The organism is Paenibacillus aestuarii, from assembly GCF_027789125.1.
Taxonomy (GTDB): domain Bacteria; phylum Bacillota; class Bacilli; order Paenibacillales; family NBRC-103111; genus Paenibacillus_E; species Paenibacillus_E aestuarii.
Map to the genome: position 1 here is coordinate 115344 of NZ_JAQFVF010000027.1, position 115343 is coordinate 230686.

114 protein-coding genes, 1 tRNA gene and 2 riboswitches (2 of these 117 cut by a window edge) are annotated in these 115343 nt (G+C 51.0%); of the genes, 78 read left to right on the top strand and 37 right to left on the bottom strand.

Going from position 1 to position 115343, the window contains the following annotated elements:
- On the bottom strand, nucleotides 1-699 hold the 5' portion of the coding sequence (locus tag O9139_RS13065; protein ID WP_270879923.1) for an MFS transporter. 570 nt of this gene lie to the left of the window's left edge; only the first 699 of its 1269 coding nucleotides appear in the window; its start codon is at nucleotides 697-699; the stop codon falls past the left edge of the window.
- Between the two features lie 165 nt (nucleotides 700-864).
- Here O9139_RS13065 and O9139_RS13070 point away from each other — a divergent pair, with 165 nt between their 5' ends.
- From O9139_RS13070 to aspA, 3 genes are all read left to right on the top strand, one after another.
- A complete protein-coding gene (locus tag O9139_RS13070; RefSeq protein WP_270879924.1) occupies nucleotides 865-1098 on the top strand; it encodes a cold-inducible protein YdjO-related protein in 234 nt (77 codons plus the stop codon).
- Nucleotides 1099-1270: 172 nt separating this feature from the next.
- Nucleotides 1271-1714, top strand: a complete 444-nt coding sequence (locus tag O9139_RS13075; RefSeq protein ID WP_270879925.1) for a DUF2663 family protein — start codon at nucleotides 1271-1273, stop codon at nucleotides 1712-1714.
- Between the two features lie 209 nt (nucleotides 1715-1923).
- Nucleotides 1924-3342, top strand: a complete 1419-nt coding sequence (aspA, locus tag O9139_RS13080) for an aspartate ammonia-lyase (RefSeq protein WP_270879926.1) — start codon at nucleotides 1924-1926, stop codon at nucleotides 3340-3342.
- A 513-nt stretch (nucleotides 3343-3855) separates the two neighbouring features.
- Here the strand turns inward: aspA and O9139_RS13085 are convergent.
- Together O9139_RS13085 and O9139_RS13090 are read right to left on the bottom strand one after the other, a co-directional pair.
- Nucleotides 3856-4041, bottom strand: a complete 186-nt coding sequence (locus tag O9139_RS13085) for a hypothetical protein (RefSeq protein WP_270879927.1) — start codon at nucleotides 4039-4041, stop codon at nucleotides 3856-3858.
- Between the two features lie 277 nt (nucleotides 4042-4318).
- Nucleotides 4319-4486: a hypothetical protein gene (locus O9139_RS13090; protein ID WP_270879928.1), complete on the bottom strand. Its 168-nt coding sequence runs from the start codon at nucleotides 4484-4486 to the stop codon at nucleotides 4319-4321.
- A gap of 76 nt (nucleotides 4487-4562) precedes the next feature.
- Here O9139_RS13090 and O9139_RS13095 point away from each other — a divergent pair, with 76 nt between their 5' ends.
- From O9139_RS13095 to O9139_RS13105, 3 genes are read left to right on the top strand one after another with little or no spacing between them, the layout of a single operon-like run.
- On the top strand, nucleotides 4563-6875 hold the full coding sequence (locus O9139_RS13095) for a sensor histidine kinase (RefSeq protein WP_270879929.1): 2313 nt from the start codon (nucleotides 4563-4565) through the stop codon (nucleotides 6873-6875).
- A complete protein-coding gene (locus O9139_RS13100) occupies nucleotides 6872-7507 on the top strand; it encodes a response regulator transcription factor (RefSeq protein WP_270879930.1) in 636 nt (211 codons plus the stop codon). Before O9139_RS13095 ends, O9139_RS13100 begins: the two co-directional genes overlap by 4 nt.
- A gap of 17 nt (nucleotides 7508-7524) precedes the next feature.
- Nucleotides 7525-8445: a polyprenyl synthetase family protein gene (locus tag O9139_RS13105; protein ID WP_270879931.1), complete on the top strand. Its 921-nt coding sequence runs from the start codon at nucleotides 7525-7527 to the stop codon at nucleotides 8443-8445.
- A 37-nt stretch (nucleotides 8446-8482) separates the two neighbouring features.
- On the opposite strand, the gene O9139_RS13110 is transcribed toward O9139_RS13105, so the two are convergent.
- Together O9139_RS13110 and O9139_RS13115 are read right to left on the bottom strand one after the other, a co-directional pair.
- The gene (locus O9139_RS13110; protein WP_270879932.1) at nucleotides 8483-9715 is read right to left on the bottom strand and encodes an aminopeptidase; all 1233 of its coding nucleotides are present in this window, start codon (nucleotides 9713-9715) and stop codon (nucleotides 8483-8485) included.
- Nucleotides 9716-9842: 127 nt separating this feature from the next.
- The gene (locus tag O9139_RS13115; protein WP_270879933.1) at nucleotides 9843-10610 is read right to left on the bottom strand and encodes a helix-turn-helix domain-containing protein; all 768 of its coding nucleotides are present in this window, start codon (nucleotides 10608-10610) and stop codon (nucleotides 9843-9845) included.
- Between the two features lie 168 nt (nucleotides 10611-10778).
- Between O9139_RS13115 and O9139_RS13120 the strand changes: the two genes are divergently transcribed.
- The 3 genes from O9139_RS13120 (at nucleotide 10779) to uxaC (ending at nucleotide 14212) form a co-directional block, all read left to right on the top strand.
- Nucleotides 10779-11591 (top strand): phytanoyl-CoA dioxygenase family protein, encoded by an 813-nt coding sequence (locus O9139_RS13120; RefSeq protein WP_270879934.1) that lies wholly within the window; start codon nucleotides 10779-10781, stop codon nucleotides 11589-11591.
- A 90-nt stretch (nucleotides 11592-11681) separates the two neighbouring features.
- Entirely contained in the window at nucleotides 11682-12617 is a 936-nt protein-coding gene (locus O9139_RS13125; protein WP_270880131.1) for a VanW family protein, read from the top strand.
- A 194-nt stretch (nucleotides 12618-12811) separates the two neighbouring features.
- Nucleotides 12812-14212, top strand: coding sequence for a glucuronate isomerase (uxaC, locus tag O9139_RS13130; protein WP_270879935.1), 1401 nt, complete (start codon nucleotides 12812-12814; stop codon nucleotides 14210-14212).
- A gap of 206 nt (nucleotides 14213-14418) precedes the next feature.
- Here uxaC and O9139_RS13135 read toward each other — a convergent pair whose 3' ends face one another.
- Complete coding sequence (locus O9139_RS13135) at nucleotides 14419-15237, bottom strand: AraC family transcriptional regulator (protein WP_270879936.1); 819 nt, start codon at nucleotides 15235-15237, stop codon at nucleotides 14419-14421.
- Between the two features lie 163 nt (nucleotides 15238-15400).
- Between O9139_RS13135 and O9139_RS13140 the strand changes: the two genes are divergently transcribed.
- From O9139_RS13140 to O9139_RS13185, 10 genes are all read left to right on the top strand, one after another.
- Nucleotides 15401-16684: a Gfo/Idh/MocA family protein gene (locus tag O9139_RS13140; protein ID WP_270879937.1), complete on the top strand. Its 1284-nt coding sequence runs from the start codon at nucleotides 15401-15403 to the stop codon at nucleotides 16682-16684.
- 5 nt (nucleotides 16685-16689) lie between these two features.
- Nucleotides 16690-17715 (top strand): dienelactone hydrolase family protein, encoded by a 1026-nt coding sequence (locus O9139_RS13145; protein ID WP_270879938.1) that lies wholly within the window; start codon nucleotides 16690-16692, stop codon nucleotides 17713-17715.
- Between the two features lie 101 nt (nucleotides 17716-17816).
- Nucleotides 17817-18428, top strand: coding sequence for a DUF1273 domain-containing protein (locus tag O9139_RS13150; protein WP_270879939.1), 612 nt, complete (start codon nucleotides 17817-17819; stop codon nucleotides 18426-18428).
- Nucleotides 18429-18627: 199 nt separating this feature from the next.
- The gene (locus tag O9139_RS13155) at nucleotides 18628-20697 is read left to right on the top strand and encodes a bifunctional aldolase/short-chain dehydrogenase (RefSeq protein WP_270879940.1); all 2070 of its coding nucleotides are present in this window, start codon (nucleotides 18628-18630) and stop codon (nucleotides 20695-20697) included.
- Between the two features lie 27 nt (nucleotides 20698-20724).
- A complete protein-coding gene (gene rhaI / locus O9139_RS13160; protein WP_270879941.1) occupies nucleotides 20725-21945 on the top strand; it encodes an L-rhamnose isomerase in 1221 nt (406 codons plus the stop codon).
- Nucleotides 21939-23444: a rhamnulokinase gene (gene rhaB / locus O9139_RS13165; RefSeq protein WP_270880132.1), complete on the top strand. Its 1506-nt coding sequence runs from the start codon at nucleotides 21939-21941 to the stop codon at nucleotides 23442-23444. The genes rhaI and rhaB overlap by 7 nt, the downstream gene beginning before the upstream one ends.
- Before the next feature lie 9 nt (nucleotides 23445-23453).
- A complete protein-coding gene (locus O9139_RS13170; RefSeq protein WP_270879942.1) occupies nucleotides 23454-24221 on the top strand; it encodes a DeoR/GlpR family DNA-binding transcription regulator in 768 nt (255 codons plus the stop codon).
- Nucleotides 24222-24351: 130 nt separating this feature from the next.
- Nucleotides 24352-25095, top strand: coding sequence for a (Fe-S)-binding protein (locus tag O9139_RS13175; protein WP_270879943.1), 744 nt, complete (start codon nucleotides 24352-24354; stop codon nucleotides 25093-25095).
- Nucleotides 25082-26593, top strand: a complete 1512-nt coding sequence (locus O9139_RS13180) for a LutB/LldF family L-lactate oxidation iron-sulfur protein (RefSeq protein WP_270879944.1) — start codon at nucleotides 25082-25084, stop codon at nucleotides 26591-26593. The genes O9139_RS13175 and O9139_RS13180 overlap by 14 nt, the downstream gene beginning before the upstream one ends.
- On the top strand, nucleotides 26586-27338 hold the full coding sequence (locus O9139_RS13185; RefSeq protein WP_270879945.1) for a LutC/YkgG family protein: 753 nt from the start codon (nucleotides 26586-26588) through the stop codon (nucleotides 27336-27338). Before O9139_RS13180 ends, O9139_RS13185 begins: the two co-directional genes overlap by 8 nt.
- A 341-nt stretch (nucleotides 27339-27679) precedes the next feature.
- Here the strand turns inward: O9139_RS13185 and O9139_RS13190 are convergent, their stop codons facing one another.
- Nucleotides 27680-28366, bottom strand: coding sequence for an aldo/keto reductase (locus tag O9139_RS13190; protein WP_270879946.1), 687 nt, complete (start codon nucleotides 28364-28366; stop codon nucleotides 27680-27682).
- Between the two features lie 241 nt (nucleotides 28367-28607).
- On the opposite strand from O9139_RS13190, the gene motA reads away from it, so the two are divergent.
- The 7 genes from motA (at nucleotide 28608) to phoU (ending at nucleotide 34874) form a co-directional block, all read left to right on the top strand.
- Nucleotides 28608-29402, top strand: coding sequence for a flagellar motor stator protein MotA (gene motA / locus O9139_RS13195; protein ID WP_270879947.1), 795 nt, complete (start codon nucleotides 28608-28610; stop codon nucleotides 29400-29402).
- Nucleotides 29399-30181 carry a flagellar motor protein MotB gene (motB, locus tag O9139_RS13200; RefSeq protein ID WP_270879948.1) on the top strand — a complete coding sequence of 261 codons (783 nt, stop codon included), beginning with the start codon at nucleotides 29399-29401 and terminating at the stop codon, nucleotides 30179-30181. The genes motA and motB overlap by 4 nt, the downstream gene beginning before the upstream one ends.
- Nucleotides 30182-30526: 345 nt before the next feature.
- Nucleotides 30527-31450 (top strand): phosphate ABC transporter substrate-binding protein, encoded by a 924-nt coding sequence (locus O9139_RS13205; protein ID WP_270879949.1) that lies wholly within the window; start codon nucleotides 30527-30529, stop codon nucleotides 31448-31450.
- 270 nt (nucleotides 31451-31720) lie between these two features.
- A complete protein-coding gene (gene pstC / locus O9139_RS13210; protein ID WP_377526507.1) occupies nucleotides 31721-32560 on the top strand; it encodes a phosphate ABC transporter permease subunit PstC in 840 nt (279 codons plus the stop codon).
- A complete protein-coding gene (gene pstA, locus O9139_RS13215; RefSeq protein WP_270879951.1) occupies nucleotides 32557-33414 on the top strand; it encodes a phosphate ABC transporter permease PstA in 858 nt (285 codons plus the stop codon). Before pstC ends, pstA begins: the two co-directional genes overlap by 4 nt.
- A gap of 2 nt (nucleotides 33415-33416) precedes the next feature.
- Nucleotides 33417-34190 carry a phosphate ABC transporter ATP-binding protein PstB gene (gene pstB / locus O9139_RS13220; RefSeq protein ID WP_270879952.1) on the top strand — a complete coding sequence of 258 codons (774 nt, stop codon included), beginning with the start codon at nucleotides 33417-33419 and terminating at the stop codon, nucleotides 34188-34190.
- 24 nt (nucleotides 34191-34214) lie between these two features.
- Nucleotides 34215-34874: a phosphate signaling complex protein PhoU gene (phoU, locus tag O9139_RS13225; RefSeq protein WP_270879953.1), complete on the top strand. Its 660-nt coding sequence runs from the start codon at nucleotides 34215-34217 to the stop codon at nucleotides 34872-34874.
- A gap of 324 nt (nucleotides 34875-35198) precedes the next feature.
- On the opposite strand, the gene O9139_RS13230 is transcribed toward phoU, so the two are convergent.
- Complete coding sequence (locus tag O9139_RS13230) at nucleotides 35199-36782, bottom strand: ATP-binding protein (protein ID WP_270879954.1); 1584 nt, start codon at nucleotides 36780-36782, stop codon at nucleotides 35199-35201.
- 175 nt (nucleotides 36783-36957) lie between these two features.
- Here O9139_RS13230 and O9139_RS13235 point away from each other — a divergent pair, with 175 nt between their 5' ends.
- The gene (locus O9139_RS13235; RefSeq protein ID WP_270879955.1) at nucleotides 36958-38712 is read left to right on the top strand and encodes a GGDEF domain-containing protein; all 1755 of its coding nucleotides are present in this window, start codon (nucleotides 36958-36960) and stop codon (nucleotides 38710-38712) included.
- 11 nt (nucleotides 38713-38723) lie between these two features.
- Here O9139_RS13235 and O9139_RS13240 read toward each other — a convergent pair whose 3' ends face one another.
- Nucleotides 38724-39473: an HAD family hydrolase gene (locus tag O9139_RS13240; protein WP_270879956.1), complete on the bottom strand. Its 750-nt coding sequence runs from the start codon at nucleotides 39471-39473 to the stop codon at nucleotides 38724-38726.
- 122 nt (nucleotides 39474-39595) lie between these two features.
- Between O9139_RS13240 and polA the strand changes: the two genes are divergently transcribed.
- The 5 genes from polA (at nucleotide 39596) to O9139_RS13265 (ending at nucleotide 45395) form a co-directional block, all read left to right on the top strand.
- Nucleotides 39596-42247 (top strand): DNA polymerase I, encoded by a 2652-nt coding sequence (gene polA / locus O9139_RS13245; RefSeq protein WP_270879957.1) that lies wholly within the window; start codon nucleotides 39596-39598, stop codon nucleotides 42245-42247.
- 180 nt (nucleotides 42248-42427) lie between these two features.
- Complete coding sequence (gene mutM, locus O9139_RS13250; RefSeq protein ID WP_270879958.1) at nucleotides 42428-43288, top strand: DNA-formamidopyrimidine glycosylase; 861 nt, start codon at nucleotides 42428-42430, stop codon at nucleotides 43286-43288.
- 24 nt (nucleotides 43289-43312) lie between these two features.
- Nucleotides 43313-44092, top strand: a complete 780-nt coding sequence (locus O9139_RS13255; RefSeq protein ID WP_270879959.1) for an MntP/YtaF family protein — start codon at nucleotides 43313-43315, stop codon at nucleotides 44090-44092.
- A gap of 23 nt (nucleotides 44093-44115) precedes the next feature.
- Nucleotides 44116-44712: a dephospho-CoA kinase gene (gene coaE / locus O9139_RS13260; RefSeq protein WP_270879960.1), complete on the top strand. Its 597-nt coding sequence runs from the start codon at nucleotides 44116-44118 to the stop codon at nucleotides 44710-44712.
- The gene (locus O9139_RS13265; protein ID WP_333742624.1) at nucleotides 44709-45395 is read left to right on the top strand and encodes a lytic transglycosylase domain-containing protein; all 687 of its coding nucleotides are present in this window, start codon (nucleotides 44709-44711) and stop codon (nucleotides 45393-45395) included. The genes coaE and O9139_RS13265 overlap by 4 nt, the downstream gene beginning before the upstream one ends.
- Here the strand turns inward: O9139_RS13265 and O9139_RS13270 are convergent.
- Nucleotides 45388-45606 carry an alpha/beta-type small acid-soluble spore protein gene (locus tag O9139_RS13270; protein WP_270879961.1) on the bottom strand — a complete coding sequence of 73 codons (219 nt, stop codon included), beginning with the start codon at nucleotides 45604-45606 and terminating at the stop codon, nucleotides 45388-45390. The genes O9139_RS13265 and O9139_RS13270 overlap by 8 nt on opposite strands.
- A gap of 110 nt (nucleotides 45607-45716) precedes the next feature.
- Here O9139_RS13270 and nrdR point away from each other — a divergent pair, with 110 nt between their 5' ends.
- The 18 genes from nrdR to O9139_RS13360 all read left to right on the top strand — a co-directional run bounded on the left by nrdR (nucleotide 45717) and on the right by O9139_RS13360 (nucleotide 70029).
- Nucleotides 45717-46181 (top strand): transcriptional regulator NrdR, encoded by a 465-nt coding sequence (gene nrdR, locus O9139_RS13275; RefSeq protein WP_270879962.1) that lies wholly within the window; start codon nucleotides 45717-45719, stop codon nucleotides 46179-46181.
- Between the two features lie 195 nt (nucleotides 46182-46376).
- Nucleotides 46377-46526, top strand: a riboswitch (FMN riboswitch).
- A 135-nt stretch (nucleotides 46527-46661) separates the two neighbouring features.
- Nucleotides 46662-47615, top strand: coding sequence for a DMT family transporter (locus O9139_RS13280; RefSeq protein ID WP_377526505.1), 954 nt, complete (start codon nucleotides 46662-46664; stop codon nucleotides 47613-47615).
- Between the two features lie 110 nt (nucleotides 47616-47725).
- Complete coding sequence (locus O9139_RS13285) at nucleotides 47726-49504, top strand: sensor histidine kinase (RefSeq protein ID WP_270879963.1); 1779 nt, start codon at nucleotides 47726-47728, stop codon at nucleotides 49502-49504.
- 4 nt (nucleotides 49505-49508) lie between these two features.
- The gene (locus O9139_RS13290) at nucleotides 49509-51068 is read left to right on the top strand and encodes a response regulator transcription factor (protein WP_270879964.1); all 1560 of its coding nucleotides are present in this window, start codon (nucleotides 49509-49511) and stop codon (nucleotides 51066-51068) included.
- Between the two features lie 162 nt (nucleotides 51069-51230).
- Complete coding sequence (locus tag O9139_RS13295) at nucleotides 51231-52163, top strand: ABC transporter permease (protein WP_270880134.1); 933 nt, start codon at nucleotides 51231-51233, stop codon at nucleotides 52161-52163.
- A 41-nt stretch (nucleotides 52164-52204) separates the two neighbouring features.
- Entirely contained in the window at nucleotides 52205-53077 is an 873-nt protein-coding gene (locus tag O9139_RS13300; RefSeq protein ID WP_270879965.1) for a carbohydrate ABC transporter permease, read from the top strand.
- Nucleotides 53078-53158: 81 nt separating this feature from the next.
- Complete coding sequence (locus O9139_RS13305) at nucleotides 53159-54853, top strand: type 2 periplasmic-binding domain-containing protein (RefSeq protein ID WP_270879966.1); 1695 nt, start codon at nucleotides 53159-53161, stop codon at nucleotides 54851-54853.
- Between the two features lie 67 nt (nucleotides 54854-54920).
- Nucleotides 54921-55865 carry a sugar phosphate isomerase/epimerase family protein gene (locus O9139_RS13310; RefSeq protein WP_270879967.1) on the top strand — a complete coding sequence of 315 codons (945 nt, stop codon included), beginning with the start codon at nucleotides 54921-54923 and terminating at the stop codon, nucleotides 55863-55865.
- 36 nt (nucleotides 55866-55901) lie between these two features.
- Complete coding sequence (locus tag O9139_RS13315) at nucleotides 55902-57644, top strand: hypothetical protein (protein ID WP_270879968.1); 1743 nt, start codon at nucleotides 55902-55904, stop codon at nucleotides 57642-57644.
- A gap of 17 nt (nucleotides 57645-57661) precedes the next feature.
- On the top strand, nucleotides 57662-59899 hold the full coding sequence (locus O9139_RS13320; protein WP_270879969.1) for a glycoside hydrolase family 88/105 protein: 2238 nt from the start codon (nucleotides 57662-57664) through the stop codon (nucleotides 59897-59899).
- A gap of 962 nt (nucleotides 59900-60861) precedes the next feature.
- Nucleotides 60862-62727: a 3D-(3,5/4)-trihydroxycyclohexane-1,2-dione acylhydrolase (decyclizing) gene (gene iolD / locus O9139_RS13325; RefSeq protein ID WP_270879970.1), complete on the top strand. Its 1866-nt coding sequence runs from the start codon at nucleotides 60862-60864 to the stop codon at nucleotides 62725-62727.
- Between the two features lie 45 nt (nucleotides 62728-62772).
- On the top strand, nucleotides 62773-63684 hold the full coding sequence (gene iolE / locus O9139_RS13330) for a myo-inosose-2 dehydratase (RefSeq protein ID WP_270879971.1): 912 nt from the start codon (nucleotides 62773-62775) through the stop codon (nucleotides 63682-63684).
- A 4-nt stretch (nucleotides 63685-63688) separates the two neighbouring features.
- A complete protein-coding gene (gene iolC, locus O9139_RS13335) occupies nucleotides 63689-64699 on the top strand; it encodes a 5-dehydro-2-deoxygluconokinase (protein WP_270879972.1) in 1011 nt (336 codons plus the stop codon).
- Nucleotides 64700-64718: 19 nt separating this feature from the next.
- Nucleotides 64719-66164 carry a CoA-acylating methylmalonate-semialdehyde dehydrogenase gene (locus O9139_RS13340; protein WP_270879973.1) on the top strand — a complete coding sequence of 482 codons (1446 nt, stop codon included), beginning with the start codon at nucleotides 64719-64721 and terminating at the stop codon, nucleotides 66162-66164.
- A 26-nt stretch (nucleotides 66165-66190) separates the two neighbouring features.
- The gene (gene fba / locus O9139_RS13345) at nucleotides 66191-67066 is read left to right on the top strand and encodes a class II fructose-1,6-bisphosphate aldolase (protein WP_270879974.1); all 876 of its coding nucleotides are present in this window, start codon (nucleotides 66191-66193) and stop codon (nucleotides 67064-67066) included.
- Nucleotides 67067-68110 carry an inositol 2-dehydrogenase gene (gene iolG, locus O9139_RS13350; protein ID WP_270879975.1) on the top strand — a complete coding sequence of 348 codons (1044 nt, stop codon included), beginning with the start codon at nucleotides 67067-67069 and terminating at the stop codon, nucleotides 68108-68110.
- Nucleotides 68098-68913, top strand: a complete 816-nt coding sequence (gene iolB, locus O9139_RS13355; protein ID WP_270879976.1) for a 5-deoxy-glucuronate isomerase — start codon at nucleotides 68098-68100, stop codon at nucleotides 68911-68913. Before iolG ends, iolB begins: the two co-directional genes overlap by 13 nt.
- Nucleotides 68914-69015: 102 nt before the next feature.
- Nucleotides 69016-70029, top strand: a complete 1014-nt coding sequence (locus O9139_RS13360) for a LacI family DNA-binding transcriptional regulator (RefSeq protein ID WP_270879977.1) — start codon at nucleotides 69016-69018, stop codon at nucleotides 70027-70029.
- Here the strand turns inward: O9139_RS13360 and O9139_RS13365 are convergent.
- The 5 genes from O9139_RS13365 to O9139_RS13385 all read right to left on the bottom strand — a co-directional run bounded on the left by O9139_RS13365 (nucleotide 70022) and on the right by O9139_RS13385 (nucleotide 75349).
- Nucleotides 70022-70198, bottom strand: a complete 177-nt coding sequence (locus tag O9139_RS13365; protein WP_270879978.1) for a hypothetical protein — start codon at nucleotides 70196-70198, stop codon at nucleotides 70022-70024. The two genes, O9139_RS13360 and O9139_RS13365, sit on opposite strands and share 8 nt — an antisense overlap.
- Before the next feature lie 368 nt (nucleotides 70199-70566).
- Nucleotides 70567-70689 (bottom strand): hypothetical protein, encoded by a 123-nt coding sequence (locus O9139_RS13370; protein WP_270879979.1) that lies wholly within the window; start codon nucleotides 70687-70689, stop codon nucleotides 70567-70569.
- Between the two features lie 680 nt (nucleotides 70690-71369).
- Complete coding sequence (locus O9139_RS13375) at nucleotides 71370-71981, bottom strand: polysaccharide deacetylase family protein (RefSeq protein WP_270879980.1); 612 nt, start codon at nucleotides 71979-71981, stop codon at nucleotides 71370-71372.
- Between the two features lie 93 nt (nucleotides 71982-72074).
- A complete protein-coding gene (locus O9139_RS13380) occupies nucleotides 72075-74753 on the bottom strand; it encodes a phosphoenolpyruvate synthase (RefSeq protein ID WP_270879981.1) in 2679 nt (892 codons plus the stop codon).
- Nucleotides 74754-74776: 23 nt separating this feature from the next.
- Nucleotides 74777-75349 carry a TetR/AcrR family transcriptional regulator gene (locus O9139_RS13385; protein ID WP_270879982.1) on the bottom strand — a complete coding sequence of 191 codons (573 nt, stop codon included), beginning with the start codon at nucleotides 75347-75349 and terminating at the stop codon, nucleotides 74777-74779.
- A gap of 187 nt (nucleotides 75350-75536) precedes the next feature.
- Here O9139_RS13385 and O9139_RS13390 point away from each other — a divergent pair, with 187 nt between their 5' ends.
- Nucleotides 75537-76385 (top strand): cupin domain-containing protein, encoded by an 849-nt coding sequence (locus tag O9139_RS13390; RefSeq protein ID WP_270879983.1) that lies wholly within the window; start codon nucleotides 75537-75539, stop codon nucleotides 76383-76385.
- Nucleotides 76386-76440: 55 nt separating this feature from the next.
- Here the strand turns inward: O9139_RS13390 and O9139_RS13395 are convergent, their stop codons facing one another.
- Both O9139_RS13395 and O9139_RS13400 read right to left on the bottom strand, forming a co-directional pair.
- A complete protein-coding gene (locus tag O9139_RS13395; RefSeq protein WP_270879984.1) occupies nucleotides 76441-76893 on the bottom strand; it encodes a DoxX family protein in 453 nt (150 codons plus the stop codon).
- Nucleotides 76894-76912: 19 nt separating this feature from the next.
- Nucleotides 76913-77506, bottom strand: coding sequence for a TetR/AcrR family transcriptional regulator (locus O9139_RS13400; RefSeq protein WP_270879985.1), 594 nt, complete (start codon nucleotides 77504-77506; stop codon nucleotides 76913-76915).
- Between the two features lie 139 nt (nucleotides 77507-77645).
- Here O9139_RS13400 and O9139_RS13405 point away from each other — a divergent pair, with 139 nt between their 5' ends.
- On the top strand, nucleotides 77646-78203 hold the full coding sequence (locus O9139_RS13405; RefSeq protein WP_270879986.1) for a DUF3231 family protein: 558 nt from the start codon (nucleotides 77646-77648) through the stop codon (nucleotides 78201-78203).
- 261 nt (nucleotides 78204-78464) lie between these two features.
- Here the strand turns inward: O9139_RS13405 and O9139_RS13410 are convergent, their stop codons facing one another.
- Nucleotides 78465-78992 carry a cupin domain-containing protein gene (locus O9139_RS13410; RefSeq protein ID WP_270879987.1) on the bottom strand — a complete coding sequence of 176 codons (528 nt, stop codon included), beginning with the start codon at nucleotides 78990-78992 and terminating at the stop codon, nucleotides 78465-78467.
- Between the two features lie 117 nt (nucleotides 78993-79109).
- Here O9139_RS13410 and O9139_RS13415 point away from each other — a divergent pair, with 117 nt between their 5' ends.
- Nucleotides 79110-80276 carry an acyl-CoA dehydrogenase family protein gene (locus O9139_RS13415; RefSeq protein ID WP_377526373.1) on the top strand — a complete coding sequence of 389 codons (1167 nt, stop codon included), beginning with the start codon at nucleotides 79110-79112 and terminating at the stop codon, nucleotides 80274-80276.
- 72 nt (nucleotides 80277-80348) lie between these two features.
- Here the strand turns inward: O9139_RS13415 and O9139_RS13420 are convergent, their stop codons facing one another.
- On the bottom strand, nucleotides 80349-81017 hold the full coding sequence (locus O9139_RS13420) for an O-methyltransferase (RefSeq protein WP_270879989.1): 669 nt from the start codon (nucleotides 81015-81017) through the stop codon (nucleotides 80349-80351).
- Between the two features lie 128 nt (nucleotides 81018-81145).
- Here O9139_RS13420 and O9139_RS13425 point away from each other — a divergent pair, with 128 nt between their 5' ends.
- Nucleotides 81146-82048 carry a LysR family transcriptional regulator gene (locus O9139_RS13425; RefSeq protein ID WP_270879990.1) on the top strand — a complete coding sequence of 301 codons (903 nt, stop codon included), beginning with the start codon at nucleotides 81146-81148 and terminating at the stop codon, nucleotides 82046-82048.
- A gap of 51 nt (nucleotides 82049-82099) precedes the next feature.
- Here O9139_RS13425 and O9139_RS13430 read toward each other — a convergent pair whose 3' ends face one another.
- The 5 genes from O9139_RS13430 to O9139_RS13450 all read right to left on the bottom strand — a co-directional run bounded on the left by O9139_RS13430 (nucleotide 82100) and on the right by O9139_RS13450 (nucleotide 85655).
- Nucleotides 82100-82558: a DinB family protein gene (locus O9139_RS13430; RefSeq protein ID WP_270879991.1), complete on the bottom strand. Its 459-nt coding sequence runs from the start codon at nucleotides 82556-82558 to the stop codon at nucleotides 82100-82102.
- Between the two features lie 111 nt (nucleotides 82559-82669).
- Entirely contained in the window at nucleotides 82670-83524 is an 855-nt protein-coding gene (locus O9139_RS13435; protein ID WP_270879992.1) for a M15 family metallopeptidase, read from the bottom strand.
- A gap of 101 nt (nucleotides 83525-83625) precedes the next feature.
- Complete coding sequence (locus tag O9139_RS13440; protein WP_270879993.1) at nucleotides 83626-84714, bottom strand: HAMP domain-containing sensor histidine kinase; 1089 nt, start codon at nucleotides 84712-84714, stop codon at nucleotides 83626-83628.
- Nucleotides 84707-85396 carry a response regulator transcription factor gene (locus O9139_RS13445; protein ID WP_270879994.1) on the bottom strand — a complete coding sequence of 230 codons (690 nt, stop codon included), beginning with the start codon at nucleotides 85394-85396 and terminating at the stop codon, nucleotides 84707-84709. Before O9139_RS13445 ends, O9139_RS13440 begins: the two co-directional genes overlap by 8 nt.
- A gap of 186 nt (nucleotides 85397-85582) precedes the next feature.
- Nucleotides 85583-85655: transfer RNA gene (locus tag O9139_RS13450), tRNA-Ala, on the bottom strand.
- 174 nt (nucleotides 85656-85829) lie between these two features.
- Here O9139_RS13450 and O9139_RS13455 point away from each other — a divergent pair.
- Both O9139_RS13455 and O9139_RS13460 read left to right on the top strand, forming a co-directional pair.
- Nucleotides 85830-86117, top strand: a complete 288-nt coding sequence (locus O9139_RS13455; protein ID WP_270879995.1) for a hypothetical protein — start codon at nucleotides 85830-85832, stop codon at nucleotides 86115-86117.
- 18 nt (nucleotides 86118-86135) lie between these two features.
- Complete coding sequence (locus O9139_RS13460; protein WP_270879996.1) at nucleotides 86136-86651, top strand: VanZ family protein; 516 nt, start codon at nucleotides 86136-86138, stop codon at nucleotides 86649-86651.
- Here O9139_RS13460 and O9139_RS13465 read toward each other — a convergent pair.
- Complete coding sequence (locus tag O9139_RS13465; RefSeq protein ID WP_270879997.1) at nucleotides 86629-86778, bottom strand: hypothetical protein; 150 nt, start codon at nucleotides 86776-86778, stop codon at nucleotides 86629-86631. The genes O9139_RS13460 and O9139_RS13465 overlap by 23 nt on opposite strands.
- A 114-nt stretch (nucleotides 86779-86892) precedes the next feature.
- Here O9139_RS13465 and O9139_RS13470 point away from each other — a divergent pair, with 114 nt between their 5' ends.
- On the top strand, nucleotides 86893-88716 hold the full coding sequence (locus tag O9139_RS13470) for an ABC transporter substrate-binding protein (RefSeq protein ID WP_270879998.1): 1824 nt from the start codon (nucleotides 86893-86895) through the stop codon (nucleotides 88714-88716).
- An 11-nt stretch (nucleotides 88717-88727) separates the two neighbouring features.
- Here O9139_RS13470 and O9139_RS13475 read toward each other — a convergent pair whose 3' ends face one another.
- Nucleotides 88728-88991, bottom strand: a complete 264-nt coding sequence (locus O9139_RS13475; RefSeq protein ID WP_270879999.1) for a hypothetical protein — start codon at nucleotides 88989-88991, stop codon at nucleotides 88728-88730.
- Between the two features lie 176 nt (nucleotides 88992-89167).
- On the opposite strand from O9139_RS13475, the gene O9139_RS13480 reads away from it, so the two are divergent.
- Complete coding sequence (locus O9139_RS13480; RefSeq protein ID WP_270880000.1) at nucleotides 89168-89833, top strand: tetratricopeptide repeat protein; 666 nt, start codon at nucleotides 89168-89170, stop codon at nucleotides 89831-89833.
- A gap of 19 nt (nucleotides 89834-89852) precedes the next feature.
- On the opposite strand, the gene O9139_RS13485 is transcribed toward O9139_RS13480, so the two are convergent.
- Complete coding sequence (locus O9139_RS13485) at nucleotides 89853-90908, bottom strand: acyltransferase (RefSeq protein ID WP_270880001.1); 1056 nt, start codon at nucleotides 90906-90908, stop codon at nucleotides 89853-89855.
- 269 nt (nucleotides 90909-91177) lie between these two features.
- Here O9139_RS13485 and O9139_RS13490 point away from each other — a divergent pair, with 269 nt between their 5' ends.
- Nucleotides 91178-91609, top strand: a complete 432-nt coding sequence (locus O9139_RS13490; protein ID WP_270880002.1) for a DUF86 domain-containing protein — start codon at nucleotides 91178-91180, stop codon at nucleotides 91607-91609.
- A 106-nt stretch (nucleotides 91610-91715) separates the two neighbouring features.
- Nucleotides 91716-92348, top strand: coding sequence for a helix-turn-helix transcriptional regulator (locus O9139_RS13495; protein ID WP_270880003.1), 633 nt, complete (start codon nucleotides 91716-91718; stop codon nucleotides 92346-92348).
- A 288-nt stretch (nucleotides 92349-92636) separates the two neighbouring features.
- Here O9139_RS13495 and O9139_RS13500 read toward each other — a convergent pair whose 3' ends face one another.
- Entirely contained in the window at nucleotides 92637-93269 is a 633-nt protein-coding gene (locus O9139_RS13500) for a bifunctional 4-hydroxy-2-oxoglutarate aldolase/2-dehydro-3-deoxy-phosphogluconate aldolase (protein ID WP_270880004.1), read from the bottom strand.
- 167 nt (nucleotides 93270-93436) lie between these two features.
- Between O9139_RS13500 and O9139_RS13505 the strand changes: the two genes are divergently transcribed.
- A complete protein-coding gene (locus O9139_RS13505) occupies nucleotides 93437-93883 on the top strand; it encodes a DUF948 domain-containing protein (protein WP_270880005.1) in 447 nt (148 codons plus the stop codon).
- 13 nt (nucleotides 93884-93896) lie between these two features.
- Nucleotides 93897-94265 (top strand): YtxH domain-containing protein, encoded by a 369-nt coding sequence (locus tag O9139_RS13510; protein ID WP_270880006.1) that lies wholly within the window; start codon nucleotides 93897-93899, stop codon nucleotides 94263-94265.
- A gap of 56 nt (nucleotides 94266-94321) precedes the next feature.
- Here O9139_RS13510 and O9139_RS13515 read toward each other — a convergent pair whose 3' ends face one another.
- Both O9139_RS13515 and O9139_RS13520 read right to left on the bottom strand, forming a co-directional pair.
- Nucleotides 94322-95443, bottom strand: a complete 1122-nt coding sequence (locus O9139_RS13515) for a phosphodiester glycosidase family protein (RefSeq protein ID WP_270880007.1) — start codon at nucleotides 95441-95443, stop codon at nucleotides 94322-94324.
- Nucleotides 95444-95574: 131 nt separating this feature from the next.
- Nucleotides 95575-96228 (bottom strand): helix-turn-helix domain-containing protein, encoded by a 654-nt coding sequence (locus tag O9139_RS13520; protein ID WP_270880008.1) that lies wholly within the window; start codon nucleotides 96226-96228, stop codon nucleotides 95575-95577.
- A gap of 168 nt (nucleotides 96229-96396) precedes the next feature.
- Between O9139_RS13520 and O9139_RS13525 the strand changes: the two genes are divergently transcribed.
- The 10 genes from O9139_RS13525 to O9139_RS13570 all read left to right on the top strand — a co-directional run bounded on the left by O9139_RS13525 (nucleotide 96397) and on the right by O9139_RS13570 (nucleotide 106392).
- Nucleotides 96397-98433, top strand: a complete 2037-nt coding sequence (locus O9139_RS13525) for a glycoside hydrolase family 15 protein (protein ID WP_270880009.1) — start codon at nucleotides 96397-96399, stop codon at nucleotides 98431-98433.
- Nucleotides 98434-98449: 16 nt separating this feature from the next.
- Nucleotides 98450-99610 (top strand): glucose 1-dehydrogenase, encoded by a 1161-nt coding sequence (locus tag O9139_RS13530; protein WP_270880010.1) that lies wholly within the window; start codon nucleotides 98450-98452, stop codon nucleotides 99608-99610.
- On the top strand, nucleotides 99585-99875 hold the full coding sequence (locus O9139_RS13535) for a hypothetical protein (RefSeq protein ID WP_270880011.1): 291 nt from the start codon (nucleotides 99585-99587) through the stop codon (nucleotides 99873-99875). Before O9139_RS13530 ends, O9139_RS13535 begins: the two co-directional genes overlap by 26 nt.
- A 178-nt stretch (nucleotides 99876-100053) precedes the next feature.
- Entirely contained in the window at nucleotides 100054-100476 is a 423-nt protein-coding gene (locus tag O9139_RS13540) for a disulfide oxidoreductase (RefSeq protein ID WP_270880012.1), read from the top strand.
- A gap of 75 nt (nucleotides 100477-100551) precedes the next feature.
- Nucleotides 100552-101601, top strand: a complete 1050-nt coding sequence (locus O9139_RS13545; RefSeq protein ID WP_270880013.1) for a polysaccharide deacetylase family protein — start codon at nucleotides 100552-100554, stop codon at nucleotides 101599-101601.
- A gap of 112 nt (nucleotides 101602-101713) precedes the next feature.
- Nucleotides 101714-102523: a glutamate racemase gene (gene racE / locus O9139_RS13550; RefSeq protein ID WP_270880014.1), complete on the top strand. Its 810-nt coding sequence runs from the start codon at nucleotides 101714-101716 to the stop codon at nucleotides 102521-102523.
- Nucleotides 102524-102636: 113 nt separating this feature from the next.
- Nucleotides 102637-103548 (top strand): M14 family metallopeptidase, encoded by a 912-nt coding sequence (locus O9139_RS13555; protein ID WP_270880015.1) that lies wholly within the window; start codon nucleotides 102637-102639, stop codon nucleotides 103546-103548.
- A gap of 71 nt (nucleotides 103549-103619) precedes the next feature.
- Nucleotides 103620-103850 (top strand): hypothetical protein, encoded by a 231-nt coding sequence (locus tag O9139_RS13560; RefSeq protein WP_270880016.1) that lies wholly within the window; start codon nucleotides 103620-103622, stop codon nucleotides 103848-103850.
- Nucleotides 103851-103984: 134 nt separating this feature from the next.
- Nucleotides 103985-104626, top strand: a complete 642-nt coding sequence (locus O9139_RS13565; RefSeq protein WP_270880017.1) for an HlyD family secretion protein — start codon at nucleotides 103985-103987, stop codon at nucleotides 104624-104626.
- A gap of 11 nt (nucleotides 104627-104637) precedes the next feature.
- Nucleotides 104638-106392 carry a DHA2 family efflux MFS transporter permease subunit gene (locus O9139_RS13570; RefSeq protein WP_270880018.1) on the top strand — a complete coding sequence of 585 codons (1755 nt, stop codon included), beginning with the start codon at nucleotides 104638-104640 and terminating at the stop codon, nucleotides 106390-106392.
- A 49-nt stretch (nucleotides 106393-106441) separates the two neighbouring features.
- On the opposite strand, the gene O9139_RS13575 is transcribed toward O9139_RS13570, so the two are convergent.
- From O9139_RS13575 to O9139_RS13595, 5 genes are all read right to left on the bottom strand, one after another.
- On the bottom strand, nucleotides 106442-106633 hold the full coding sequence (locus tag O9139_RS13575) for a DUF2524 domain-containing protein (protein WP_270880019.1): 192 nt from the start codon (nucleotides 106631-106633) through the stop codon (nucleotides 106442-106444).
- A gap of 248 nt (nucleotides 106634-106881) precedes the next feature.
- Nucleotides 106882-107073 carry a hypothetical protein gene (locus O9139_RS13580; protein ID WP_270880020.1) on the bottom strand — a complete coding sequence of 64 codons (192 nt, stop codon included), beginning with the start codon at nucleotides 107071-107073 and terminating at the stop codon, nucleotides 106882-106884.
- A 189-nt stretch (nucleotides 107074-107262) separates the two neighbouring features.
- Nucleotides 107263-108375, bottom strand: coding sequence for a sporulation integral membrane protein YtvI (ytvI, locus tag O9139_RS13585; RefSeq protein ID WP_270880021.1), 1113 nt, complete (start codon nucleotides 108373-108375; stop codon nucleotides 107263-107265).
- 19 nt (nucleotides 108376-108394) lie between these two features.
- Complete coding sequence (gene map / locus O9139_RS13590; protein ID WP_270880022.1) at nucleotides 108395-109141, bottom strand: type I methionyl aminopeptidase; 747 nt, start codon at nucleotides 109139-109141, stop codon at nucleotides 108395-108397.
- A 41-nt stretch (nucleotides 109142-109182) separates the two neighbouring features.
- Nucleotides 109183-109542, bottom strand: coding sequence for a winged helix-turn-helix transcriptional regulator (locus tag O9139_RS13595; RefSeq protein ID WP_270880023.1), 360 nt, complete (start codon nucleotides 109540-109542; stop codon nucleotides 109183-109185).
- Nucleotides 109543-109736: 194 nt separating this feature from the next.
- Between O9139_RS13595 and O9139_RS13600 the strand changes: the two genes are divergently transcribed.
- Together O9139_RS13600 and O9139_RS13605 are read left to right on the top strand one after the other, a co-directional pair.
- Entirely contained in the window at nucleotides 109737-110039 is a 303-nt protein-coding gene (locus tag O9139_RS13600) for an iron-sulfur cluster assembly accessory protein (protein ID WP_270880024.1), read from the top strand.
- Entirely contained in the window at nucleotides 110039-110263 is a 225-nt protein-coding gene (locus O9139_RS13605) for a DUF1450 domain-containing protein (protein WP_270880025.1), read from the top strand. The genes O9139_RS13600 and O9139_RS13605 overlap by 1 nt, the downstream gene beginning before the upstream one ends.
- Nucleotides 110264-110311: 48 nt before the next feature.
- Here O9139_RS13605 and O9139_RS13610 read toward each other — a convergent pair whose 3' ends face one another.
- Nucleotides 110312-110806: a glutathione peroxidase gene (locus tag O9139_RS13610; protein WP_270880026.1), complete on the bottom strand. Its 495-nt coding sequence runs from the start codon at nucleotides 110804-110806 to the stop codon at nucleotides 110312-110314.
- 70 nt (nucleotides 110807-110876) lie between these two features.
- Complete coding sequence (locus tag O9139_RS13615; protein ID WP_270880027.1) at nucleotides 110877-111764, bottom strand: TIGR01777 family oxidoreductase; 888 nt, start codon at nucleotides 111762-111764, stop codon at nucleotides 110877-110879.
- A 152-nt stretch (nucleotides 111765-111916) separates the two neighbouring features.
- On the opposite strand from O9139_RS13615, the gene O9139_RS13620 reads away from it, so the two are divergent.
- The 4 genes from O9139_RS13620 to O9139_RS13635 all read left to right on the top strand — a co-directional run.
- Nucleotides 111917-112954, top strand: coding sequence for a glycine-rich domain-containing protein (locus O9139_RS13620; RefSeq protein WP_270880028.1), 1038 nt, complete (start codon nucleotides 111917-111919; stop codon nucleotides 112952-112954).
- Between the two features lie 194 nt (nucleotides 112955-113148).
- On the top strand, nucleotides 113149-114375 hold the full coding sequence (locus tag O9139_RS13625; RefSeq protein ID WP_270880029.1) for an MDR family MFS transporter: 1227 nt from the start codon (nucleotides 113149-113151) through the stop codon (nucleotides 114373-114375).
- A gap of 118 nt (nucleotides 114376-114493) precedes the next feature.
- Nucleotides 114494-114586, top strand: a riboswitch (cyclic di-GMP riboswitch).
- A 109-nt stretch (nucleotides 114587-114695) separates the two neighbouring features.
- Complete coding sequence (locus O9139_RS13630) at nucleotides 114696-115004, top strand: hypothetical protein (RefSeq protein ID WP_270880030.1); 309 nt, start codon at nucleotides 114696-114698, stop codon at nucleotides 115002-115004.
- A gap of 124 nt (nucleotides 115005-115128) precedes the next feature.
- Nucleotides 115129-115343, top strand: the 5' end (the start) of a protein-coding gene (locus O9139_RS13635; protein ID WP_270880031.1) for a DUF2935 domain-containing protein. The gene runs 601 nt beyond the window's last position; 215 of the gene's 816 nt are visible here — the first part of the coding sequence; the start codon lies at nucleotides 115129-115131; its stop codon lies beyond the right edge, outside the window.

The following is a 115343-nucleotide window of genomic DNA, read 5'->3' on the forward strand; positions in this document are numbered from 1 at the left end:
GATGCCAATGACCTGCAGGGAGGTCCTATGTACCGTCCACATTTGCTTCCATTGCAGGCGTTCGCGCTGGGAGCGCACTTCCTGCTCCGATTTCTCGAACATGAACATCGGGATGACACCCAAGGCGGCGAAGCCGGCACCGATCAGCAGCGTAACGCGCAAGCTCAGAATCTCTTCCAAGCCGAAGCTGAAGTGGAAAAAGTCGCACAGCGCCCCGCCGAGGGCAATCCCGACGACGTTCGCCACCATCACCAGCGCCATGTTGAAGCTGAATAAGTGCACGCGCTGCTGAGGCGAAGAGTTGTTGGCCATGAAGGGTAAAATGGTGGCGGACACGACCGCGAGCGCCGCTCCTCCGAGGAAGGAGGAGATGAGCATGCCGTGCTGGTCGGCAATCAGCGATCGCGCAACGAGAGCAGCGATAACGCAGAATAGACCGAATGAGATCACGCGCTTGGGTCCGAATCTATCATTCATCATCCCGGCGGGGATTAATATAATCGCAGCGGCCAGCGAGCTCATGCCTACGATGCTTCCGACCATCGTCTGGTCATAACCGAGGCTTTTTACATACAAATTGTACACAAGTCCGAACATGCCCAGGCCCAAGTTCCATACAAAATTGAATCCGAAAAATAATAGAATATTCCGACTGTACCCTTGAAATTGCTCTTTCCATTCATAAAGTAAATTTGCCACCGGAGCTCCTGCCTTTATGTCTCGTAGAAGTATGTGTCTAAATTGTAAACCATTCCTCCATTCTACCACTGGTAAATAAAAACTGCCATCCTAAAGACTTGATATTCATTGTGATCTGTATAATAATTAGTAGTCTAATCAACGAACGAGGGAGAACAGTTTGCAATGTCTACATCTACATCAACGATTACAGAAGAAAAGAAACAAGAGCTAGAACAGATTGAGATTTGGAAATGTAAAGAGGCAGACTGTAAAGCATGGGTTCGCAAAGAATTCGTTACGGAAGCTCAACCAAGCTGCCCGCTGTGCAAAAATCCGATGATTCGCAGTTACAAGCACGTACCGGTAGCGACGAAAAAAGGAAACAAGAAGTTTCTGATGGGCAAAAGAAGATTCTAGTAGAACGGACGAAGATGGATGATAAGTCCATAGCGAATACAATATGGTTGTTGCCATAAGTTAACCCGCCACACCCCGCTTGCCAAGCGGAGAGGGCGGGTTTTTTGTACTTCCGATTGGCGATTCTGCAATGGGAATTGGACGCATAACATGGTGGAGAGGGGGAATGTCCATGAATTGGTCCGAGCTGAATATGTCGGAAGATAGCGTCAAAGTGTTCCAGGAGCTGATCGAACGCAAGGAGAAGTTGGAGAGCAGCAAAAGATTCCGTGTCATCTACTTAGTGTTCACGGGCTGTCTGGCGCTGTTCTTTGCTTATAGTTTTTATCGCACTGTCATGGTCGGTTCCGGCGGGAATACGATGGCGATGCTCGATGCACTTTTCTCCGACAAAAAGATGCTGTACACGCTGGCGCTAAGTGTGGCTGCTATGCTTTTCACCAAAAACGTATTGTACCGGGTCGAGAAAGCGAAGAAGAAATATGATACACTGCGCGAGGAAACGATCGATCGGCTCGAATATTCATGGTCTTTCCATATGAGCCAGGAAATGCGGGACCAGCTTTCCAGTTACATGAAAGAAAGGCATGACATCAATCTGCGGTATAAGGGCTGAACTCCTCGCTTGCGGGGAGTTTTTTGCTTGCGTTCCCGCTCTGCAGCGCAGGCTTTGAAACTATTAATTGACCTGTGTATAATTAATTCTCGGAGGCAGCAGGAGACGTGACACATGGCAGCGAAACTGTTACTATGAACAGCATCTTGCCGGATGCTGCATCTCTTGCGCCGTGATGCGCAGATAACGAACAAGGATGGTGCAATTCGATGAGCTATCGGATCGAGAAGGACTTTTTAGGTGAAAAGCAAGTGCCTGCGGAAGCGTATTATGGCATCCAGACGATGCGTGCAATCGAGAATTTCCCGATTACAGGCGTGAAGATACATGAAGAACTGATTACAGCACTGGCGGAAGTGAAACAAGCATGCGCACAAGCCAACATGGATACACATATGCTGCCTAAAAGAATCGGCGAGCCTATGGTTGCCGCTGCTGAAGAGATTCGTCAAGGCGCGCTGCTCGACCAATTCATCGTGGACTCTATTCAGGGCGGAGCCGGCACCTCGATCAATATGAATATGAACGAAGTTCTTGCCAACCGTACGCTGGAGCTGATGGGCGAGTTGAAAGGCAATTACTTCCATTGCAACCCGAATAACCACGTAAATATGTCGCAATCGACGAATGACGTGATACCGACTGCGATTAAGATCGCCGCGTTCCGTTTGACCGGGCAGTTACTTACTGCTATGAAAACGCTTCATTCTGCGTTCGTGCGTAAGGAATCGGAGTTTGACGATGTGATCAAAATGGGAAGAACGCATTTGCAGGATGCGGTACCGATCCGCATGGGCCAAGAGTTCGGCGCTTACGCCCGTGTCTTGGCGCGCGACATCAAACGAATCGACCTTGCTTCGCAGGGGCTGCTTACGGTTAACATGGGCGCAACCGCCGTGGGAACAGGCCTGAACGCCAAGCCGGAATACGTGGACAGCGTCATTCGCCATCTGAAAAGCCAAACGGAGCTGCCAATCGAGCTCGCCGAGCATCTGGTCGATGCGACGCAAAATATGGATGCCTATACCGAGCTGTCTGCAGCGCTGAAAGTGTGTGCGGTCAACTTGTCCAAGATTTGCAACGACATCCGTTTGATGGCATCCGGCCCCCGCGTCGGTCTGGGCGAACTTAAGCTGCCGCCAAGACAGCCGGGCTCTTCCATTATGCCGGGCAAAGTCAATCCGGTGATGGCCGAAGTCGTGAACCAAGTGGCGTTCCAGGTGATCGGCAACGATCATACAATTTGCTTGGCTTGCGAAGCCGGGCAATTCGAGCTTAACGTGATGGGCCCTGTTATCGCGTTCAATCTGCTGCAGTCGCTCAAAATTATGCGCAACGCAGCGGAAGTGTTTGAGCGTTTCGCCGTGGAAGGCATGGAAGCGGACCGCGAGCGCTGCAGCACGTATGTAGAGCAAAGCTTCGGCATCGTGACAGCGCTGAATCCGCATCTCGGCTACGAAGTTGCGGCAGGCTTGGTGAAAGAAGCGATCCGCACCGGGTTGTCGCTCAAAGAGCTGATCCTGGAGAAGGGCCTTCTGACGCCGGAGGAGATTGAAGAGATTCTCAACCCGATTCAAATGACAACACCGGGCATCGCAGGTGAAAGACTGCTGCAGCCTACGGAATAAGTTTTATTACATAAAATCCCTTTTCGTCGGTCGATGAAGAGGGATTTTATGTTATTCATGACTTGGAATTGGATTTAGGCTGAAACATTTTTATGTGGATTATTAAGGGGAGCAGCCTGATGGAAGTCAATTGGCTGATACGATCGCAGCGTAGAGCTGCATTGGCGGCAGAAGGATGAATCCGTATTAGCTTTTATTCCTGGAGATGACGGCTTTTCCTTGGGTAATGTCATAGATGTGGGTGTTGGCGCTGCAACTGATGAAGGGTATTTGCAATGCTATGCAAAAAAAGAGTGAGCGCGCGCTCATTTGCCGACTTCGCGGAGCATGGAAGGAGAGGGGCTGATCGCTCCTATCATTTCTGGACCTCGGTCGCTTCTGGATTTGCGGTTCTGATCGGGGATATATCATCGATTGGCTGATGATCCATGCGCTTTTTATCTCAGCGCGCTCTTGAATGGCGTCAGCACTTGCATTGTATGGCGGTCCGTGAAATCGCGCTCAAACCGGTCTCTAGCTAGGATTCTCAATCAAGGAGCGGTTGTTAGGCAGACAGCTGGTCCTATCCAAAATAGCCATCATTTTTTTAGTTGATTCTTGTAAAAGCTTTTGCGATGGCAGGGGAACGCATTCGTAGGCTTGCGTCCAGGAATCTTTAAATGCTTTATTAAACAATTGGTCAAACTGTGTCTTGTTCATGGCCAACACTCCTCTTGATTTCGCAGTAACATCCAGAAATGCCTATTCCTGTTAGGTGAGGGATGACAAAATCCCGATATTTCACAAACATGTGAAATACAGTTATTTGATTTTTCCAGTTATATACTTATTATGATAAAGTTTGTCTCGATAGAGTTCATCACATAAAACGTGCAACTGAGCGCAAACTTATTTGCATAATGATGAAAAAAGGATTGCATCCTTAGCTAAAAGCTAATTATACAATCCTTTTTTTCTCTGGTAAAATAATACTAGATTAGAACCATTCTGTGCGAGGCTCTTGCGGTCTCTTCGCTTGTACCGCTTTGCTTACTGCGGAAAGCTCAGCTTTCGACAAGGAAAACGCATTCAATTGGGAAGCGTCGTGATTGCGTTTCATAGCATGTACAGCTTGTTGCAGCTGTGGGTTCAATTGGATTGTCATAGGGGTCACTCCCTTCATGAATAATATTACTGCAGCACTAGTATAGCAAATTATAGAAGAAAATAGGAGGATGTGGATGAGAAAAAAATTCATAATTGGTCTATTCGTGGCGATTTTTTTAGTTCTTCAAATATGGTGCTCGTCTACGACTCTCAAATATCCCTATAACGGGATTTATTTGAGTCTAAATGACCAGCAGATGTGGGTGATCAGCGAACTGGATCAGGACGGTGCCGCCAGCAAGCTGAGCATTCAGACAGGAGATCAGGTGCGGCTGGTTGATGGACAGCCCCCGGAGCTTGTCCCTAGTGTGATGAAATGGCGGGTCGTTGAAAAGGCGCACTCCATAGAGATTGAAAGAAACGGCGTTTTGCATGACGTCCGGATCGATAAAAAAAGCGATATCACCTATGATGTAGTTCCGCTTGTCGAGGAACTGGTGTGTCTATTCATGGCAGGCTACCTGTTGAAGAATATGCGGAGTTCCGGGGCGGCCCGGCTGCTGGCCATGGTCTTTTTGAACATGGCGCTGATCTATATGAGCCGAGGGGCGTCTGTCAGAGGAGATATGGTAGGGAAAATCATGATTGTCGATTTCCTCATGCTGATGCCGGTCATTTTTTTTCATTTTTTAATTGTCTTTTTCAAAGAAAAAGGGAAAATCGAGTGGTCGTCGCGAATATTAAAATATTTGTATACAATCGTCTTCATGGCTGCAGCAATAAGGATTCTATACTTATATCCACCTTTAACTTACATGCTTTACCATTATGACGGGGTATTTACATTAAGCTTCTTTATTATCGGTTTTCTACTGAATATGTCGATGCTGTCGATTCTTTATTTTAAGATCCGCAAAGAACAGTCCTACATGTCCAGTATTATCAAGAGCGTATGGTTATCGCTGGCTATTTCCTTTTTGCCATTGATCTGCTTTTCCATTTTACCGCAAATAGTAATCGGGCAACGAATTATTAACGCCGTATTTACAAGCGGATTAATTCTCATCTTTCCTATTTCATTTGCTTATTTAATTGCTTCTAACCAGTTGTTCGACATCCAGCTGATCTTCAGGCGATTATTGTTCGCTGCGCTCCTGGCGATTGCCCCTGTCAGCGTATTTACAGGCATTTTCGTGTTCAGTTTCCGGGATAATACGACGGAGAAGGAAGTTCTGTTTATTTTTATCGGATCGCTGAGCCTTGTCTCGATTGTGCTGTACGCCATGGAATACTTAACAACGCGGTTGGAGCCCTTTTTATTTCCCAGAAAATATATTTTGCAGTCGGCGTTAAAAAAGATTTCCAAAAATCTGGGGACCATCTCCAGCTTCCGTGAATTGAAGGAAATTATTCTTGTCGATATCGTGAATACCTTGCAGGTTATGGGGGGCGCGATTGTGTTTCAGTACAAAGATGGCGCAGAAATCATCTGCGAAGGGGATATTGATGAAGATGAGATTGAGCAGCTGCTCCATTCCGCAGCGCTAATTGGTCACCCGCTCTATTCATGTATGGAGATGAATCGGAACGAGGAGTACACTAGCTATTTGGTGATGACCCGCAAAAGAACGCATACGCTGCTTGGCAAAGAAGAGCTGCAGTGGCTAAGCTTAATTACCTCCTACTTGGAAGTCAGTATGGAGAACGTCTATCTCATTCGCAAGCTGAAGGTAAGGCTTCAACAACTAGCTTCCCAACTGCCGACGGAAACGACAGCGCAGGACGTGCAGTGGTTCCGCAAAATCATGTTTGAACTGCAGGAAGAGGAGCGGATCCGCATTGCTTCCGATCTGCATGATACGACGATGCAGGACTTGTTCTTCCTCAAACGAAAATTGGCCGCATTGGGCGAAAAAAATAAAGATAATCGCGATCAACTAGATCAAATGATCAATTTCGTCGAGTTGATTAATGCCAGCTTGCGCCAAAGCTGCTTCGAGTTAAATCCCCATCTGCTGAAAGAAATCGGTCTTACGCAGACGGTGAACATGTTTTTGGAGAAAGAGGCTTATGCGACGCCATTCAACTTGGCGTTTTCGGCCGAACATGCTCAGCCCCAAGTGATGATGGACTTGCCGACGCAGCGCCATATCTTCCGCATCGTGCAGGAGCTGCTTAATAATGCGAAGAAGCATTCGCAAGCGTCTAAGGTCTCATTTAAAATTGTCGAAACCTTGCACAGTTTTTGCCTGATCTATGAAGACGACGGCATCGGATTTGATGTGAACGAAATCAGGATGAAGGAGATTGGCGAGTCGGGCATGGGGATAGAGCAGATCAGAAGCAGAATTTTACACTTGGACGGAGAGCTTGAACAGATTGCTGAAAGCGGCAAAGGCACGAAGCTTATCATTACTATTCCCCATAAGGAGGTTATTTCAGCATGAGAGAGATCGTCAAAACACTTGTTGTTGATGATCATCCATTATTTGCTAATGCAACCAAAGCGCTGCTGAGCGAAATGGAAGAAATTGAAGTGGTAGGGGTTGTCCATAACGGTAAACAATGCATGGATCAGGTGGCGGCGCTGCAGCCAAGACTCGTCTTCCTGGACTATAACTTGCCGGATCAATCCGGTACTGAAGTCGCCGCACAAATTAAGAATCTTTATCCGGATATTCATGTCGTGATCTTCACCGGTATCGAATTGAATGATATATACAGCCGCTTAATCGAAATTAAAGTCAGCGGCGTTCTCTCCAAGGAGTCCAGCGCTCGAACGATCAAAAATATGGTTCATTGCATTTTGGATAATCACACGATGATTCCGCTCTCTTTTTACCATCATATTCAGGTGAATGGCGGCCTTCCGGCCAGCCAGTCTTCCATACTTCAGGAAGAGGAGATTCTCATGATGAACATGCTGGTTAAAGGCTCCACGCATGAGCAGATCGCTGATAAAATTCATATGAGCAAGCGGACCGTCGACAACTATTTGCGTAAAATTTACGATAAGCTAGGCGTGAAAACGCGGACAGAAGCGATGGAGAAGTTCATTAAGAGCAAATATTACTCCTAGGACTGGGGGCATCCAGGTTGGATTTGGCCATCAAGCAGCATATGTACCGGATCGTTGACGATTACATACATGTCGAGGACTTAAACCGGCTGTTGAAATCGTTCATTACAGACAAAGAGCAAGAAACGAGTGTGTGGGGGAAAATTACGATCACGACGCATCGCATGCTAGGCGGCAGCTCCTTGGATATTGAGCGGATCGCTGCGGCAACGGAGTTGATGATTCTGACGCTGGACATCGTCGATGACCTACAGGATCGGGATCAGGCCGACAAGCCTTGGATCCGTTGTCCGGAAGGCTATACGCTCAACGCCGTCTTGGCGATGATCATGGGGTTTATCGGGGATCTGGGGAAAGTCGGGCTGCCGGCAAGCGCGTTTGCGGAGATCAGCCAGATCGTCACCAGAGCCGTGAATGGGCAGCAAAAAGATATGAACGACTCGGTCGTGACCGGCGATGACTACCTGTTGATGGTGCAGGAGAAATCAGGCTCTGTGTTCCGTCTGGCCTGCTACATGGGATGCGCTGCGCTGACGTGTTCGGAAGCTACCCTGGGGCAGCTGCAAGAGTTAGCTGATTGCATCGGCTTGCTGCACCAGATTCAAAATGACGTTCGCGATGTTGTGCGTTTCGATGTGAAAAGCGATGTGCTGGGCAGGAAGCGGACGCTGCCTGTGCTGTATCTGCTCGCTATTGAGGATGCGGCGTTTGACTCTATCAAAGACTACTATGCGGGGCGGATTACAGCTGATGTCCTGCTGGCGCAGCAAGAGCAGCTGGTGCAGATCATTGAAAACTCCGGCTGCATGGAGTACGCCAGGGTCGTTCAATCGGTCTGTGTGCAAAAAGCAGAAGAAATCTACGGCAGCCTGCATGCGGCAGCTCCGTGGAAAGAGCAGTTTAAGGAGCTTACTTTTGGCTCCTTTTGTGAAGTTTAAAAGGCGGTGTCCTGGGGACACCGCCTTTTTCTCGAAACTAAAACGCCCAATTACCCTTGCGGAAAATGGGCTCAATCCCCCCGTCGGCCAGCTCGCCGTCGATGTCCATCTCTGCCGAGCCGATCATGAAGTCGACATGGATCAGGCTGTCGTTCAGCCCGGCCTGCGCTTGCTCTTCCTTGCTCATAGCAGATCCGCCTTCGACGCATGTCGGGAATGCCCGGCCCAAAGCCAGATGATTCGAAGCGTTCTCATCGAACAGCGTGTTAAAGAAGATCAGGTTCGAATTCGAAATCGGCGAATCATGCGGTACGAGCGCGATTTCCCCGAGGAAATGAGCACCTTCATCCATCTCAATCATCGTTTTCAGCGCTTCGTAACCTTGCTCGGCTTCATAAGCCACCACACGGCCATTCTCAAATGTCAGCGAAAAGTTGTTGATTAAATTGCCTTGATAACTCAACGGCTTCGTACTGCGCACCTTGCCCTGAGTGCCTAGACGGTGCGGCGAGATGAACACTTCCTCCGTCGGAATGTTCGGATTGAAGTCGAAGTCGCCGGTTGTGTTCGTCGCGGAGCCGCCGCGCCAAACATGGTTGTGCGGAAGCTCGACAGTGAGCTCCGTTCCTGGCGCGCGGTAATGCAGCTTGCGATACTGCTTGCCGTTGAGCTGCTCCCGTTTGCTGCGCAGTGTGGCGTTATGCGCATGCCAAGTTTCCACGGGGCTGTCCTGATCCGTGCGGGTTGCCTGGAAGATCGCGTCCCACAAGGCGTTGACCGCGGCGTTCTCATCCAGATGGGGGAACACTTTTGCCGCCCATGCCGGGGAAGGAGCAGCCAGGATCGACCAAGTCATGTGATAGGAGCCCATGCTCTCTCTCCATTTGGCCAACAGCGGTCCTGCAGCTTTGGAATAAGCGGCGATCCGCTTGGTATCGACATCTTTGAGCAGCTCAGGATCGCTCGATTCAATGAGCAAGTACGCGCCATTATTGTCGGCGAGATCACCCAGCGCCTGCGCGCGCCAAGTCGGATATTCATGGAAGGCTTCGTCCGGAGCCAGCTTGTATTTGATTTGGGTGCAGATCTCGTCCTGCCATTCGATATGTACGTGTTTGGCGCCTGCTTCGTAAGCTTTCTGGGCAATGTAGCGAACGAGCTGGGGCTGATGAATCGGTGCATGGATCCACAACGTTTGCCCTGGTTGAATATTCAATCCGATGCGGACGGCGAGCTCGGCGTATTTCTGCAAATTTGTTTGAAAATCCATCTTAATTCTCCCTTCAATCATAAAAATTGTGAGCAACAGCTTGCTTCATTGCGGAATGTGTAAATATTGTAAACATTCTGAACTATCCTTAACTTACCGCTGAATGAATGCCTCTGTCAAATTTATTTTACCGTTTATTTTTCATAAAAGAACTCGGGTTCATACCATGCCATTTGCGAAATTGGTTCGTGAAATGGTTGTAGTTCTGGTATCCCACGTCATAGCACACTTCCGATGCGCTGCGGTCCGTATGCTCCAGCAGCAGAGCGGCTTGTTGAATGCGCATACGGTTCTGCATATCTACGATCGAATAGCCGGTGCTATCCTTGAATAAATGCGAAAGCCGCGAAGGGGAGAGGCCAACAGCTTTGGCCAGCTCTTCGATGCGTATCTGACTGCGCATTTGCCGGGTTAGCAGGTGGATGACTTCTTCGATCCGGGAATCGATTTTGTTGCTCGTTCTTTGCGCAATCACCAGCAGCAATTCCTTCAATGCGTTGCAGCATAGATCATACCAATATTCGCCGCGTTCTCTGGAATCGCCAATAACTCGTATCAAAGCTTGATAAATCCGCAGACGGACCGATTCACTCTCGACGGTGAATTGCAGCAGTTCCTGCTCGGGCAGCAGATTCGTTTCTGTCAGTGACGGCGGGAAGTGCGCCCAGACAAAGTCCCAGGTGCTTCCTTTGCGCGTGCCGTATTGATGCGGTGTCCCTGGCTTCAGAAGTGTGACATCGCCCGCTTGGCAAATGCGCTCCTGCCCGGAAGTGATGAAATAGCCTTCACCGTTCAAGGTTAAGGTTAGCAGCCAATCCTCCATGCCCGAGGGTCGTGCCGTTACATATGTATCCGTTTTCAAAAAGTGGTCTGCAAGTATGGTGAGTTCGGCCATTTCCGTGCTCTCTCCCTTCTGCCATATGTAAGTATTATAGGGGGAGATCAGGAATGAAAACAACAAAATAGCAGGATTGTGTGAATGAATAGCATATTCGATCATTCCTTGCACCACTTGCAGTCTTTACAATAAAAGTACGAAATACGTTGAAGGAGGGGCTCTAAGATGACACTGCAGCTGAGAAAGTTGACGCCAGCGCAAAAGCAGCATTTTGAAACAGAGGGCTATTTGATTGTGAAGGGATTGTTTTCAGAGCAAGAACTGGCAGAAATCGATGACACCTTTGAGGCGATCAGCCTGCAAACCATTCCCGGCCATTTTGAGCCCGACTTGCTAACGGAAGGCCAGATGGATCCGCTCAAGCGCTATCCGCGCGTCATGCATCCACATCGCTTTAACGAGACGGCCAAAAAGTACATGCTGCACGAGCCCGTCATGGAAGTGCTGGCCGATTTGTATGGAGAGGAAGCGCTCGCTGCGCAAAGCATGTTCTATTACAAGCCGCCGGGCTCGCGGGGGCAGGCGCTGCACCAAGATAATTTTTACCTGCGCGTGGAACCGGGCAATTGCATTGCCGCATGGACAGCCATCGATGCAGCGGATGAAGAAAACGGCGGTCTGCTCGTCGTTCCAAAAACGAATCACATGGAGATTGTGTGCCCGGATGTGGCGGACAGCCGCGAATCGTTTACGACCCATTACGTCAAGCCGCCGAAAGATGAAAAAGCGTTCCCAGCCATTATGGCGCGCGGTGATGTGCTGTTCTTCAACGGCAACCTGATCCACGGTTCCTACCGCAACAAGTCGAAAGACCGCTTTCGCAGGGCGTTTATCTGTCATTACGCCAATGCCTCGGCTGCGCAGATCAGTCATTATTACCGGCCGCTGTACCGCCAAAATGGCGACCCTGTCGACCTGGCAAGCAATCCGGACGGAGGGCCTTGCGGCGAGGAAGTGAAGACCGCTTACCCGCATTAACAAGATTCACATGGAAGCAGCAATCCTTGGTTATACTACCAACAAGCTTTACGAGGACAGGCACCAAGGATAGGAGAGGTCATCTTGGCAATGAGTTTGAGCTTTATCGCGGGCGTTATGCTTTTGCTTCGTCAGAGTCCCATTCAGGAGCAGCATCAACTATGTATCGACCATAGCGGCTCCTGTATTCGGAATGTAAAGCCCGCTGACTATACACAGCCATATTCCGGTTTGCCGCTGATCGATGATGGGAAGCTGGATACGTTAATCAAGCAAATCGACAAAGCGATGTACCGCGCGCCAGTTAATGCTACGATCAATGACAGCGGTGCAATCGTCAAGGAAGAAGCAGGCGTCAGGCTGAATCGGGAGGCGTTTCAAAAAGAGTTTTATAAGGCTTACTATGATCCTGCCATCTTTCAGCTAAAACCGCCGGAAATGACGATTTATCCCAAGGTGGACAGTGAGCTGCTCGCTGCCATTCGCGTTCAGCCGATCGGGTACTATGTGACTTATTTTAATTCACGAAACCAAAATCGTTATCATAATATTACGCTAGCTGCAAAAGCAATTAACAATTATGTCGTGCTTCCGGGGGAGACGTTCTCCTTTAATCGTGTTGTAGGCGTCCGTACACCGGCACGCGGCTATAAGGCCGCCAAAATTATCGTACGCGGCGAGTTTTCCGAAGGGATCGGCGGCGGCATATGCCAGATTTCCTCAACGCTTTTTAATGCGGCGGACCGGGCGGGTTTGAAAATCGTAGAACGCTACTCCCACAGCAGATCCGTGCCATATGTTCCGCCTGGCCGGGATGCGACGGTGAATTGGGGCGGGCCGGATTTCAGCTTTACGAACAGTTACAATCAGCCCGTGCTGATCCGCTCCCAAGCAATGCCTGGGCAGGTCGTCATTACGATTTACACCTCCGAGCTGGTCAAACCTAAACCGCGGCACGTCCCGAGCGCATCGGAGACGCTGCCAGAAGAAATTCATGCCGGCACGGGCGTCAACATGACGCCGTAAGCCGTGCGGCTCTGTTAGCCCTAAAGCGCCCGGGATGGCGCTGCAGGGCTTTTTCGCTTGATACTTGCCGGGCGGGAAAGGTCAATATATGCATATTTTTGCAAAATATAAGCAATAAATCGCAAGATTTTTAAGGGAGGCTCGGCTACAATAGACAGCAGGTTCAACAGGCTCAGAAAGGTGGAAACTTACACATGAAAACGTTTTTAGATGAGAACTTTTTGCTTACGAATGATACAGCGGTGCATTTATTTCACAACATTGCCAAGGACCTGCCGATTATCGACTACCATTGTCACTTAAGTCCGAAGGAAATCTATGAAAATATTCAATTCAACAATATTACCGAAGCTTGGCTGTACGGCGATCACTACAAGTGGAGAATGATGCGCGCCAACGGCATAACGGAAGATAAAGTGACTGGACAAGCCAGCGATTACGACCGCTTCGCGGCATGGGCATCCACACTGCCGATGGCGATTGGCAATCCGCTGTACCACTGGTCGCATATGGAGTTGCAGCGCTTTTTTGATGTTAAGGAACTGATTAATGAGAAAAATGCGCCGGTCATTTGGGAAAAGGTGAACGCCAAGCTGGCTGAGGGCAATCTGCGTGCCCGCGACTTGATTACGATGTCTAAAGTAACGGTTATTTGCACGACGGACGATCCGACGGATTCGCTAGAATACCATATCAAAATCAAGGAGCTTCCAGATTTCGATACGCAAGTACTGCCTTCGTTCCGTCCGGACAAAGCGCTGGAAATCAACCGCGCTACGTTCCGACCTTGGATTGCTCAGCTGGAGCAAGCTTCCGGCATCGCGATCCGCAGCTACGATGACTTGCTGAATGCGCTGGAAAACCGCGCGGAGTTCTTTGCTTCCGTTGGCTGTAAAGTATCTGACCATGCGCTGGACTATGTGCCTTATGCGGCTGCTCCCAAAGAAGAAGTTGCCCAAATTTTCCAAAGCGCTTTGGAAGGACAAGCTGTCAGCTTGGATGATGAAAAGAAATACAAAGCGTTCACCCTGCTCTTCCTAGGGGGCGTATACAAAAAGCTGGATTGGGCGATGCAGTACCACATTAATGCATCCCGTAACAACAATGGCAAAGCGTTCCGCGAGCTTGGCCCTGATACAGGTTACGACTCGATCAACGACAGCTCGGTGGCTAGCGCATTGACGGGACTGCTGTCCTCTTTGGCGCTGGCAGAGTCGCTGCCAAGAACGATCTTATACTCGTTGAATCCGCGCGATAACGAAATTCTGGGTACGCTGATGGGCAGCTTCCAAGGCGAAGGCATCCCAGGCAAAATCCAATTGGGCGCTGCATGGTGGTTCAACGATACGAAAGACGGCATGCTGCAGCAAATGAAAACATTGGGCAACGTGGGCTTGCTGGGCCGCTTTGTCGGCATGTTGACTGATTCCAGAAGTTTCTTGTCCTACACGCGCCATGAGTACTTCCGCCGCCTGCTGTGCAACATGATCGGTGAGTGGGTGGAGCAGGGCGAGTTCCCGAACGATGAAGAGCTGCTCAAGCAGCTTGTTGAAGGAATCAGCTATAATAATGCGAAACAATATTTCAGTTTTTAAAATGATAAAAGCCTGTGAGCGAGCGATCGCTTGCAGGCTTTTTTGCTATGCCATCTACGTTTTGCTGCTGAATTTGCAGGATACGCAGGGAGCGGCTTTCAAGTTGCAGCCTTGCTGCCCCGCGTGCAGGGCTCGGCGGACTAGGCTTTGCGCGGTCGTTCCCCCCGCACTCGCTATGCACCGCGCACCCAGGCCGCCGCTCCTACCTACTTCACTTGGCGCATCAGCTTGCGGCACTCCAGCGGGGTCTGCTGCGTCACTTGCTTGAAGACGCGGCCAAAATGCGCCACGCTGTCGAAGCCGGACTGCTCCGCAACGTCGATGACCTTGAGCTTCGTTTCACGGAGCAAGCGCTGTGCCTCACGGATGCGTACATTGTTCAGGTACTCGATGAACGAGAACCCGGTCGTCTCCTTAAAAGCGCGGCAAAAATAGCTCGGGCTAATAAAAAACGACTCGGAAATCGACGTCAGCGTCAATCTCGTCCGGTAGTGCTCGTTAATAAAAGCGACGATCTCAAAGATTTTCGGATTCATCGCATGGTTGCGCGCTTCCTTTGCACTCGTCTTATCGACGAGCCTGGAGCAATAAAGCAGCAGCTGCGTCAGCAGCGCATTACTGCCCAGCTCCCACCCGTTCAAAGCCTGCTGCTGCTCGCGGAGCATACTGAACAGCAGGTTTTCAACAAAGGTGCGATTGGTGCCCGTTAGCGAAAGGATATGCTGCTTCTGTGTAAAAGGGACAAGCAAATGCTCAACGGCATGTTCCCCGAGATCGTCCACCAAATCAGCGCCAAAACTGATCAAAATACGCTCATGGTGCTGGGCATCCACATTATGCGTTTTATGAAGCTCGTTGCGGTCAATAAAAACAAGATCGCCCTCCTCGATCAAATAGGAGCGGTCCTGTATGAAATAGTACCTTTTGCCGGAAACCAGGTAATAGACTTCATAATGGTCATGAAAATGATTGACAGGCATGGAAAAAGGGCCGCTGCGCTGTCGCTCGATCACAAAAGTAGGCAAGGGAATTCACCTCTCGCATCATGTAACTCTTTTTCTCATTATAGCAAAATATGCAAGAAAGTGCAGTTGAAAGGTAAGATTTGATTAGAAAATAAGCAAATATTGTATTACTTTAATAGTAAGAAAAGCAGAATACATTGAAACTCGAGAGGGGAAGCCCAGAATGAAAAAGCGTTATGTGTTAGTTGGTACCGGAGGACGTGCTGAGTTTTTCTATGGCGCGATTGTAAGAGATTTTCAAGAGACTTCAGAGCTGGTTGCTATTTGCGATATCAATCAAACCCGTATGGATTTCACCAATCGTTTGCTCACAGGCAAATACGGATACCATGCGGTGCCTACTTATAAAGCGGATGAGTTCGAAGAAATGATTCGCAGAGAGAAGCCTGATTACGTCATCGTTACGACGGTGGACCGGACTCATCATACGTATATCATCAAAGCGATGGAGCTGGGCTGCGATGTCATTTCCGAGAAGCCGATGACTGTCGACGAAGAGAAATGCCAGGAGATTCTGGATACGATCGAGCGTACGGGCCGTCAACTGCGCGTGACATTCAATTACCGCTATGCGCCGCATAATACCAAAATCCGCGAGCTCATCATGGATGGCGTGATCGGCGATGTCCATTCCGTTCATTTCGAGTGGCTGCTGAACACCGAGCACGGCGCGGACTATTTCCGCAGATGGCACCGGGACAAGCGCAACAGCGGCGGTTTGTTGGTGCACAAGTCCACGCACCATTTTGATCTGGTGAACTTCTGGCTGGGCACGCAACCGGAAACGGTTTTTGCTTTGGGCGGATTGATGTTCTACGGCAGAGAAAATGCCGAGAAACGCGGCGTAACCCAATTCTACCAACGCGCGACAGGCAGCGAACTGGCCAAAGATGATCCGTTTGCGCTTCATTTGGATCAGAACGATCATCTGAAGGGCTTGTACCTGGATGCGGAGCATGAGGACGGCTACCAACGCGACCAAAGCGTGTTCGGCGACGGCATTAACATTGAAGATACAATGGGCGTAACGGTACGCTACAAAAATAAAGCGATTTTGACCTATTCCCTCAATGCTTACATGCCATGGGAAGGTTTCAATGTGAACATCAACGGCAGCAAAGGCCGTATCGAAATGCGTGTCGTGGAAAAATCTTATGTAAACTCAGGCGGCAAAAAAGAAGACGAAGGCGCGCTGCAAGAAAAAACAATCAAAGTATTCCCGATGTTTGATGCCCCTTACCAAGTGCAGATCGAAGAAGGCGTTGGCGGCCATGGCGGCGGCGACCCGATCTTGCTGAAAGATATTTTTGACAAACCGGCTGACGACCGCTTCCAGCGTGCAGCTTCGCACGTGGATGGCGCGATGTCGATCTTGACGGGCATTGCAGGCAACATTTCCTTACGCACGGGCCTGCCGGTTCAAGTCGATAAACTGGTGAAATTTTAACTCCCATGTGGAATCCGGATTCGTTCATGGAAGGGCTGTATCGCTCTTTTGAAGCGAAGCGTCATGATAGACGTCAGGCAGAGAGCGCGGAGCAAACGCGAAGCAGGCTGAAACAGCGCTTGACCGACGCGCTGGCGATTCCGCTGCCTGTCGACGAACTGCGCCCCCGCCTGCTCGAGCGCGTGGTGCTTGCCGACCACATCCGCGAGCGCGTCGAATTCGGCACGTTCGGCGGACTGCGGGTCCCGGCCTATGTGCTGCTGCCGAAGGGACCGCTTCGCGGTAACCCGGCTGTGTTGGCTGTGCACGGCCATGGCTATGGAAGCAGGCAGATCTCCGGCCTGCTTCCGGACGGGACCGTGAACGTCGGCAAGCCTGACGTTCACGGCAACTACGCGCTGGAGCTCGTGCGGCGCGGTTTGGTTGTGCTGGTCCCCGAAGTGTTTGGCTTCGGGGACCGCAGACTGGCCGCCGACCTGGAGGCGGGCGAGGTCGGCAGCAACTCGTGCCAGGCGCTGGCTGCGCATTTGCTCTTGTACGGCATCCCGCTCGCAGGCTTGCGGGTGCAGGAAGCGCTCCGTGCGCTGGACTACCTCGCCACACGGGAAGAGGTGGACCCGCAGCGGATCGGGTGCTTCGGCTTCTCCGGCGGCGGCCTCGTCGGCGCCTACGCGTCCGCGCTCGATGCGCGCATCCGCGCGACAGTGTTGTGCGCTTTCGCTAACACTTTTCAAGGCAGCATCATGCACGTTCGCCACTGCATCGATAATTATGTGCCGGGCGCTCTGGATATCGCGGAGCTTCCGGAGTTGATCGGATTGATCGCTCCACGCGCGCTTTTTATTGAATTGGGGGAGCAGGACCCTATTTTTCCCGCGATCACGGCGAGAGCGGCAGTGGAGCATCTGCAGCGGACCTATGCCCATGAGCAGGCAGAGGCGCGGTTAGGCGTTCATCTGTTTCCGGGTGTGCATGAAGTGAACGGACGTCAAGCCTATCCATGGCTGGTCGAACAGTTATACAATTATTGAGTAAAGAGCTTGCAGGCACTCATCCTGCGGCTCTTCTTTGCTTTATAAACGAATTTATCTGTGCTAACCTGAAAGAGATAGAGTAAGGTGGTGCTGTTTTTTTGAAAAGACTCTTGGTTACAGGTTACAAAGCGACGGAATTAGGCATCTTCTCACTGAAGCATCCCGGCATTGCGATTATTAAAAAAGCGCTCCACAAGAAGCTTCTCGCTTTGTTGGACGAAGGACTGGAATGGGTCATCGTGAGCGGACAATGGGGCGTGGAGATTTGGGCGGCGGAAACCGTCATTGAATTGAAGCGGGACTATCCGGCACTCAAGCTCGCGGTCATTACCCCTTTTTTGCAGCAGGAAGAGAATTGGAGCGATGAAAAGAAAGCGATCTACAGCAGCGTCATCGGGCGCGCCGATTATGTCAACAGCATCACGAAGACGAAATATGAAGGTCCGTGGCAGTTCAAGGAGCGGGACAAGTTTTTGCTGCGCAACACGGATGGGATTTTGCTCGTCTACGATGAAGAAACCGAAGGTTCTCCGAAGTTTATGAAAAGACAAGCGGAGCAAGTCGGCGCGAGCCAAGCCTATCCGATTATCTTGATCAATGCGTTTGATTTGCAAAGTGTCGCTGAGGATGACCATGTTGAGTCATGGGACTATGGGGGAGAGACGGGAGAAGCAGGAGAGCGGGACGATCCTGACTATGTGGACTTCTAGCGCTGGTGCCGATGCGCCTAAAGCATACGAAACAAAAAGAAACCAAATCTGTATTCGCAGGATTGGTTTCTTTTTTTGCCTATTAAACAAAAAAATAAAAATGTATTCAAAAATAAACAAAGATATGATACGATGAATCCATCAAGAACAAACATAGACTCATGGGAAGAGAACAAGGACAATACTTAGGAGGGTACTTATGGTTGCGAATTTGTGGGAAACGGATAAAGCAAGTGCAGTAAAGAGCGGATTGGATGAATTGGTCTACCGTTCGAATTTATTGGGTACTGATCGCGCAGTGGCGAACTGGGGCGGCGGCAATACATCGATGAAGACAATTGAAATCGATTTCCGCGGTCGCGAAGTGGAAGTGATGTGGGTGAAGGGCAGCGGCTCCGACCTGGCTACGATGAAAGCGAAAAATTTCACAGGCCTGCGCATGGAAGATATCCGTCCGCTGTACGAGCGCGATGAAATGTCTGACGAAGAGATGGTCGCTTACTTGGCGAACTGCATGATCGACAGCAAGCATCCGCGCGCTTCCATTGAAACTCTTTTGCATGCATTCCTGCCATTCAAGCACGTCGACCATACGCACCCTGATGCGATTATCAGCCTCTGCTGCGCACACAACGGCAAAGAGCTGGCCAAGGAAATTTACGGTGACCGTTTTGTTTGGGTGCCTTATGTGCGACCTGGCTTTACTTTGTCCAAAATGATTGCGACGGGTGTTAAAAATAACCCGCAAGCCGAACTGGTTCTCATGGAGAAGCACGGTCTAGTCACTTGGGGCGAAACGAGCGAAGAGAGCTACCGCAAAACGCTGGCGATCATCCAGGAAGCGGAAGATTTCATCGAAGCTCGTGTGAACGAGGGCGATCTCTACGGCGGAACGAAGTACGAGTCTCTTAATGAGTCCGAGCGCAATGACCTGCTTGCTCAGGTGCTGCCTCTTGTTCGCGGAGCGGTAAGCGCCGAGAAGAAAATGATCCTGACCGTCGATAGCGCAGACGATGTGCTCAAATTTGTTAACAGCAAGGATGCGGCTGTGTTGTCACAAGTCGGCGCAGCTTGCCCAGACCACCTGGTACATACCAAAATGAAGCCGCTTTACATCGACTGGAATCCGAATTCCCGAAATGCCGATGAGCTGGCTGCTGCTTTAACTGCCGGCATCGCAGCTTACAAAGAAGAGTACAAAGCCTACTTTGAACGCAACAAAAACGAAGGCGACGTTATGTTCGAATCTGCACCTCGCGTTATTTTGATCCCGGGGATCGGTATGATTAATACTGGAAAGAGCTGGGCGATGGCGCAAGTGAGCGGCGCATTGTATCACCGTGCGATCTCCGTTATGAGAGGCGCGACGGCGCTTGGCACATTCGTATCACTGAGCGAAAACGAATCCTACAACGTGGAATACTGGCCGCTTGAGCTTTACAAGCTGACGCTTGCCCCTGCAGAAGCGGAATTTTCCCGCAAGGTTGCCTTCATTACAGGCGGTGCAGGCGGTATCGGAAGTGCAACAGCTCGCCAATTGCTGAAAGACGGCGCCCATGTCGTGCTCGCTGATCTCAATCTGGAAGGTGCGCAAAAGCTGTCGGCTGAACTGAATGAGCAGCATGGCGATCACAGAGCTTTTGCCGTGAAAATAGATGTAACGAAAGAGGAAGAAGTGGAAGCTGCATTCCGTGAAACGATTCTTGCCTACGGCGGTGTCGATATTATCGTCAACAATGCGGGACTGGCAACTTCGAGTCCTTTTGATGAAACCTCTCTCAAAGAATGGAACTTGAACATGAACGTGCTCAGCACCGGATATTTCCTGGTTGCCCGTGAAGCGTTCAAGATTATGAAGAAGCAAAAAGTCGGCGGCAGCATGGTATTCGTAGGCTCCAAAAACTCTGTATATGCGGGCAAGAACGCCTCCGCTTACAGCACAGCCAAAGCTGCAGAAATTCATTTGGCACGCTGTATCGCTGCCGAAGGTGGCGAGTATGGCATTCGCGTCAACTCCGTACTTCCGGATGCGGTGCTGCAAGGATCGGCGATCTGGAACTCCGGCTGGCGCAATGAACGTGCCGCTGCCTATGGCATTGAGCCGGATCAGTTGGAAGAGTACTACCGCAAACGGACTACGCTGCTTGTTAATATTTTCCCGAAAGACATTGCGGAGGCAATCGTGTACTTTGCTTCTTCCAAAGCTGACAAAACAACGGGTTGCATGATTACTGTAGATGGCGGCGTGCCTGCAGCCTTCACACGCTAAGTTACCCATATTAAGGAGGATATACCGATGAGCGATCACGCATATGCACTGTTTGAAGAACAGCAAGCAGCCAGAGGCATTGACCTTGAAGCTGTAAAAAGCAAGCTGAAAGCACTCAAAGTAGAAACCCCTTCCTGGGGTTACGGGGATTCGGGTACTCGCTTTAAAGTATTCAAGCAAAACGGAGTTCCGCGCAATCCTTTTGAGAAGTTCGAGGACGCTGCGCAAGTGCATAAACTGACAGGCGTTTGTCCTTCTGTCGCGATCCACATCCCTTGGGATAAAGTGGATGACTACGCGAAGCTGAAGCAGCATGCTGCTGATCTGGGTGTTGCCATTGGCGCCGTGAACCCGAACTTGTTCCAGGAAGACGATTATATTTTCGGCAGCGTAACGAACTCCAATCCGGCAATCCGCCGCAAAGCGACAGACCATCTGCTTGAGTGTGTAGACATCGCCAAAACCGTAGGCTCCGATGTGCTCAGCCTGTGGTTCGCCGACGGCTCCAACTATCCAGGGCAGGTTGATATCCGTAAGCGTAAGGCTTGGATGTATGAAGCGCTGAAAGAGATGTATGCGGCTATGACGCCGAGTATGCGGATGCTTATTGAATACAAGTTCTATGAACCAGCCTTCTATCACACCGATCTGGCCGATTGGGGCATGGCCTTCAATATGGCTAATAAATTGGGTCCGCAAGCGGAAGTGCTCGTGGACACCGGACACCACCCACAGGGTACCAATATTGAGCATATCGTCACTTATTTATTGGATGAAAATAAATTAGGCGGCTTCCATTTTAACAGCCGTAAATATGGCGATGACGACTTGATCGTCGGTTCTGTGAATCCGTACGAACTCTTCCTTATCTTTTATCAAATTCTGGATGCGGCGAATGATCCAAACCCGCAAATCCGCCAAGCAGCCAACAATATTGCCTACATGATCGATCAAAGCCATAACATCGAGCGCAAAATTCCAGCGATGCTGCGTTCCGTATTGAACGTGCAGACGCAATATGCCAAAGCCTTATTGATTAACTTGGATGAGGTAAGGGACGCCCAAGAGCGCCAGGATGTGCTTGCTGCAGAAGATGCTGTGCGCCGTGCGCACGAGTTCGATGTTACCCCGCTGCTTCATGCGGTTCGTGAAGAGATGGGTGTGCCTGTCGATCCGATGAAAGCTTATTTAGCCAGCGGTTATGACGAAAGCATCAATGTCCGTGGCAAAGGCGGTGCTAGCTGGTGAGCAAGCTATCGACCGCTCTGGCATTTGATTTAGGAGCAAGCAGCGGCCGAGCGATCATCGGAAAGCTTGATTCCGAAGCGGGCCAAATGACGATCGAAGAAATTCACCGCTTCCCGAATGATCCCGTGAAGGTGGGCGACCGCCTTCACTGGGATATTCTCCGGCTGTTGCACGAAATCAAACAAGGCATCCTGAGCGCCAAGCATCTAGGTTATGCCGACCAAATCGAGAGCCTGGCGATCGATTCCTGGGCGGTTGATTTCGGCCTCCTTGCCCCTGGCGGGGAGCTTCTTGGAAATCCATACCATTACCGCGATCATCAAACGGATGGTGTCATGGATCGGGTGATCGCAAGTATCGGGCAGGCGAAACTTTATGCCAAGACAGGGCTGCAGTTTCTGCAGTTTAATACCATTTATCAGCTTTGTGCGATCAAAGAGCGAAACCCGCAGCTGTTGAACCAGGCCGATGTTTTGCTTATGATCCCGGATCTTTTGCGTTACTTCCTCACGGGTGAAAAGCATAGCGAATTCACAAATGCAACAACGACACAGCTGATCAATGCGACTACGCATATCTGGGATGCTGAGCTTCTGGAACAGCTCGGTCTGCCGGTCAACCTCTTGCTTCCTCCTGTACCTTCAGGCACAAGGGTCGGCGCTTTGACCGCTTCCATTTGCGCAGAGCTGGATGTTCCGGCGCTGCCCGTCATCGCCGTAGGCGAGCATGACACGGCTTCGGCTGTCGTAGCCGTTCCTGCGCTGCAGGAGGACTTCGCCTTCTTAAGCTGCGGAACGTGGTCCCTGCTCGGTTCGGAAACGCTGCAGCCCATCTTGAGTGAACAGGCTTTGGCCTGGAACTTCACGAACGAGGGCGGCGTCTACGGCACCAACCGCTTGCTGAAGAACATTATGGGGCTCTGGCTCATACAGGAATGCAAGCGCGCTTGGGATAAAGATGGGGAAGTGCTCAGCTTCGCAGAGCTTGTTAAATTGGCAGAGCTAGCTCCGCCGTTCAAGTCGTTTATCGATCCGGACGACGATCAGTTCCTCAGCCCGGACCACATGCCGAAGCAAATTCAGCAGTACTGCCGGGATACACAGCAAGCTGTTCCGCAAACCAAAGGTGAGCTGATCCGTTGTGTCCTGGAGAGCCTGGCTTTGAAATACCGGCTGGTGCTGGAGCGTACGGAGCAATTAACCGGTAAAACGTATACAGGCCTCCATATCGTTGGCGGCGGTATTCAGAACGAACTGCTGTGCCAGTTTACTTCCAACGCTATCGGGCGCGAGGTGTGGGCAGGGCCTGTAGAAGGTAGTGCCTTAGGCAACCTTGTAGTACAATGGATAGCACTCGGGTATATCCCAAATTTAAGTGAGGCCAGAAGGCTGATACGCAATTCATTCCCAGTAAAAACGTACTCCCCTAGCGAGGAGAGAGACTGGGGGGAAGCGTATGAAGCTTTTCAACAGGTGGTATCCCGATCGATAGTGAAATGAGGGAAGACGATGCTCGTAGCGGAAAGATGGCAGAAAATCGTTCAGTTGGTCAATGAAAGAGGCAGCATTCGCGTCACTGAGCTGAGTGAGCTGTGTCAAGTTACAGAAGAAACGATTCGGCGCGACTTGGATAAATTGGAAAGCGAAGGCAAGCTGATGCGCAGTCATGGCGGCGCTGTAAGCGTGAAGGAAGCGCAGTCCGAGGTCCCATTCATGGAGCGGGAATCGGCATATGCCGACTTCAAGAACAGCATTGCCAAAGAAGCGGTTTCGCGCATCCGGGAAAATGACCGCATCATTTTGGATGCAAGCACGACAGCTTGGTATATGGCAAGATTGATACCGGATATGCCATTGACGATTATTACCAATTCAATTAAAGTTGCGCTTGAGGTCAGCACCAAGGAAAAAATTCAGGTGATTTCCACCGGAGGACTCTTGTCTCCAAAATCACTTTCATATGTAGGACCGCTTGCTGAGCGATCGCTGGATACGTACCATGCCCATAAGCTGTTCTTGTCCTGTAAAGGCGTTCACATGCAGCGTGGCATCAGCGAATCTAATGAACTGCAGGCGCTCATCAAGCAAAAAATGATTGCCATTGCCGATGAGACCTACTTGCTGGCTGATCATAGCAAATTTGGCATGCAATCACTGACACAGGTGGCTAGCTGGCAGGATATCCACTACTTGATCACCGACCAGCAAACCAATAAGGACAATGTCAGCCTGATTCGTGAAAAAGGGGTCAATGTCTTGCAATTAGATAGAAATTAATTGAGAACGTATTTACCATCACCAGTATTATGTACATAGTACTGTGGGTGGTTTTTTGTATAAACGGTTTACAGCAAAGTCTGAGCAATTCGGATTTGCAATAGCAGTCAGGAAGGGAGTACGCGACATCATGAAAGTTTCACTGTTCATTACCTGCTTAAGTGATCTTGTCTATCCCAAGGTCGGCGCTTCAATGGTACAACTATTAGCCCGCTACGGGGTCAAACTTGACTTTCCGGAAGTACAGACGTGTTGCGGCCAGCCCGCTTTTAACAGTGGATACTGGGACGAAGCGAGGAGCGCGGCTTTAACGCTGCTGGAAGCTTTTGAGGACAGCGATTTTGTAATTTCGCCATCAGGCTCCTGCACGAGTATGATCCATCACTATTATCCGAAGCTATTTGAAAACGATCCAGTCAACTTAGCCAAAGCCAACCGACTTATCGAAAAAACTTACGAATTCTCGCAATTTTTGGTTCAAGTGCTTGGTGTAACGGACCTGGGAGCGGTATTCCCGCATAAAGTGACCTACCACCCATCTTGCCACGGCAGCCGATTATTAGGTGTGAAGAACGAGCCGATGGCCCTTATGCAACAAGTTCGAGATCTCCAGCTCGTCCCGCTGCCGCATGCAGAGGATTGCTGCGGATTCGGGGGGACGTTCGCGGTGAAAATGTGCGATATTTCCGGCGCGATGGTTTCTGAGAAATCCGATCACGTCCTGGAGACAGAGGCAGAAGTGCTGGTCGGACTAGACATGGGTTGCCTGATGAACATCTCAGGAAACCTCTTGCATCGTGGGAAGCCTGTGAAAGTTATGCATCTTGCGGAATTACTTGCTGAAGGAGTGAAGCTGGCACATGAGCGAGCATAGAGCAACGGGTTCCGTCAAAGAAAGATCCAAAGTCGCGCTGAATAACGATTTTTTGCGCAATGCCGTCAAGTTCACAACCGAGCGCCTAAAAAACGGGAAATTAGCTGCCGCTGAAGAGCACGGCAATTGGGAGGAATGGCGGGAACGCGGCCGCCAAATCCGCCTGCATACGATCGCGCACTTAGATTACTATTTGGCAAGATTCGTAGAGAACGCAAGGGCTCAAGGCGTCCATGTCCATTTCGCAGCGGATGCGGCTGACGCGGTCCGCTTGACGATGCAAATCGCTGAGCAAAAGAAGGCCAAAAGCGTCGTCAAATCCAAATCGATGGTTTCTGAAGAACTGCATATAAACCATGCACTTGAGCAACTCGGCGTCGAGGCTGTTGAAACCGATTTGGGAGAGTATATTATCCAGCTAGCGGGTGAAACCCCGTCCCATATTATCATACCTGCCATTCATAAGAACCGCTACCAGATCGCCGAGCTCTTATCCAAAGAAGCAGGTGAAGAGCTGCCGCCGGATACAGGAATTCTTGCGGGCTTTGTCCGCCGGAAGCTGCGTGAAAAGTTCCTTGAAGCTGACATCGGGATGACCGGTTGTAATTTCGCCATCGCAGAAACGGGCTCCATCGTTCTGTTCGAAAATGAAGGCAACGCGCGTATGGTTAGCACCGTCCCTAAGACGCAAATTACATTCATGGGCATGGAGCGGATCATCCCAACCTTGGACGATCTGGAGGTCATGGCGACGCTTCTGCCACGCTCTGCGACTGGTCAGAAGCTGACGGTTTACATGTCCGTCATATCGGGGCCACAGCGTCAGGTAGATGGCGACGGCCCGGAGGAAATGCACGTTATCATATTGGATAACGGACGGTCACTGCAACTGGGCGATCCGCAGTTTCAAGAGCTGTTGAACTGCATCCGCTGCGGCGCCTGCCTGAATGCCTGCCCGGTTTACCGGCACATCGGCGGACATGCTTATGGCGGTGTGTATAGCGGGCCGATTGGCGCAGTCTTGACCCCGGCGCTCAATAAGAACGTTGCCGAATGGGATGATATCGCCAATGCATCAAGCTTATGCGGCGCTTGCTACGAGGCCTGCCCCGTGAAAATACCGCTGCACGACATGCTGGTCTATTTGCGCCATCGCAAAGTAGAGCGCGGTTCCAAGGATCCACTGGAGCAGGCGGGCATGTCCGGGTTCAAGTTCCTAATGTCTAACGCTAACCGAGTCAAAGCATTCGTTAAACTTGGCCGCATCGGTCAAAAAATGCTTGTGCGTGACGGGCATATCAAAGCAAGGATCGGCCCATTAAAAGGCTGGAACTCTTACCGCTATGCGCCAAGCTTGCCGAATAAAACTTTCCGCGAGTCTTGGAAAGAGATTGAACAAGGATTGGCAGGCTCACTGCCTGAGCTGAGTAATGATATCAAAGCGCGGATGGAACGGCTTATGGCTCAGCGTACAGGAGGAGGGAAGCATCATGGGTAAATCGGATGCGGATTTTTTGCAAAAGCTTCACGAGGAAGCGCTGCAGAAGCAAGAAGCTTTCTTCGGAAACATTGCCAACCGTCTCGGTAGAGAGCGTCGTTTACAAACAGCTCCGGTTAGGAGCATTAAAGGTGCTCCAGACTTTTGGGAAGACGTACAATTGCCTGTCGAGCAGCGAGTCGAGCTGTTTATGTCCAACTGGCAAAAGGCTGGCGGTCATGTCAAACGGTTCTCAGGCATGCCTGATGTCAGAGAGTTTATTGAGAATTTTATCGCAACGACACAGGCTAAACACTTGATCGTTCAGGATCAAGATGAGCTTGCAGAACTGAGAACTGCACTGAAAACTTTTGCAGATATCAATCTCACTGTATGGAACTCGGAGTCGGCCGGTGAAATGGGAAAAGACGAGCTCGTTGCCAAAGCGGCAGGAGCGGATATTGGGATTGTGGCTGTGGAGCACGCTGTTGCGTACACAGGCTCACTTGTCGTTACATCAGATCCTACGCGTGGCCGAAGCGTCAGCCTGTTGCCTACGACACTCATTGCCGTTCTGCCGCTGAACCGCTTGAAAACCAAGCTGGGCGAAGTCCTGCGGCCATTTGATGCGCTCCCGCTAAAAGAGCGCCCTGCGGGTATTCATTTTATTTCAGGTCCTAGCCGATCCGCTGATATTGAAAATGATTTAACCATTGGCGTCCATGGCCCTGGTGTTGTCTATGCGCTAATCGTAGATGAAATTTGAGTGCGAGCCTTAAGGAGCTGTAAGAGAGCTGTCCTCTCTTATGGCTCTTTTTATTGAATCATGCCGTACCGCCATGCCGTACCCATTATTCGCCAGTACTCAAAAAGCCAATTTCAGTAGTCTCCCTCGAATGTAGGTTGACAGCACTGAAATTGGCTTCTTATTAGCTGCTAACGGACATACCATTCGCCTGAAGTCCATTGACTAGCTTTCCAGCGAAGTACTTCCGGGTTAGCCAGATGGACAATTTCTTTGAAAAATTCCAGTTGTTCAATATCTGTCATTGGTTCGAAGCTTTTGGCTATGGCTAGGTTCCTCTCTAGCTGCTGCATGGACTCCATTCAGACAATTGCAGTGGAAATCGGCAATGAGAACGTATATTGCAAAGCTTTTTCATACCACGGCGCGAGTTGGCCTAATGCCATCACCTTCATACCGATGATTGCGATGCCTTTTTCGTTGGCTCGAGGCAAAAATTCGTGAGCAAAGCTGTAAACAAGATGATCAGCCGCAGATAGAGCAACCAATGCACTATCAAATGGAAAGCGTTCGATCGCTTCCAATTGAACGCGCGGGTTCGTGTGCCCGCTGATGCTAATATGCTTGATGATCCCCTGTTCCTTAGCTTCTATCAGTGCTTCAAGGGCTCCGCCTTTGGCCATACACTGGTTCAGTTCATCCATGGTCATGATGTTATGTAATCGCCATTCTTCAACATGATCCGTTTGCAGCCGTTTGAGGCTAGCTTCCAAAAGCTTCAATGATCCGTCTCGAGTTCGGTCATGGGTTTTGGTAGCAATCCAAACCTTGTCTCTACGTCCTAGCAGCGCTTTGCCAAGCCGCTCCTCAGACTGCCCTGCTGAGTAGCTTGGTGCCGTATCGAAGTATATGATGCCTTCGTCGATTGCTCGATGCACAATCTGCAAGGCTTCCTCTTCCGTGCAATGATGTTCATCGACAATCCGTTGAGCACCAAAGCTTAGAAGCGGGAATTGTTTTCCCGTTTGGCCGAAACTACGCTTTTCCAAATCAATTATCACCCCTTGGTTATATGTTATCCAATATTTTCAGTTCATACGAATGTCGAAATGTGCAGGGTTTTACGTGCTAGAAGTCTAAAAGTATGTACAGGGAAATCAGACTAGGCATTACTTGAGACTTTGGGCCTAATTTCTGACAAAAAATGATTGTATTCCACAAGAAATGCACTTATTATTTTATCATGTGCAGTTAAAGCGATTTAGAGATTATTTGGAGAGGTGCGGAAAGATGGAAAAGTCATCGTTGATTGGCATTATTCTTGCGTTTGTAGCCATCGGTGTAGGTATGGTTTTGAAGGGAGCTAGTTTGTCAGCACTTCTTAATCCTGCGGCGATGTTGATTATCTTTGGGGGTACGGCAGCAGCATTATTCATAGCATTCTCACTTGATGAAGTGAAGAAGATTCCGAAGTTATTTAAAATTATTTTTACTGAACAAAAGTTAATGCAAAAAAAAGAATTGATCGATACATTCGTTAACTGGGTAGCGATTACGCGTCGTGAAGGGTTGCTGTCTCTGGAGACACAAGCTGAAGAATTGTCGGACCCGTTCATGAAAGGCGGCATGCGGCTGATCATTGACGGCAATGATCCTGATTTTGTACGCGACGTATTGCTTGAAGATATTGCAGAGATGGAAGCAAGACATAAGAAGTACGCACTTATATTTACCCAAGCTGGTACATATGCGCCGACGCTAGGTGTACTTGGCGCCGTAGTCGGTTTGATTGCGGCTCTTTCGAACCTGAACGAAGTTGAAAAGTTAGGGCACTTGATTTCAGCGGCTTTCGTTGCCACTTTGTTCGGTATTTTCCTGGGTTATGTCATTTGTCACCCTTTTGCCAATAAATTGAAGCAGAAGTCGAAGAAAGAAGTTGAGATTAAGCTGATGATCGTTGAGGGTTTATTATCCATCCAATCAGGCGTTTCAGCGAATTCTGTGAAACAAAAAATGTTGATTTTCATCCCCAACTCGGAGCGCCATGTCTTTGAGGAGGGAGCGAAAGAGGGGGCACCTGAGTGAGTAAAAAGAAGCATGAGGAACATGAAGAACACGTCGATGAAACATGGCTCATTCCCTATGCGGACTTGCTTACTCTGCTTCTAGCTCTCTTTATTATTTTGTTCGCTTCTAGTGCTATGGACGCCAAAAAGTACGATTCCGTGATGAGGTCGCTGAACAGTGCATTTACTGGAGGCATGGCACCATTCTCGATGTCGAACTTGATTCCCATTGACGAACCTGCGAATGCAACCAAAGGTGATGGACAGGAGCAGAATAACGCGCAAAGTCAATTGGAAGCTAAGCTGCAAAAGGAAGAAAAGGATCTTGAAGAGCTGAAAAAGAGTATGGACGGCTTTATTAAAGAGAACAATATGGGCGACCAGTTAACGACTAAGCTGGACAATGCCAAGTTGACGATAACCATCAGTGACAAGGCTTTGTTCAATTCCGGATCTGCAACAATTAAGGATGATTCAAGAGCGCTAGCGGTGTCGATGTCCGATATGCTGAGCCGATATCCGGGATATCAAGTAGAGGTCGCCGGACACACGGATAATGTGCCTATTCACCGTCAGGACTTCGAAACAAACTGGGATTTGAGCGCGAAGCGGGCTGTGAACTTTATGAAAATATTGTTGGATAATTCGAAGATTGATCCTTCTTATTATCATTCGGTTGGTTACGGCGAGTACCGTCCAGTTGCCAGTAACGACACGACAGAAGGCAGGGCTGCGAATCGCAGAGTAGAAGTCAGTATTTTAAGAAACATTAAACCAACAGATGAAATTGCAAAATAAAGAAAATGTCCCGCTGCTTCCTTTTGGAAGGCGGGGCTTTTTTGTATGGATATATGATCGAACCCGTTCCCGGGGCGCCGAGCTCGTCTATAACTGTCCATTTTCAGTCAAAAATCGACTTTTTTCAATTCTATTCTTTGATTTCTAATATAGGTCTTATGCATGAAGTTAGACTGGCGTTTTGTTGTGGAATTGTAAAAAGAAAGTTTTACATTACGTTTACGTTTCTTGGGTTTGTATTTTACATTCAATGTTTACTATAAGTTTGTAAGTTAGTTCGACAGCCTGCTTGAAACTTCGAAACTAACAAAATGCAACATAAAATCAAAGGAGGACATGCTAACAATGTTTAAGTTCATGTCGAAAAAAGGAATCACATTTACACTTTCCGCAGTATTGATGATGGGGTCATTAGTAGGATGCGGCGCAAAAACAGATACAAACAGCGCTTCTTCCGCAACACCTGCTGCAACGACGGCTGCAACTGCTTCTGCTAAACCAAGCGATACTCCTAAAACAGAACTTTCCGGTACAGTAACAGCTTCCGGTTCCAGTGCATTGCTTCCTCTGGTTAAACAAGCTGCAACTGAATTCATGGAAAAGAACCCTAAAGTAACAATCAACGTTACTGCAGGCGGATCCGGTACAGGTATTAAAAACGTAGCTGACGGTACTTCCGATATCGGTAACTCCGACGTTGAGCCAGCAGCTGAGTTTAAAGATAAAGGTCTGGTTGACCACCAAGTAGCAATCGCTCCATTTGCTTTGATCGTAAACAAAGATGTAACTATCGATAACCTGACAAAACAACAAGCTTCCGATATCTACACTGGTAAAATTACAAACTGGAAAGATGTTGGCGGTAAAGATGCGAAAATCGTCCTGGTTCACCGTCCAGACAGCTCCGGTTCCCGTACACTAGTAAAACAAATCATTCTTGACAACAAAGAGTTCTCCAAAGAAGGTATCACACAAGAAAACAGCGGTGCGGTTAAAACTGCAGTTGCCGGTACTTCGAGCTCCATCGGTTATGTAGATACTCCTTATATCGACGATACTTTGAAAGCTCTGAAAATTGACGGTGTAGCATTCACTGAAGACAACATCAAAAACGGCACATACAAACTGTATGGCGTTGAGCACATGTACACGAAAGGTGAAGCTAAAGACCCAGCTAAAGCTTTCATCGACTACATCTCTTCCAAAGAATTCCAAGGCAAACAAGTTCGTGACCTGAAATTCTTGCCAGCTGATCTGCTTAAAAAATAATAAGCTCTCACATCTTAGGCCGCTGCATATTATGCAGTGGCCTTTGGCCGTTTAGACTGTCCGTGAAAAAAGTCGAAAATTTTACATAGCCTTAACAAATCGAAAATAGTGGTTTTACATTCATCACCTATTATTAAAGTATTGTTAATCTAGTAGAGGGGGATTACCCAATTGAGTACTACAGCAGACAAGCTAACGACAAACCCCAAAAAGGAGAAAAGTCGTCCGGTGATTACAAAGTGGACCCGTAAACAGCATAGACAGGACAGCATGATGAGATGGGTGTTTGTAGGTAGTGCGGCGCTTGTGTCGGCTATTATCTTCTCGATCATTGTCTTTGTAGGTATGCAGGGGTTAAAAACATTCCAGGGTGTCAGTCCGCTAGAATTTTTCTTTTCGACGGATTGGACGCCAGGCCAACAAAAGTTCGGCGCTTTTCCCTTCCTATATAGTACCCTTATGCTGACGCTTGTATCCGTCGTACTGTCCGTGCCTCTTGCCTTATCAGGCGCAATGTTTATGGCTAAAATTGCACCGAAGTGGATGCGTGAAATTCTTCGTCCGGCAACGGACTTGTTCGTTGGTATTCCGTCGGTTGTATACGGCCTGATCGGGATGACGGTGATCGTTCCAGCGCTAGGTAAAATCACTGGCGGCATCGGTTACGGTATTTTGCCTGCCGCGATTATTTTGGCGATTATGATTCTGCCAACGATTCTTTCCATCTCGGAAGACGCCATCCGATCGCTGCCAGTACGCTTGGAAGAAGCATCCCTTGCGCTCGGAGCGACAAGATGGCAGACGATGTGGCGCGTCCTTTTGCCAGCGGCTAGACCAGGGATTTTGACGGCGATTATTTTGGGTATGGGGCGTGCGATCGGGGAGACGATGGCCGTGTTCATGGTAATCGGGAACTCGCCGCAGATGCCAAAGTCGCTGCTGGATTCCACAACGGTGTTAACAACCGCGATTGTGAAAGATATGGGAAATACGAGCTACGGCTCGACATGGAATAATGCACTTTATATGATGGCGCTCTTGCTGCTGATCATTTCATTAGTATTGATTCTGATTATTCGTATCGTGGCCAAAAGGAGTGAAATTAAATGAGCAGTAAAACAACAGATCGCTTGGCCACCCTTTACTTCTGGGCATCGGGCATTCTTATTATCTTGATCTTGGCTTGGTTCATGATTCGTATTCTGGGTGAGGGACTTCCCCACTTGTCCTGGCACTTTATATTCGGCAAGCCGGAAGAAATTAAAGCTGGCGGCGGCGTGGGTCCGCAGTTATTTAACTCCTTCTACGTGCTGATTTTGTCCTTGATTATATCCATTCCTATCGGGGTATGTGCGGGTATTTATCTATCCATCTATGCTCAAAAGAACTGGTTCACCGATCTGGTGCGTATCTCTGTTGAAGCTTTATCTTCTGTACCTTCGATCGTATTCGGTCTATTCGGATTCTTGCTGTTCGCTAATTTGTTGGGCCTGAAATTCTCTATCCTGGGCGGCGCGGCGACTGTAGCCCTGCTCAACTTGCCGGTCATGGTGCGAGTCACGGAGGAAGCCATTCGTACGGTTCCAGAATCGTACTGGGAAGCCAGCCTTGCGCTTGGCTCAACCAAATGGCAGGCTATCCGCAAAGTGCTCATTCCTGCCGCTCTGCCTAACCTGATCACAGGGATCACGTTGATCGCCGGTCGTGCGCTAGGGGAATCTGCGATTCTGATCTATACCGCGGGACTATCCGTATCTCGTTTCTTCCCGGACTTCAACCCGCTCAAAATGGGTGAAACGTTATCGGTCCATTTATGGTATGTCGGTGCTGAAGCCTTGGTACCGGATGCCAAAGCGATTGCTCAAGGAAGCGCCGCGCTGTTGTTGATCGTCGTGTTGATTTTCAACATGCTGGTTGCCATTCCAAGCCGAATTTTACAAAAACGATTGTCCGGAGGTAAATAAATATGACAACGAACTTAGCAACAAAACATAAAATTAAAGCGGACAAATTAAATTTATTTTACGGCGAAAATCATGCGCTGCATGATATCGATTTGTCCATTGAACAAGGCACAATAGCTGCGTTGATCGGACCGTCCGGTTGCGGTAAGTCGACATTTCTTCGCACTTTGAACCGGATGAATGATTTGATTGACAGTGTACGCATTACAGGAAATGTGTCGGTAGACGGCCAAAACATCTACGGTACCGATTCCGATGTCGTATCGCTGCGCAAGCGTGTCGGCATGGTGTTCCAACGTCCAAACCCATTCCCGATGAGCATCTATGACAACATTGCTTACGGCCCACGCATTCATGGCACGAAGAAAAAAGCGGTGCTTGACGAAATCGTGGAACGCAGCTTGGTGCAAGCCGCTCTGTGGGATGAAGTTAAAGACCGTCTCCACAAATCCGCGCTTGGTCTGTCCGGCGGACAGCAGCAGCGTCTTTGTATCGCACGTTTGCTGGCTGTTGAGCCTGATGTTCTGTTGATGGATGAGCCGACATCCGCACTTGATCCGATTTCAACGTTGAAAGTCGAAGAGCTGACACAGACACTGAAAGATAAATATACGATTATCATTGTGACGCACAACATGCAACAAGCCGCAAGGATTTCGGATGTCACTTCTTTCTTCTTAAACGGTTATTTGGTGGAAACGGACAAAACGGACAAAATCTTTACGAACCCGAACGATCAGCGTACAGAAGACTACATCACAGGAAGATTTGGTTAATTCTAAGAGGGGGGGTAGACCGGAATGGATGCTAGACCAGGGTTTCATCAATCACTTTCATTATTGCAACAGGAATTGCTGGAGATGGGAAACAGCACGCAAAATTCAATCCGCGCAGCTGTGGAATCATTAGAGAAGCTGGATGAAAAAGCAGCTACTCAGGTGATTAAGAACGATGATCTGCTCGACGAATATTTGACGAAAATCGATGAGCTGTCCCTGCGCTTGATCGCGTTGCAGCAGCCAATGGCCAGCGATTTGCGGATTATCGGCACAGCGCTCAAAATTGCTATCGATTTGGAGCGGATCGCAGATCATGCTGTAGATATCGCGAAAATTACGATTCGTTTTGCCGGCGAGGAGCTGGTAAAGCCGCTTGAGATCATCCCGCAGATGGCGGAAATTGCCATTGAGATGCTGCAAGAAAGCTTGTTATCCTACACGGAACGTGATGTGCATCGCGCCGCGGCTCTTGCTGAGAAGGATGACCGCGTTGATAAGCTGTACAGCACAGTCATGCAAGAGATTATGGGCATGATGAGCTCAGACTACGTTCGTAACCGTCAACTCACACATTTGCTGTTCGTGGCGCATTATTTGGAGCGCGTTGCTGATCATGCGACGAATATTGGCGAAGGCGTCATTTACATGGTGACAGGCAAGCGCAAGGATTTGAATATTTAATAAAAAGCTGCACCCGGATGTCAGAGATGACTTGGGTGCAGCTTTTTTTGATGAAAATAGGTCTTTCACGAAGCGAGTTGACAAACTGCCGCTCTTCACCGGTAATGTTCTAAAGCGGGCAAATCCGCTCTAGGTGCGAGTGGGGCAGCTAAGGCGTAGGCTCTAAAGCGAGTAATCCGCCTTTTAGGAGCCCCGCAAACAGCCGACAAACCCGCTCTAGCGCGGAAAACCGCTTTAGGGCTGGCAGCCATAAAGCCCGCCGCCGCGGACATGAGACGCGCCCGCAGGGCCGTCTAGCGAGCCCCGCCACACGAGAGCGGCGCATTATATCACGCTGAGGGCATGCGCTGGTATTTGAAATCGGATCACAAAGGTTGTCCCCTGATGATCCGATTTGACATCGATCGTGGCGTGATGCCGCGCCGCGATGCTGTAACAAATCGCCAAGCCCAGGCCCGTGCCATGGTCTTTGGTGGTAAAGAAGGGCCGCCCGAGCTTCTCCAAGTGCTCCTCCGGAATGCCGGCGCCTTCATCGGAAATCGTGAGCAGGACTTGCTCACTGTCCAGATGTGTGGCAACGGTCAAATTGCCCCCGGTTTGCATGGACTCCAGACCATTCATGCACATATTCAAAATCAGCTGGCGAATCTCTTTGTCGTCCAGGCTTAATTCCGGGCAGTCCACCAGGAGAAATTGTACATGCTTCCCAGACATGACCGCTTCGGCCTGTATCAGCGGCTGGAGCGATTCGATAATGCGATTCAGGTGTTCGGACTGCTGATGGGTTCGTTTATTTTTGGCTAGTGATAAATATTCTGTAATAATGTCGTTGGCCCGGTCCAGCTCCTCCAGCATGATCTGAATGTATTCGCTTTCCAATCGGCGCTTGCCGTCGCGAAACAGCTGCAGGAACCCGCGGATCGTAGTCATCGGATTGCGAATTTCATGGGCGATCCCGGCGGCCATTTCGCCAACTAGATTTAATTGTGCCAGGCGGGCCATTTCCGATTCATAGCGTAAATTCTCGGTAATGTCGACGGCCACTAGCAGCAGACACTTCTCATCTTCGATATCTATAATCTCCGTCGATAACAGCGCGGTGCGGAATTCGCCGGATTTCATTTCGAATTTGACTTTGACATTATGCACAATCAGCTGGTCGCCCATGGGCTCGCTAGGTTCCATGCGGATCGAGTTACAGGTGCCGATCACTTCCTCCCCGTATCCCGTGCATTGCTTCCAGCTTTCGTTGATTTCGAGGTAGCTGAGATCCGACAAGCGGCGGATCGCCATCGGGCAAGGTGAAGAGACGAACAGCTTCTTGAAATGCTCCTGAGACTTCATCAGCTTCTCATGTGCATCGACCAGCTCCGAGGTGCGTTCTTCCACCCATTGCTCGAGCAGCAGGTTCTGCTCCTTAAGCTGAGCTTCAGCTCGCTCCAGCCGGCAGTTCGTTTCTTCCAGTTCAAGGGTACGTAATTGCAGCAGTTCTCGCTGGTTTCGGATTTCCTGATGATACCGATGCAGCTTGACGAAGGCGTCCACCTTCATCCGCAATAAGTCGGGATGCACAGGTTTGAACAAGTAATCGATCGAGCCGACATGGTAGCCTTTCAAAACGTGCTCAATCGATGTGCTGATTGCAGTCAGGAAAATGATCGGAATATCTTGGCAAGACTTGCGTTGTTTAATTAGTTCAACAGTTTCGTATCCGTTGATACCGGGCATTTGAACATCCATTAAAATGACAGCAATGGGATCGGGCGACTCTTTGAGCAAATATTTTAGGACTTCCTCGCCAGATTGCAGCGAAACAATCTCGTATTGAGGTGACGCCAAAATACTATTCAACGCCAGTAAGTTTTCATAGCGGTCGTCTACAGCCAAGATCTTGACTTGTTGTTCCATCTCCATTCCTTTCTGTGCTTGTCCCCAGCACTAGGCAAATCCCTTGTTTTCTTTTTCGGGAGAAAATAGCAATTCCCTCTTTTTCATAACGATTCTTTACACTCATTTTACATATAGTTAATAGAGGCTATATGAACGAATGGTACAATAGTACTATCAGTACAGTCAGTGAGGGATGATTGCAATTAACTTTCAACCAGAAATAACGGATGCATTGGAGCAATTTTCACAAATCATCAAAGACCAGTCGATTTATTCGGTCTATCAACCTATCATTTCCTTGCAGGATGGCCAAGTGTTCGGTTATGAAGCATTAACGCGCGGACCCAAAGGGAGCCCCTTTCATTCGCCGCTTGTCATGTTTCAATTTGCTGAACAGCAGGGTCAGCTGTATGCATTGGAGAAGCTCGCCCGTGAGAAGGCAGTCCAAGGCGCTAATCTTGACAATAAACAGCAGCTGCTTTTTATCAATATATCGTCACATGTGCTCTACGATCCGCAATTCATTCCGGGCAGAACGCAGGAGATCCTGCACAGGCACGGGCTGCGTCCTGAGAATGTCGTCTTCGAAATTACGGAACGGAGCTCGATTGAAGATTTTTCATTGGCCAAAAAAATATTGGAGCACTACCGAAAGCAAGGTTATCGGATAGCGATTGACGATGCCGGGGCAGGTTATTCTTCGCTTCAAGCTATTGCCGAGCTGCAGCCGGATTTTATTAAAATCGATCGTTCACTGATCGAGAACATACATATCAATAAAGTCAAAGAATATATTTTGGAGACATTCGTCACTTTTGCGAAAAAGATGAACATCTCCCTGATCGCAGAAGGCATTGAGCATGCCGACGAACTAATCAAACTGACGCGCCTTGGTGTTCACTACGCCCAAGGCTATTTGTTGGGCAGGCCCTCTGAGGGTCCGTCTACCGTAGATGAGAATCTGCGTATGCTCATATGGCAGCATCGGAAGATCGAGGGCGGCCATACATGGACCATCGGAGATTTGGCGACGCCAGTTCAGATATTTGACGTGAAGGCGTTTGTCTCGGAAGTTGCCGATTACTTCAAAAAAAATCAGGAGTCCTCGGGCGTCGTCATCGTGAATGATGATGTGCCTGTCGGCTTAATGATGCGGGACCGGTTGTTCCAGCAATTGGCGGGTCAATACGCCTTCTCGCTGTTCTGGAATCGGACGATCGACGGCATTATGGACAATGCGCCGTTGATTGTGGACGAATACATGGCGATCGAGCAAGTATCGCAGATGGCGACCTCGCGGTCCATTCATCGGCTTTATGATCTTGTCATCATTACGAGCAAGGGGAAAATGATTGGATCCGCGTCCATCCGAACGATATTGGAAAGCATTACGAATGTGAGAATGGAGTTTGCCCGCGTAGCCAATCCGTTAACGGGATTGCCGGGCAATTTGCAAATCAACAGGGAGATCAATAAGCGGATTCTGGAAAACAGTCCGTTTCACGTCGTTTATGCCGATTTGGACTACTTCAAATGGTTCAATGACCGGTTCGGTTTTCAGCGGGGGGATCAGCTCATTCAGTATACGGCGGATATTATGCAGCAGGCGATTACGGTGTGCGGCACTCCGCGCGATTTCGTCGGGCATGTAGGCGGTGATGATTTCATCGCGGTCTCATCGACCCAAGTGCCAGAGATGCTGTGCCAGGAAATGATCCGGCGGTTTGATCAGGGCGTACAGATGTTCTATGAAGGGGAAGAGTGGGATTACGTCAGGGACCGGACAGGCAATCCCGTGCAAAGCGCAGGCGTTTCGCTCTCGCTCTCGCTAGTCGTCTGCAGCTGCGAAACCCTGATTTCACTGGAACAAATTTCGCAGACAGCAGCGCTATTGAAAAAAAAGGCTAAGGCCCAACAAGGCAGTGTTTACCATATTAAAGGTGTTTGAGAGGCAAGAGATCAGAACGTATATTGAAGCTGCTTGAAAGAGCGGATGATGATCACTTTTTGCTTGCCGATTCTTCGCTCTGATATTTTTTTGACACTTCCTGGATGAATCCAGATTGCATCCATCCCGCACGACGTCGCGCCAACGACATCGTTGCGCCATGAATTGCCCACCATCACACTTTGGCTGCTCGTTGTACCCATCGTCTTCAAGGCTGTCTCGAAGATCGCCGGGTGCGGTTTGCGCGGCCCATCCTTCTCGGAGCTGAACAGCCGGTCCTGCTCAATCCAGGACGTGAGGCCCAGCTTCTGCAAGTTGCTCTGCAGTTTCTTGCGGTTGCCATTGCTAATAATGGCCAGCTCGTAATTCTTCGACAAAGCCTCCAGCGTGTCCTCAACGCCGGGGAAGAGCGCAACGTATTGGTCCTCTTGGGCTTCGACCTGTTCGAAGAACGAGCGGGTGAAAGCCGGATTCACGCTAACCGGATAGGGTTGAAGCGCCTTTCGCAAACAGAGGTGGCGCAGCTCATCGGGTGAAATGGGGCTCCGGATAGGCGCTTTTCGATGGCGGCTCCATTCCATTTTGTAACTCTGCAGCGCATTCTGGGCGGACCAGGAGTCATCGCTGTTATCCCATCGCGCGGTGTAATCGTTCATGACCTCCAAAAAAGCGGAATCAAAGCATTGCCGGCGATCCAGAATCGTATTATTCATATCGAAAAAGATGACCTTTTTGCGCATTGGTGAAAAAAAAGGGCTCATGGGTGATCCTCCTTCTGAAGACCGCTTTACCACTCCCTACATATTTATGTCAGCGTTCGTTTTTTTATTTTTATTTCGTATGCTATGATGAAGAGAGTATGTGAAAATCGGGGTGCGCCATTATGGATAAATTGATTATTATTGACGGAAATTCCATCGCCAATCGGGCGTTTTATGCTTTGCCGTTGCTCAGCAACTCGAGTGGACTGCATACGAATGCGGTATTCGGTTTTACGACCATGCTGCTTAAATTAATAGAAGAAGAAAAACCGACGCATTTTTTGGTCGCGTTTGACGCTGGCAAAGTTACGTTTAGGCATAAAGAATATACAGAATATAAAGGTGGAAGGGCGAAGACGCCGCCTGAACTGTCCGAGCAGTTTCCGCTGATTAAGGAGCTCTTGAAAGCGTTCCAAATTCCGCAGTTCGAGCTCAGCGGATACGAGGCTGACGATATTATCGGTACGCTGACCCGCATCGCCGATGAGAAAGGCGAGAACGTGCTGCTCGTTTCCGGGGATAAGGACATGCTGCAGCTTGCATCCGATCATGTAACGGTAGCGATCACACGCAAAGGGATTTCGGAAGTCGAACGATATAACCCTGCTGAAATTCAGGAGAAATATGGATTATCACCAAAGCAGATTATTGACCTTAAAGGTCTAATGGGCGATACATCGGACAATATTCCCGGCATTCCCGGCGTCGGCGAGAAGACGGCGCTCAAGCTGCTGCACGAATACGGCACAGTGGAGAATGTATTGGACAACGCGGCCAACCTGAAAGGCAAAATGAAGGAAAAGGTCGAGGAGCATGCGCAGTCTGCGCGCATGAGCAAAGAGCTGGCGACGATTTTCCGGGAAGTGCCGATGGAAACCGAATGGTCGTCTTTCGGCTATGGCGGTTATGATGGACAAGCTTTGGCCAGCATGTTCCGCAAGCTGGAATTCAAGTCCTTGCTGGAGAAGATGGACTTGGGGGCGTCAGTCGAGCCCAGCGAGCCCGTCCAGCCGTTGGATGTACAGATCGTCACGGAAGACGGCATAGATGCTTTGCTGGAAACGTTAGGCGACAGCGTGCCGATGCATGTGGAAATCGTCGGCGAGAATCCGCACCACTCTGAGATCGTCGGGCTGTCGTTTTACAACGAAGAGCACGCCAAGAGCCTATACGTGCCTTTTGCGCTGCTGCAGAGCGACGCGGGCGCGCCTCTGCGCGCTTGGCTAGAGGACGCTGCGAAGAAGAAGCAGCTGCTGGATCAGCACCGCGCTGAGCTGGCGCTGGCCTGGCAGGGAGTCCGCCTCCGCGGGGTGGACTTCGATGTGCAGCTGGCCGCTTATCTATTGGATCCGACGGACTCGGATCTTACGCTCAGCGGCCTCGCAGGCAAATACGGCCTGCCGGGCATCAAGGCCGATGAAGAGGTTTTCGGCAAGGGCGCGAAGTTCCGCTTGCCGGATGAAGCTGCGCTTAGCGAGCATCTGTGCCGCAAAGCGTACACGATCGCGCGCGCCGTGCCGGTGCTGCGCGTCGAGCTGGAGAAGGGCGAGATGCATCGCCTCTTCTATGAGCTGGAGCTGCCGCTGGCGGGCGTGCTGGCGGAGATGGAGCTGCGCGGCATCAAGATGGATGCCGCGGATCTCAAGGTGTTCGGCGAGGAGCTGGCCAAGCAGTTGGATGCGATTATGGTGCGAATCTATGAGCTCGCCGGCATGGAATTCAACATTAACTCGCCGAAGCAGCTCGGGGAGGTCCTGTTCGAGAAGCTGGGACTCCCGGCTTGGAAAAAAACGAAAACCGGCTACTCGACCGACGCCGAGGTGCTGGAGAAACTGGCCCCATATAACGAGGTGGTCGGCCAGATCTTGAACTACCGTCAGCTGGCGAAGCTGCAATCGACGTATGTGGAGGGGCTGCTCAAAGAGGTGCGGCCGGAGACTGGTAAGGTGCATACCTATTACCGTCAGACCATCGCCGCCACAGGCCGCCTCAGCAGCCAATATCCGAACCTCCAGAATATTCCAATTCGTCTGGAGGAGGGCCGCAAGATCCGCAAAGTGTTCGTTCCCTCCGAGCCCGGATGGTACATTCTCGCAGCGGATTACTCGCAAATCGAGCTGCGCGTGCTCGCGCACATCTCGCAGGATGAGAAGCTGAAGGAGGCATTCCTTCAGAATATGGACATCCACACGAAGACGGCGATGGACGTCTTCGGCGTTCCCGAGAGCCAGGTCGATTCCAATATGCGCCGCCAGGCGAAAGCGGTCAATTTCGGCATCGTGTACGGAATCAGCGAGTATGGTTTGTCGCAGAACTTGGACATTACCCGGAAGGAAGCGGGCGCTTTTATTGAGCAGTATTTTGCCGTGTTCCAAGGGGTTCGTAAATATATGGACGACATTGTCAAGGATGCCCGCAGAGACGGCTATGTGACGACGATGCTGCAGCGGCGCCGGTATTTGCCGGAAATTACGGCATCGAACTTCAACCTGCGCTCCTTCGCTGAGCGCACAGCGATGAACACGCCGATCCAGGGTACCGCAGCGGACATTATTAAGCTAGCCATGGTACAGATGGCTGAGCGCCTCAAGAGCGAGAACCTGAGAAGCCGTATGCTGCTCCAGGTGCATGACGAACTTGTGTTCGAGGTGCCGCAGGAGGAGCTGGAGACGATGAAGACACTCGTCCCGGAGGTGATGGCTTCGGCCTTGAAGCTGGACGTGCCGCTGCGGGCTGATGTCGATTACGGCTTGACTTGGTACGATGCGAAGTAAAGCAGGGGACCCCCTGCAAGTGATCTGTTTAACTGTAAAACAGGCATGATTTTTGCGTGTAAAGTGATCACGGGGCTTTCAATAAAATGATCTGCCTTTTTTGCAGGATCGGCCATCATCCGGAGATTGAACCGGCGAGGCATTCTCGCCGTCTATATTTTATTTTGTGAGGTGATTCGGGTGCCAGAACTACCTGAAGTCGAGACCGTCAAACGCACCTTGAATGCGCTGGTCACTGGAAAAACAATTGAACGGGTGCAGGTGCTGCTGCCCCGCATTATACAGAAGCCCGATGATATACATCTATTCGAAGCCCTGCTGCAAGGCCAAACGATTCAAACCATTGAACGCAGGGGTAAATTCCTGCGTTTTGTGCTGGATGACTACGTGATGGTCTCGCACTTGCGCATGGAAGGGCGATACGGAGTGTACCAAGGGGACGATCCGCTGGAGCTGCATTCGCATGTATTGTTCCGGTTTACCGATGGCACGGAGCTGAGGTACAAGGATGTCCGCCAGTTCGGAACGATGCATCTGTTCCCGAAGGGCGAGGAGTTGACTCAGCCTCCGCTGAGCAAGCTGGGGATCGAGCCGCTGGACGAAGCTTTTACGCTGGAAGCGTTCAAAAGCCTCATCGCCAAGCGTTCCACGAAGATCAAGCCGCTCCTGCTGAACCAGGCATATATCGTAGGTATCGGGAATATTTATGTAGACGAGTCGTTGTTCCTCGCCGGCATTCATCCCGAACGTGAAGCCTCGACGCTGAGCGGCAAGGAGCTTGCGGCACTGCATGAAGCAATTATCCGTACCCTCCGCGAATCCGTGGAGGTCGGCGGCTCGTCCGTCAAATCGTATGTTAACGGACAAGGCGAAATCGGCATGTTTCAGCATCAATTGAACATTTATGGACGTGAGTCTCAACCCTGCAAAACATGCGGCAGCGAGATTTATAAAACGGTTGTCGGTGGCAGAGGCACGCACATTTGTCCGAGCTGTCAACCGCTGAAGCCGAAGCGAGTGCGAAAGAAATCCGAGAATTAGGCACATGGAGCCCACCCTCCCCATATGATAAGGGAGTACTTACGAACAAAGTTTTCTCCCTTGAAAACTTGTAGGAGGGTTTTTATGCTTCCTGTAATTGCTTTGCTCATTCTCGCGTTTGCCGTTTCTTTGGACGGTTTCGGGGTCGGCGTGATGTACGGTTTGCGCAAAATACGCATTCCGCTTCTCTCCATCGGGATCATCTCGCTATGGTCCGGCATCATTATTTTTGCCTCGATGCAGATCGGTGTGTTGATGTCATCCTTTATGAGCCCTGTCGTGGCCAAACGAATTGGCGCTTTGATTCTGATTGGCATCGGAATCTGGGCGCTCGTGCAGATGAAGCAGCAAAAGGGTCAGGAATCCCCGGCGCAGGACGCTTCATCTGAGCTCGAAACCGGCGGCGTCGTTCATGTCGCAGGGGAAGGTGTTCTGCAGACGATGGATACGCTCCAGCGGACCAAAGAAATTCTCAGCATCGAATTGAAACGGTTCGGTCTCGTCATTCAAATCTTACGGACCCCGTCGATTGCCGACGTGGACCGATCGGGCAACATCTCCGCTTCGGAAGCGACGCTGCTGGGCTTAGCCTTATCGCTGGATGCCTTTGGCGCGGGGATCGGCGCAGCTCTGATCGGCTTCAAACCGCTGTTGACAGCCTCGGTTATCGCTTTAGCCAGCGGTACTTTCATCGCTATCGGCCTTCGGATCGGCTTCCGGTATGCTGAAATGAGCTGGATGAAGAAACTGTCGATTTTACCGGGATGTGTACTGATTTTAATGGGAATTATGAAAATGTTCTAAATCACGATAAGGAGCACCCTTACATGAATATCGGGTTAACAGGTGGAATTGCTTGCGGCAAGAGCACAGTGAGCCAAATGCTGGTGAGCCGCGGCGCCCTATTAGTGGATGCGGATCAAATCGCCCGCGACGTCGTTGAACCCGGCAGCCCTGTTCTGGAAAGGGTTGCTGCTCACTTCGGACAAGCTGTTCTGCAGGCGGACGGCGCCTTAAACCGTAAAAAACTGGGTGAAATTGTGTTTAAGAATCCGGATGCCCGCAAGGATCTGGAAAGCTTGCTCCATCCTCCGATCCGTGCGCGGATGCGTGAACAGATGGAGACGGCTGAGCGCGAACAGCCGCAGCGCTTGGTCGTGGTGGACGTCCCGTTGTTATATGAATCTGGCCTGCAATCCATGTTTCAGGAAGTGCTGGTTGTCTACGTCCCCCGGCATGTCCAGATCGAGCGATTGATGGAGCGGGACGGTATTTCGGAAAGCGCGGCGCTGGACAGGCTTAATGCCCAGATGTCCATAGAAGATAAGCGCACGCTTGCAGATTACGTCATCGATAATAGCGGAACAAAAGAACAAACAAGTCTTCTCATCGACCAATTCTGGTTAAGGAAGGGGCTTTCATGACTTTTTTTCGCAAGAAGCGGGTTTTTGCACTTCTGCTGATAGGTTTTATTTTAATTTTGTTCATGAACAGCACTTTTATAGGAAGAAAATTATATCCGATCTATTTCGAGCAGGAAATTCGACAAAGCGCGGCGAAACATGATATTGATCCTTTTTTGATTGCCGCTATTATCCGGGTTGAAACGAATTATCAGTATCATTTGGAATCGCATAAAGGCGCAATCGGCTTGATGCAGTTAATGCCGGATACGGCGGCATGGATTGTCGAAACAGCCAATATGGGAACGCTCACACAGGAAGATTTGCGCAATGCGGCAATCAACATTAATCTTGGCGCCTGGTATTTGAACTGGTTGACCCGCCATTATAACGGGAATCTGATTTATGCTATCGCCGCTTATAATGCTGGCCAGGGTAATGTGAATAAATGGAAGAGCAATGCGATTTGGGACGGTACCGTTGAGCAGATCAGCCAAATTCCATTTGGTGAGACCCGGCATTACGTTCAACGGGTTTTGTATTATTATGATAAGTACAAGAAGCTTTATACGGAGAGCTGGCAAGAGCAGGGGAAGACTTCGCTCATAAACAAAGAAGCATTGGACTTGCTCCTAAGCGGAGAACAACGTCCAATACTTCTTGTTCACAGGAAGCTAGTGGCTGTTCATCAAGTAATTACTTGAATTGACCTGCCAAAGATTGCTCTGCGATTTGTACCAGGCGACGAGTGATGTTACCACCGATAGAACCAGCATCACGAGTAGCCATGTTACCCATGTAGCCATCTTGTGGGATGGCGATACCGAGTTCTTGAGCTACCTCGTATTTTAGTTGATTCAACGCTGCGTTTGCTTGTGGAACAACTAATGTGTTGCTATTTTGTCCTGCGGCCATTGCTGTTCACCTCCTTGTCGTTGGTAATAGTATTATGTGCGATTTGTCAGCTCTCATAACAAGTAACATCTGGTAAAAGAGATTAGGAAGGAAAGGAGAGAAGAAAGCGAATGAAATGTCCGTTCTGCGACTATAACGGTACGAAAGTGCTTGATTCCCGATCCGCAAACGAAAATAAATCGATCCGCCGGCGCCGCGAATGTGAGAAATGCGCCAGACGGTTCACGACGTTCGAGATGGTGGAAGAAACACCACTTATCGTGATTAAAAAGGATGGAAGCAGAGAAGAATTTAGTCGAGAGAAAATGATGCGTGGCTTGATTCGCGCCTGTGAGAAGCGGCCAGTATCCATGGAGCGGTTGGAGGCGATTGTCTCCGAAGTGGAGATGCAGCTTCGCAATACCGCACAAGCGGAAGTAGACAGCTTGGCCATTGGCGAGCTAGTCATGGAGCAGCTGTACCCGGTCGATGAAGTGGCGTACATTCGTTTTGCTTCTGTCTACCGGCAGTTTAAAGACATTAATATGTTCCTGAAGGAACTGACGCAAATTTTGGGCAAAGACGATGAAAAATAAGCCATTCAGCTTCGATGTTTTATATCGAGCTGGATGGTTTTTTTTCGCCGCTTGCGCGCGAGCCCAAATTAAATAATAATCCTTGCATTTTTTAATTTATGATGCTAATATTCAGGAATAAAATATTACTTATGTTTTGTAAGTGACCTTGACCTTAACCTTGATCGGACACTTGCTCCACATAAGTTATCATAATTGAACCTTCGGGGCAGGGTGAAATTCCCTACCGGCGGTGAGGATACATTCGTTGTATCTAAGCCCGCGACTCCCGGCTTGTTAAGAGCTGGGACTGACTTGGTGCAATTCCAAGGCCGACGGTTAAAGTCCGGATGGGAGAAGGTGAAAGCAGCTTGTTAAAAATGACCTTTTTAACAGGTCTGTTTGTCGATGCCCCCGTTAGATTTATGACGGGGGCATCGTTTCTTTCAGAAGGTTCAATTCAAAACACATTCTTAGGAGGTTTTTGAATTGGAGAACACCATGGAAATGCGAAGCAAGGAAATGAATTGGAAGCAGCCGAGCAAGTCGTCCCGGATCGCGGGAATCGGCGGCATTTGGTACGTAGCGCTGGGCGCGATGATGTGGGGGCTCGATCCGCTGTTCCGGATCCTGCTGCTGAAGACGTTCTCGTCCGCGCAGATTGTGTTCATCGAGCACCTGCTGCTTGCCTGCTATGCGCTGCCGGTCCTGATCAAATACCGGCGCACGCTGGCCGGTAAACTATCGCTGGCCGTCATCGGCGCGCTTCTGTTCATTTCGTGGGGCGGCTCCGCCGTCGCGACGATATTGTTTACAGCCGCTTTTGCACACGGCAATGCCAACGCCATTTTGCTGCTGCAGAAGCTACAGCCGCTGTTTGCCATTATTCTAGCCAGAGTCCTGCTCAAAGAAACTCTGCCATCCAAATTTTTCGCTTATATTATCGCTGCGCTTCTCGGCACTTATTTATTGACATTCGGATTTGCTGCACCGCAGCTGGGACTGCATGAACTGGGTACCCTCAGCTGTCTGTTCTCGATTTTGGCCGCTGCGCTATGGGGCGGATCGACGGTTATGGGCAAGTTTTTGCTGCAAAAAAAGCTGGATTTCCCCGTGGTGACGTCTTTACGGTTTTTAGTAGCCGTTCCGTTCTTGTTCGTCGTTCTGCTATCCAGCGGAAACCCGTGGCACCTGAACGGTGGAACGGGCAGCGTGGCGCTCATTGTTGTCAACCTGCTGTTCCAGGCATTTTTCCCAGGCTTAATCAGCATGCTGCTTTATTATAAAGGTTTAACGTCAACGAAGGCTTTCTACGCAACACTTGCTGAGTTAGCTTTCCCGGCAGTCGGAGTTCTGATCAATTGGCTCGTATTCCAGCAAGCGCTGACGCTCGGTCAATTGCTCGGCTTCGTCCTCATTTGGGGCACGCTGTGGCTCATGAGCCGTAGTAAATAAGCTTGACGATTGCTGCGCTGCAAGTTACCATATTACGTAATTACAAGGACATCCCCTCTTCTTAGATGAAAAGGAGATGTCCTTTTTTAACCTTAGGGGTGCGTGAGGATATGATTCCAACATGGCTAGGCATGAATAAAAGCTTCAAAGTGAAGTTAATTGCAAGCTTGTCCTGCATCATTTTGCTAACCTCGGCGATCACAGGGTATTTAACGAACCGGTACAACCTCAAGCTATTTGAGGAGGAGATCAGCAAGCAGTTTTTGCAGACGAATTTGGCCGCGATGGAAAAAATGGACTTGAAAGTGCAGGAAATTGTCCGTGTCTCGCAATCGGTTGTGTTTAACCCGCAATTGGAAAGACTGATTTCGCAAATTGTGACCAATGAGAACGCCGACGCCTATCGCCTGTATGACGATAAGAAACAGATTGAAGAGCAAATGAACCAGATCAAGTTCGATCAGCCTTACATAACCGGCATGTATTTATATGATTTAAGCGGCAAGCCTTCCTATTTCAGTTTTACGTCGAATACGATCAATATGCTGGATGCGAACACCGTGCGCTATATACAAACGAAAATCAGCGATACGTATGGGGATTTGGTCTGGATGCGCATGCAGCTGCCCAGCTCGATTGAGCCAAGCGGATACAGAGACACTGTTGTGGCCGCCCGTTGGATGAAAAATAATAACCTGCAGACGTACGGCATGCTGGTGATGGCGATCGATGGCTCCTTTTTCTCCAGCTCGCTCAAGGAATTGATTAAGGACGGCCTCGGTGAGGTATATGTATTTAACCCGGGCGATGAGCTGCTGTACAGCAACACGGTGGTTGCCGCGGGGGATGAATTGACACAAATTAAAGCGGTTGCATCGCCGACGGTGAAGGAAAACCGCCTGTTCGTTCGCAGCGATTCGAAGGCAACGAATTTTCGATTGGTCAGCGGAGTGTCGTTATCCGAAATTCAGCAAAAGAACAGAAAGCTGTCGCAAAGCATCGTCTACTCCGGCTTGGTCAGTATTTTAATTACGAGCGTGCTGATCGCTCTATTTACAAGTAAGCTGCTGCGTCCGCTCAAAGATTTGCAGATGGGGCTGCGCAAGGTCCGCTCCGGGGACTTTGGCACGCGCATCGAGATTCGCACCAAGGACGAGCTGGCTTATATAGGGGAGAGCTTCAATGCGATGGCGGCGCAGGTCGGCCAGCTCATCAAGGAGGTTTACATCACACAGCTGAGCGAAAAAGAGGCGGAGCTAAAAGCGCTGCAGGCGCAGCTCAATCCTCATTTTATGCATAATTTGTTTAATGAAATTTACTGGAAGCTGTATTTGAAGGATGAGAAAGAAGTGGCAGATTTGATCGCTGCCGTCTCGGAGATGTTGAAATATTCGTTGCTGCCGGTAAGAACGTTATCAACCGTCGGGGAGGAGTTCCAGCAGATCCGCAACTATGTGAAAGTGCAGAGCGAGCTGTTCGAAACGGATTTGGAGACGATCATCCAGATCGATGAGGAAGTGGTGAACTGCAGCATGATGCGGGCCGTTCTTCAACCTTTAGTAGAGAATGTGTTCATTCATGCGTTCCGCAATAAAGTGACGCAGAAGATTTTGCTTATTAAAGCGAGGCGTGCCGATGATTTGCTGGAGATTGATGTGATGGATAACGGTTGCGGGATGGATCCGCAGAAGGTGGCCAAGCTGCTTAGCGACGACAGCGCTGCCAGACAGCGAATGGATGGACGGGAAAGCCTGGGCGTGCAAAGTGTGTTAAGAAGAATTGAGCTTGTATACGGGAAACCGTACCGGCTGGACATTACAAGCACGGTTGACAGCGGGACGACGATGCGTCTCATCCTGCCGTATACGAAGGCCGAGACAGGAGAATGAAACCATGGTGAACGGTAAAGTGTTGATTGTCGAGGACCAGATCCATTTTCGCAAAGGCTTGATCAAGATGATTGAAAGCGGCAGCCTGGGCTGGGATGTGGTCGGCGAAGCGAGCAACGGGCAGGATGCGCTGGTGCAGCTCGATCAGGTAAAGCCGGATCTCGTGCTTACCGATATTCGCATGCCGATCATGGACGGGATCGAGTTCGTCGGGCATTTGCGCAAGAGCTACCCGGAGCTTTTGGTCGTTATTTTGACGGGGTACAAAAATTTTGAGTACGCCCAAGCTGCAGTCCGGCACGGCGCGCTGGATCTGCTCATTAAGCCATGCACCGAGCAGGATGTGCGCCAGGTGCTCAGCAAGGCGTCGGGGCAGTTCTATGCGAGGCTCTCGCAGCAGCATAAGGCGCTTGGGCAGCAATGGCTGGAACAGGATCAGGCTTTGCGCGCGATATGTCTGGATCTGCCGTATGCCCCGAGCATGACGTCGGAATTGAACGCGCTCCTCGCCGGTTCCGAGCTGTGGCTGCTGCAGTTGAACCACGAGGATTTCATTAAGCGCGATCATCAGAAAGGTGACCGCAGCTTGCTGCAGTTCGCCTTGTCCAACATTGTGGAGGAGCTGACTGCGCAAGCGGGACTTAAGGTCCGGCTGCTGCTCGTGGAGCATGACCGGTTCGTGCTCATGGCGGAAAGAAGCGGTGTTCCGGAGAGCTTGAAGGTGCAAGTGGAGCAGGCGGTCAAGCAATATTTGAATATCCGGCTTCACATGATTCCTATGGGGCTGCTGGCGTCGATTGAACAGTTGGCAGAGAGGTATGGAACTGTTCTTGATGCAGCCAGAGAACGGACGGATGCTGTGATGCCGCAAGCGGTGGAGAGCCATGCCATCCCTGACATGTTGTGGTCCTTAAACCAGGCGAGGGTGAACGAGCTGGAGGTGCAGCTCATGTCCGCGATTTTGATCGGACAGTCGGATCGGGTGCAGCAGCTGTTGGAGCAAATGCTGACAGAACTGGGACATAAGTCGCTGGAAGAGGTGAAAGTCCAAGGGATGGCACTGACCATTGCGCTGAATAAGCTGATCCAGAAGCAGTTTGATCCGGATGGCGGGGAGGCCATGGTGAGCATATCCAGTGATATGCCGCATAGCGATTGGTCGCAAGAGCAGGTGATCAGCTGGGCGAATCGGCAAGTGAAGAGCTTCATGCTGCAATTTAATCATTGGCAAGCGTCGAAAAGCGATAATGTAATCGAGAAAGCGGTGCTCTATATCGAGCAGCATTATCATGAAGAATGCCGGCTGACGGAGGTAGCGATGCACGTGCATTTGAACCCAAGCTATTTCAGCGCCTTGTTCAAGAAAGCCAAAGGAGAGAGCTTCACCTCCTTTGTGACCCGGTATCGGCTTGAGAAGGCGGCGCTGCTGCTGCGCAATACCGATATGAAAATTTTTGAGATCGCCAGCAGCGTCGGGTTTGACGAGCCGAATTATTTTACCAACGTGTTCAAACAAAGATTCCGGATGTCCCCCAAAGAATACCGGAGCCGGGAGACGTTATGATCATCATTAGATTAAGCGGTTAACTATACCCAAAAAATTTATAGATTCTTCTATAAATTTTTAAGGGTTTTTTTTATGTAACCGGTTACGATAGTAGCAAGACGAACGAATGAAGGAGTGAAGAAGCTCATGAGCGATGCGGTCAACCAGGCTCCTGTTGCCATGCCCGGCATGCATACACAGAAGGCATCCGTCTTGAAAAGGCGAAGAAGACTGAAACAGAATATTCCTCTCTTTCTTATGCTGCTGCCGGTTTTAGCTTTCTATATCCTGTTTAAATATTGGCCGATGGGCGGCATGATCATTGCCTTCAAAGATTATAATTTCGCCGACGGTATCCTGCACAGTCCGTGGGTAGGGTTGAAAAACTTTAAAACGCTATTCTCCAGCCCGAATACGCTGCAAATTATTTGGAACACATTTTGGCTCAGCTTGTTGAACCTGCTGGTTGGCTTCCCGGTTCCGATCGTGCTTGCGATTATGCTTAATGAAGTGCGCCGGGCCTGGTACAAACGATGGGTGCAGACGATTGTCTACTTGCCGTATTTCTTCTCCTGGGTCATCGTTGCCGGGATCGTGCTGGAGCTGTTCGCCACGGACTACGGAACGGTGAATAAAGTGCTCAAGCTGTTCTCCATCGAGCCAATCACCTTCCTCTATGAATCTCATTCCTGGATCGCAATTTTCTTGGCTGCCGGAATATGGAAGGAAATGGGCTTCAGTACGATTATTTACTTGGCAGCGCTCACGACGATTGATCCAGCGCTCTATGAATCGGCCGGCATGGACGGTGCGACGAAGTGGCGGCAGATCTGGCACATTACGCTCCCGGGCATACGCCACACGATCATTCTGCTGCTGATTTTGGCGATGGGCCGAGTGATGGAGGTCGGCTTCGATCAAGTGTATAACTTGCAAAACTCGGCGGTTGCCGACGTTTCCGAAGTGATCAGTACATATATTTACAAAATCGGTCTAGGCAGCTCACAATTTAGCTTAACGACGGCGATGGGGCTTTTCGAATCGGTCATTAGCTGCACGCTGGTGCTGATTGCCAACCGAATCGCGCGCAAATTCGACCAAGCGTTGTTTTAACCTGATATCGGTGAAGATGTTCATCTGGAGAGGAGGGTCCCATGAAAGCGACAAAAGGAGAACGAATTTTTTATGCTATCAATTACGTGCTGCTCGGATTGCTCGCATTAACGTGCATCCTGCCATTTATTCATATCATTGCTTTGTCCTTAAGCGAAAGATCGGCGGTTGATTCCGGGCACGTCTTCTTGTGGCCTGTAGGCTTGCAGTTCACCGCTTACAAAATATTTTTCATCGCCAGCCCGGCGTTCAGCGCTTTTAAAAACAGCATCATCATTACCATCATCGGCGTTGTCTTGAGCTTGTTAGGTACGATCTTGGCCGCCTACCCGCTATCCCGGTCGTACTTGTTTGCCCGCCGGTATCTGACCTTGGGGATGGTGTTTACAATGCTATTCTCCGGCGGATTGATTCCGACTTACCTGGTCGTGAAGAACATGCATTTAATCGACTCCTACTGGTCGCTTTGGCTGACTGGGTTCATCAGCACCTATAACATGTTATTAATGCGCAGTTATTTCGAAAATATTCCCTATGAAGTCCAGGAAGCAGCACGCATTGACGGCTGCAGTGACACCTCGCTGCTCATTCGCGTCATCCTGCCCTTATCGCTGCCAATGCTGGCGACATTGGCCCTGTTCTATGGAATCAGCTATTGGAATGCGTTCATGAGCGTACTCATGTACATCAACCAGAGTGACTCGATGAATTTGACAGTCGTCGTCCAAGCGATGCTGCAGAAGAACGATCTGTTGAATTCGCCGTCGCTGAATGTGGAGGAGCAAGCAGCAGTGGCTACCGAGATGGTCAAAGCCGTCGGCGTCGTCGTCATGGTCGTCCCGATGCTGGTGATATATCCATTCCTGCAAAAATATTTTGTCAAAGGCGTCATGCTTGGATCTGTCAAAGGTTAAAATGCTTCAGCACCGCTTTATCTGTTCATTCGGTTTCTCGTTTGGAAAAACTTCATTATACACGAAGGGGGAAATTTGGAAATGAAGAACAAAAAGCTTTGGCTAGGTATGACCGTAAGTGTTGTTGCTTTAGGGGCTGCACTCATTGGGTGCAGCAACAGCAAGGAGGAAGGCGCGTCCCCGTCTACATCTACAGCTGCACCGGCCTCCACGAAGCCAGGCGAGCAGCAGCCGGCAAAACGCGGTGATGTCAGCGTTTCGATGTATGATCGCGGAGCTGTTCCTTCGTCCGAGGGCTCGTACGAAGACAATCGCTGGACCAAATGGATCAATCAGAACGGCCCGGCGAACGTCAAAATCGTTCCAGTCCTGCGCAGCGACTCTACGAAAAAACTGAACGTGCTGTTCGCTTCAGGCTCTGCTCCGGACATTGTCAACGAATATACGACGCCATTCCGAGGCAGTTTGTATGATCAAAAGCAGCTGATGCCAATTGATAATATTTTGCAATATATGCCGGAATACCAAAAGCTGCTGACACAGTATCCGCAATTGAAAAAAGCGGGCACGAAACCGGACGGCAAGATCTACGAGATCGGGAAAGTGAAAGAAGCGGTGCCTGCGCATATTTTGCTGATTCGGACCGATTGGCTGAAGAAGCTGAACCTGAGCATGCCGACAACAACGGATGAATTGCTCGCTGTCGCCAAGGCATTTGCGGATCAGGATCCGGATGGCAACGGCAAGAAAGACACGTACGGCATGAATATGAGCACTTACTCCGAGCAGGCGATCAACGAGATGTTCGGCGAAAACTCATCCAGCACCTTGCTGGCGTGGGATCTGAAGGATGGCAAAGTCGTTCGCGCTTGGGATAAAGAACTGGCATCCCTGACATTCAAGAAGAAGCTTTATGATGAAGGCATTATCGATAAAGATTACATCAATGATAAAGACGGCGCGAAAGCGAAGCAGGACTTCCTGAACGGCAAAATCGGCATCTACGTGAAGTTTACCGGCGGTTGGTACGATTTCACGATGAACGATATGGGCACGTTGAAGAAAAATGCGCCGACAGCTGAGATCGCACCGCTCGGTTATCCGAAATCGCCGATGGGCACTTTCACAGGCGCCATTGATAACCCGGTTCAAATGACGACGGTGATCAATGCCAAAGCGAAAAATCCAGAAGCGGTCGGACGCTACCTCGACTTTATGATGAAGCCGGAGACAGCTTCAAAAATCATTAACGGCGATGAAGGCACACACTGGAAAAAAGGTGAAAACGGCTGTCCGCAAATTATCGACCCGGCAAAAAGCAAAAATGAAGTTAGCTACGCTTTCGACTACGAGATGTTCTATTCGCAAGGTCAAGATAAATGTTCGTTTGTGCTGAACCAATTCAACACGTCTGACCCTGTGCAAAAAGCAGGTATGGACATGTATAAAGATGTACAAAAACTATACTTCGATTCGAGCAGAGAGTATCCAGGAATTACCGTAGGCGACCATATGCCGGTTTATCCTGCCGACCTGCAAGTGATTAATACAACGATTTTGAAAGATAAAGGTGATCTGTTCGTTAAAGCGATCATCAGCGGTCCGAAATACACGGCGGAGCAAGCTATTAAAGACGCGCAAACGGCTTACGATAAGTCCGGCGGCAAACAGCTCGACGATTTCATGAACAAATGGTATCAAGACAATAAAGGCACCGCGTTCCTGGCGAAAGATGTTATGACCATTGCCAAACAGCAGATGGAACAAGTGAAGTAACAATTAAAGGAGGGGGGCTGGACATAGCGTCTGGTCCTTCCCTTTTTATATCGGGGGAGGTAAGCTCATGTGGGATAAAGGTGAGTATTCGTTTTCTACGTGTTGGAATATTAAAAGGCACTCAGTTGGAAGAGAGATGATCGAGGAAATCAAATCTCTGGGCTTCAGGCAAGTGGAATTGAACTATAATGTGACCGAAGCTTTCATGGCGACGATTGAACCGATGATCGATAAAGGGGATATTGGCATCTCCAGCGTGCATAATGTGTTCCCTTTCATTGCGGATAAAGATTATGATACCGATTCTGTGCTGCTCGGATTCGACGATGAAGCGAAGCGAAAGCGCGCCGTTGATCTGCTGATTCGCTCCATGGAGTACGCCGTCCGTTACGGAGCCAAGGCTGTCGTGGTGCATCCGGGCGAGGTTCCTTTTGATTACAACATCGATGCCGATTTGAAAAAGCTGTACCGGGAGTTTGGCAAAGATTCCCCGGAATACAAGCAGCTATGGGGCGAAATGCTCGAACGGCGGGAACGGCTCAGCCCCCGTTATTTGCAGCGCATGCAAGACAGCCTGGAGCAGGCCAGCGAGCATGCTGCCTCTAAGGGCTGGCAGGTGGCGATCGGGATTGAAACGCGGGCGCGCTGTTATCAAATGCCGACGTTGATGGAGGCCAAGACGATTTGCGATAACTTGCAGGGTAGCCCGGTCGGCCTGTGGTATGACATCGGCCATGCGATGATGATGGACCGGATGGGTTTATACGATAATGTGCGCGAGCTGCCAATCGTACAGCCTTACATTTGCGGTGTGCATATCCACGAAACACTGGAGCTCTCGGATCATTGGTGTCCTTATGTGCACAGCAAAGACACGAATTATTTTGACCACTTCCTGGATGCCATTGAGCATGCCAAAGTGAAGGTCTACGAATTGAAGGCTGCGTGCCAGCCGGATGAGATTCATGAAAGTCACGGGATGATCATCCGCAAGCTGCAGAACAGACATTGATCCTATGAAAGATCGAGGGACAAGGGAGAGATTGACATGGAGCCGATTATAGATAAACTGATCAAGCTTAACGACGAGTGGACCGAGGCCGGGCTGCAAAAGCAAGTCACAGATCCCAGCTCCAAGTATGCCGGGGGGGTAATGGATGAGTCGACGGGCATTCCGCGCGCGAACCATTTGGGAACGCCGGCTGTGATGGCGGCCTGGGCCGCATCTTTGGTGAATCCGGCTTCCCGCTATTACCATCACGCCGGGCTGCTTCATGCGTTGGAGCAAGCATCCGATTTCATGCTGCGCCGGCAGCATGCCGATGGCACGATCAGCCTCGGCTCAACGAACTTCAATTCGCCGCCGGATACGGCTTTTGTCGTGGGCGGCGTTACGCAGATTTACCGCTTGCTGGAACGGGCAGAGTGGCCGGACGCGCTGCCGGCGATGGCGAACATCAAGGAGTTCCTGACGCGCACGATCCCTGCGCTGCTGACCGGAGGCTGTCACACGCCGAACCACCGCTGGGTGATTACAGCTGCCCTCGCACAGCTGTATGAAATCTTTGCGCAGCCTGAGCTGCTCCACCGTGCCGAGGAATGGCTCGCCGAGGGCATCGACATCACCGAGGACGGGGAATGGACGGAGCGGAGCAACGGCATCTATAACGCAGTCAGTGACATTTCGCTGTATCATACGGCGCGCGCCTTCGGACGCCCGGAGCTGCTTGAATACGTGCGCCGTAATTTGCGCATGATGGCGTATTTGATCCACCCTGACGGAGAGGTCGTTACCGACTATTCCGGCAGACAGGACTTGGGGCAAACGTTCGATTTATCGAACTATTTTCTCGTTTGCCGATTGATGGCTGTCCATGACGCAGATCCGCTCTTTGCCGCCATGGCCGACTATGCCGCCTCCTTCATCTCCAGATACAAAGAAGGCGTCAACAATCATCCGATGGTCGGCGTGCTGCTGTTCCCGTCTAATCTGGAAAACGTCGAGAGGGATCAGCTCCCACAGCGTTACGTGAAATGGCTGAATTTTGGCCACCCGATGGAGGAGCATTTAAACCGTGTCCAGCAAGTCGGCCACCATATGCAGATCCAGCACAGCAGCATGCACCTCGCCTTTGGTGCGCCGGTCGTGCGGATTCGTGAGCTGGACGACAGCGTGACGATGATGGCCAAAGCGCCATCCTTTTTCTCGCTCCGACACGGAAAAGCGAGGCTGCTCGGCGTCAAATTGGCGACCTCCTTTTCCCCAGGCGTCGTTTCTTTCGATAAGCTGAGTGCTGATTCGAGCGGCGTTTATACCTTCCACAGCGTATTGGAAAAAGGCTACAACGGCCCGATTCCCAAAGAGCTGCTGGCTGAGCTTGCTCCTGATACGAAGATGAGTCCGTGGTATTTGCTGCCGCATCATCGCCGTCCTTTTACACATGCCCAGCAATTTGCAATCACGGCTGAGATTACTCAGGAGCAACATGCATGGCGCATTCGTGTCCACGCCGACGAGCGGGAAGATGTGTTTGCGCAGCTAACGTTTATTTTTGGCATCGAAGGGCAGCTGACAGGCTCAGGTATCGTGCCGATCAGCGAGGGACGCTGCTTTTTTCAAGAGGGCACGCTGCATTACAGCGCAGGCCAGGACGCCATCGAAATCTCCTCCGGCGCTTTTGAGCATCGCTTGCCTGAGCTGCGGGAAGTACCGTATCCGGGCGGCTGCCAATACGCGCATGTGAATCTGCTGTCTCCTTTTGACCATACATTCACCATTCGGCTGCTATAGAAAGGAAGGAAGTGAGAATGAGTACCTATTTTGATGCCGAAGAGAGTGCATTTGCGCGTTTTGGGCATGATGATCGTGCCGTGCTTCAATTGCTTGCTGACCGGTATAAAGGGGCAAATCCCTCTGTTCCCTTTACTTTCCGGACTTTTTATCGATCAGGTGTGCTGCAAACGAAGGATGGTTTGTACGATATTGATCTAAAAGCCAAGTTTCCGGCGGCCAAAGCGGGGCAGTATGGCTATGCTTACGCCAACGTTTGGAGCGACAGCGAGCGGAATTTGGATTTGTTGGTTGCTTGCTATGGACCGGTTCAGTTGTATTTGAACGGGGAGATGGTGTTCCGCTCCAGTGTGATTGACGAAATCAAACCTGACGCCGAAGTGAAATTGAATGTCAATTTCAACAAAGGCTGGAATCGGCTATTTCTGAAAATGAAGAGCACAACAGCCGGCTTCGGCTGCCGGATCGGCGCCGATGAAGCTAAGGTCAGAATCTTGAACGTGCTGTCTCCGTTCCCGGAAAGGGCGGGTCAATCCGGATGGGTGTATACTGCGCCTGCGGATGCTGACCTATTCACGGATGGGCCGGATGAAAGCCTGCTGGCTGCCGAGGGCAGCAGCGGTCTTGCATGGCATCCCGTGCAGACATGGGATGCGGAGCGTTTGCGCCAGCCTTCGCTGGAACGAATGTTCGGTCTTCACCCTGGCAAGCTGGCCTACGCGTGGACTAAGCTGAATCAGGAGAAGCTGGGCGCGCAAAGCGTCGTGCTGGAAGGCGAAACAGACGGGCCGCTTACCGTATGGGTGGATGGAACGATAGCGGTAGAGAGAGAGCATGCCGGCCGCTTCCGGCATGAGCTAAGACTGGCCGCCGGCAGCTATGATCTGCTCGTCCGCAGCAGCTGTGCCGAGCAGTCATGGGACTTTACCCTTGCAGTAAGCTGCGAGGGTACGCCGTGCCGTCTGGCACTGCCGGTCGCCGTCAAAGGGACCGAGGAGCGCTGGCTGTATGTCGGTCCGCTGGACAGCCAGTCCACGCTCGGTTACGAGGACATTGTCCGCACTGATCGCGTGTATCCAGTTGGAGCGGAGTTGGCCGCCAATGACCATGTGTATTGGCGGCTGGACCAGCCGGAAGCCTGGATCCGCCCGATTTATGAGAACGCGATGCTCAGCAATAAATGGACCGTCGGCAGCGTGACGAATTTTGCCCGTTGGGATTACCCGCTCGGTGTAACGGTCTACGGCCTACTGCAAAGCAGCAGGTGGTTGGAGCGGTTGGATCTGACCAGCTACGCCGTCTCACACGTCCAGGCATGCACCCGAATGTATGAATACGCTCTGTGGGACCGGGAGCAGTACGGCTTCCCAGCTATCAACCAGCAGCTTGTGCTCATGCGGATGCTGGATAACTGCGGCTCCTTCGGCTCTGCGATGCTGGAAGCTTACTCAGAATGCGGTGAGGATGCCACAATCGTTGGCATTGCCGAGCAGATCGCCGATTTTATGCTGAACCGCTTGGAGAGGAAGGCTGACGGTGCCTTTTATCGAGAATGTCCAGGCGAATATTCAGCCAATACCATGTGGGCGGACGATTTGTATATGAGCACACCGTTCCTATGCCGATATTATAGGTTAACAGGAAGCAAGCCTGCGCTGGATGAAGCAGCCAAGCAGTTTTTGCTTTTTCGCAACTACTTGTATATGCCTGAGCAGCAAATCATGTCGCATGTGTATGATTTCAAACATGGCGTCGCCACAGGCATTCCTTGGGGACGTGGGAACGGATGGACATTATTTTCACTGACCGAAGTCTTGGAGACATTGCCGTCCGATCATCCGGTGAGGGCGGAGCTGCTCGCCTTTTTCAACGAACTGTGCCAGGGCTACGCCGCCCTTCAGGCGGATAGCGGCTTGTGGCATCAAGTGCTGAACGATCCGAACGCGTACGAAGAAGCGTCGTGCAGCGCCATGTTTGCGTACGCTTTTGCGCGTGGTGTGCGCTTTGGCTGGCTGGAGGAACCCGACCGCTATATGCAAGCCGCCTTTAAAGCGTGGAGCGGGCTGTTGAATCTCGCCATCGACCGCCACGGCAACGTCCATGGCGTGTGCAGCGGTTCGCGCTTTGCCTTTCATGCGGACTACTATAAGTATGACTTGCGCACCGTAACCAACGACAATCACGGCATTGGCATCATGATGCTGGCCGGCACCGAGGTTGCGAAGCTGAAACACGCACTAGGTCAATCATTGTAAAAAGTTGATCACTGTCCACTATCCCCATGACTCAGAAGGAGTAGCTCTTCTTTTGAGCTATGGGGATTGTGTCGTTGAAATGTGCGCTTCACGCACTATCCCTTTGGCTCAGAAAAGGCTGTGTATGTTCCTGAGCGAAAGGGATAGTATCGATAAGCGGGGGTGAGCGATGTGCTGCGGTGGTCGTGCCTGGAGGTATGTCGATGAAATATGCGCTCTGTCCGCTATCCCTATGGCTCAGAAAGGGTTAAGTATCTCCTGAGCGAAGGGGATAGTGCCGATAAGTGGAGGTGAGCGATGTGCTGCGGTGGTCGTGCCTGGAGGTATGTCGATGAAATATGCGCTCTGTCCACTATCCCTTTGGCTCAGAAAGGGTTAAGTATCTCCTGAGCGTAGGGGATAGTGCCGATAAGCGGGGGTGAGCGAGGTGCTGCGGTGATCGTGCCTGGAGGTATGTCGATGAAATATGTGCTATGCGCACTATCCCTTTGGCTCAGAAAAGAATGTGTATGTTCCTGAGCGAAAGGGATAGTATCGATAAGCGGGGGTGAGCGAGGTGCTGCGGTGGTCGTGCCTGGAGGTATGTCGTTGAAATATGTGCTCTGCCCACTATCCCTTTGGCTCAGAAAGGGTTAAGTATCTCCTGAGCGAAGGGGATAGTGTCGTGAAATGGGATATGGAAGGTACATGTGGTGAGTGGCCAAAGGGTCGCGTATCTTCTGAGCGAAAGGGATAGTGCCGAGAGGCAAGCGGCAAGTGTTACGTCACACAAAAAGCATAAAATATAAATGTAAAAAATAGGTTGTAGCCGAACCATTCATGTAGTATGATCTAATTAAAGAACGAATTAAGCGCTTAACTCCTAAAAAGATTAAGCGTTTTTAATTAAGGGGATTAAGCGCTTAACCTATTGTATCCAGTTGATAACCTATTTCATCTGTAAAAGGAGAGACGTGAAATCTATGAGCACGATCCGACTCACGATGGCACAGGCACTGCTTCGCTTTTTAGACAATCAGTACATATCGGTAGATGGTGTTGAAACGAAGTTTGTTCAAGGCGTGATGGGCATATTCGGTCATGGGAACGTAACCGGCATTGGCGAAGCGTTGGAGCGGAGCGCCGGGTCATTGACGTATGTGCAGGGCAAAAATGAGCAAGGCATGGTGCATGCGGCGGCGGCTTTCGCGAAGCAGAAGAACCGGCAGCAGATTTACGCCTGCACGACATCGATCGGTCCAGGGGCGCTTAATATGGTGACAGCGGCTGCGACGGCGACGGTGAACCGGATTCCGGTGCTGCTCCTGCCTGGTGACAACTTTGCCTCGAGACAGCCGGACCCGGTGCTGCAGCAGCTTGAAAATGTAAGCGACTACACGGTGGCCGCAACGGATGCCTTTAAGCCGGTCAGCAAATTCTGGGACCGGATTGTAAGGCCTGAGCAGTTATTGACGGCTGCAGCTCAGGCCATGCGTGTGCTGACCGATCCGGCGGAGACAGGATCGGTGACGTTGGCGCTGCCACAGGATGTGCAGGCTGAGGCTTATGATTATCCACTTTCCTTTTTTGCCAAGAAAGTGCACTACATCGACCGCCGCCCTGCAGCTCCGGAGGCGGTGGAACGGGCGGCGGCACTGCTGCAGGGCAAGCGCCGGCCGTTGTTGATCGCCGGAGGCGGCGTGCTCTACGCGGCTGCGACCAAGGAGCTGGCTGCCTTCGCCGAAACCTTCGGCATTCCGGTTGCCGAGACGCAAGCAGGCAAAAGCGTGCTGCCCTGGAACCATCCGCTGCAAGCTGGCGCCATCGGCGTAACCGGTTCGCTTGCGGCCAACAAACTGGCGCAAACAGCGGATGTAATCATCGGCGTCGGAACGCGCTACTCGGATTTTACAACGTCGTCGAAATCGGCGTTCGGGCATCCGGATGTTCAATTTGTTAACATCAATGTTAGCGCTTTCGACTCCGCGAAGTTAAACGGCGTATCGATCACTGCCGATGCCCGGGAAGCGCTTGGCGCGCTGCAAGCGGCTCTTATGCAAGCAGATTACCGGGCCGGCTACGGAGCTGGGGAGATCGCTGCATTGAAGCAGGAGTGGGACGCAGAGGTCGACCGCTTGTATGCGCTGCAGCACGAAGAAGGGCTGGCCCAAACGCGTGCGCTTGGCGTCATCAATGAAACGATTGACTCATCATCGGTCATCGTGTGCGCAGCAGGCAGTTTGCCGGGCGATCTGCATCGCTTGTGGAGACCTGTGGAGCCGAAGACGTACCACATGGAATACGGTTTTTCCTGCATGGGTTACGAGGTGGCCGGCGCGTTCGGCGCAGCCATCGCGGAGCCGGGGCGTGAAGTTTATGCGCTGGTAGGCGACGGTAGCTATTTGATGATGCACTCGGAGCTCGTCACGAGCTTGCAGGAAGGGCGCAAATTGACGGTCCTGTTGTTTGACAATCACGGTTTTCAATGCATTCATAACCTGCAAAGAGGGCATGGCAGCGACGGATTCGGCAACGAGTTCCGTTACCGCTCTGAAGATACCGGCCGACTAACAGGCAGCTATTTGCCGATTGATTTTGCGGCGCATGCCCGCAGCTTGGGAGCCAGAGCCTATAAGGCAAGCTCGGCGGAAGAACTTCAGCAAGCGCTAATTGCCGCTAAGAACGAGACGGTTACGACACTGATCGAGATTGCCGTCGTCCCTGGCACGAACACGGGCGGCTACGAATCCTGGTGGAATGTTGGCGTACCGGCCGTATCTGTCAGTGAGAAGGTCGTTCAAGCGCATAAGGATATGCAAGAGCGAATCGATGCTGTTCAACTTTTTTAAGCTGAATTTGGTTAAATCTTCATGGACGAATAGGGGGATGCAATCATGGCAGAGCTGCCGTTCAAATTAGGAATTCATCCGATCAACTGGGTCGGGGAAGATGTCAAGGAGCATGGGGCGGATACGACATTTGAGCAAATTGTGGACGATATCGAGGCGCTAGGCTTAATCGGAACAGAGATGGGGCGCAAATTCCCGGCTGACCCGGAGATTTTGCAGGCAGAGCTGGCAAAGCGGGGGATCCAACTGGTTTCGCAGTGGAAGTCGGTGTTATTCTCTGATCCGGCGTACCGCGAAGCTGAACTGGAGGCGTACCGCAAGCATGCCGAATTTTTGAACCGAATGGGCGGCACGGTCATCTCGACGTGCGAGGTGGGGGGTTCGCTGCATTTTGATCCGCGCCGTACGCCTAATGAGAAAGAAATTATCCCGTTGGACGAAGCCGGCTGGCAATCTCTTGCCGAGGGCTTGAACGCCGCCGGTGCCATCGCCAAGGAGTACGGCTTGAAGCTGACCTATCATCATCATGGCGGAACGGCCGTCGAGCGGCCGGAAGAGATTGACCGCTTGATGGAGCTGACAGATCCGGAATTGGTGCATCTGCTGTTCGATACGGGCCATGCCTACTATGGCGGTGCGGATCCGCTAGCTGTGCTGCGCAAGCACTATGACCGGATTGCCTATGTTCATTTAAAAGACGTGCGGCAAAACGTGCTCGCAGAGGCTCGCGAAGAGCAGGCGGATTTTGTGACCTGCATCCGGAAGGGCGTTTTTACAGTCCCAGGCGGGGACGGCTGTATCGATTTTGCCCCGATCATCGGCGAGCTGCTTGAGCGCGGTTACAGCGGTTGGGCGATGTTCGAAGGAGAACAAGACCCGGCAGCGCATCCTCCTTATGAATATGCTCAACGGGCGATGCAACATATTCAATCCTTAATCTCTCATGAAAGCAGGTAGAGACATGACCTATGTAAACTTTCCTAGTGATAAGCTGCTTGATTTTGTAGCAATCGGACGTTTGTGCATCGACTTGAACGCCAATGAAATTAACCGGCCGATGGAAGAAACGATGACCTTCACCAAATATGTCGGCGGTTCGCCGGCGAATATTACGATCGGCATGTCCCGTCTGGGGCTGCAGACCGCTTTCATCGGTAAAATCGCCAATGATCAAATGGGACGTTTTATCTCCGATTATTTGCGCCGCAATAACATTGACACGGCGAATGTCGTGACTGACGATACCGGTGCCGTGACGGGTCTGGCTTTTACAGAAATTAAAAGCCCGACGGACTGCAGCATCCTCATGTATCGCGACAATGTGGCGGATCTGCTGCTCACTCCGACAGAAGTGAACGAAGAGCTAATCGCACAAACGAAGGTGCTGCTTATTTCGGGAACGGCGCTGGCCAAAAGTCCTTCGCGGGAAGCGGTGTTTCAAGCGCTGCAGTATGCCAAGAAGCATGGGGCTGTGATTGCTTTTGATTTGGACTACCGCCCGTACACGTGGACTTCGCCGGAAGAGACAGCCACTTACTACAATTTGGCCGCTGAAAAATGTGACATTATCCTCGGCACGCGCGAGGAGTTCGATATGATGGAGCGTTTTGAGCTTAACCCGACGCACAGCGATGAGATTACGGCTGCCAAATGGTTCGACTATAGCGCCAAAATCGTCATTATCAAGCACGGCAAAGACGGCTCAATCGCGTATACGCAGGATGGCATTGGCCATCGCGCCAAGAGCTTCCCGGCCAAAGTTGTGAAAACGTTTGGCGCCGGAGACTCCTACGCCGCAGGCTTCCTGTACGGAGTGATGCAGGGCTGGACGCTGGAGAAAAGCATGGAATTCGGCAGCGCAGCCGCATGTATCGTCATCTCCAGCCATAGCTGCTCCGATGCGATGCCGACGGCCGAGCAAGTTCACAACTATATCGAACGCTGCAATCGCGGTGAAGTGACCGCATCTTGATCGAGAGGGGATACTAACGATGACTCAAGTATTGAAAAATTTAATCGGAGGCCAGTGGGTGGACTCCTTATCGACGGTAACCGAAGCCGTCATGAATCCGGCGACAGAAGAAATCATTGCTTATGTGCCTCTGTCCACAAAAGAAGATGTCGCACGTGCCGTGCAGAACGCCAAGGAAGCATTCGCAACTTGGAGCCGCACGCCAGTTCCGCGCCGTGCGCGCGTGCTGTTCAAGTACCAGCAGCTGCTGGTTGAGCACTGGGAAGAGCTGGCCCGCCTCGTTACCAAAGAGAACGGCAAAAGCTACACGGAAGCTTACGGCGAGGTGCTTCGCGGGATTGAGTGCGTCGAGTTTGCCGCAGGTGCGCCATCACTCATGATGGGCAAACAGCTGCCGGACATCGCTTCAGGCTTGGAGTCGGGCATGTATCGCTATCCGGTCGGCGTTGTTGGCGGCATCACCCCATTCAATTTCCCGATGATGGTGCCATGCTGGATGTTCCCGCTGGCGATTGCATGCGGCAACACCTTCATTCTGAAGCCGTCGGAGCGCACGCCGATGCTGGCGAATCGCCTGGCTGAGCTGTTCATGGAAGCCGGCTTACCTGAAGGCGTGCTTAACATTGTGCATGGTGCACATGACGTGGTGAATGGCATTTTGGAACATAAAGACATCAAAGCGATCTCTTTTGTAGGCTCTCAGCCTGTCGCTGAATATGTGTACAAAACGGCTTCTGCACACGGCAAACGCGTGCAGGCGCTGGCAGGCGCTAAAAACCATTCGATCGTGATGCCGGATGCGGATCTGGATTTGACCGTGAAAGAAATTATCAATGCTTCCTTCGGTTCAGCGGGTGAGCGCTGCATGGCTTGTTCCGTCGTGGTCGCAGTCGGCGCAATCGGCGATGAGCTTGTCGAGAAGCTGGTTCAGGCAGCGAACAAACTGACAATCGGCAACGGCAACGACGAAGGCATTTTCCTTGGACCGGTCATTCGCGGGTCCCATAAAGAGCGTACCTTGAAATATATTGAAACCGGTGAAAATGAAGGCGCGCTGCTGCTCCGTGACGGTCGGAAAGACGTGGCTTCTGAGGGTACCGGGTACTTCGTCGGACCTACGATTTTTGACGGGGTGCAATGCGGCATGAAAATTTGGGAGGACGAAATCTTCGCTCCCGTGCTGTCCATTGTCCGCGTGGCGACACTCGAAGATGCGATTGAGCTGGCGAACCGTTCCGAATTTGCCAATGGCGCGTGTATCTTTACCGATAGCGGCAGCAACGTGCGGCAATTCCGCGATACGATCGATGCCGGCATGCTTGGCGTTAACTTGGGCGTTCCTGCGCCTATGGCGTTCTTCCCGTTCTCCGGCTGGAAAAAATCGTTCTACGGCGACCTGCACGCCAACGGTACAGACGGCGTCGAGTTCTATACACGCAAAAAAATGGTCACAGCCCGCTGGTAGCCGGCGATCGATAAGGAGAGGAAGGCATGACGCTCGTTTCTATGAAAGCGATGCTGCACAAGGCGCTGGAAGGCAGATACGCCGTCGGGCAGTTTAATTTGAATAACCTCGAGTTCACTCAAGCCATTTTGCAGGCTGCGCAGGAAGAGAAGGCGCCGGTTATTCTAGGCGTAAGCGAAGCTTATATCCCGTATATGGGCGGCCTCCCCTGCATTGCCGGCATGGTGAAGGCGCTGATCGACTATTATGGGATTACGGTTCCCGTCGCGCTTCATTTGGATCACGGCTCCAGCTTCGAGGTATGCATGAACGCGCTGCACGCCGGGTTCACCTCGGTGATGATCGACGCTTCGCACCACTCGCTGGAGGACAACATCTTCGTCACGCAAAAAGTGACGCAAGTTGCGCACGTCCTCGGGGCTACGGTCGAAGCGGAGCTCGGCCGGATTACCGGACGTGAAGACGATCTTGTCGTCGATGAAGCCGAAGGCATGTACGCCGTACCTAGCGAGTGCGTCCGCCTCGTCATGGAGACGGGCATCGACTGTCTGGCACCGGCCCTCGGCTCGGTGCATGGCCCTTATCGCGGTCAGCCGAAGCTGGGCTTCGACCGGATGGGCGAAATTCAGCGGCTGACCGGTCTGCCTTTGGTGCTTCACGGGGGCAGCGGTCTGCCGGATGAGGAGATTCGCCAAGCCATCTCCCTCGGCACCTGCAAAATCAACGTGAACACGGATAATCAAGCCGCCTGTACAGCAGCGATTCGCAGCTATCTGCGTGAGCATCCGCAGGCTTATGATCCGCGCAATTATTTAATTCCGGCTCGCGAAGCCATTCGCAATACCGTAAAAGCCAAAATCCGTTTGTTCGGAAGCTCGGGAAAAGCGGGAGGAGACAAATAAATGAATACGATAAAGATCGGTATTATCGGCGCAGGGCGCATCGGCAAAATTCATGCTGACAACTTGCTGCGCATGAAGCAAGTGGAGGTCGTCGCCGTTAGCGATTTATTCGCAGGACCCGAATTGGAAGCTTGGGCGGCTGAGCGCGGCATCGAGCAGGTAGTCAAAGACAGCAATGTGATTATGGCCAATCCGGACATCGATGCGGTGTTCATTTGTTCTTCGACCGACACGCATGTGCCGTTGATCAAGCAGGCAGCGCAAGCCGGCAAGCATATTTTTTGCGAGAAGCCTGTCAGCATGGACATCAAGCAAACGGAAGAAGCGCTGGAGGCTGTGCGCGTCGCAGGCGTGAAGCTGCAAATCGGCTTTAACCGCCGATTTGACCATAATTTCAAGCGGGTGCGCGAGCATGTGCAGGCGGGAACGATCGGTCAGCCGCATATCGTCAAAATTACCTCCAGAGACCCGAATCCGCCGCATCCGGATTATATTAAAGTGTCCGGCGGCATTTTCATGGACATGATGATTCATGACTTTGATATGGCTCGCTACGTTTGCGGCAGCGAAGTGGAAGAGGTTTATGCCCAGGGGAATGTGCTTATTAACCCGGTTTTTGCCGAGTATGGCGATGTGGATACTGCGATTGTAACGTTAAAATTTTCCAATGGCGCATTGGGTGTTATTGATAATAGCCGCCAAGCGGTATACGGCTATGATCAGCGTGTGGAAGTGTTCGGTTCAAAAGGCAGCGTTGCCGTCACCAACGATCATCCGAACACGGCTGAAATCAGTACGGCTGAAGGCATCGTTCGCGACAAGCCTCTGCACTTTTTCCTTGAGCGCTACCAAGCTGCTTATGTGGAAGAAACACAGATGTTCATCGATAGTCTGCTGCACGGCAAGCCGCTTCCTGTGGAAGGCAATGACGGCTTGCAGGCGGAGCGCATGGCTCTTGCTGCGAAGCTGTCCAGCCGCTTGGGCCGCCCGGTGAAAATCAGCGAAATTCACGAGCTGGAGGAGACGCTGCAATGTCAGAGCTAATTGTTAAACCAACACAGTCGGCGAACGAGGATGGCATCGTATTAAGCGTTACGCCGGCGTCTGCCGGATGGGAATATGTCGGTTTTGAAGTGGCGAAGCTGACGGAAGGGCAAGTTCTGCGGCGGGAAACAGGCAGGAACGAGGTATGCGTGGTGCTGCTCAGCGGCAGGGCGGATGTGGAGACTAAGCGTGAGAAGTGGCAGGGAATCGGGCTGCGGATGAGCGTGTTTGAAAAAATCCCACCGTATTCGGTGTACGTGCCGAATGAGGATTTCTATGAGATCCGTGCGCTTAGTGACATCGAGTTGGCCATTTGCTCCGCTCCCGGCCACGGCGGTCATCCAGCTCGCTTGATTGAACCGGCGCAAGTAGGCGTGGAAACGCGCGGTTACGGCAATATGGAGCGGCAGATTCATAATATTTTGCCGGAACAGGAGCCTGCGGACAGCTTGTTGGTTGTCGAGGTGTTCACACCTAACGGTCACTGGTCCAGCTATCCGCCTCACAAGCATGACAAGGCCAATCTGCCTGACGAGTCATTGCTCGAGGAGACGTATTATTATCATGTCCAGCCTGAGCATGGCTTTGCGATCCAGCGCGTTTATACGGACGACCGCTCGCTCGATGAGACACTGGTTGTGCGAGATGGTCAAACTGTGCTCGTGCCGAAGGGCTACCATCCGGTCAGCGCGCCTCCAGGCTACGACGTGTACTACTTGAATGTCATGGCTGGACCCGTTCGTACATGGAAGTTCCATAATGATCCTGATCACGAATGGTTAATGCCGAAACCGAGAAAATAAGTCATCATTCGACACCGCCAGGTTGCAACTTCAAAGCGAAGCCAGCATAATAGAAGGTAAAACGTTCCAAAAAGAGGGAAGCTGCAGCTGCGGGGGAGACTTATGAAAGCAACGATATATGATGTGGCGCGCGAGGCAGGGGTTTCCATTGCGGCCGTATCGCAAGTGATTAACGGTAAAGGTAAAATTAGCGAGGAGCGGCGTAACGAAATTTTTTCCGTTATGGAGCGGCTGAACTACCGGCCAAGCTTGATCGCCGCCGCACTTACAGGGAAAAGAACATATACGCTCGGGTTACTGGTTCCGGATATTTCCAATCCATTTTTCGCCGAAATCGCTCATGCGGTCGAGGATCAAGCGCACCAGCGGGGCTACAGCCTCGCGATCTGCAGTACGCATAACGATGATGAGCGAATCGAGCGTTACTTGTCGTTGCTCCAGCAAAAAAGCGTCGATGGCTTAATCATCGGAACCGGCATGGACAATGTGGAACTGCTCGGCCCGCTTATCGAAAAATCGGTTCCCATCGTCTCGATAGCCCGCGAAACGCTAAGCTCCCACGTGGTGCCTGTGCTCGTAGGCGACTTTGCAGGGGGCTGCATGGCCGCCCAGCATCTGCTTCAGCTCGGCCATACGCGCCTTGCGGTCATCGCGGAGAATCTCAAGGTCAGCAGCAGCCGGGAGCGGATTCGCGGCTTTCGTCAGACCTTGGAAGCCGCAGGCTTAGCGCTGCCGGAGACCTGGGTGCTGGCAGGCGGCAACGATCTGCTGCAGGAAGGCAAACGCAACGCCATGATGCTCCTGCAGCAGACAGTTCGTCCGACCGCGCTGTTTTGCTGCAATGATCTGCTCGCCATCGGCGCCCTGCAGGCGGCCAAAGAGCTCGGTTTCCGCGTACCCGAAGATTTGTCGATCGTCGGCTTCGATAACACCATTTTAGCCTCAGTCACGGATCCTCCATTGACCACCGTTGCTCAGCCAATCGCGGAGATGGGTAAGCTTGCCGTTAATCTGTTGATCGAAGAACTGACCAAAGTAGGGACCACATCTAACGTGCAGCGAACCGTCATCGAGCCCGAGCTGGTTGTGCGTAAATCAACGGGGACGATCAGCTAAGATCGTCGATCAAGGCATCTTCACTGGAGTCGAGATGATTCTCTTTTTCAATCAGTACTTTATAGCCATGGTCGATAAATACATCCGCAAATCTATATAACTCATTCGTGTCTTTAAAAGAAAGCTCAATCGTTTTCTGGTCGCTGTCAATGACATATATTCTGAACAAGGGCAACACCTCACATACAGGATACAAGCCCTACATTATATGTCATGATTTTTTTAAGTATGCCTGTTGCGAAGTGTATATAAATAGCTGAAGCGGACATAATAATTTTTGTCGGTGAAACAAGCGAGGTGTTGTTCCGTTGGACAATCAACGTAACAAAATCAGGGAAGGTGTTATTGAATCTATATAAAAGCGAGGAGATGTGCCGCAGAACTCATTGTGTAGTCATGTACTGCAAAGTGTGATGAGGTTACGCTCAAAGCCAAGTAAGATTCATGGCCAAAGTACCAACAATTCTTTCACCGGCAGGGAACCCCGTAAGGGGTTCTTTTTCATTTATAAAAAAGCGCCGCCCGCAGATAAAAATGTCAATGTTGGCTGTGATCCGAAGAGCCGGACGATGTATGATCAGGGGGATCGTTTTGTCCATCATGCAGGATAACCCCCAGCAAAAATAAAGCTACGATGATCAGCCATAGCATTTGGCTCATACGATCCCCACCCTTTTTACAAGATGAGATCAGTTTAGCAAAAATGGAAAAAGATTTCTGTTTGAAAACAAACAAAATTGCGGAATTTTATAGAAATTTGTCGGTATTTCCTATACTCAGCCACTTATTGCAAGAAACTTGCTTCTATAAAGACTCCATAAAGATAATTCGATCTAAATTGGCTAATGGTCCCTCAGGCATGGATAACAACAGATCCAGATCCGTGTAAAAGTAATTGTGAGAAAGCTATTGGCGCTAACGTTCAGGGTTAAAGGCAATACGCTGAAAACCATCACCCGTGTCTTCTGAGCAAGGGGATGGTGGGCAGAGTGAACGGGAACGAGCTTAGGCAGTGGAATGGCGCCGTGAAAAGAAAAAATCCCTGTATCGCAGCAGCTATTAAACAACAGTTGCGATACAGGGATGAAACAGGATTTTAGAACAATTCACTGATAATCATTTGAACGAGGAGAATAGGCATTACGGCCAGACCCAAAAAGGCGAATAGGAAGCCTTGTAGAAATGCAACTACATTTCTCATCATCATGGAACATTCCTCCCTTGGTCTGATTTTCAGAATAGAGTAGGAATGCTAGTAGAATGAAAACGAGTTTCCTATAGTATATTATTTCCTTTAAAAGAATATGAAACGGATGGTTCGCGGACAAGTTGTAAAAAATTTATGGGGTGCTCATTTGCAGCAACTCGCTAACGGAAACAAGCTCATAGCCTTCGGCGCTTAGCTTCTGCACGAGCATCGAGACGGCTGCAATCGTTTGCGAGCGGTCACCATAGCCATCGTGGAACAATAAGATGCTGCCTGGCTGAAGGGTCTTCAGCGTCACGTCGATGATGTGCTGAACGCCCGGCTGCTCCCAATCGCGTGCTTCGCCGTTCACGGCTCCGATGACCGGATAGCCGAAGCTCGCCGCAGCGCGTTCCACCTGCTCATTACAATCCAAATAAGGCGGGCGGAATGTCCGTGATTCAGCACCGGTGATGGCCTTGATCAGCTTCTGGGTGCGCAGCAGCTCGTCCATTCGCTCTTCCTCACTTAGCTTCGTTAAATAAGGGTGGCTATAGGTGTGGTTGCCAATCTCATGGCCTTCCGTGTGCACGGACTTGGCGATGTCGGGATATTTTTCAATTTGTTCACCGATCATGTAAAAGGTAGCTTTACCCCGAGCATCCTTAAAAATATCCAGCACCTGTGGTGTGTATAACGGATTAGGCCCGTCATCGAACGTAAAAGCGACTGCTTTTTGGCTTATTGTCAATTGGTGTATGATCATTTCGCTAACAGCTCCTTTCATAGCCTTATTTTACCATCTGGGGCGCGGGGCTGCATAAAAATAATAGGCTATCCCCCAGGGATAGCCTATTGCTTACGCGTGCGGCTCAAGTACGAGCACGTAGCCGCGAGTTCCGTCCAGCCGGATGCGGTCGCCGTCGCGGATCAACTGTGTTGCGCCGTCGATGCCGACGACGGCGGGGATGCCATACTCACGCGCCACGACCGCGCCGTGCGTCATCAGGCCGCCGACTTCCATGACGAGCCCGACGGCGGAATGAAACAATGGCGTCCAGCCGGGGTCGGTGAAGGGCGCGATCATGATCTCGCCCTTGTTCAGCTTTGCCTCCTCCGGACGCATAACGATGCGGGCGATGCCCTCCACGACGCCGGCCGAAACCGGCGTGCCGAGCAGGGCGCCGGCTGGCGCGTCAGTCATCTTGCGCCGCCCCGTAATGATCTCGCCGACACTTGTCATCAGGCGAGGAGGTGTAAGCGTCCGGTACCGTTCCAACTCCTCCTTGCGCTGGCGGAGCAGCTGCGGAAGCGTCTCCGGACGCTCGCCTTGTGTCAGCCTTAACAGTTCATCCAGGCTGACAAAGAACACGTCGTCCGCCTGCGCCAGGACGCCAGCTTCAACGAGCAGCGCGCCTTCCGCCAGCAGCGCCTCCCGGATGATGCCAAAGTTCTGCATCATCAAATATTTGGGGTGCTCTCGCAGCGCCATAAGCGCACGAAATGCACGAAGCAGCCGGCCCATCAGCTTCGCCTTGAACCAGCCCAGCGGCTGCTTGCGGAGCCGCGCCAGCAAGTCGCGGCCCGCTGCCTCCGCCTCCACAGCCCCTTGCGCAAATTTCACCCGGTGCTCACCGGGCTGCATGCTGCGCATATGGCTGTCAATCGACGGAAGCAGCGTGTTCGGGTCATCGCGCCAGCGCGGCCGCGTGATATCGATTTCGCCCGGGCAGCGCATCCCGTACAGTTTCATAAAATGATCCCATGCCTGCCCGAACACATCGCCGCCGTGAACGTGCCGCAGCTGCTCGCGGAATGCAGCAGGCTGGCCGTGCCGGATCAGCTCGATAACCTCCGGATACGGCCGTGCGGTATCGGCCAGATCCCCGATCATCAGCCCCATCTCGCTCGTCACATTCCCTTGCAGTCCGCGGTTCAGCACATGCGCGACGTCCGCGTCGCCCAGCCAGCGGACAGACAGTGCGTGAAGCATTCGGAAGGAGATAATGCCCGGAAGCGGGTACGGCAGCAAGGCGGGGAAGATGTTCAGCATTAAAGAGCCGATATGTTCCTGCAGCCGCATGATCCGTTCCGGCCCGGATAAGCCGGCGAGCCTGCTTGCTCCCAGTTGCAGCGATTGCTTCATGTAAGCGCTAACCTTTTGTTCGGCTTTTGAAAGATCCGCAACCCATAGATTTCGCATAGAGCGAAGCAGAATCGGACCTACGAAACGGGCGATTCCCTTTTTCAATCCGGGCGCTTTCGGCAAATGACGGATAAAAGCATCCTGCTGCACATACTCTTCAGCGCCGATCGCCATCAGCTCATCGATATTGTAGAGCAGCTTGGGAAATAAGGTGCGGGCCGGCTGCAAAGTGAACAGCTTCGTAATGTCTACAAACATGCGTCCGCCGGCAGCGGAAGTGAACCTGCTTTCCGCCCGGAGCGTCGGCTTGCCAAAAGGCAGCAACGTGCGAAGCACCGACAAGCCCATCGGCTTCATAGCGTCGGTCATCATCTGCTGGTGACCGAAGGACAAGAACAGATGCGGGCTTTCGCCTGGACCGAGAGGATCGGTAACGCGCGCGAGCGGATATAGAGAGGTGATCGGCCGGCTTTGGACGATATAGAAGCGTCCCTGGGCATAGCACCACTCGATATCCTGCTCGGAGCCGTAGTGCGCTTTGATTTGTTCGCCGAGCTTCGCCAGCTCCAGCACCTGCTCAGCGCCGAGCGCCTCGCGCTCCTGTTCGGACTCGGGCAGATCCTGTGTCACGGTACCGCCTTCGGGCAGACCGTAGATCGCCAACTTTTTGCGGGCGATTTTTTTGCTCCACAGTTCGCCTTGACGAACTTGGTACAGATCCGCAGAGACGAGGCCGGAGACGAGCGCCTCTCCCAAGCCGAAGCTGGCATCGATGGAAATCGTGCCGCGATGGCCGCTGATAGGGTCCGCCGTGAACATGATGCCGGAAACCTCCGGAAAAACCATTTGCTGCACAACGACGGACAGGAGTACGGCGCGGTGGTCGAAGCGGTTTTTTGCCCGGTAAGAGATGGCGCGGTCTGTGAAAAGTGATGCCCAACAGGCGCGAATGGCCTTCAGCAGCTGCTCGTCGCCGCGCACATTTAAATACGTATCCTGCTGTCCAGCAAATGAAGCGGTCGGCAAATCTTCCGCCGTGGCGCTCGACCTGACCGCATAGGCCTGTGCAGCTCCGCAGCGGCGCCAGCTTTCCAGGATGGCAATTTGGATATGGCCAGGGATCGGAACCATAGCGAGGTGTTCCCGGATGGTCCGGCCGATGGCGGCTATCTCTGCCAGCTGATCCGCCTGAAGCTGATCCAGCTGCTGAAAATACGCTGACATGGCAGGGCTCTGTTCGAGAAAGGCGCGGAACGCTTGCGTCGTGACGCAGAAGCCGGACGGCACAGGAAAGCCTGCCTGTGTCATCTCTCCCAAGTTGGCGCCTTTGCCCCCGACGAGCGGAAGGCTATGTTTATCGATCTGTCCAAAATCCAGAACATATGGATTCATGGCAAACACACTCCTTTGTACAGTTAGTCTATGCGGAGCCCATCCAAAAACAACGAAAACAACGTGTCGGCCACCTGCATGATCGGTGCTTCGTGCTTAGCGGCAAAATCGGGCTTCACAATGTGCTGGATGCATTCCAGCATGATCGCAGTGACGAGACTTGTATCTACCTGGCGGATACGTCCGGCTTGCATCGCCTGCTTGAGCAATTGCTCAAGAAACATAAGCTGACGGCTGCGAAACATCTCCAGCCGCGTCCACAGACGGGGGACGTACTTTTGAATATCTTCCAAAAAGAGCGGGTGAAGCTTTACGATTTCATTCTTGATATGTTCGAAAGTCGTCTGCAGAATTTGCAGCGGATCGCCGCTGCCTGCTTGCTGCATGCGCTCGGCAATGCCGGATGCAATCGCTTGTAAGGTTAGATCCAGCACCGCTTCGGCGATTTCCTCTTTACCGCTGAAATATTGATATAACGTCTTTTTGCTCATGCCCAGCCTTGTAGCCAGTTCGCTCAGCGTGACGTTTCGATAGCCTTTGGAACCGAAGAGCGCGGCGGCTTCATTGAGAATACGAATTTTTACAGCATCATCCATAACATGCCCTCCAAAAAATGCCCCATAGAGAATAGGGGTCCTGAGGAAACTGAAAAAGTTTTCTTGGTTTCCACATTGTACAGCATCACATCTTTATCGTCAATGGGCGACGCTGCACCCAAAGAAGATAGGCGACATAAGATATGGCATAGTCAAAAGCCTAGTAAGGGAAGGGAAGCGGGAAAAAGTGGCGGTTTCATATATGGATTATACGTCTCCTTCGACGCAGTTTTCATTTGATGTGAACCAAAGTTTGTTTTTTAAAAAAGACAGTCAAAATTATATTAATGTTCTTGGCGTCAGCCAGCTGAATACGCTCGGCAACGTTTCATTGCTGGACATCTATTTGAGCACGGGCAACATTGTTGAACCTCACATTCATCAAAATGCTTCAGAACTTGTGTACTGTGTTTCCGGCGCGGCGATTGTCTCGCTCGTGAATCCGTTCTCGAAGAAGCTGATGAATTTCCCGATTCAGCCGGGGCAAGTGGCGAATGTGCCGCAGGGCTGGTGGCATTATGAAGTCGCCCAAGTGGATAACACGCATTTGATCGCAATCTTTGATGCGCCGACGCCTGAATTCATCGGCGGTTCCGATTTGCTGCGCTTAACTCCGCCACATATTTGGGCTCGCTCATATTGCTTGGATGAAGCGAAGGTGAAGGAAACGTTCGCCCCGATTACAAATACGGTGTTCATCGGCCCGCCTAATAATTGCCATACAGGGCATATGACGCACCGTGAGACGGCTGCCGATCCGGCTTATGGACCGCAGGCTTATTATGGTCAGTCGTTCGAGCCTTATGCGCAATCCTTCGAGCCGTACGATCAGGTAAGTGAACGCCCATACGAGCAGTCCGCGCCCATGTACGCCGAGCAGCCGCCAGGCCAGCCTTACGGATGGCCTTACGAACAGCCTTATGGCCAGCCCTATGAGCAGCCGCAGGGCTCCTTCGCGGAGCAGCCGTACGAACAGCCTTATCGGCAGGCGCCTGAGATTTGGAGCGGTTGGGAGTACACATATAACCGCGGGTAAATGATGAAGGGCCGGCGCAGCACGGTTTCACCGTGTTAGCATCGGCCCTTTATGTTTAGAATGGCGTGATAGCGGGTGAAGCGAGAATCACCGCCGCCAGGAACACGATCTGTATCAGTGTTCGCGGAAACAGCATCGGCACCGGCCTGCCGCCTATGGTCAGCTTCTCCCGGGCTGCCCGGATGTTGGCCGGGAACATGGCGAGCAGCAGGATCGCCAGGCAGACCGAGGCAGCAGCTGACGTGGCGGGAATCAGGATGCCGATGGCGCCGGCAATTTCCAGCCAGCCCGTGGCGGTCACGATCCATTCCCGGTTGGGGAAAGCAGGGGGAACCATTTGAACGAGGTCCTTACGTTTGGCCCCCCAGTGCGCGGAGGCCGTGAGCAGGAGCATGACCGCTACCGCTGCTTGCAGTGAGGCTTGCCAGGAGTTGAAGTAGTTCCACCCAATCGCACCAAACAGACGAAAAAGCAAACCAGACACAAGAAGAGCAATGAACGGAACCATTGAGAATCCCTCCAATGAATTATTCGGGTTGCAATTGGTTAACAATCAAATCGGAAAAATCAGCGGATGTAAACGATGCGGATATGGCCGGAAATGAGGATCGTACGCGCATGCCGATAGAAATGAGGACGAACATTTCCGCCGTTTTGTCAGCATTTACAGATTGGGGGATGACCCCGTGCTGCTGGCCGGTTACGATCCATGTCCGGGATAATTGTACGGACCTTTCGTAAAACCGTTGGAGCACTTCAGCGACGGCAGGTTCATTTTCCTTGCCCAGCAAGTAGACGAGAACCATGTTAGTCACTTCATTGGACGCTTCCAGGCTGCTAAGGCTGAGCATAATTTTGTGCATCGGCCCTGCAAACGTCTTCTCGTTCACCTCGACTTCGGCCATGAAGCGCTGATTCGTCTCTTCCAGCCGTTCCTGCAAAACAAGCGCGAAAATTTCATCTTTGCTCTTTACATAATGGAAGATCGCCCCTTTGGATAATTGAGATTTCTCCATAATGTCTTTCATGGTGATGGAATGGCAGCCTTTTTCGTGAATGAGCGCTTTGGTGGCCTCAAGTAATCGATTCCTTGTTTGGAATCGGCGTTCTTCTTGCTTCAAGTTGAAACCTCCAAGTGGATAGTGTTAGTAATTTCATTATATAAACCGACCATTGGTTTGTAAATGGTGTGGCGCACTTTTTATGCATATTTTTGAGTCCCGTATCTCATCCTATTAAAAAAAGAAATGAGTGGGACGATTGACAAATATTGTGGAAGCGTTTATTGACGTCATGAAAACGTTCATCGATAATGAGCCTAAGCCGCCGATGCATGTGGGCGAAGTCATGACCTGCTGGACGTACCTGACGATGCTGGAGGAAGAAAAGGCCAATGTGCAAATTGGCTTAAACACGACTACAGACGAGGATCTGCGAAGAGCGCTTCAAGCGTCTATGAAACTAGCGACGGAACAGGCGGAGAAGCTGAAAAACTTTATGCTGCAAGAGGGGGTTCCGCTGCCGCCTGTTTCTGAGAGAAAGCCGGATTCGGCGCCGGAAGCGGTGCCGATGGGCGTCAAGCTGACGGATGACGAAATTGCTAACGCGTTATCCGTGAAGGTGGTCGCCAATTATATGATGTGTGCGACTGGGGCTGTTGAGTCGGTTCGCAACGATATTGGCATAATGTTTGCGGGGTTTCAGGTGGAGAAGCTGCAATTTGGATCCTCATTAAAATTGATGATGCGCAAGCGCGGATGGATCAAAATCCCGCCATACTACTTGCCAAGCGGCCTGCCGCAGCAGTCTCAGCAATGATTGCGGGCTGCTGCTCTTGCCCTAAACCTCCTGGAAGTCGGTAAAACCGACAACCAGGAGGTTTTTTATGTTTTCGCCGGAGGGACCTAGCTCAGACAGTCCATGCATGCTCGTGCTCTTTACGACTTGGCGAAAGCATCCGTTGCCGCCGCCAAGTAATAGGCGAGACTTGTCTGCTGCTCTTCCTGCATGCTGAGATGGAAATGGTGAGTCAATGGATAAAATAAAAACCGCCTATCTCCAGGCGGTTTAAGCATAAAGTTATACGAGTGCAGGAAGCTTTTCGTAAGCTAATTTCTTAATGATTTCATGATGTTCGGGGTACTGGGCCAACAGTTCATCCTGGGTAAATAATTCGAAATCCTGGAAATCGAATCCAGGGGCAACCATGCAGCCCACGAGTGAAAATGTTTCTTTTTCCATCACCGAGGATCCGAAAATGGAGTTCTTGGGCACCAGGTATTGCGGAGTTTCCCCTTTATCTAAATTCAGGCCCAGCTTGACTTCCTTATATGTGCCATCTTCAAGGATGACATGAATGGTCAGCGGGCTTCCAGCATGGAAGTACCATAATTCATCCGATTTCAGGCGGTGAAAGTGCGAGACATCATGGGATTGCAGCAGGAAGTAGATGCTAGTGTACAGCAGCCGCTCGCCGTTGAATTGAACGGAAAGTTCCTGATCGGTGATCGTTTCCTCCGCGTGATACGTTCTTTTGTAATAACCGCCTTCAGGGTGCGCGGCCAGTTGCAGCTTTGTAATCCAATATTGGGGATTGTTCATTGACATGTGATCAGTTCCTTTAGCAGAATGTTATGAGAGATTATAAAACATTGCGGGCAAATGCACAAATGAACTTTTCGCCATATGTCCTAAACGAGTTATAATAATGAGGAAGGGAGTGGGATGAACATGGATCGTGAGATAGATCCCTATATACGCACGGAGGAACAGCGGGCGAGAGCCGGCCAGGTGGAGGAATTGGCGGCTCGGTTCGCCAAGAGAGCGGAGCGGCACGACCGCGAGGGATCCTTCCCGTTTGACAATTTTGCCGATCTGCGTGAGGCCGGTTATTTGAAGCTGATGGTGCCGCGCGCATTTGGCGGGGAAGAACTGTCGCTTTACGACCTCGTGATGCTGCAGGAAAGGCTTGCATACGGCGACGGTTCTACGGCTTTGGCTGTGGGTTGGCACATGGGGCAAATGCTCCACCTGCGCACGACCCGCAAATGGCCGCAGCCTATATTTGAACAATTGTGCCACGCTGTCGTGCGTGACGGGGCGATGATCAATACGTTTGCCAGCGAAGCTGCATCCGGGAGTCCTAGCCGTGGCGGCCGTCCGGAGACGACGGCGGTTCGTGTTGAAGGAGGATGGCAGCTTACGGGACGCAAAACGTTCAGCACGCTTTCGCCGATCCTCGACCGGTTTGTCGTTACCGCCTACATCCCGGAGGAAGAGGCGGCGGGTGATTTTCTCGTTCAGCGAACCGATCAGGTGACCGTGGTGGAAACCTGGGACACGCTCGGCATGCGCGCGACCGGCAGTCATGATGTTGTGCTGAATCAGGCCTTTGTCAGCGAAGACAGGAGACTGATCGGCAAAGGCACCGAGGATGGAGGCGGCTGGCTTTTGCATATCCCGGCCTGCTATTTAGGCGTTGCTTCGGCAGCACGGGATTTTGCGCTCTCCTTCGCTAGAACTTATAAGCCCAATCAATTGGCTGAGCCGATCGCCACACTCCCCTCGGTTCAGCATACGATCGGGGAGATGGAGGTAGAACTGCGCACTGCCCGTTCGCTCTTGTACGCGGTCGCGGAGCGGTGGGACAGGGAGCCGGACAGCCGGACATCGTTGAAGCCGGATCTGGGGCTGGCCAAGTACGTCGCCACCAACAACGCGATCAAAGTCGTGGACCTGGCCATGCGCATCGTGGGCGGAACGAGTCTCTCTCGTCAGCTGCCTTTGGAACGCTATTACCGTGATGTTCGCGCCGGGTTGCATAACCCGCCGATGGATAATACGGTACTCCAAAACTTAGCTGCGGCAGCGTTAGGTGAAGCTTCCCAGTGATTATGAAGGCTCGTTATGCTCAGCTGGTTATTGCCTCGCCAGCCGTACAGCCGATCCAAGTGTTCGTCTAGGTTAGTCGACAATCGCAATGATAAAACCATCATACCCTTTTACGCCTACGGTCTGGATTGCGGTCGCAGTCAGACGTGGTTCTTCGGCGATGAGGTCATAGAACTGTCGGACCCCTTGAACGCTAGCGTCTGTGCTTTGCTCATTGACTATTTTGCCCTCACGGATCACATTGTCGCCAATAATCACCGTTCCCGGATGTGAAAATTGCAGCGCCCATTGCAAATATGCGGGATTATTCGGTTTATCGGCATCAATAAAAATCAGATCGAATGCTGCTTGATTTTCTTCCTTCATCAGCGCTAATTGCTGTAAAGCCGCACCGACGCGGATCTCCACCTTATCATCCAGCCCGGCAAGAGCGAGGTTGGATTGAGCCACTTGGGCGTGGTGGGGGTCCAACTCCAGTGTCACTACTTTCCCCTCGGCCGGCAGCGCCCGTGCCAACCAAACCGTACTGTAGCCCCCTAATGTGCCAATCTCCAGGATGCGCTTCGCCCCTTGCATGCGCGCCCAGATGTGCAGCAGCTTTCCTTGCGCAGGGGAGACGTCAATCTCGGGAAGCCCGCTGTTGCGGTTGGCGGATAAAACATGCTCCAATACGGGATCATTCGGAATCAGGCGCTCCACCACGTAGTCATCCACTTTTCTCCAAGTTTCATTTTGTGTCATGCTAATCGCGTCTCCTTATTTTGTGTTTCGCTTTCGTTTTTATTTTACTTGGTTTAAAATCATAAAAATAATATATCTTTATTTCAAACTTATATATTTAAGTTATGATTTGATGAGGAGCTTCTGCCATGAATCTGCACGCTTTACGTCTCTTCCACGTCATCGCTGAAACCGGAAGCGTCACCCGCGCTGCGGAACTGATGCGAATCAGTCAGCCGGCTATTACGGCGCAAGTCAAAAAATTCGAAAAGGAGCTGTCGCTGACTTTGCTCAAGCCGCAAGGCAGAGGCGTGGCGCTAACGCCTGCCGGTGAGACGATGGCGATGCTTGCGAACCGGCTTTTCGCTGTTGAAAAGCAGATCGAACAGTACGCCGAGGAGTACGCCGCCGGCACGAAGGGACACATACAGATCGCAGCGACGTATCTGCCAGCGCACTTCCTGATGCCGAGCTGGATCGCCAAGTTCAAGCGCCAGTATGAGCAGGTCGAGATGAACATTACGACGACGAATTCCAGCGGAGCGCTCCATATGCTCCAGCACGCCGAGGTCGATTTGGCTATCTATGGCGGACTGCCTGAAGCGTATCCGGACTCGATTGCGACGGAACATCTGTTCCAAGATGAGCTGTGGTTTGTTGTTGCGCCAGGAAACCGCTATGCGAATCAACACATTTCATTGGACGAAATGATGCAGGAGCCGTTCGTGATGCGGGAGGAGGGGAGCTCAACGCGTGAGCGGCTGCTTTCGCTATGCCGAACCTACAATGCGCCATTGCCGCGAATCACCCTGCAGTTCAACGGTCTCCATGAAGCGATCCAAGCGGTCATCGCCGGTTACGGCGCCAATTTTGTCTCCTCGCTAGTCGTTCGCGAGTATGTCGAGCGCGGTGAGCTATGCCGTGTTCATGTGCAGGGCATCCATCTGCGCAATACGATCGCCATCTGTACGCGAAAAGATGAGCCGCTGTCTGCAGCTGCAGCCAACTGGATTGCTTTAGTCCGGCAAAATCCTTACCGGATCAAACCTTAAACGCAAATAAACCACCTCTTGTTGGAGGTGGAATTAGCGTGTAGAGCTATTTTAGCCGCGGCTGACAAAAAACGGCACTTTCTCAATGCCTAATAAACGCAAATAGATGAACAATTGGCCTTTATGGTGAATTTCATGATCTTTTGCGTTCTGGAGCAGCACACTGCCTGGCAGGGTGTGTCCGAAAAATTCGATCGGGCGCTCCAAATCCTCAGCCGTCAGTGAGCGCAGAATGGCTTCGGTTTGTTCGGTATCCGCCGCAACTTTGGCTTGCAGTTCTGCAACGGACCTGAACTCCTGCGATTTCGCGCCTGGTGTGTATGTACCGTTCTTCACCGTTGTTGCGAACATGCCCATTGCATTTGTAATGTGCTGGACAAGCTGGGAAAATGACATGCCATTTTCCCATGGCTTGAATTGCAATTGCTCGCTGTTAACCTCTTCCAACATTTGATGCACGACTTTGCGATGGCTTAACCATTGTTGGACATACGCTTCGATGTTCGACATAGCTTGCATTCCTCCTCAATCCCCAAAAGTAGCTAACTTAGATTGTCAGCGTATTTATTATAAAAGATTGATAGATTTATTTCATCTTTTTGGCGGAGGGCGGCCCAGGCATCAAAGCTGCACGGTAACGATGACCCCGTTCATATTGTCGCCAGATAGTTCGTAGCGGTGATCGGCCGGCACCTCAAGCTTCGCGACTTGAGCGATGGCATTATAGGTGATCTCATACGTATCGCCGCCAACTGTCGCCCGAATGGTCTTGTTCCTTTTTAGATAATCCAAATACTCTTCCAATGTCAAATGCTGACTCTGCATGATTACACTGTGCGGCAAGCCAACATAGCGAAAGTGCCACGGTTCATACTGAATCCCCGTAATCACGGTCTTATCCTTCGGATAGCGCAAAATAAAGCCGTAATCCGCAGCATGCTTTTGCAACCATTCGCCTTCGGGAGCTTCGTTCATCGCTTTAAGTGAAGAGCCGATATCCAGCGCTAAGCCCAAATTATGCTCGCTATAGCCTGCAGGCAGCGCATAATCTGCGCCTTCTTCCTGGTAAAGCTTGCTCTGCTCCTTATTGCTGCGATACCCGCTGCTGATCAAAAAATGGCTGACCCCGCCCTTGCCCGCAGCCTCGACCATCGTGGCAAATTGTTGGACTAAACTGCGGGGCAATTGGATCGACTGGTCGAGCAATCCGAAGCCTTTTAACAGCTCTTTATGCTGAGACAGCTTCACGATATCGGGTTCGACGCTCTCGGGATGAACCGCGTAATTCTTATTTATCAAGATCAAGCTTCCTTTATAGATTTGATCTTTGCTCACCTGGATCGTTTTTGTTGCTGCGCTATGAGAAGAGGACACATTTTGTGTCACGGTTACGTCGACCATACTTTCAGGCGCCTGCTGCAACCAACCACAGCCGGACAATAGACAAACAACGAGCAGAATACCCCACTTCTTCACTTTAAATCCCCCTAACCCTAAGTTCCTTGGTGTTTTTTCAGGTTAGGACAAAATATTTAAAAAGAACTATGAAAAATCTAAAGTTTTTTTAAAATTTAAGTCTAAAGTGGTAAGCGCACTTTAAAAGTGGTATGAATCATACTGCTGGATGCTGTGATCGAACCTCCGTGCTGGTTCACAATATTTTTGGCGATGAACAAGCCGAGCCCTGTGCGGCTTCCCTGATGAGTGCGGGCTTTATCTCCCGTATAAAACATTTCGAAAAGATGAGGCAGCTCTTCCGGGGGAATGACATGCCCATAGTTGACCACTTGCACGATCGCTTCCGTATGCTCAAGCTGGCATATGATATCGACGAACTGGCCATCTTTGCCGTACCGTGCGGCGTTGGACAGCAGATTTTCAAAAACGCGGGCAAGCAGCTCGCCATCGGCCGAAATAACGGCATGCGAGGGACTTTGTACCCTTGCGGTCAATCCATTTTTTTCAAAAAGGGGATATAACTCCTCCGTTAACTGTTCTAGCAGTTCGCTTAAGTCGATCGGCTTCTTTTCGATAGGCAGCATGCCATAATTCATTCTCGTAATTTCGAACAATTCTTCGATGAGCTTCTCCAATCGGCGCGATTTCGTATAAGCGATCGATGTATAATGCTGGGCTTGATCGGCCGTTAGCTGATCGTTTCGCAGCACGAGGTCCAAATACCCCAGAACGGAAGTCAACGGCGTACGCAGATCATGCGCCAAATTCAATACGAGCTGATCCTTGCTGCTCTCGGCGAAATCGCCTCGCTCCACGGCTCTTTTTAATTGTTCGCCAGCTCTGTTGATATCTTCGGCAATGCTTTGGAACTCATCGCCTGAAGTCAGCTCAACCCGCGAATGAAAATCTCCAGACGCAAGGCTGTGAATGCCAGCCGAGATCTTTCGAAAATAAGCGGCGTAGGGCTTCGTCATTAAGAAGAAAAATAAAATGGCAAGCGGTACAAACAAGATGAAAAAAAAGTTCAAGTCACCTATTTTTCGGATGATGTTACGCCAGTGAACGATTTCATCGCCTAGCTGAGCAGTGGCCTGATAATAAGACTGAAGCATTTTGTAGAAGCCATATGTCAGGATTCCTGCGGCTAGCATGCTTAGCCCGAACAACATGACCATTCTCGCCCTGAAGCTGCGTAAAATATTAGCCATTGAACTTGTAACCTACTCCCCATACCGTTTTAATATATTTGTTCTTGTCTTCGCTCAGCTTCTTCCTAAGGGTGCGAATATGCACCATAACCGTATTCCCGCCTTCATAGTAAGCTTCGCCCCATACTTGCTGGAATAAATGTTCAGCGCTGAACACTTTGCTCGGATGACTAGCTAAAAGGTACAAAATATCAAATTCCTTTGGCGTCAGCTCGATAGGCTGTCCGGCAACGAGGACCGTGCGTTTGTCGGGATCCACCAGCAAACCGCCTAGTTCGATGACTGGGCTGCTCCCTGGAGTGAATTGACTCAGCAGCGTGGTCCGGCGGAGTTGGGCTTTGACCCGTGCCACCAATTCCATCGGATTGAACGGCTTGGTCATATAATCGTCAGCACCGATGATCAGGCCGGTGATTTTATCGAGATCCGACGTTTTGGCGCTTAAAAAAATGATCGGCATCGCGTACTTTTCCCGAATTTGCCGCGTCACTTCGTGGCCGTCCAGCTTCGGCATCATGATGTCCAAGATCGCCAGATCAATGGATTGGGATTGCACCGCGCGCATGGCTGCTGCGCCATCGGACACTTTTATCGTCTGGTAGCCTTCTTTTCCCAGATGTATGGCAATTAAATCGGCGATCTCCGTTTCGTCGTCCGCGATCAATATCGTGCTTCGTTTCACGGTTTCACACTCCTAAATCTACAACATCATGTGATCATTATATATAAATTGGAAAAGTAAGCCTAATCGTGCCACGCAAGCTTCAGATGCCGTGCCTGAGCATTCACTTCGTGCGTGCAATGCTGACGGTTCTTACACCATGGTAAACGAAAAAAGGCGATACCCGAGGGTATCACCTTTTCGTTATGGAGCCTAGGGGGATCGAACCCCTGACCTCATCGCTGCCAGCGATGCGCTCTCCCAGCTGAGCTAAGGCCCCGTATTTAAAGTGTCGACTTTTTGAATTATACATGGAAAAAATAAATAGTGCAAGCTCTTCTTTTAAAAAATTGTTGAGCACTTCCCGCTGCATACTGCGCTCGTAAATGTTGTTTCAACTAGATATTCATGCTAACCTAATAGAATATGAAGTTTCGTTTAGGAGTGACGGGAAGTGTCAAACAATGTGCTTTACTGGATTTTCCTAGGGGTTGCTTTTGCTGCACCGTTCATCTTGGGCGTGTGGCTGATGAGAGCGACGAATCGTCTGGGGCTCTCCTTCGGGATATCGACAGTCATCAATATCGTATTAACGGTGGCGGCAGTCATGTGGTGGAAGTCGGTGAGCGGAGGCGGGTTCCGCATGATGTTTGGGATGGCCTTTTACGGAGTGTCCTGCGTGAATCTCATGGTACTGGAGTTGTTTGCATTATTCAGTATTCAGAAGAAAATGAATTCATGAGGAGCTGAAGGAGTACCCATGCGAAGCAAAACATCAACGTTTCTATATTATTTGTTAACGGCCGCTGCCCTCATCTGGATGGCGGTTATTTTTTTGAAATCGGCACAAACCTATCAGCAGCAATCGTTGCGTCCACAGTTGACGCAGTGGCTGGCAGGCGTGGACCTTCCCGGCATCTTGCCTCATTGGGAGTTCTCGTATGATCATGATCTTGTCACCTGGCGAGATCCGATCGGATTCATTGAGTTTTTCATAAGAAAAGCAGGGCATGTTAGCGAGTACGCTGTCCTTGCCCTACTTTGGTCTTTGGCCTTGCTAGCTAAACGCATAAAAGCGGTCATAGCACTGCTCACCTCCTCCATCATATCGATACTTTACGCCTGTACGGATGAATGGCATCAGACGTTTGTTCCAGACCGGACAGGTCTTCCGATTGATATTGCCGTGGATGCGATCGGAGTTGCGGTAGCTTTGATCATTATTCTCATCGGCATCGGTGTTCGAAATTGGATTAAACGGAGAAAAATAAGCTAGTCAACAACACGTAAACCTTGCGCTGTTTGAACGATTTCCACTTCCAAAGCTCTCGAGCTTCTTTTTCCAGCTCTTGCTGCTGCCACTGCATCAGCTTCTCGGATAAATAAATATCAGTTGGTTGCATGCGGATCACCTTCCTTTCTTTTCCTGTTGGTCTTAGCATACCGCTAGAATAAGGGGAAGAAAAAGAGTATAATTTACTTTACTAATTTCCCCTTTTATGGGAACGGAGGGTGTTATGCAGCTTTTGAACCAGTATCTGGAGCTTCGTGCCGGGTTCGAATATGGGGTGGAGCATCAGCCGCAGCGCGTTACTTTAGAGCAATTGGCGGATCAATTGTACTGCTCGACGCGCAATGTCAAGCTGCTCCTGAAGAAGATGGCGGATCAGGATTGGCTCAGCTGGAAGCCGGGGCGGGGGCGAGGCAACGTCTCGGAGCTAACCTTTCATGTCTCAGCGGAAGACATGATTTCGAAGCAGGCGATGGTTCTGGCGGAGCGCGGAGATTACAAAGGCGCCATCGAAATGATTCACCAAATGGGCCATGCCGACGCCCTGCAAGATTCTTTTATCGAATGGCTATTCAGCTATTTCGGATACCGTGCTGTGGAACATGAGGAGCGGTACAAGGATACACTGCGTTTTCCGGTTTACAAGTGGCTGGTTACGCTCGATCCGGTACACGCCTTTTTTGCGTTCGATTGTAATTTGATTACGCAGATTTTTGATACATTAGTTCAATACAACACGCAAAATAAAGCCATTGAACCGCACCTCGCCCATTACTGGGAGATCAGTGAGGATGGGCTTCATTACACGTTCTATTTGCGCAAAGGCGTACTGTTCCACCATGGCCGGGAAATGACGGCGCAGGACGTTGCTTATTCGTTTCAAAGAATGAAAGCGCTTGGCGACAAAGCCAGCCAAGGCTGGATGTCCGATTGCATCGAGGCTTTGACTGTGCTGAACCGCAATGCGATCAACTTCGAGCTGACGCAGCGCAATGAGCTCTTTCTGCAGCAGCTGGCGAATATATCGATGGCGATTGTGCCGGAGGAGATTTGTCGCGATAACGAGGACTTGTTTGCCAGGATGCCAATCGGGACCGGTCCGTTCCGCTTAGAGCGGAACGATGATTACATCTGTAAGCTGCGCGCCTTCGACCACTACTTCGGGGTCAGGCCGCATCTGGATCAGGTGGAGATCTGGCTGCTGCCGCCCGATTTGTCGGAAGTCGGGCCGAGCTGGGACATGGTGCAGGTGTTCTGCGATCCCTACGAGTTCAGAAGGCCTGCCGGCGCGATCGGAAAAGATACGGAGTGGCACCAGATCGAGCAATCCGCACTCGGATGCAGTCTATTGACGTTTAATTTGAACAAAAAAGGTCCCCAACAGCTTCCGCTGTTTCGTAAAGCCGTAGACCTCGTCATCGACCGCGAAGGCATGATTCTCAAGCTGGGCGGGTTAAGGGAAGCGCCGGCCAGCAGCTTTTTGCCTAACCTAGCGAAAACGGTCAAACCGACAGACACGGACCTTGCTGAGGCTAAGCGCTTACTGCAGGAGATGGGTTATGACGGCGAACCGCTGAATATGTATACCTATACGGAGCCCAATGAGGATGCGGTTTGGATTTGCGATCAGTGCGCCAAGGTCGGCATTCCCGTCCAGATCGTTACATTAAGCAAATCGGACATGATCCAGCTGGATACGATTGCGGAAGCCGATATGATTTTGTACCACATGATCATGGAAAATGAATATGATCTGCATATTATTCAGACATTTAAGCAGACGAACAGCTACGTTCGCGCACATTTGGACCCGCCGCGGGCAGCATGGGTGGACCGTGAAACGGAGTTGCTGATCATGAATCCCGATCGGCAGTCACGCATTTGCCGGGTCAACGACATCGTCGAAAAGCTGCAGGAGGACAGAACCTTCCTGTTTATTCTACACCGTTCCTTGCAGACAACCTATCACGCTTCCATCAGAGGTGTAAGCATCAACGACCTGGGGTGGGTTGATTTTCGCAAAATCTGGTTTGCGCCAAATTCCAAATAAAAAACGACCCTTTAAGGTCGTTGGTTCATAGAGGCTTCGTAGCGGTTTTCCATGGATTGCCAGCGGGAATTTGCGATAAAAAATCCGACAAAGCAAAAAACAACAAGGCGGATCGGGACCCACACCGGGTTCATATTATGCATAGTGATGAGTTCAACAATACTGCAGAGGATCGTAAGTCCGACACCCCAAGGCAGTAATCCGAAGCGGATCAAATAATTGGACCGACCGATTTTTTTCCTTTTTTCCCAAATCTCTTTGCGCGGATCGCTCATGCCTAAACTCCCTTTTCTCATGTTCTATTACACATTATAGCATTTCATCGTAAAAAGCAGAATAACAGATGCTGTCTGTCTGACCACCGGAAAAATAAAATGGCGAAGGTGACCAAACGTTGAAAAATATGGTAACATAATGGAGGCTCACATCTTTTGATTTAAGGAGGTTTCTCGTGCTTACCAAGCTATTAGCTTTTGGATTGCTTTGGCGACTTACCGGTAATCCGGTTATTGCATTTATTATTTTGCTAATTATTTTGTATCTATTGGATCGCAGATTTATTGGGCTTACCCCTAATATTTTCAAGCCTTTTCAGCTGGGCCGCAAAGCTTCGCGGTTGCGCCAGGATCTTCAGGCCAACCCGCACAATACGTCCTCCAAGCTGGAGCTTGCGCGAATTTTGATCGATCGGAAAAAATATAGCGAAGCTATGCTTTACCTGGAGCAAGCACTGCAGTTGATGGAGGATTCAGCGGATATTCATTACGAGCTTGGCTTGTGCCACTTGAAGCTGGGCAACCTCGACAAGGGCGAGAGCTTGATGCTGCAAGCGTTGGCGCTGAATCCACGCGTCAAATACGGCGAGCCCTACCTGCGGTTAGGCGAGGCGCTCGCCGCGAACGCTCCTGCGAGAGCCGTCGCGTATGTGGAGAAATTCCGCGAGGTGCACTCCTCGTCGGTCGAAGCCTATTACCGCCTCGGCCAACTGTACCAGCAGCTGGGACGAGGCGAGGACGCCAAGCGCGCTTACCGGGAAGCGCTTGACATCTATCGCGGCTTACCGAAGTACAGCCGCAGACAACAGCGCCGCTGGGCACTGCTAGCGCGCATGAAATAAAAAGGCAAAGTTCCGCTGTTCAAGCGGATACTTTGCCTTTTGGTTTTGCGCTGCGATAGAGCAGCACGAGCAGCCAGGAGCCGGCACATCCGATGAGGATGGAGGCGATGGCGTGGAGATCGAAGAGCAGCAGGCGATCTTGGGCTGGCGTGAAGCGGCTCCACAGCGTCAGGATGGCCGGATGCGCGAGATAGATGCCGAATGACGCGGAGCCGAGGCCGCTGGCCGCTGCACGCAGCGCTGAGGGGTTACGCATGATGCGCTGGCCTTGCGCGACGAGAACAATCGAGGCGGCCATGCAGTAGAGGATCAGCGCCAGCTCGAACCACGTATTCTCGATGCTTAGGAGCGAGAACTGATTCAGCAGCAGCATGCCGACAAAAGCGCAGCCTGCCGCCAGCAGAACAGCCCGTACAGATGCGGCATGCTGCTTCGTCCATGCCAGCACACGGGTATAATGAATACCTGTAAAAGCGCCAAAGGCAAAAAGGGCTGAATAGCTTATAAACAGAGATGAATATTCAGGTATCGGATGAATCCAATGATTGATGCTATAACCGGCAGCTTGGACAAGCAATCCCAAAGGAATCAGCCCATTCCGCAGCCAACGGAACTTTTGAACCGCCGTGATGATGATCGGAAAAAGCATGTAAAATTGTACAATAATGATCATATAGTACAGATGATAACTGGCATTTCCTGATAGCAGCAGCTTGAAAAAATAAAAAGCGTCGAATCCGATTTTGCCGTGGTACATGTACTGATTGTAGACGTAATAAAAGAAAGACCACAACACATAAGGCACTACAATGCGCCGCAGCCGCTTCGTCCAGAACTTGAAAGATGTACTTGGATCCCAGCGATCATAATAGTTGTAAAATAAAACAAGCCCGCTAATCCAAATAAAAACAGGCACAGTAAACAAGCAGGCGCGATTCAGCATGTAAAAAACAGCTTGTGAACGGGTACCTACGGGCAGTAATGTCGCTGCAGAAGTTCCGTGTATAATTAATACGGCTAAAATAGCAATCGCTCGCGCGAAGTCAATCTCAGGTATTTTGGGGCGGTTAGCCATGATGCGTTATTCTCCTTCTGTGATTCTACTCACTTTATCACGAATAAAATGAGAGAACAATAGAAAGCGCCTGCCAGCCGCATGCTTGACGCTCTCTTGTCCGAGCGATACACTATTTAGGAGAATTCAGAAGAGTAGATCAAGAAGGTGAACGAGCATGAGCTATGAATATTTAATGCAGGCCGTATTGCTTATTTTTTTGGTGATTGTAACCTTTTTTGCTATGATGATATGGACGAAATGGAGAAAAAGAGGACGGAGATAGCCTGATGTATTTTATTAACCATGAACAAATCAACGAGCGCCTTGAATTTCTGGGCGTATTGGCACATAGCTGCAAACAGCTGGAGCAGCAATGGAATGCAAATGATGGAGATCTTATCTTGCAATTGGCGCAAGAGCGAGTGCTTCATTTAGCGATCGAAACCGTGACCGATGTCGGCAGCTTGCTTATCGACGCCTTTATTCTTCGCGATGCGAGCAGCTATGAAGATATCGTGGAAATTGTGCAAGGCGAAGGTGCATATTCGGAAGCGTTGACGGCAACCTTGCTTGAACTAGTGAAGCTGCGCAAGCCGCTTGTCCAGGAATTTGTGAATTGGAACCGTGAGCAGTTGCATCCGCTGATCAGCCGGCTGCCGGAAGCATTTGATGAATTTGGCGTTAGCGTAAAGGCATTTATTCAGAAGGAACTGGCTTAACACTAGCGGAAAAAAATGGTCTCATTTTATCATTTACTTTAATTTACTTCTGCTAGGGGATGCGTTAAAATGAGACTAAATTTCTGTTCCGAGGGTAGGTGAGCTTATGGGTCATGAACTAGAGACATCCACGCGCAAAGTGATACTTTCCATGCTGAAAACGCAGGGATCTCTCACGGTCCATGAGTTGTCCAAGCAGCTCGGCATTACGGAGATGGCGGTCAGGCGCCATATCAACACCCTCGAGAAAGAAAACTTGATCGAATCCAAGCTCGTCCGGCAAGCTATGGGAAGACCGACGAACATGTATTCCTTAACCGCGCTTTCGGATGAATTATTTCCCAAGAAATATATGCAGCTGACGATGGATTTATTGGGTGAACTTCTGGAAGATGAGGGACATGAGAAAATCGACCATTTGTTCGTCCGGCGTCAAGAGAAATTGGAGAGCCGTTACCAAACGCGCATGAAAGCCAAAAGCTTGGAAGGGCGGGTAGCTGAGCTGGCCACCATCCAGAACGAGAACGGCTACATGGTCGAATGGACTCAAACGGGCAAAGGCGAATTTATGCTCAGCGAACACAATTGCCCGATCACACAAGTGGCGAATACGTTTCAACAGGCGTGCAAATGCGAACTTGCACTTTTCCAAAACCTGCTCAACGCTCATGTCGAACGGACTGAATGTTTAGCCAAAGGCGGCACTAAGTGCGTCTATATGATCAGCCAAAATAAATAGCCATCGATCTTCATGTTGTGAGGATGATGGCTATTTTTATTTTGTTTTTGTCCGGACTGTCAGTAATGACTAATTCCGCGTCTTCCTTGCACCAGAGGTACTGCACCGCTATTGCGCTTCTGCCCACTATCCCAAGGCTCAGATAGTACTGGACGAACGCTTTCCTGAGCGGCGGGTATAGAGAAGAGAACGCTCTGCCCACTATGCCCAAGACTCAGAGAGTGCCGGAGACCGCAGGTAATTTGTGGGAATAACTGAGTCCCGATCGCGGGAGTTCTGAATATTTCTTTACTTCGAAGCAGCGACCAAACGAGCTGCTTTCTCTGTGATCCAGTCGAAGTTGCCTGCGTTGATTTCGTTCAAGTTGATGACAGAGCCGCCGATGCCGAGGCCATAGCAGCCAATCTCCAGAAACTGCTTGATGTTGGCCTCAGTCACGCCGCCGACGGCCATCATCGGAATGTGGCTGAGCGGCCCCATCAGTTCTTTGATATAAGCGATGCCGAGGCTGGCGCTCGGAAATACTTTGACGGCGGTTGCGCCGGCTTTCCATGCTTTTACGATTTCCGTTGGAGTCATAGCGCCAGGGAAGATTGGGATGTCCTCATTTTTGGCCCAGTGGATAACCTCTTCCTCCAGGTTTGGTGTAACCAAGAATGACGCGCCAGCACCAACTGCACGCTTCGCATCCTCCAGATCAAGCACGGTTCCGGCGCCGATGTACATGCGGTCGGCATATTTGGCCTGGAGTTCGCTGATCATTTCGAGCGCTCCCGGCGTATTCAGGGTCACTTCCATCACGGTTATGCCGCCGCGCCATAAAGCTTCAGCTACGGATGAGATATGCGCAGCGCTTACGCCGCGGACGATGGCGACGATACGTGTTCGTTCGATTTCCTGCAATCCTTGCTCTTTGTTCATGATGCCCTCCTGATTGTTCATTAGCGTACAAGCTTTCTTTTATTATGACATGCCCCTGAAATTTTTCCATTGTTTTTGTGTCAAGACGAGCAACCGTTACTTATACTGTAGTAATTCATAGGCATTCGTCTAGAAGAGTCAAACCAAACGCTCAGGAGGTGACGGTCATGACATGGATGGAGATCAGCGCTATAAGCGCCGCAGCAGCTTTCATCATCCTCGTTTTCTTCGCCGTGCGGATGCTGCTCGCCGCTACGCAGACGCTTTCGAAGCTCAAGGAAACGATCGATCAATCGAAAGCCAGCCTTGCGCGAACAACGGAGCAGACGGATTTGCTGCTGAAGCAGGTAGGGCAGCTTACGGAAGATGCTCATGCGCAAGTCAAAGTCTTGAAGTCAACGTTTCATTCGATCGATCAAGCGGGAACGGCGATCGGGGATGTTGCGGCTGCGCTTCGCAATGCGACTCGCGTATTGAATCAATCGATTCATGGTGCGGAACAAGTGATACATACCCACCAGAAGCGGGTGCAGGATGCCATCGAATGGGCAACGACCGGAATCGAGCTGTGGCACAAATGGCAGGCTCATCGGAATGCCAAATCAGACACCTAAAGGAGCGATCTCTATGTCCAATCAACAAAAAGGTAAAGATCTTCTTATCGGAGCGATTGTTGGCGGCGTACTTGGTGCAGCGACAGCCCTGTTATTTGCGCCAAAATCCGGCCGTGAACTGAGAAGCGACATTGCCGGTCAGGCACAAGCTGTAAGTGAAAAAACAGTACAAATCGCCAGCACAGTAAGCCAAAAAACGCAAGAAGTGGCCAAAACGGTCAGCACACACGCTACTGACTTGGTAGGCAAAGCGAAAGAGACAGCTTCCAATGTCGTCGAAAGCGTACGTTCCTGGAAAGAGTCCAGACAAGAAGAGCAAGTAGAAGCGGCTGAAGAAGTGTCAGAAGCTGCTGAGGATCTTGTTATTGTTGGTAATCGTTAATCATCAAAATCATGAAAAAAGCAAGAAGCTCTGCTGCCGCAGAGCTTCTTGCTTTTTTACCATTTGGACGGATCGATTTTGCTGATATCGAGTCCTTCCCATACATTTTTGATATTCGCAGTTTCCGGATGATCAAAAACAAGCCAAGCCGTCGGGAGGTATCGTTCCCCGTATTCGCTGGACGGTTTATTGACGATTTCGTTATTGTGCACCAGAACCGTCGAGGCGCCGCCGTCCAGATTCGCGGCTGTCACCGCGCCATGCGCGAGGAAAATCTGCTGCACATCGTACAGGGTGGCGCCGATGCTGTGCGTCTGGCGGCCGTCGATTACGCAGAACAGAATTGAGCCGTCTTTCGTCTGCGCCATGCTGGTCCGCGGGGCGATGCCCCAGCCGTCTGCCTGACTCTTGATCTGCCCGACCCCGTTCACGATGAAGCGCGGACTGAAGGAGACGGCCTCCTGAACGCCCATGGCGACAAGTTCGGACACTTTGTACTTCCCGGCGATCATCCGCCCTTCTTTGTCAATGCCGACAACGTTGACCGAGCCATTCATGCCCTTATCGTTGTAAAAGATTTTGCCGCCCGACATGACGATTCCCTCCGGCTGGAAGCCATTTCCCTCCCAGTTCGGATCGATGAAGCCGCCGCCGTTTACGCCAAGGATCGCTCCTGTGTGCTTCACCATAGAGGAGACCTTCTCGCCCTTGCCCTGCTTCTCAGGGACGGCAATTCGGAGCTTCTTCGGATCAGAGATGGTGACCAGGTAGCCTTTATAATTCGTGCCGGAGACAGGCTCAATCGTGACAAGATCTTTCTTGACGGCGGCCGGCGCCGCCGATGGTTGGGGCGCGATCTCGACTAACCCTTGATCCTTCTCGACACCCATATCTTCGAATTGCTTCCAATACGCTTCCACGCGCTTCTGCAGTTCATCCGAGCCGATTAAATATTTGGCCCAATCCCGGTGCTGCGTCGTAATGAGTGTATCAGCCATCATAAATCTTATATTGGTTCCGGATGTGGTGAGGAAAAACCAGCATAATCCCGCCAGCATAAACGCCGTACAAACAGCAACGGTGCCCAGCATCAGCCGCAGTCCAGCAGACCCTTTGCGCTTAGGCTTCCTTCTCGTTTGGCGGGCGGGTACCTGGGGAGCAGATTGCTGCATAGCCATGTTGTTTCTACCAACCTCTCTATGTGAGGAACTAATGATTCCTTTTACATAGACGAAAAAAAGGAATGAAAAGTTTCGAAAATCGAGAACTTTTTTCCTTTTTTCGTAAAATAGGCGGCTGACTTTCCAAATTAGATTGGCCGTTTCAATGGTGTAAATAAGCTTTCCATGCTGGAGCTGCGATCGAACGAGTAGTTGATCGTCTTTCCGGTATTGCGGGCTACGAGACGCTGCAGAAGATCGTGATATTTCATTTGCTTGGCGGCGGCCATGATGACATGTTTGCCAATACCGAGCGGATCGAAATACAGCTTGCCCTCATTTTCAATATACTTCTGGATCATATTCAGGTTCACGAACAAGTCGCTGTCCATCTTCTTAAAGCCTTGATCGTCAAGCTTGTCAAGGAAACGGCTGAACTCGATCAGCGATTTCACGTTGATGCTCGTTTTGCCCATATAGGTATGATAAGTAAATTCCCGGCTGCTGACCTGAATAAAAAGGATATCGTGGAACGGAACATCGATGTTTCCGCTAGGGGCAGATTCCTTCTCCAAATATCCGGCTTTCTCCATCAGTTCTGTGTAAGAAAAATTGTATGCATCCGACAGCTTTTTGAGCGTGTCTGGGGATGGTTTGATTTTTTCATTGGTAGAACGGTTCCGTTCAAGTTCAAGATCGCGAATGTAAGCATGCGAAAGGCCGCTTTTATGGGCGACTTCGCGCAATGACATTTTCCCCCGCAAACTCTCCAAAAATTTACCGAATCCTTCTCGTTGCTGCATAATTCGTATCCCTCCATTAACCTATTGTAAATGAATTGCCGTAAAATGAAAACGTATAAGGCGCCGACTGGTGACAATTACCTCTAGTTCCACAATGCTTCAAAAATGCATATTAAGACGCTTCAGTTGGAAAATTAGTAGCATTATGTATGGAAAGAGGCGATGGTAATGGCAAGAGACTTGCCCATTGGAAATGGAAATGTGCTCATCAATTTCGATGCTGCTTATAATATTCGTGACATCTACTTCCCTTTGGTAGGGCAGGAGAATCAATCCAGTGATCATCTTTCACATTTTGGTGTTTGGAGTCAGGAAGGGTTCTTTTGGATCGACCATCCGGAGGTGGCGAAAAAGCTGACCTACTTGCCGGATTCGCTGGTCACCAATGCGGAATGTGCTTTTGATCGGCTGGGGCTTCGCCTATTGATCCGCGATGGGGTTGACGTGCAGCAAAACGTTTTTTTGCGCAAAGTTCGGGTCGAGAACACGTTTGACTATGAACGGACCGTCAAGCTTTATTTTCACATGGATCTGCAGCTCAATGGCAATGGGATCGGCGATACGGTCTATTTTGATCCGGAGCTGAACTCGCTCCTGTTCTATAAAGGGCATCGCTATTTGACGCTATCCTGCTTATCGCCGGATGAGGCGAAAGCAAAGCCCAGCGGCTACGCCACAGGGCAAAAAGGGATTCACGGCCTGGAGGGCACGTGGCGTGACGCTGAAGACGGGGCCCTTGGCGGCAATCCGATCTCGCAGGGCTCTGTCGATGGCATCATCGAGCTGACCATGACGCTGCCGGCCAAAAGCACGAAGGAAGCCTGGTTCTGGGTGTGCTTCGGGCGATGCAAGCAAGAGGTCGAGCGCATGGAGCGCCTGCTCCGCACGGCGACGCCGCAGGTGCTCTTGCAGCGGACCTACGAGTACTGGGTGAAGTGGGTCAATCGGGACGAGCATCAGCTCTCGCTGTTGAAACCGGAGCTAGCCTCTTTTTACAAGCGGAGTCTGCTCATTACGCGGACGAATTTGGACAATCGGGGGGCGGTAGTGGCTGCCAATGACTCGGATATTTTAAAATTCGCCAAAGACTCCTACTCCTACGTATGGCCGCGCGACGGCGCGCTGGTGGCCCATGCCTTGGATCGGGCGGGGTATCATGAGCTGGCGCGGAAGTTTTTTGACTTTTGTCTCAAGGCGATTACACCAGAAGGCTATCTCATGCATAAATACAATCCGGATGGCACGGTAGGCTCCAGCTGGCATCCGTGGGTGAACTCGCAGGGGCTTAAGCAGCTCGCCATTCAAGAAGATGAAACGGCGCTCGTCCTCTACGCCATGTGGCATCACCATAAACTCACAGGCACTTTGGATCAGTCAGGCGAGGATTATGAGAAATTCATCAAACCAGCGGCGGATTTTATCGTTCATTACCGCGATGCTTCAGGTTTGCCGCTGCCGTCTTACGATCTATGGGAAGAGCGGTACGGCGTGCTGGCTTTTACGGTATCCAGCGTTTATGCGGGGCTGATGGCGGCATCGCGGTTCGCCGAGTACCATCAGGATAAGGCGCGTGCGATTTATTACGCGGATACGGCCCAGCAAGTGAAGAAGGCGGCGGACCAGCAGTTGTATGCTGCGGACAAAAAACGCTTTTTGCGCGCCTTGTACTGGAACTATGAGACGCAGGCGTATGTGCCGGACGATACGCTTGATATGAGTATGTATGGGTTGTTTGATTTTGGACTGGTTGAAAAAGATGACCCGCGTATGGCGGCGACGATGCAGGCTCTGCGGGAAAAGCTGTGGGTACATACGGATATTGGCGGCATTGCCCGCTATGAGAACGATTATTACCATCAGGTTTCCAAAGATGTGGCTAACGTACCGGGAAATCCGTGGTTCATCTGTACGCTGTGGTATGCAGAATGGCTGGTGGCGACGGCCAAGACAGCTAACGATTTGACGGAGGCTGAAAATTTGATGCGCTGGGCCATCCAGCATGCGCTGCCATCCGGGGTTATGGCGGAACAGGTGCATCCGTTTACGGGCGCGCCGATGTCGGTATCTCCGCTTACGTGGTCACATGCCTCTTTTATTAAGGTGACGCAGGAGTATTTATCGAAGCTTAAGCAGTTAACTGCGCAAGGCGCAAATCAAGCCATCGACGCTAGTGAGGATAAGATGCTAGAGCCGGCAATGTCATGAGAGGAGAGGTGTAATCATGAAAACAATTCGGGTGAAACAGCTGCGCCACGGCAATCCGACTATCGCGCTGGAGACAGTGGATGATCCCGTGCTCACCCATCCGCAGGAGGTCAAGGTCCGCGTGTTGGCGGTGGGATTGGATGGGACGGATCGGGAAATCCTACAGGAGAAATATGGTACACCACCCGAGGGAGAGGATGACCTGACGACCGGTCACGAATCCTTGGGGGTTGTCGCTGAGGCCGGAGCGGAAAGCGGCTTCCAGGTTGGTGATCTGGTTACGGCAATCGTGCGGCGGCCGTGCAAGGATTTAAGCTGTGTCAACTGCCGTAACGGACACGCGGACTTTTGTCAGACAGGCAAATATGTTGAGCGCGGCATTGTCGGGGCGCATGGCTTCCTCTCCGAGTATTACAAGGAGGAAGCCCGCTATCTGGTGCCGGTACCGAAGGGCCTGCTCGAATACGGGATGCTGGTGGAACCGCAAAGCATCGTCGAGAAGGTGTGGGATCAGGTGCTGCGCGTGCAGCAGCGGCTGATCTGGGAACCGCGAACCGCGCTCATCCTGGGCTCGGGTCCGCTTGGTTTGCTGGCGGCGATCACCTGCCGCGTGCTGGGCTTGAACGTCTACGTCTGGTCGATGTCGCCGCCAGACGGCATCCAGGCGCAGCTCGTGCAGGCTTGCGGCGCCGTGTATCAGCAGGCCGGCGCGGCTGGCTCTGCGCAGACCTTAACGGCTTATGCCGACGGACTCGGCAAGCCGATCGATTTGATACTCGAATGCACGGGCTACAGCCCGCTTGCCTTCGAGGCTATGGCTGTGCTCGCGCCAAACGGCGTTTTGGCGCTGCTTGGGGTGACTCCAGCTGACCGGAAGCTGGAGATCGGCGCGGACATGCTCAATCAGAGCATGGTCCTCGAAAACAAATGCGTGCTCGGTTCGGTGAACGCGGCGCGCAAAGATTTTGAAACAGCCATCTACCGCTTGCAGGAGATGGAGAAGATGTACCCGGGGTGGCTGGCCCGGGTGGTGACGAACCGCATGCAGCTCGAAGATCTGCTGACGCTGGATTTCAAAAGCATTCCGATCAAGGCTGTCGTGGACATCGTACCGCGTGAGCAGTGGAGCGGATTGGTGGAGCAGTCGCGGGATGTCGCGTACAGCTTCTCTGTGTGAGCGGCGAGCGGAGGAGGGGCTTGGTGCGGAAACGGCGATTTGCGTGCGTCAGCCGTTAGTCCGCTTCGAGCCAGCTCTGCGTGCGCTTGGGCCAAGTACGGGAGGAATTATCCTGCAAATGCAGCAGGATGATTCGGTGAAATATGTGTTTTTGAGCAAATATCCTGCAAATATAGCAGGATATTTTGTTTATTTTGGCGGAATCAGCAATAACGTGGACAAAATCTTTTGGAGGATAGAGTTCTGGCCTCCTCATCCACCATGACCTTGCGCCGACTGTTATTCTCAACTAATCTCATTTTTGTTCCAGCTTCGTTATCTAGCATCCTCAATCTCTGCTAAATCCGCTTCCCAGAGCGGGTCATGCCGGAAGTGTCTGAGCCAGAGGGATGACTTCTCTTCTATATTTTTCTATAATGATAGAGAACGAGGAGGAGTCAAAAATGTCGAAAAAATGGTTGAGAGACAATGGGTTACATCTGTCCTGGTTTATCGCGCTCATTGCGACGCTGGGGAGTCTTTATTTTTCTGAAATTTTGAATTGGCTGCCATGCAAATTGTGCTGGTACCAGCGTATTTTGATGTATCCGCAGGTGATTCTGTTGGGGATTGCAGCAGTGCGCAGAGAGCATCAGATTGCCATGTATGTGCTGCCGATGACGATTTGGGGAGCCTGCATTTCGATCTACCATGTGCTCTTGCAAACTGGAGTAGTTCATGAGGAAGCAACGGCATGCGGACCGATTCCGTGTGATGTGGATTATTTGAATTGGTTCGGGTTTATTACGATCCCGATGTTGGCAGGGACTGCGTTTATTTTGATCAGCATTCTGCAATATTTGACATTTCGGGCTGCCAGAAAGTAGAAAATTGGCAGGTGAAAGGTCAGGCGCTGTCGAATTGGAACTTGTGAAATTCCAAACGATGGACGAGGTGCCAGTATGACCCCATTTGCCAAAAAAGCTGCATTAACTGCATTGTTCGTAGTCTTAAGCGGATCCCTTCTTGGCTGTACCGACATTAAATTCAGCGCAATTCCCCCTGAACAAGGACTTAGCGCACCAGCGGAAACAGCGAGTGCGAATACGAATTCTTCTCCCCATACCGGCGTCGCCGCGACTCCTAAGCCTGCGGCTACCCCGGCTACCCACGCTTCAACAGCAACGCCGGCGCCGAGTGTGAGCCCCACCCCGCCCCCGCAAGAGAAGCCCGATCCGAAGGCAACGGCAACTCCTGCAGGCACGCCTAAGCCAGCGGCATCCGCATCTGCATCCAAACCGGCAGCGACGCCTGCAACCGGTGATCGAACACCCTTTTCTTGGTATTACATGAAGAAAAAAACGGGTCAAGTCCCTGATTTTCCGAAAGAGACGAAGTCGTTCACAGCCGATCAAAAGGCAGTCTGGGTAGGCACAGGTAAAAAAGTTTACCTAACCATCGACGCCGGCGGACCGCTCATTGAGGTCGATTTAATGCTTAAATCACTCAAAGACAATGGCGTGAAGGCCAACTTTTTCATTTCGGGCAATAATATTTTGAAAAATCCGGATTATTTGAAACGTCTCGTTGCGGATGGTCATTTCATTGCGAATCATACGATGACGCATAAAGATTTTAATACGTTGTCAGATGAGCAGATTAAGAAAGAGATCACTGATTTTGAAGCAATGTACAAAAAGATTACTGGCAAAGAAGTGGAAAAGTATTTCCGCTTTCCGTACGGGAGCTACAACATGCACAATTTGAGCCTGGTGTCGGAGATGGGGTATACGTCGGTCTTCTGGTCCACGGCCATGCGCGACTGGGAACCGAGAAAAAACGGTGCCGAAGATCCTTACAACGATATCATGAACAATTTGCATGACGGCAATATTATTTTGATGCATCAGGGATCCAAAGAAAATATGGAGGCCTTGGACCGTATTTGCAAGGAGATTAAGAAAAAAGGCTATGAATTCGCGCTGGTGAACGAGCTGCAGCCGCATAAATAGGTCGCGATCTTACCGGGTGAAGCCGGTATCTCAGGTACGTTTGAGCTTGGACGCTCATATTCTAACCATGAGGTTCCGCAGGTCTATCACTCGGTAAAGGAAGCGTGTGTGTGTGCAGCAAGCAATAGCCGTTCTTGACTCGGGAGTTGGAGGATTAACTGTCGTTAAAGAAGTCATGAGACAGCTTCCGCAAGAAAAAGTGATTTATTTCGGGGACACGGCCCGAAGTCCGTACGGGCCTCGTCCGGCTGAGGAAGTTCGGACATTTACACGGCAAATTGTCGATTATTTAATTCAATTTAATCCGAAAATGATTGTCATCGCCTGCAACACAGCGACGGCGGTAGCTATCGAAGACATCAGGTCCCGCGTGTCCGTTCCCGTGCTCGGTGTGATCTCACCTGGCGCTAGGGCAGCGATCAAAACGACAAGAAGCGGTGTCATTGGCGTCATTGGGACGGATGGCACGATTCGCAGCAACGCCTATGTGCATGCGCTCAGATCCATTGCGCCTAGTATCCAGGTATACAGTGAGGCGTGCCCACTGCTCGCGCCATTTGTGGAAAAAGGGCTCTTCGAGCCGCACGAGGCCGACGCTGTCGTTGAACAATCGCTGCGTAAGCTGGTAGGCAAACCGATTGACTGCTTGATTCTGGGTTGCACGCATTACCCTTTTCTGGCTCAGGCGATTGCGAAGGTCATGGGTCCGAACGTGACGCTTATTTCTTCCGCAGATGAAACCGCGCGGGAGATCAGCGCGATCTTGTCGCATCGCCGGATGCTGGCGGAGCCGGGTGCGTTGCCGATTCATCAGTTTTTTTGCAGCGGTGAAACGGAAGTGTTTAAGAAAATCGCCGAGAGCTGGCTGAAAGATCAGCTTTCGATCACTCCTGTCGTTTGGCAGGTGCCTAGAATTTTATGAATAGGAAAGCACTTGAACCGAGCTTGCTCGGTTTTTTTGTGCTTCGCATGATTCCCGGTGTGCCTGCATAAGCATAGCGTGACAGTGCTAGAAATCAGCTATGGGGTGATGGAGTGGAAGGGTACGGTTACTGGACATTAGGCAACGAAATGGCGCGACTGGGCCGGATCTATCCGTTTTTGCGTTTTGAAACGATTGGTTACAGTGTGATGGGTAAAAGCATTCCTGCGATCGCGATTGGGCATGGAAGCTGCAGGATTCATTATAACGCGTCGATACACGCGAATGAATGGATTACGACGCCGCTCTTGATGCAGTTCCTGGAAGAACTTTCAATGGCCTACGCCATAGGCACCGCATGGCGCGGCTGGAATATTCGGCGTCTGCTGTCCGAATCCACCTTGTGGGTTGTCCCGATGCTCAACCCGGATGGCGTGGAGCTGGTGCTGGAGGGGGTTACACCCGAGCATCCCCACGGAGAGACGCTGCTGGCATGGAATGGCGGTTCCAACGATTTTCGCAATTGGAAAGCCAATATTCGCGGAGTGGACCTCAACGATCAATTCCCAGCCCATTGGGAGGAAGAGGCGGCGCGTAGGGAAGTGCATGGCCCTGGCGAACGAGATTATGGCGGAGAGGCCCCTTTGACGGAGCCGGAAGCGGTGGCGATCGCTGCGTTCACGGAGTGCTATTCGTTTGATATGGTTATGGCTTTGCATACACAGGGGCAAGAAATATATTGGAACTATCGCGATTATGAGCCGCCGGAATCCGAGATGATGGCTGAGCAGCTGGCAAGCCTCAGCGGGTACAAGGCGGTCAATCTGACGGACAGCGATGCCGGTTACAAGGACTGGTTCATCCAACAATACCGCCGCCCGGGTTTTACGATTGAAATTGGCAGCGGCGTGAATCCGCTCCCGTTTGAGACATACCCAGCGCTGTATGAAGAGATAGCCCCGATTTTGCTTCAGGGACTTGCCTTTGGCAGCAGGGGGTATCTGCAGACAAGCAGCCAAAACTAGGCCTTGCCTAGCACGAACCGTTCCACGCCCAGCTCATATACTGTTGACAGATCCTGTCGGGAGGAATGAGTATGGCGCCACAACCGCAAAAGGGCAAGAGCAGCGGCAGCAAAGGTAGTAAGAAAAAGAAAAAAGAGATGTCGTCAAGAGCGCAGTACACGATGAGAATCGTGGAGTCGTCCACATGCAAGGTCTGTAAAACACCGTGCGAGCGCGGACTGCGGTATTTGGAAAAGATGTCGGAACCAGGGGCAGTTGGCCATGGTGTTCCGTGTATACTTACGCGAAAGCGCATCAACTGATTCAAGCGAAGGAATCTCTTTTATCCTGCGGGAGCAGGAGAAGGGATTCTTTACTTTTTTAGTTCACATATTCCGTTTTTTTGAGGGGATATTAGTTCTGATGGCAAGATTACCATGGAAAGGACGTTGTAACCATGAAAGGCACAGCACGATTAATCGTACTCAACATTGTTCTCCTCATTGTACTGGTTGGAGGAGCCGGCTTAGGCTACTACTTTTACAACCAATCGATTAATTATTTGTCGACGAATAATGCTCAAATCACAGGTGAACAGATTCCGGTAACATCAACGTCGGCAGGTAAGCTAACGGACTGGTCGGGGGAAATGGGGCGTAAATATTCGTCAGGGGAACGGATCGGAACGGTCTTAACTTCGACGGGAACGGTCGACATCACTGCGCCAAAAGCAGGGACGATTGTTCAACAAAGTGCGGTCGTGAGCACTGTTGTCTCTCCTGGCTCTCCGCTGGCGTACTTGTATGACCTGGACAAGCTGTGGGTCAATGCCAATGTGAAGGAAACGGAGCTGAATGATGTGAAGGTCGGCATGGCGGTCGATGTCTATGTCGATGCGTTCCCGGGGACGACTTTGACCGGTCGGGTGGAGAAACTGGGCTTGGCGACAGCAGGGACGTTCTCCCTCATGCCTGCCTCCAATACGAGCGGCAACTATACAAAGGTGACGCAGGTGATCCCCGTGACTGTTTCACTTGAAGGCAACCGCGGATTAGGCATTGTTCCGGGAATGAGTGTCACAGCGCGAATACATAAATAAGGAGCGAGCCTATGAATAGGTATCTGATCATCTATGCCTTATTTAGTGTAGCGGTGCTTTTGGCGGCGAATTGGCTTGTGCTCCATAGAAAAAGAAGTCGTCAGGAGGTCGTCGAGGAGGGGCGTTATTCACCTCTGCCAGAGCCGGCTCATGTCCTTCTCGAGATATCGGACGAGCTGTTCGGTGAGCACGAGCTTTCCGTACAGCCGGATGAGCGAGCGGAAGAACGTTCGAAACGATCCCGTACGTCGGGCGAAATCAAGGTCGGTCAGCTGCTGACCGTACTTATGCTTGGCGCGTTTGTTTCCATATTGAATCAAACCCTCATCAATGTGGCGATTCCGCATATTATGACCGACTTCAATGTTTCGGCGAATGTCGTGCAATGGCTGACGACCGGGTATATGCTGGTGAACGGCGTCATGATTCCGATCACGGCTTTCTTAATCGAGAGATTCGGTTCCCGTTTCATGTTCATTACGGCCATGGTCTTGTTCACGGCCGGAGCGCTCATCTGCGCGGTCGCTCCTAATTTTGCCATACTGATGACCGGGAGGGTCGTTCAAGCTTCCGGCGCAGGGATTATCATGCCGCTGATGATGACGGTTTTCCTGACCGTGTTCCCGCCGGAAAAGAGGGGCAGTGCTATGGGCACGATGGGGATTGCCATGATTTTTGCCCCGGCGGTGGGCCCAACCTTATCCGGCTGGATCGTGCAGACGTATACGTGGCGGCTGCTGTTCTACATCGTCCTTCCCATCGGCCTGATCGATATTATTCTCGCGGTCTTACTGCTCGGGAATGTGACCAAAATGTCTAAAGTCCGCTTTGATTTCTGGGGATTCCTATGTTCCACCGTCGGGTTCGGCGGGCTGCTGTTCGCCTTTAGCGAAGCCGGATCTGCCGGATGGATCAGTTTTCGGGTGCTGGGCACGTTAACCCTCGGGGTGATCAGCCTGATTTTATTCGTGTGGCGGGAGTTATCCGTGAAAGAACCGATGATCGATCTGCGCGTGTTCACGTTCAACATCTTTACGTTGACAACGATCGTCAGTTCGATCATTAACATGGCGATGTTCGCCGCGATGATACTGCTGCCGATTTATTTGCAAAACATTCGCGGGTTTACGCCGCTCGCCTCCGGTCTGCTCCTTCTCCCAGGAGCGATTCTCATGGGCATCATGCAGCCGATTGCCGGCATGATCTTCGACCGGATCGGCGTACGTTGGCTGGCCGTTGTGGGGCTGATCATTACGACCGTTACGACGTATGAGTTCAGTCACTTAACATCCGACACGTCGTATAACCACATTCTGCTGCTATATTGTCTGCGGATGTTCGGCATGTCGTTCATGATGATGACGATCATGACGGAAGGCATGAACCAGCTGCCGCGGCATTTGCACAGCCACGGGACGGCCATGTCCAATACGCTGCGGCAAGTAGCCGGCTCTTTAGGGACAGCCCTGCTCGTAACGGTAATGAGCAGCAGGTCCAACTTTCACTTGGCGAACGACAGCACGACCTTTACGTCCACTAACCCGTATATCGTGGACGAGCTGAGCCGGCTCAGCCAAGGATTTGCCGCGATCGCGCATCTGCCTGCCGCCATCGGCGGGGAACTCGTGTCGGTGCTGCTCTATGCAACCGCCGTGAAGGAATCGACGATCAACGGCATCAATGATGCGTTCTTGATTGCAACCGGGATCACCGCTGTAGCGCTGGTGCTTGCTTTTTTCATTCGCCGCGTGAAGCGGGTGTCATGAAATCAAAAGGGGTGTCCTCAGCCATAAGGCTTAAGGACACCCCCTTTTTTTATTTACCGCTAGGGTGGATGGAGCATTTATTTTCGATAAAACGAATCTGGTTCTCAAGCCGGTTCAACTGCTCCTGCGCCTCTTGCGTAGTGGCGCCCTGAGCCTTGTGCTGCGCAAGCTCTTCATGCAAGCTATGCAGGTCGTTGCCCGCATGGGCGCAATCGTAATTGCTTTCCAAATTCTCGATCATGCTCTGACCTCCTATCGATAATCTTACTTTTTGCCTTTTTGACTGCTTTTATCGGAAGTGCGCGTCGTCGTATTCTGACTAGCATGGCCTTGCTGCTTGTTGTCTGTCATGGTATTCACTCCTTTGCTTTGAAAATGAGCGCATCGCAAGATGCCCAGTTATTATGAGCAATTTACCGGAATTGATGCAAAATGAAAAACCCGGCAAACGATGACGGGCATCGTTCCCGGGTCATAAATGTATGTGTGTTAATGGGACGAATAGTGGTTCGATGTGAGCAGTTTGTCTGCAAGAGAGCGCTTTAATTTCTTGAGCGCTTCTGTCTCAAGCTTGTGGTTAGCGTTAAATTTAGCGCCGGTTAGCGCAAGCGCTTCCTTGACAGTCATTTCCACATAAATAAGCTCGTCGCCTTGCGGGATTTGAACATTGCTGTTGGCCATTTTCATCACTCCTATGTTAACTTTTTGAAGTGAAAATCTTGATTTGACGCACTTTTAATATAACACATGATGTTAGCTATTGCAAGGGGAGGATAGCCCTAATTCAGGTTGGCAACATGTCAAAAACCCCTTCCTGACAATGTCGCATTGTGCAGAAAGGGGCTTAATAGAGGGCTAAAGCAGCGTAATTTAGGGACCCGTGTAAGGCGGGCTGCCCTCAGTATATTCGTCTTCCGGCTTGCGGATCCAGCGCTGCAAATAACCTTGATTGTAAAGCGCTTTGATCAGGATAATGAGCACAGGGGAGAGAATAACCCCGGCAACGCCGAATAAGGAGAGCGAAATAATCATGAACGCCAACGTTGTAAAAGCGGATACGCCAAGCGATTCTCCCGTAATTTTGGGCTCCATGATCTGCCGGACCAAGATGACGACCAGAAGTACGGCTGAGAGCCAGATGGCCAGCGTTGTGTTGCCGACGATAAATAAGTAAATGATCCAAGGAATGAACAACGTCGAAACACCGAGCAGCGGCAGCACATCAAAAACAGCCGACAGCAGCGAGACGGAGAACGCATTGTTCACATTCAGTACGAGCAGTGAAACAAACACGACGATGAAAGTAAGCGAGATCAGCTTCAACTGCGCTTTTATGTAGGAAGTGATGCCTTTGACGACGTTTTCTTTAAGGAAATAGTACGCGTTTTTGAACGTATTCGGCGTCTTGTCTTGAGCAAGCTTTTTCCACGATTCAATTTCAATGCTGAGGAAGTAGGCGAGCACGATGCCGACGACGAAATTGAACATGAAGGTCGAGAATGAAGTCAAGGAGTTCACCATGCCGGACAGGAGATGAACCAGGAACTGCGAGACTTTGCCGGCGAATTGGCCCGCATAATCCTTGGCTTTGGCAATCACATCCGGCGGCAAGGTTTGAAATTGAGCGTTTAATTCACTGAGGCGGTTGATGATCTCGGCCTGGAAAACGGCTTGATAATCATTGATGCGACTGACCAAATTCATAATTTGACTTGTAAAAATCACAACCACCCCGGCCAGCGCGCCCAGAATGATAAGGACGAACAACAGCGTAGAGATAGCGGAGGCGATAGACTTCCGCATCCCTCTCCGATGTAAAACGCGGGCCAGAGGCTCGATCATCGCATAGATGACCAGAGCCAGGAAGATCGGCGTCGCGATGCGGTACAAGTAGCTGAAGATCAGCATGAATAAATAGACCGTGAGAACGATCAATGCGATATCAAAGGCCGTCCTCCAATATCTCTTGTAAAAGGAAATCACTCGGATACCTCCAGGGCAATTATTGTTCGGTCAAAATAATCGGTCCTTGGCTCGTAATCGCAATGGTGTGTTCGTATTGTGCAGACAGGGATCCATCGACCGTGCGTGCAGTCCATCCGTCCAGATCTATCTTGGCATGGAATTTGCCTACATTAAGCATCGGCTCAATAGTGAAAACCATGCCTTCTTTAATGCGCGGTCCTTTGCCAGCCGGTCCGTAATGCGGCACTTGCGGCTCTTCGTGCATCTCGGAACCGATTCCGTGCCCGATGAAATCACGGACAACGGAGAAGCCTTGCGATTCCGCATACACTTGAATGGCATGGGAGACGTCGCCGATGCGGTTGCCTGGAACCGCCTTCTCGATGCCCTTGTACAGCGCTTCCTTCGTCACTTTCAGCAGCTTCTCTGCAACCGGCGAAATGTTGCCGACCGCATAGGACCAAGCGGAGTCAGCCAGCCAGCCGTCTTTACGTACGACCATATCGATGGTCACAATGTCGCCGTCCTGCAGCGCTTCTTTTTTCGGGAAGCCGTGGCAGATGACATCGTTCACCGATGCGCATGTGGCGTACTCATAGCCGCGATAACCTTTCTGCTCAGGGATGGCCTCGTGCTTCGCCAAGAAGCTCTCAACGAATTGGTCGATCTCCCATGTCGTGATGCCCGGGCGGATCATTTTGGCAATTTCTTTATGACAATCCGCTAGAATACGGCCGGCATGGCCCATTTTTTCAATTTGTTCTTTTGATTTAATTGTAATCATGCTGTTGTTCACTCCTCTGCTCGGATAGCCCTAATCTTTCATTATGTCCATTTTGCGGACCATAACTTCATTTCTTTCAATATTTGATGCAAATCTTCGCCTTTCGGTGTCAAGGTGTACTCCACGGTGACAGGAACGGTCGGATAGGCGGTTCTTTCCAGTACGCCATGCTCCTCCAGATGCCGAAGCGTGTCGGTCAACGACTTGGGGCTGATGCCCATGATTTGCCGCTGCAGCTCGCCGAACCGGCGTGTGCCGCAAAACAATTCGCGCAGGACGAGAAACGACCATTTACCGCCGATAACTTCAAGCGTCCGTTCGATGGAGCATTCGATCACTTTGGGCTCTTTCGGTACGTAATTGCTGAGTGGTGCGACTTTCTCATTCTCAAGGGTAGACATATGAACGCTTCCTTTCAAGTAAGGTCACTAACGTATAGGTAAGTAAGTTAAAAAGTTGTACTTAGTGTGCATATTATCCGCTGCTATTTATTTTAAAGAGACGATCTTAAATAAGCAAGTCAGTGAAGGTTGATTTAAGCTCCTCGATTCTTTACAATAAGAAATAAAACTTTAGTTTCAGGAGATGTGTACATATGAACGTCAAAATTTCCCGCAACGCAGCAAAAGTTCTTCAATTGGAGCTGGACAAAGAAGAAAACAAAGGCCTAATGGTCCGCGTACAAGTCACGCACAAGCATGGCGACCACGCCCACTATGGTTTGGGCCTTGATGATAAAAACAAGGATGACGTTGTTGTCAGCACAGACAAAGGCATCGATGTTCTGTTGGACAAGAACGAGCCGCTGCTGGATGGTATCCGTATCGACTATTTCTACGTGCCTGAGGAAGGCTTCATGATTACGAACCCTAGCAAGGGGAACCACGGGGACCACTAATGCCGAATGATATTCGCATTTGTGATAAATGCAAGCATATGAAAGTGAAGACCGCTTTGCCTAAGCTGAAAGCGATCGCGCCGGACGCGGACGTCAAAGTGGCCTGCAAGTCCTATTGCGGTCCATGTTCTCGTTTTGCTTTTATATTTATTAATGGACGATATGTAACAGGCGCGACTGAGGATGAAGCGATTGAAAAAGCGAAGAAATACGTGAAGAAATAGCGAAGCAAAAAGCATGCAGGCTCTAGTGGCCAGCATGCTTTTTTTGTGCTACACGTGGGCAGCGGATTTGTCGAGCAGCTTGCGGATGTAGCTTTCAATCTTGCTAGGCTTGGTCGTCGGCGAGAAGCGCTTAATGACACGGCCCTCTTGATCCACAAGGAATTTGGTGAAATTCCACTTGATGCTGGAGCCAAGAATACCGGACGCCTGCTGCTTCAGGTGGCGATACAGCGGATGGGTGTCCGCGCCGTTGACATCGATTTTGGCGAACAGCGGAAACTTCACTCCGAAATTGAGCTGGCAGGCTTGCTCTACCTGTGCGTCGCTGCCGGGCTCCTGCTCCTTGAATTGGTTGCACGGGAAGCCGAGCACGCTGAAGCCTTCTGCTTTATATTTGTCGTGCAGCGCTTGCAGCCCTTTGAACTGAGGGGCGAATCCGCACTTGGTCGCCGTATTCACAATCAGCAGTACCTGTCCGCGGTATTCGCTCAAGGCTTGATCTTCGCCGCGGATCGTAAGGGCCTGAAAATCAAAAACGTTCATGATGGCTCACCTTCTGACATTGATTGGTTACAAATTAATTTTACACAATTATGACTGGATTGAACAGATGTTAACTGAGCATATCGGCAAAAGCCTGCTCTACAGTTTCGAATTTGAAGGTGTAGCCGTATTCCAGCAGCGCTCTCGGCAGCACCTTCTGCCCTTCCAGCAAGAGGGTAGACAATTCGCCGAAGATGAGCCTCAGCACAAAGGCGGGCACCGGCATCAGATTCGGGCGATGCATCGTGCGGGCCAGCTTCCTGCCAAATTCCTGATTCGTCACTGGATGGGGCGCTGTGGCGTTCACGGGGCCGCTGATCGTCTCATTCACGATGCAGTACATGATCAATCCAACCATGTCTTCGATATGGATCCATGACATCCACTGCTTGCCGCTTCCGACGCGCCCTCCGACGCCTAGCTTGTAGGGCAGCGCCATTAAGGGGAAGGCGCCTTCTTGTTTGTCCAGCACAAGGCCGACTCGGATCTTGACCAGCCGTGTTCCCTGGATTTGGTCGGCGGCATGCTCCCAGGCTTCGCAGACGGACGACAAAAAATCGACCGCCCGATGCGGCGACCGCTCGTCGAACGTCTCCGTCTCAGAGGTGCCGTAGATGGACATGCCGGCTGCATTGATCACAACTTTGGGCTTGGCTTGCAAACGCTCCACGACCCATGCGATTTGCGCTGCTGCCACTTGCCGGGAACGGAGGATGCGCTCCTTCGCCTCCTTCGTCCAGCGCCTGTTAATCGACTCTCCAGCCAGGTTGACGATGGCATCGAAGCCTTCCAAGATGACTGGGGAAGATTGCAGCTCATCCCAGGTCACGGTGGTCACCCCTAGATCCGGAGGCTGCGGCGTGCGGGAAATGTTAACCACTTCATGGCCCCCGCTGCGCAGATGCTTAATTAAGCGGCCACCGATAAAGCCGGTGCCGCCGGTCACTGCTATTTTCATCAGGAACACCTCTTTCATTGGTTGCCAAAATAAAACCGTGCAAAGTCTATATTCGTCTTGACTTTATTATAGGCGCTTGTAGAAATCTTTTCCAACTCGTTGCACATCCACTTAACAGTCTTATGATATATTGGAAATAGGAGGGATGTACGATGTTTCAGTTTATTCGCAAATTATTCGCGCCTTCACCTGGATCTAAGCCATCGCGCAGGTTAGCTGCCCAGAAAAGGCCGCCTGCATTTCGCTACGATGCTGCGCAGTTGCCGGCAGGGCTGGGCTTACTTCCCGGAGTTCCGCTGCAACAAGCGGTACTCAGACTGGAAAGCGCCATTCCTTCGGATTATGCGGAGAGATTGAAGCACCGAGTCTTATCGGAGCATCCGCGGATGAGTGATGATGAGTTTGCTTGCAAATGGTTTGAATTAAAGCGATTTTTTCTGATGAACCTTATTTTAAAAAGCACGCCGATGTTCAGCTCCTCCATTGATGCCATCTGGCATGAAATGCTGATGTTTACAAGGGAATACCAGCGGTTCGGGGAGCGTTTCGCTAGAAGGATCATTCACCATGCGCCGGAGCGGGAACCCAAACAGATGCCCGAGGAGCGGGCTTGGTTCGATTGGATCTACGCGCATTTATTTGAAATGGCTCCCTCCAGCCGGATGTGCTGGGGCGGCTTTTTCCGATATCCGCTCGATCGGGAGCGGATGGATCTGCTGCTGGCTGGCAATGAAACGGAGATTGCCAGCCGCTGGTTTGATCTGGAGCAGGCGAAGCACGATCCGGAGGCGGAGATGACGATCCGCATGCTCGTGCAGCAAGCGATTCGTGAAGCGCAGCACGCCGCTGAGAGTGACAGGTTTGAAGAGACGGAGTGGGCGCATGAGCGAGCTGCCGGCAATGGCATCCTGTACATGGCTGGGGCGATGATGTTCTTCTCGATGCTCGGTGAAGACAGCTACGCTGACAGCATGCTGGGAGTGCTGCCTGAAGGGGAGCTGGAGCGGCAGCAACGGGACTTGAGCAGCTGCTCCTCTTCCGGCTGCAGCAGCTTTGACGGCAGCTGGGACGGCGGCAGTTCCGACGACTCCTCGGGAGGCGGCTCTGACGGCGGGTCTGGCGACAGCGGCGGAGGCAGCAGTTGCTCGAGCTCGAGCTCCAGCTGCTCTTCTTCCGGCTGCAGCAGTTGAGGCGGCGGCTGCCTGCGAAGGCGCCGCACCCCGCGCCAAAACCTCCAGTTCCCCCTCGGCGGCGGAACTGGAGGTTTTTTTTGCGCAAAAACAGACACAGCTCGTCATTTTTCGTGTATAATAGGGCTTTCAAGTAGGATTCCTTAACCTTAGGTTAATTCATATAAACATCCTATTAAAGGAGGCCACTCGGCATGAACCGTTTTCGGGATTTTCTCCATGCTTATCATCCGATCGTACATACGTTAATCCTTGGAACGGTCATGGCGCGGGCGGCAGCCTCCATGAGCTTGCCGTTTCTAGCCATCTACTTGTCGCGCAACACGTCGATGAGCGAAGTGATGATCGGCGTCGTAGTTGGCATGGGCGCGCTGGCAGGGACCTTCGGCGGCTTTATTGGCGGCGCCTTGTCAGACCGCTTCGGCCGGCGGCTCATCATGCTCGTTGCGCTGTTCGGCTGGGCGTTTGTGTTCACTGGCTTCGCACTGGTGAAGCTGCCCGTCTGGTTCATGCTGCTGAACATGATGAACGGCTTGTGCCGCTCCTTCTATGAACCGGTCTCGCAAGCGCTGATGGCCGATTTAACAGAGCCGGCCAAAAGGTTCAAAGTTTACTCACTCCGCTATCTGGCCATTAACGTCGGCGTTGCGGTGGGACCTTTGCTTGGCGCTTTCTTTGCCTCGATGGATGGTGCGCTGCCTTTTCTCATTACCGGGATCGTGTACTTTGTGTACGCGGTGATCCTGCTGGCGCTGTTGAATGCGTTCGGCATCAAGCAGATCGAAGGCGAGAAAAAAGCGCCCGTCACCCTGGCCTCCGCATGGCGGGTTATCCGTAATGATACGACGTTCCGCTTGTATATGCTCGGCGGCATTATCGGCGCCATCGGCTACTCGCAAGTCATGGTGACGTTGTCGCAATACTTGGAGCATAGCTTTGCAGACGGGGTGAAAATGTTTGCGATGCTCATGAGCGTCAACGCCATCGTCGTGATCGTCATGCAGATCCCGCTGGCACGCTGGGCCGAGAGGTACACGCCGATCATCGCCATCAGTGTCGGCAATCTGCTCTTTGCCCTTGGGGATGTAGGCTTTGCGCTCTCGCATTCCATCGTAATGTTCGTAATCTCGATGGCCGTGTTTACGCTTGGGGAAATCCTCAATTATCCTGCGGCCAGCATGCTTGTGGACAAACTGGCGCCGGAGCATATGCGTGGCACTTATTTCGGCGCACAAACGCTCACCAACCTTGGACATTTCATGGGTCCGTGGATTGGCGGCCTGCTGCTAGCTTCATATGGCGGAAGCTCGCTGTATGCAATCATGGCGGTTGTTACCGTAGCGGGAACCATGTTCTACCACGTCGGCAAACAGAAGCCGTCCAGCCTGGAAATCAGCTCGGAAGTGTCGAATCGGCAATAAGGATTGAAATATGAAAAAATAGGACTTGAGAACTATTCGAATTCGATTGAACATCTATTATTCTTGATGGTAAGACTATCAACTTTTGACAGTTTTCGATACATCTCGCTATTTAACATCACGATAAGGGCAAACCTGGCGAAAGCCAGCGACGCAAAGCTACAGGGGCTCGCTTGTTCCTTATAAGGACGGCTGCCAGCCAGCTGCCGAACGACAGGGCGTTCCAAGACACCCCCTAAGATCGGTTCTTAAAGGCGGGTTTTATATACTGTCATCATTTTATTTTTTTCTACAAATTATAAAAGGAGGCCGCAAGCCCCATGCAGTCTGAATTGACGCTACATGAAGAGCAAATTCTTACATCCGTATGCGGTAACCATGTCGCCCGGCTGGTCTCTTCCTCGGACGGCCCTATGCTCACGATCAACAATCGTGAAGAGTACGCATTGCGTGAAACATGCTGGGATGTGGAGATGTTCCATGGACGGCACAATAGCATTCTGATTTTTTACTGGAAGGGCGAAGTGAAGCTCTCGGTCAAAATCCCGCCATTATCGCAAGTTGAAGCTTTCTTGACGAATCTTTACCAAATCCTTACATCCAAATGGAGAACGGTGCAGCCGCAATAGGCCTATCCGTTCTTTTTTTATTTCCCGCCGACCTTGGCTTGTCACAATAAAGTTCAGCGCACCCGAATAGGCGCCAGCACATATGTTGGATACAGAACCCCTCGAATGCCTAGGAGGAAAAATCATGGAATTCACGCTGGATTATGAAGAACCTGCGCTTGATGAGCTGCGGTTTTGGCTGCAAGTGCTTGGCGACCACGCCCGATTTATCCATCATGCTCTCACATCCGATGAAGGTGAGGAGATGGAGCGCGCTCGCTGTTTCATACAGACTTTGGACCATTTGCTGGAAGTTGCGCAGGGGAACCCTGGGACTGCAGCGCTCACAAGTCTAAACCG

Bases quoted from the DNA above. Each gene is read 5' to 3' on its own strand.
- O9139_RS13505 (WP_270880005.1), top strand. From the start codon at position 93,437: ATGACATGGATGGAGATCAGCGCTATAAGCGCCGCAGCAGCTTTCATC.
- O9139_RS13625 (WP_270880029.1), top strand. From the start codon at position 113,149: ATGAACCGTTTTCGGGATTTTCTCCATGCTTATCATCCGATCGTACAT.
- O9139_RS13545 (WP_270880013.1), top strand. From the start codon at position 100,552: ATGACCCCATTTGCCAAAAAAGCTGCATTAACTGCATTGTTCGTAGTC.
- O9139_RS13500 (WP_270880004.1), bottom strand. From the start codon at position 93,269: ATGAACAAAGAGCAAGGATTGCAGGAAATCGAACGAACACGTATCGTC.
- O9139_RS13595 (WP_270880023.1), bottom strand. From the start codon at position 109,542: ATGTCTACCCTTGAGAATGAGAAAGTCGCACCACTCAGCAATTACGTA.
- O9139_RS13610 (WP_270880026.1), bottom strand. From the start codon at position 110,806: ATGAACGTTTTTGATTTTCAGGCCCTTACGATCCGCGGCGAAGATCAA.
- O9139_RS13265 (WP_333742624.1), top strand. From the start codon at position 44,709: ATGACTTTTTTTCGCAAGAAGCGGGTTTTTGCACTTCTGCTGATAGGT.
- O9139_RS13380 (WP_270879981.1), bottom strand. From the start codon at position 74,753: ATGAATCCATATGTTCTGGATTTTGGACAGATCGATAAACATAGCCTT.
- O9139_RS13100 (WP_270879930.1), top strand. From the start codon at position 6,872: ATGAGAGAGATCGTCAAAACACTTGTTGTTGATGATCATCCATTATTT.
- O9139_RS13285 (WP_270879963.1), top strand. From the start codon at position 47,726: ATGATTCCAACATGGCTAGGCATGAATAAAAGCTTCAAAGTGAAGTTA.
- O9139_RS13540 (WP_270880012.1), top strand. From the start codon at position 100,054: ATGTCGAAAAAATGGTTGAGAGACAATGGGTTACATCTGTCCTGGTTT.
- iolE (WP_270879971.1), top strand. From the start codon at position 62,773: ATGGCAGAGCTGCCGTTCAAATTAGGAATTCATCCGATCAACTGGGTC.
- O9139_RS13620 (WP_270880028.1), top strand. From the start codon at position 111,917: ATGTTTCAGTTTATTCGCAAATTATTCGCGCCTTCACCTGGATCTAAG.
- polA (WP_270879957.1), top strand. From the start codon at position 39,596: ATGGATAAATTGATTATTATTGACGGAAATTCCATCGCCAATCGGGCG.
- O9139_RS13490 (WP_270880002.1), top strand. From the start codon at position 91,178: ATGTATTTTATTAACCATGAACAAATCAACGAGCGCCTTGAATTTCTG.
- O9139_RS13580 (WP_270880020.1), bottom strand. From the start codon at position 107,073: ATGGCCAACAGCAATGTTCAAATCCCGCAAGGCGACGAGCTTATTTAT.
- O9139_RS13375 (WP_270879980.1), bottom strand. From the start codon at position 71,981: ATGATCATACACCAATTGACAATAAGCCAAAAAGCAGTCGCTTTTACG.
- O9139_RS13385 (WP_270879982.1), bottom strand. From the start codon at position 75,349: ATGGATGATGCTGTAAAAATTCGTATTCTCAATGAAGCCGCCGCGCTC.
- O9139_RS13515 (WP_270880007.1), bottom strand. From the start codon at position 95,443: ATGGCTATGCAGCAATCTGCTCCCCAGGTACCCGCCCGCCAAACGAGA.
- iolB (WP_270879976.1), top strand. From the start codon at position 68,098: ATGTCAGAGCTAATTGTTAAACCAACACAGTCGGCGAACGAGGATGGC.
- O9139_RS13510 (WP_270880006.1), top strand. From the start codon at position 93,897: ATGTCCAATCAACAAAAAGGTAAAGATCTTCTTATCGGAGCGATTGTT.
- iolD (WP_270879970.1), top strand. From the start codon at position 60,862: ATGAGCACGATCCGACTCACGATGGCACAGGCACTGCTTCGCTTTTTA.
- O9139_RS13125 (WP_270880131.1), top strand. From the start codon at position 11,682: ATGAGTTTGAGCTTTATCGCGGGCGTTATGCTTTTGCTTCGTCAGAGT.
- O9139_RS13535 (WP_270880011.1), top strand. From the start codon at position 99,585: ATGTCGCGTACAGCTTCTCTGTGTGAGCGGCGAGCGGAGGAGGGGCTT.
- O9139_RS13180 (WP_270879944.1), top strand. From the start codon at position 25,082: ATGAGCGAGCATAGAGCAACGGGTTCCGTCAAAGAAAGATCCAAAGTC.
- O9139_RS13170 (WP_270879942.1), top strand. From the start codon at position 23,454: ATGCTCGTAGCGGAAAGATGGCAGAAAATCGTTCAGTTGGTCAATGAA.
- O9139_RS13615 (WP_270880027.1), bottom strand. From the start codon at position 111,764: ATGAAAATAGCAGTGACCGGCGGCACCGGCTTTATCGGTGGCCGCTTA.
- O9139_RS13115 (WP_270879933.1), bottom strand. From the start codon at position 10,610: ATGGCCGAACTCACCATACTTGCAGACCACTTTTTGAAAACGGATACA.
- O9139_RS13185 (WP_270879945.1), top strand. From the start codon at position 26,586: ATGGGTAAATCGGATGCGGATTTTTTGCAAAAGCTTCACGAGGAAGCG.
- O9139_RS13410 (WP_270879987.1), bottom strand. From the start codon at position 78,992: ATGTCAATGAACAATCCCCAATATTGGATTACAAAGCTGCAACTGGCC.
- uxaC (WP_270879935.1), top strand. From the start codon at position 12,812: ATGAAAACGTTTTTAGATGAGAACTTTTTGCTTACGAATGATACAGCG.
- O9139_RS13370 (WP_270879979.1), bottom strand. From the start codon at position 70,689: ATGAGCCAAATGCTATGGCTGATCATCGTAGCTTTATTTTTGCTGGGG.
- O9139_RS13240 (WP_270879956.1), bottom strand. From the start codon at position 39,473: ATGAGCCCTTTTTTTTCACCAATGCGCAAAAAGGTCATCTTTTTCGAT.
- O9139_RS13070 (WP_270879924.1), top strand. From the start codon at position 865: ATGTCTACATCTACATCAACGATTACAGAAGAAAAGAAACAAGAGCTA.
- O9139_RS13520 (WP_270880008.1), bottom strand. From the start codon at position 96,228: ATGCAGCAACGAGAAGGATTCGGTAAATTTTTGGAGAGTTTGCGGGGG.
- O9139_RS13340 (WP_270879973.1), top strand. From the start codon at position 64,719: ATGACTCAAGTATTGAAAAATTTAATCGGAGGCCAGTGGGTGGACTCC.
- O9139_RS13205 (WP_270879949.1), top strand. From the start codon at position 30,527: ATGTTTAAGTTCATGTCGAAAAAAGGAATCACATTTACACTTTCCGCA.
- O9139_RS13095 (WP_270879929.1), top strand. From the start codon at position 4,563: ATGAGAAAAAAATTCATAATTGGTCTATTCGTGGCGATTTTTTTAGTT.
- O9139_RS13120 (WP_270879934.1), top strand. From the start codon at position 10,779: ATGACACTGCAGCTGAGAAAGTTGACGCCAGCGCAAAAGCAGCATTTT.
- fba (WP_270879974.1), top strand. From the start codon at position 66,191: ATGACGCTCGTTTCTATGAAAGCGATGCTGCACAAGGCGCTGGAAGGC.
- nrdR (WP_270879962.1), top strand. From the start codon at position 45,717: ATGAAATGTCCGTTCTGCGACTATAACGGTACGAAAGTGCTTGATTCC.
- O9139_RS13085 (WP_270879927.1), bottom strand. From the start codon at position 4,041: ATGAACAAGACACAGTTTGACCAATTGTTTAATAAAGCATTTAAAGAT.
- O9139_RS13415 (WP_377526373.1), top strand. From the start codon at position 79,110: ATGAACATGGATCGTGAGATAGATCCCTATATACGCACGGAGGAACAG.
- O9139_RS13140 (WP_270879937.1), top strand. From the start codon at position 15,401: ATGAAAAAGCGTTATGTGTTAGTTGGTACCGGAGGACGTGCTGAGTTT.
- O9139_RS13430 (WP_270879991.1), bottom strand. From the start codon at position 82,558: ATGTCGAACATCGAAGCGTATGTCCAACAATGGTTAAGCCATCGCAAA.
- O9139_RS13280 (WP_377526505.1), top strand. From the start codon at position 46,662: ATGGAAATGCGAAGCAAGGAAATGAATTGGAAGCAGCCGAGCAAGTCG.
- O9139_RS13315 (WP_270879968.1), top strand. From the start codon at position 55,902: ATGGAGCCGATTATAGATAAACTGATCAAGCTTAACGACGAGTGGACC.
- O9139_RS13305 (WP_270879966.1), top strand. From the start codon at position 53,159: ATGAAGAACAAAAAGCTTTGGCTAGGTATGACCGTAAGTGTTGTTGCT.
- O9139_RS13295 (WP_270880134.1), top strand. From the start codon at position 51,231: ATGCCCGGCATGCATACACAGAAGGCATCCGTCTTGAAAAGGCGAAGA.
- motA (WP_270879947.1), top strand. From the start codon at position 28,608: ATGGAAAAGTCATCGTTGATTGGCATTATTCTTGCGTTTGTAGCCATC.
- O9139_RS13155 (WP_270879940.1), top strand. From the start codon at position 18,628: ATGGTTGCGAATTTGTGGGAAACGGATAAAGCAAGTGCAGTAAAGAGC.
- O9139_RS13530 (WP_270880010.1), top strand. From the start codon at position 98,450: ATGAAAACAATTCGGGTGAAACAGCTGCGCCACGGCAATCCGACTATC.
- O9139_RS13360 (WP_270879977.1), top strand. From the start codon at position 69,016: ATGAAAGCAACGATATATGATGTGGCGCGCGAGGCAGGGGTTTCCATT.
- O9139_RS13145 (WP_270879938.1), top strand. From the start codon at position 16,690: ATGTGGAATCCGGATTCGTTCATGGAAGGGCTGTATCGCTCTTTTGAA.
- O9139_RS13460 (WP_270879996.1), top strand. From the start codon at position 86,136: ATGCGAAGCAAAACATCAACGTTTCTATATTATTTGTTAACGGCCGCT.
- O9139_RS13440 (WP_270879993.1), bottom strand. From the start codon at position 84,714: ATGGCTAATATTTTACGCAGCTTCAGGGCGAGAATGGTCATGTTGTTC.
- O9139_RS13300 (WP_270879965.1), top strand. From the start codon at position 52,205: ATGAAAGCGACAAAAGGAGAACGAATTTTTTATGCTATCAATTACGTG.
- pstB (WP_270879952.1), top strand. From the start codon at position 33,417: ATGACAACGAACTTAGCAACAAAACATAAAATTAAAGCGGACAAATTA.
- O9139_RS13420 (WP_270879989.1), bottom strand. From the start codon at position 81,017: ATGACACAAAATGAAACTTGGAGAAAAGTGGATGACTACGTGGTGGAG.
- O9139_RS13525 (WP_270880009.1), top strand. From the start codon at position 96,397: ATGGCAAGAGACTTGCCCATTGGAAATGGAAATGTGCTCATCAATTTC.
- O9139_RS13575 (WP_270880019.1), bottom strand. From the start codon at position 106,633: ATGATCGAGAATTTGGAAAGCAATTACGATTGCGCCCATGCGGGCAAC.
- O9139_RS13600 (WP_270880024.1), top strand. From the start codon at position 109,737: ATGAACGTCAAAATTTCCCGCAACGCAGCAAAAGTTCTTCAATTGGAG.
- O9139_RS13110 (WP_270879932.1), bottom strand. From the start codon at position 9,715: ATGGATTTTCAAACAAATTTGCAGAAATACGCCGAGCTCGCCGTCCGC.
- pstA (WP_270879951.1), top strand. From the start codon at position 32,557: ATGAGCAGTAAAACAACAGATCGCTTGGCCACCCTTTACTTCTGGGCA.
- O9139_RS13235 (WP_270879955.1), top strand. From the start codon at position 36,958: ATGATTGCAATTAACTTTCAACCAGAAATAACGGATGCATTGGAGCAA.
- O9139_RS13255 (WP_270879959.1), top strand. From the start codon at position 43,313: ATGATAAGGGAGTACTTACGAACAAAGTTTTCTCCCTTGAAAACTTGT.
- pstC (WP_377526507.1), top strand. From the start codon at position 31,721: ATGATGAGATGGGTGTTTGTAGGTAGTGCGGCGCTTGTGTCGGCTATT.
- O9139_RS13475 (WP_270879999.1), bottom strand. From the start codon at position 88,991: ATGAGCGATCCGCGCAAAGAGATTTGGGAAAAAAGGAAAAAAATCGGT.
- O9139_RS13395 (WP_270879984.1), bottom strand. From the start codon at position 76,893: ATGGTTCCGTTCATTGCTCTTCTTGTGTCTGGTTTGCTTTTTCGTCTG.
- rhaI (WP_270879941.1), top strand. From the start codon at position 20,725: ATGAGCGATCACGCATATGCACTGTTTGAAGAACAGCAAGCAGCCAGA.
- O9139_RS13075 (WP_270879925.1), top strand. From the start codon at position 1,271: ATGAATTGGTCCGAGCTGAATATGTCGGAAGATAGCGTCAAAGTGTTC.
- O9139_RS13465 (WP_270879997.1), bottom strand. From the start codon at position 86,778: ATGCAACCAACTGATATTTATTTATCCGAGAAGCTGATGCAGTGGCAG.
- aspA (WP_270879926.1), top strand. From the start codon at position 1,924: ATGAGCTATCGGATCGAGAAGGACTTTTTAGGTGAAAAGCAAGTGCCT.
- map (WP_270880022.1), bottom strand. From the start codon at position 109,141: ATGATTACAATTAAATCAAAAGAACAAATTGAAAAAATGGGCCATGCC.
- O9139_RS13290 (WP_270879964.1), top strand. From the start codon at position 49,509: ATGGTGAACGGTAAAGTGTTGATTGTCGAGGACCAGATCCATTTTCGC.
- O9139_RS13175 (WP_270879943.1), top strand. From the start codon at position 24,352: ATGAAAGTTTCACTGTTCATTACCTGCTTAAGTGATCTTGTCTATCCC.
- O9139_RS13485 (WP_270880001.1), bottom strand. From the start codon at position 90,908: ATGGCTAACCGCCCCAAAATACCTGAGATTGACTTCGCGCGAGCGATT.
- O9139_RS13565 (WP_270880017.1), top strand. From the start codon at position 103,985: ATGAAAGGCACAGCACGATTAATCGTACTCAACATTGTTCTCCTCATT.
- O9139_RS13630 (WP_270880030.1), top strand. From the start codon at position 114,696: ATGCAGTCTGAATTGACGCTACATGAAGAGCAAATTCTTACATCCGTA.
- O9139_RS13570 (WP_270880018.1), top strand. From the start codon at position 104,638: ATGAATAGGTATCTGATCATCTATGCCTTATTTAGTGTAGCGGTGCTT.
- O9139_RS13230 (WP_270879954.1), bottom strand. From the start codon at position 36,782: ATGGAACAACAAGTCAAGATCTTGGCTGTAGACGACCGCTATGAAAAC.
- O9139_RS13470 (WP_270879998.1), top strand. From the start codon at position 86,893: ATGCAGCTTTTGAACCAGTATCTGGAGCTTCGTGCCGGGTTCGAATAT.
- O9139_RS13310 (WP_270879967.1), top strand. From the start codon at position 54,921: ATGTGGGATAAAGGTGAGTATTCGTTTTCTACGTGTTGGAATATTAAA.
- phoU (WP_270879953.1), top strand. From the start codon at position 34,215: ATGGATGCTAGACCAGGGTTTCATCAATCACTTTCATTATTGCAACAG.
- O9139_RS13605 (WP_270880025.1), top strand. From the start codon at position 110,039: ATGCCGAATGATATTCGCATTTGTGATAAATGCAAGCATATGAAAGTG.
- O9139_RS13560 (WP_270880016.1), top strand. From the start codon at position 103,620: ATGGCGCCACAACCGCAAAAGGGCAAGAGCAGCGGCAGCAAAGGTAGT.
- O9139_RS13495 (WP_270880003.1), top strand. From the start codon at position 91,716: ATGGGTCATGAACTAGAGACATCCACGCGCAAAGTGATACTTTCCATG.
- iolG (WP_270879975.1), top strand. From the start codon at position 67,067: ATGAATACGATAAAGATCGGTATTATCGGCGCAGGGCGCATCGGCAAA.
- O9139_RS13320 (WP_270879969.1), top strand. From the start codon at position 57,662: ATGAGTACCTATTTTGATGCCGAAGAGAGTGCATTTGCGCGTTTTGGG.
- O9139_RS13425 (WP_270879990.1), top strand. From the start codon at position 81,146: ATGAATCTGCACGCTTTACGTCTCTTCCACGTCATCGCTGAAACCGGA.
- O9139_RS13270 (WP_270879961.1), bottom strand. From the start codon at position 45,606: ATGGCCGCAGGACAAAATAGCAACACATTAGTTGTTCCACAAGCAAAC.
- coaE (WP_270879960.1), top strand. From the start codon at position 44,116: ATGAATATCGGGTTAACAGGTGGAATTGCTTGCGGCAAGAGCACAGTG.
- O9139_RS13090 (WP_270879928.1), bottom strand. From the start codon at position 4,486: ATGACAATCCAATTGAACCCACAGCTGCAACAAGCTGTACATGCTATG.
- iolC (WP_270879972.1), top strand. From the start codon at position 63,689: ATGACCTATGTAAACTTTCCTAGTGATAAGCTGCTTGATTTTGTAGCA.